General features: G+C 71.2%; 105 protein-coding genes and 5 tRNA genes (1 of these 110 running past the window's edge). 45 read left to right on the top strand and 65 right to left on the bottom strand.

What is annotated here, in order from left to right; genetic code table 11:
• The 5 genes in view from EDF48_RS11330 to EDF48_RS11310 are tightly spaced (each overlapping or abutting the next) and all read right to left on the bottom strand, a layout consistent with a single transcriptional unit that may run on beyond the window.
• Nucleotides 1-2,047 carry the 5' portion of a CocE/NonD family hydrolase gene (locus EDF48_RS11330; protein WP_131880045.1) on the bottom strand. It extends 23 nt beyond the left edge of the window, so only the first 2,047 of its 2,070 coding nucleotides appear in the window; its start codon is at nt 2,045-2,047; its stop codon lies beyond the left edge, outside the window.
• Nucleotides 2,044-3,885, bottom strand: a complete 1,842-nt coding sequence (locus EDF48_RS11325) for an ABC transporter ATP-binding protein (protein WP_131880043.1) — start codon at nt 3,883-3,885, stop codon at nt 2,044-2,046. Before EDF48_RS11325 ends, EDF48_RS11330 begins: the two co-directional genes overlap by 4 nt.
• Nucleotides 3,882-4,766 (bottom strand): ABC transporter permease, encoded by an 885-nt coding sequence (locus tag EDF48_RS11320; RefSeq protein ID WP_123292790.1) that lies wholly within the window; start codon nt 4,764-4,766, stop codon nt 3,882-3,884. The genes EDF48_RS11325 and EDF48_RS11320 overlap by 4 nt, the downstream gene beginning before the upstream one ends.
• Nucleotides 4,763-5,791 (bottom strand): ABC transporter permease, encoded by a 1,029-nt coding sequence (locus EDF48_RS11315; protein WP_131880041.1) that lies wholly within the window; start codon nt 5,789-5,791, stop codon nt 4,763-4,765. The genes EDF48_RS11320 and EDF48_RS11315 overlap by 4 nt, the downstream gene beginning before the upstream one ends.
• Entirely contained in the window at nt 5,788-7,389 is a 1,602-nt protein-coding gene (locus tag EDF48_RS11310; RefSeq protein ID WP_131880039.1) for an ABC transporter substrate-binding protein, read from the bottom strand. The genes EDF48_RS11315 and EDF48_RS11310 overlap by 4 nt, the downstream gene beginning before the upstream one ends.
• A gap of 155 nt (nt 7,390-7,544) precedes the next feature.
• On the opposite strand from EDF48_RS11310, the gene EDF48_RS11305 reads away from it, so the two are divergent.
• Genes EDF48_RS11305 through EDF48_RS11295 form a run of 3 tightly spaced genes read left to right on the top strand, consistent with a single transcriptional unit; the run spans nt 7,545 to nt 9,231 of the window.
• Nucleotides 7,545-8,138 (top strand): molybdopterin-dependent oxidoreductase, encoded by a 594-nt coding sequence (locus tag EDF48_RS11305; RefSeq protein WP_131880037.1) that lies wholly within the window; start codon nt 7,545-7,547, stop codon nt 8,136-8,138.
• Complete coding sequence (locus EDF48_RS11300; RefSeq protein WP_243698091.1) at nt 8,135-8,962, top strand: ferredoxin reductase; 828 nt, start codon at nt 8,135-8,137, stop codon at nt 8,960-8,962. The genes EDF48_RS11305 and EDF48_RS11300 overlap by 4 nt, the downstream gene beginning before the upstream one ends.
• Nucleotides 8,962-9,231, top strand: a complete 270-nt coding sequence (locus EDF48_RS11295; RefSeq protein WP_131880035.1) for a DUF6510 family protein — start codon at nt 8,962-8,964, stop codon at nt 9,229-9,231. Before EDF48_RS11300 ends, EDF48_RS11295 begins: the two co-directional genes overlap by 1 nt.
• A 274-nt stretch (nt 9,232-9,505) precedes the next feature.
• On the opposite strand, the gene EDF48_RS11290 is transcribed toward EDF48_RS11295, so the two are convergent.
• A tRNA-Gly gene (locus EDF48_RS11290) sits at nt 9,506-9,577 on the bottom strand.
• Between the two features lie 179 nt (nt 9,578-9,756).
• Between EDF48_RS11290 and EDF48_RS11285 the strand changes: the two genes are divergently transcribed.
• On the top strand, nt 9,757-9,963 hold the full coding sequence (locus EDF48_RS11285) for a hypothetical protein (RefSeq protein ID WP_111084081.1): 207 nt from the start codon (nt 9,757-9,759) through the stop codon (nt 9,961-9,963).
• A 36-nt stretch (nt 9,964-9,999) separates the two neighbouring features.
• Here EDF48_RS11285 and EDF48_RS11280 read toward each other — a convergent pair whose 3' ends face one another.
• The 3 genes from EDF48_RS11280 to EDF48_RS11270 all read right to left on the bottom strand — a co-directional run bounded on the left by EDF48_RS11280 (nt 10,000) and on the right by EDF48_RS11270 (nt 14,437).
• Nucleotides 10,000-11,379, bottom strand: a complete 1,380-nt coding sequence (locus EDF48_RS11280) for a hypothetical protein (protein ID WP_131880033.1) — start codon at nt 11,377-11,379, stop codon at nt 10,000-10,002.
• A gap of 36 nt (nt 11,380-11,415) precedes the next feature.
• On the bottom strand, nt 11,416-13,488 hold the full coding sequence (locus EDF48_RS11275) for a GMC oxidoreductase (protein WP_131880031.1): 2,073 nt from the start codon (nt 13,486-13,488) through the stop codon (nt 11,416-11,418).
• Nucleotides 13,489-13,564: 76 nt separating this feature from the next.
• The gene (locus EDF48_RS11270; RefSeq protein ID WP_131880029.1) at nt 13,565-14,437 is read right to left on the bottom strand and encodes an oxidoreductase; all 873 of its coding nucleotides are present in this window, start codon (nt 14,435-14,437) and stop codon (nt 13,565-13,567) included.
• Between the two features lie 109 nt (nt 14,438-14,546).
• Between EDF48_RS11270 and EDF48_RS11265 the strand changes: the two genes are divergently transcribed.
• Together EDF48_RS11265 and EDF48_RS11260 are read left to right on the top strand one after the other, a co-directional pair.
• Complete coding sequence (locus EDF48_RS11265; protein ID WP_123938059.1) at nt 14,547-14,969, top strand: helix-turn-helix domain-containing protein; 423 nt, start codon at nt 14,547-14,549, stop codon at nt 14,967-14,969.
• A gap of 135 nt (nt 14,970-15,104) precedes the next feature.
• On the top strand, nt 15,105-16,556 hold the full coding sequence (locus EDF48_RS11260) for an MFS transporter (protein WP_279388185.1): 1,452 nt from the start codon (nt 15,105-15,107) through the stop codon (nt 16,554-16,556).
• On the opposite strand, the gene EDF48_RS11255 is transcribed toward EDF48_RS11260, so the two are convergent.
• Complete coding sequence (locus EDF48_RS11255; protein WP_131880027.1) at nt 16,541-17,302, bottom strand: glucose 1-dehydrogenase; 762 nt, start codon at nt 17,300-17,302, stop codon at nt 16,541-16,543. The two genes, EDF48_RS11260 and EDF48_RS11255, sit on opposite strands and share 16 nt — an antisense overlap.
• 147 nt (nt 17,303-17,449) lie before the next feature.
• Nucleotides 17,450-17,914, bottom strand: coding sequence for a hypothetical protein (locus tag EDF48_RS19120; protein ID WP_131920234.1), 465 nt, complete (start codon nt 17,912-17,914; stop codon nt 17,450-17,452).
• Between the two features lie 470 nt (nt 17,915-18,384).
• Here EDF48_RS19120 and EDF48_RS11245 point away from each other — a divergent pair, with 470 nt between their 5' ends.
• The 3 genes from EDF48_RS11245 to EDF48_RS11235 all read left to right on the top strand — a co-directional run bounded on the left by EDF48_RS11245 (nt 18,385) and on the right by EDF48_RS11235 (nt 21,248).
• A complete protein-coding gene (locus EDF48_RS11245; protein ID WP_131880025.1) occupies nt 18,385-19,008 on the top strand; it encodes a hypothetical protein in 624 nt (207 codons plus the stop codon).
• Between the two features lie 141 nt (nt 19,009-19,149).
• Nucleotides 19,150-20,115 carry an alpha/beta hydrolase-fold protein gene (locus EDF48_RS11240; protein WP_243648782.1) on the top strand — a complete coding sequence of 322 codons (966 nt, stop codon included), beginning with the start codon at nt 19,150-19,152 and terminating at the stop codon, nt 20,113-20,115.
• A gap of 317 nt (nt 20,116-20,432) precedes the next feature.
• A complete protein-coding gene (locus EDF48_RS11235; RefSeq protein ID WP_131880023.1) occupies nt 20,433-21,248 on the top strand; it encodes a hypothetical protein in 816 nt (271 codons plus the stop codon).
• A 112-nt stretch (nt 21,249-21,360) separates the two neighbouring features.
• On the opposite strand, the gene EDF48_RS11230 is transcribed toward EDF48_RS11235, so the two are convergent.
• The 10 genes from EDF48_RS11230 to EDF48_RS11190 all read right to left on the bottom strand — a co-directional run bounded on the left by EDF48_RS11230 (nt 21,361) and on the right by EDF48_RS11190 (nt 25,582).
• The gene (locus tag EDF48_RS11230; RefSeq protein ID WP_131880021.1) at nt 21,361-21,960 is read right to left on the bottom strand and encodes a hypothetical protein; all 600 of its coding nucleotides are present in this window, start codon (nt 21,958-21,960) and stop codon (nt 21,361-21,363) included.
• Nucleotides 21,961-22,008: 48 nt separating this feature from the next.
• Entirely contained in the window at nt 22,009-22,293 is a 285-nt protein-coding gene (locus tag EDF48_RS11225) for a hypothetical protein (RefSeq protein ID WP_123655005.1), read from the bottom strand.
• A 166-nt stretch (nt 22,294-22,459) separates the two neighbouring features.
• Nucleotides 22,460-22,882, bottom strand: coding sequence for a hypothetical protein (locus tag EDF48_RS11220; RefSeq protein WP_131880019.1), 423 nt, complete (start codon nt 22,880-22,882; stop codon nt 22,460-22,462).
• Nucleotides 22,883-23,166: 284 nt separating this feature from the next.
• Nucleotides 23,167-23,346 carry a hypothetical protein gene (locus EDF48_RS11215; protein WP_131880017.1) on the bottom strand — a complete coding sequence of 60 codons (180 nt, stop codon included), beginning with the start codon at nt 23,344-23,346 and terminating at the stop codon, nt 23,167-23,169.
• An 80-nt stretch (nt 23,347-23,426) separates the two neighbouring features.
• Nucleotides 23,427-24,026: a hypothetical protein gene (locus EDF48_RS11210; RefSeq protein ID WP_131880015.1), complete on the bottom strand. Its 600-nt coding sequence runs from the start codon at nt 24,024-24,026 to the stop codon at nt 23,427-23,429.
• A 97-nt stretch (nt 24,027-24,123) separates the two neighbouring features.
• Entirely contained in the window at nt 24,124-24,300 is a 177-nt protein-coding gene (locus EDF48_RS19115; protein ID WP_165900977.1) for a hypothetical protein, read from the bottom strand.
• Between the two features lie 232 nt (nt 24,301-24,532).
• Nucleotides 24,533-25,057, bottom strand: a complete 525-nt coding sequence (locus EDF48_RS11205; protein WP_131880013.1) for a hypothetical protein — start codon at nt 25,055-25,057, stop codon at nt 24,533-24,535.
• Nucleotides 25,058-25,231: 174 nt separating this feature from the next.
• A tRNA-Val gene (locus EDF48_RS11200) sits at nt 25,232-25,306 on the bottom strand.
• Nucleotides 25,307-25,354: 48 nt separating this feature from the next.
• Nucleotides 25,355-25,428, bottom strand: a tRNA-Cys gene (locus tag EDF48_RS11195).
• 82 nt (nt 25,429-25,510) lie between these two features.
• A tRNA-Gly gene (locus tag EDF48_RS11190) sits at nt 25,511-25,582 on the bottom strand.
• 215 nt (nt 25,583-25,797) lie between these two features.
• Here EDF48_RS11190 and EDF48_RS11185 point away from each other — a divergent pair.
• The 5 genes from EDF48_RS11185 to EDF48_RS11165 all read left to right on the top strand — a co-directional run bounded on the left by EDF48_RS11185 (nt 25,798) and on the right by EDF48_RS11165 (nt 32,310).
• Nucleotides 25,798-25,870 (top strand) — tRNA-Val (locus EDF48_RS11185).
• 100 nt (nt 25,871-25,970) lie between these two features.
• Nucleotides 25,971-27,500, top strand: coding sequence for a DUF3375 family protein (locus EDF48_RS11180; RefSeq protein ID WP_131880011.1), 1,530 nt, complete (start codon nt 25,971-25,973; stop codon nt 27,498-27,500).
• The gene (locus tag EDF48_RS11175) at nt 27,497-28,285 is read left to right on the top strand and encodes a DUF4194 domain-containing protein (protein WP_131880009.1); all 789 of its coding nucleotides are present in this window, start codon (nt 27,497-27,499) and stop codon (nt 28,283-28,285) included. The genes EDF48_RS11180 and EDF48_RS11175 overlap by 4 nt, the downstream gene beginning before the upstream one ends.
• Nucleotides 28,282-31,647: an SbcC/MukB-like Walker B domain-containing protein gene (locus EDF48_RS11170; RefSeq protein WP_131880007.1), complete on the top strand. Its 3,366-nt coding sequence runs from the start codon at nt 28,282-28,284 to the stop codon at nt 31,645-31,647. Before EDF48_RS11175 ends, EDF48_RS11170 begins: the two co-directional genes overlap by 4 nt.
• 336 nt (nt 31,648-31,983) lie before the next feature.
• Complete coding sequence (locus EDF48_RS11165) at nt 31,984-32,310, top strand: hypothetical protein (protein ID WP_131880005.1); 327 nt, start codon at nt 31,984-31,986, stop codon at nt 32,308-32,310.
• Nucleotides 32,311-32,491: 181 nt separating this feature from the next.
• Here the strand turns inward: EDF48_RS11165 and EDF48_RS11160 are convergent, their stop codons facing one another.
• Complete coding sequence (locus tag EDF48_RS11160) at nt 32,492-33,955, bottom strand: peptide MFS transporter (RefSeq protein ID WP_131880003.1); 1,464 nt, start codon at nt 33,953-33,955, stop codon at nt 32,492-32,494.
• A gap of 377 nt (nt 33,956-34,332) precedes the next feature.
• Between EDF48_RS11160 and EDF48_RS11155 the strand changes: the two genes are divergently transcribed.
• Nucleotides 34,333-36,306 (top strand): acyl-CoA dehydrogenase, encoded by a 1,974-nt coding sequence (locus EDF48_RS11155; protein WP_228505749.1) that lies wholly within the window; start codon nt 34,333-34,335, stop codon nt 36,304-36,306.
• Between the two features lie 113 nt (nt 36,307-36,419).
• On the opposite strand, the gene csrA is transcribed toward EDF48_RS11155, so the two are convergent.
• The 13 genes from csrA to EDF48_RS11090 form a co-directional block, all read right to left on the bottom strand.
• Nucleotides 36,420-36,689, bottom strand: a complete 270-nt coding sequence (gene csrA, locus EDF48_RS11150; protein ID WP_111084126.1) for a carbon storage regulator CsrA — start codon at nt 36,687-36,689, stop codon at nt 36,420-36,422.
• A gap of 4 nt (nt 36,690-36,693) precedes the next feature.
• Nucleotides 36,694-37,626 (bottom strand): hypothetical protein, encoded by a 933-nt coding sequence (locus EDF48_RS11145; RefSeq protein ID WP_131879999.1) that lies wholly within the window; start codon nt 37,624-37,626, stop codon nt 36,694-36,696.
• The gene (locus tag EDF48_RS11140) at nt 37,601-39,655 is read right to left on the bottom strand and encodes a flagellar biosynthesis protein FlhA (RefSeq protein WP_123292762.1); all 2,055 of its coding nucleotides are present in this window, start codon (nt 39,653-39,655) and stop codon (nt 37,601-37,603) included. The genes EDF48_RS11145 and EDF48_RS11140 overlap by 26 nt, the downstream gene beginning before the upstream one ends.
• Complete coding sequence (locus EDF48_RS11135) at nt 39,652-40,845, bottom strand: EscU/YscU/HrcU family type III secretion system export apparatus switch protein (RefSeq protein WP_123292761.1); 1,194 nt, start codon at nt 40,843-40,845, stop codon at nt 39,652-39,654. Before EDF48_RS11135 ends, EDF48_RS11140 begins: the two co-directional genes overlap by 4 nt.
• Nucleotides 40,846-40,851: 6 nt before the next feature.
• Nucleotides 40,852-41,610 carry a flagellar biosynthetic protein FliR gene (locus EDF48_RS11130; protein ID WP_131879997.1) on the bottom strand — a complete coding sequence of 253 codons (759 nt, stop codon included), beginning with the start codon at nt 41,608-41,610 and terminating at the stop codon, nt 40,852-40,854.
• Complete coding sequence (gene fliQ / locus EDF48_RS11125; RefSeq protein WP_111084131.1) at nt 41,610-41,885, bottom strand: flagellar biosynthesis protein FliQ; 276 nt, start codon at nt 41,883-41,885, stop codon at nt 41,610-41,612. Before fliQ ends, EDF48_RS11130 begins: the two co-directional genes overlap by 1 nt.
• A gap of 9 nt (nt 41,886-41,894) precedes the next feature.
• Nucleotides 41,895-42,641, bottom strand: a complete 747-nt coding sequence (gene fliP, locus EDF48_RS11120; protein ID WP_243698096.1) for a flagellar type III secretion system pore protein FliP — start codon at nt 42,639-42,641, stop codon at nt 41,895-41,897.
• Nucleotides 42,642-42,709: 68 nt separating this feature from the next.
• Nucleotides 42,710-43,237 (bottom strand): flagellar biosynthetic protein FliO, encoded by a 528-nt coding sequence (locus EDF48_RS11115; protein ID WP_123938086.1) that lies wholly within the window; start codon nt 43,235-43,237, stop codon nt 42,710-42,712.
• 7 nt (nt 43,238-43,244) lie between these two features.
• The gene (gene fliN, locus EDF48_RS11110) at nt 43,245-43,949 is read right to left on the bottom strand and encodes a flagellar motor switch protein FliN (RefSeq protein WP_123292757.1); all 705 of its coding nucleotides are present in this window, start codon (nt 43,947-43,949) and stop codon (nt 43,245-43,247) included.
• Entirely contained in the window at nt 43,949-44,827 is an 879-nt protein-coding gene (locus EDF48_RS11105) for a flagellar motor switch protein FliM (RefSeq protein WP_131879993.1), read from the bottom strand. Before EDF48_RS11105 ends, fliN begins: the two co-directional genes overlap by 1 nt.
• A gap of 88 nt (nt 44,828-44,915) precedes the next feature.
• A complete protein-coding gene (locus tag EDF48_RS11100) occupies nt 44,916-45,845 on the bottom strand; it encodes a flagellar motor protein MotB (RefSeq protein WP_131879991.1) in 930 nt (309 codons plus the stop codon).
• Between the two features lie 2 nt (nt 45,846-45,847).
• Complete coding sequence (locus EDF48_RS11095) at nt 45,848-46,672, bottom strand: MotA/TolQ/ExbB proton channel family protein (RefSeq protein ID WP_131879989.1); 825 nt, start codon at nt 46,670-46,672, stop codon at nt 45,848-45,850.
• Between the two features lies 1 nt (nt 46,673).
• Nucleotides 46,674-46,955 carry a flagellar FlbD family protein gene (locus EDF48_RS11090; RefSeq protein WP_131879987.1) on the bottom strand — a complete coding sequence of 94 codons (282 nt, stop codon included), beginning with the start codon at nt 46,953-46,955 and terminating at the stop codon, nt 46,674-46,676.
• Between the two features lie 239 nt (nt 46,956-47,194).
• Between EDF48_RS11090 and EDF48_RS11085 the strand changes: the two genes are divergently transcribed.
• The 6 genes from EDF48_RS11085 (at nt 47,195) to EDF48_RS11060 (ending at nt 53,014) form a co-directional block, all read left to right on the top strand.
• On the top strand, nt 47,195-48,034 hold the full coding sequence (locus EDF48_RS11085) for a DUF4397 domain-containing protein (RefSeq protein ID WP_131879985.1): 840 nt from the start codon (nt 47,195-47,197) through the stop codon (nt 48,032-48,034).
• 50 nt (nt 48,035-48,084) lie between these two features.
• Nucleotides 48,085-48,684 carry a class F sortase gene (locus tag EDF48_RS11080; RefSeq protein ID WP_131879983.1) on the top strand — a complete coding sequence of 200 codons (600 nt, stop codon included), beginning with the start codon at nt 48,085-48,087 and terminating at the stop codon, nt 48,682-48,684.
• A 68-nt stretch (nt 48,685-48,752) separates the two neighbouring features.
• A complete protein-coding gene (locus EDF48_RS11075) occupies nt 48,753-49,298 on the top strand; it encodes a sigma-70 family RNA polymerase sigma factor (protein ID WP_131879981.1) in 546 nt (181 codons plus the stop codon).
• Entirely contained in the window at nt 49,295-50,044 is a 750-nt protein-coding gene (locus EDF48_RS11070; protein ID WP_131879979.1) for an anti-sigma factor, read from the top strand. Before EDF48_RS11075 ends, EDF48_RS11070 begins: the two co-directional genes overlap by 4 nt.
• Before the next feature lie 108 nt (nt 50,045-50,152).
• Nucleotides 50,153-51,721, top strand: coding sequence for a UDP-N-acetylglucosamine 1-carboxyvinyltransferase (locus tag EDF48_RS11065; RefSeq protein ID WP_185002989.1), 1,569 nt, complete (start codon nt 50,153-50,155; stop codon nt 51,719-51,721).
• Nucleotides 51,722-51,886: 165 nt separating this feature from the next.
• Nucleotides 51,887-53,014: a DUF475 domain-containing protein gene (locus EDF48_RS11060; RefSeq protein WP_165932374.1), complete on the top strand. Its 1,128-nt coding sequence runs from the start codon at nt 51,887-51,889 to the stop codon at nt 53,012-53,014.
• A gap of 1 nt (nt 53,015) precedes the next feature.
• On the opposite strand, the gene EDF48_RS11055 is transcribed toward EDF48_RS11060, so the two are convergent.
• Nucleotides 53,016-54,356 carry an MFS transporter gene (locus tag EDF48_RS11055; RefSeq protein WP_243698090.1) on the bottom strand — a complete coding sequence of 447 codons (1,341 nt, stop codon included), beginning with the start codon at nt 54,354-54,356 and terminating at the stop codon, nt 53,016-53,018.
• 216 nt (nt 54,357-54,572) lie between these two features.
• Here EDF48_RS11055 and EDF48_RS11050 point away from each other — a divergent pair, with 216 nt between their 5' ends.
• The 3 genes from EDF48_RS11050 to EDF48_RS11040 all read left to right on the top strand — a co-directional run bounded on the left by EDF48_RS11050 (nt 54,573) and on the right by EDF48_RS11040 (nt 59,697).
• The gene (locus EDF48_RS11050; protein ID WP_131879976.1) at nt 54,573-57,545 is read left to right on the top strand and encodes a glycosyl hydrolase; all 2,973 of its coding nucleotides are present in this window, start codon (nt 54,573-54,575) and stop codon (nt 57,543-57,545) included.
• The gene (locus tag EDF48_RS11045) at nt 57,542-58,036 is read left to right on the top strand and encodes a MarR family transcriptional regulator (protein WP_131879974.1); all 495 of its coding nucleotides are present in this window, start codon (nt 57,542-57,544) and stop codon (nt 58,034-58,036) included. The genes EDF48_RS11050 and EDF48_RS11045 overlap by 4 nt, the downstream gene beginning before the upstream one ends.
• Nucleotides 58,037-58,116: 80 nt before the next feature.
• Nucleotides 58,117-59,697, top strand: a complete 1,581-nt coding sequence (locus tag EDF48_RS11040) for a Na+/H+ antiporter (protein ID WP_131846864.1) — start codon at nt 58,117-58,119, stop codon at nt 59,695-59,697.
• A gap of 58 nt (nt 59,698-59,755) precedes the next feature.
• On the opposite strand, the gene EDF48_RS11035 is transcribed toward EDF48_RS11040, so the two are convergent.
• From EDF48_RS11035 to EDF48_RS11015, 5 genes are all read right to left on the bottom strand, one after another.
• Nucleotides 59,756-60,604 carry a formylglycine-generating enzyme family protein gene (locus tag EDF48_RS11035; protein ID WP_131880222.1) on the bottom strand — a complete coding sequence of 283 codons (849 nt, stop codon included), beginning with the start codon at nt 60,602-60,604 and terminating at the stop codon, nt 59,756-59,758.
• 50 nt (nt 60,605-60,654) lie between these two features.
• Nucleotides 60,655-62,196, bottom strand: coding sequence for an arylsulfatase (locus EDF48_RS11030; protein ID WP_131879972.1), 1,542 nt, complete (start codon nt 62,194-62,196; stop codon nt 60,655-60,657).
• A 103-nt stretch (nt 62,197-62,299) separates the two neighbouring features.
• A complete protein-coding gene (locus EDF48_RS11025; protein ID WP_123292747.1) occupies nt 62,300-62,605 on the bottom strand; it encodes a hypothetical protein in 306 nt (101 codons plus the stop codon).
• Nucleotides 62,602-63,108: a DUF1269 domain-containing protein gene (locus tag EDF48_RS11020; RefSeq protein WP_123339568.1), complete on the bottom strand. Its 507-nt coding sequence runs from the start codon at nt 63,106-63,108 to the stop codon at nt 62,602-62,604. The genes EDF48_RS11025 and EDF48_RS11020 overlap by 4 nt, the downstream gene beginning before the upstream one ends.
• Nucleotides 63,105-63,524 carry an SHOCT domain-containing protein gene (locus EDF48_RS11015; protein WP_123339567.1) on the bottom strand — a complete coding sequence of 140 codons (420 nt, stop codon included), beginning with the start codon at nt 63,522-63,524 and terminating at the stop codon, nt 63,105-63,107. Before EDF48_RS11015 ends, EDF48_RS11020 begins: the two co-directional genes overlap by 4 nt.
• A gap of 154 nt (nt 63,525-63,678) precedes the next feature.
• Between EDF48_RS11015 and EDF48_RS11010 the strand changes: the two genes are divergently transcribed.
• From EDF48_RS11010 to EDF48_RS10995, 4 genes are all read left to right on the top strand, one after another.
• Nucleotides 63,679-64,593 (top strand): HAD family hydrolase, encoded by a 915-nt coding sequence (locus EDF48_RS11010; protein WP_131879970.1) that lies wholly within the window; start codon nt 63,679-63,681, stop codon nt 64,591-64,593.
• A complete protein-coding gene (locus tag EDF48_RS11005) occupies nt 64,590-70,604 on the top strand; it encodes an isopeptide-forming domain-containing fimbrial protein (RefSeq protein WP_131879967.1) in 6,015 nt (2,004 codons plus the stop codon). The genes EDF48_RS11010 and EDF48_RS11005 overlap by 4 nt, the downstream gene beginning before the upstream one ends.
• 74 nt (nt 70,605-70,678) lie before the next feature.
• Nucleotides 70,679-71,677: an alpha/beta hydrolase gene (locus EDF48_RS11000; RefSeq protein ID WP_243648784.1), complete on the top strand. Its 999-nt coding sequence runs from the start codon at nt 70,679-70,681 to the stop codon at nt 71,675-71,677.
• 18 nt (nt 71,678-71,695) lie between these two features.
• Nucleotides 71,696-72,325 carry a hypothetical protein gene (locus tag EDF48_RS10995; protein WP_243648785.1) on the top strand — a complete coding sequence of 210 codons (630 nt, stop codon included), beginning with the start codon at nt 71,696-71,698 and terminating at the stop codon, nt 72,323-72,325.
• 86 nt (nt 72,326-72,411) lie between these two features.
• Here the strand turns inward: EDF48_RS10995 and EDF48_RS10990 are convergent, their stop codons facing one another.
• The 18 genes from EDF48_RS10990 to EDF48_RS10905 all read right to left on the bottom strand — a co-directional run bounded on the left by EDF48_RS10990 (nt 72,412) and on the right by EDF48_RS10905 (nt 87,541).
• Nucleotides 72,412-72,954, bottom strand: coding sequence for a DoxX family protein (locus EDF48_RS10990; protein WP_131879963.1), 543 nt, complete (start codon nt 72,952-72,954; stop codon nt 72,412-72,414).
• Nucleotides 72,955-73,096: 142 nt separating this feature from the next.
• Nucleotides 73,097-74,272 carry a flagellar hook protein FlgE gene (locus tag EDF48_RS10985; RefSeq protein WP_123292728.1) on the bottom strand — a complete coding sequence of 392 codons (1,176 nt, stop codon included), beginning with the start codon at nt 74,270-74,272 and terminating at the stop codon, nt 73,097-73,099.
• A 62-nt stretch (nt 74,273-74,334) separates the two neighbouring features.
• On the bottom strand, nt 74,335-74,778 hold the full coding sequence (locus tag EDF48_RS10980; RefSeq protein WP_131879961.1) for a flagellar hook capping FlgD N-terminal domain-containing protein: 444 nt from the start codon (nt 74,776-74,778) through the stop codon (nt 74,335-74,337).
• A 25-nt stretch (nt 74,779-74,803) separates the two neighbouring features.
• On the bottom strand, nt 74,804-76,276 hold the full coding sequence (locus EDF48_RS10975) for a flagellar hook-length control protein FliK (protein ID WP_131879959.1): 1,473 nt from the start codon (nt 76,274-76,276) through the stop codon (nt 74,804-74,806).
• Entirely contained in the window at nt 76,273-77,007 is a 735-nt protein-coding gene (locus EDF48_RS10970) for a C40 family peptidase (protein ID WP_131879957.1), read from the bottom strand. Before EDF48_RS10970 ends, EDF48_RS10975 begins: the two co-directional genes overlap by 4 nt.
• Nucleotides 77,004-77,435, bottom strand: a complete 432-nt coding sequence (locus EDF48_RS10965) for a flagellar FliJ family protein (protein WP_123292724.1) — start codon at nt 77,433-77,435, stop codon at nt 77,004-77,006. The genes EDF48_RS10970 and EDF48_RS10965 overlap by 4 nt, the downstream gene beginning before the upstream one ends.
• A complete protein-coding gene (locus EDF48_RS10960; RefSeq protein WP_131879955.1) occupies nt 77,435-78,778 on the bottom strand; it encodes a FliI/YscN family ATPase in 1,344 nt (447 codons plus the stop codon). Before EDF48_RS10960 ends, EDF48_RS10965 begins: the two co-directional genes overlap by 1 nt.
• The gene (locus EDF48_RS10955) at nt 78,775-79,437 is read right to left on the bottom strand and encodes a hypothetical protein (RefSeq protein WP_123292722.1); all 663 of its coding nucleotides are present in this window, start codon (nt 79,435-79,437) and stop codon (nt 78,775-78,777) included. Before EDF48_RS10955 ends, EDF48_RS10960 begins: the two co-directional genes overlap by 4 nt.
• A complete protein-coding gene (fliG, locus tag EDF48_RS10950; protein WP_131879953.1) occupies nt 79,430-80,488 on the bottom strand; it encodes a flagellar motor switch protein FliG in 1,059 nt (352 codons plus the stop codon). The genes EDF48_RS10955 and fliG overlap by 8 nt, the downstream gene beginning before the upstream one ends.
• A gap of 8 nt (nt 80,489-80,496) precedes the next feature.
• A complete protein-coding gene (fliF, locus tag EDF48_RS10945; RefSeq protein ID WP_131879951.1) occupies nt 80,497-82,170 on the bottom strand; it encodes a flagellar basal-body MS-ring/collar protein FliF in 1,674 nt (557 codons plus the stop codon).
• The gene (fliE, locus tag EDF48_RS10940; RefSeq protein WP_131879949.1) at nt 82,170-82,505 is read right to left on the bottom strand and encodes a flagellar hook-basal body complex protein FliE; all 336 of its coding nucleotides are present in this window, start codon (nt 82,503-82,505) and stop codon (nt 82,170-82,172) included. The genes fliF and fliE overlap by 1 nt, the downstream gene beginning before the upstream one ends.
• A complete protein-coding gene (locus EDF48_RS10935) occupies nt 82,505-82,900 on the bottom strand; it encodes a flagellar basal body rod C-terminal domain-containing protein (protein WP_235035933.1) in 396 nt (131 codons plus the stop codon). The genes fliE and EDF48_RS10935 overlap by 1 nt, the downstream gene beginning before the upstream one ends.
• Nucleotides 82,897-83,241, bottom strand: a complete 345-nt coding sequence (locus EDF48_RS10930; RefSeq protein ID WP_123292719.1) for a flagellar basal body protein — start codon at nt 83,239-83,241, stop codon at nt 82,897-82,899. The genes EDF48_RS10935 and EDF48_RS10930 overlap by 4 nt, the downstream gene beginning before the upstream one ends.
• Before the next feature lie 219 nt (nt 83,242-83,460).
• Nucleotides 83,461-83,760 carry a hypothetical protein gene (locus EDF48_RS10925; RefSeq protein WP_131879947.1) on the bottom strand — a complete coding sequence of 100 codons (300 nt, stop codon included), beginning with the start codon at nt 83,758-83,760 and terminating at the stop codon, nt 83,461-83,463.
• Between the two features lie 28 nt (nt 83,761-83,788).
• Entirely contained in the window at nt 83,789-84,262 is a 474-nt protein-coding gene (locus tag EDF48_RS10920) for a flagellar export chaperone FliS (protein ID WP_131879945.1), read from the bottom strand.
• Nucleotides 84,263-84,272: 10 nt separating this feature from the next.
• Nucleotides 84,273-85,673 (bottom strand): flagellar filament capping protein FliD, encoded by a 1,401-nt coding sequence (gene fliD, locus EDF48_RS10915; RefSeq protein WP_123671884.1) that lies wholly within the window; start codon nt 85,671-85,673, stop codon nt 84,273-84,275.
• 92 nt (nt 85,674-85,765) lie between these two features.
• Nucleotides 85,766-86,605 (bottom strand): flagellin, encoded by an 840-nt coding sequence (locus EDF48_RS10910; protein ID WP_207913253.1) that lies wholly within the window; start codon nt 86,603-86,605, stop codon nt 85,766-85,768.
• A 117-nt stretch (nt 86,606-86,722) separates the two neighbouring features.
• Complete coding sequence (locus EDF48_RS10905) at nt 86,723-87,541, bottom strand: sigma-70 family RNA polymerase sigma factor (protein ID WP_131879943.1); 819 nt, start codon at nt 87,539-87,541, stop codon at nt 86,723-86,725.
• A gap of 455 nt (nt 87,542-87,996) precedes the next feature.
• On the opposite strand from EDF48_RS10905, the gene EDF48_RS10900 reads away from it, so the two are divergent.
• The 5 genes from EDF48_RS10900 to EDF48_RS10880 all read left to right on the top strand — a co-directional run bounded on the left by EDF48_RS10900 (nt 87,997) and on the right by EDF48_RS10880 (nt 92,339).
• Nucleotides 87,997-88,482 carry a flagellar protein FlgN gene (locus EDF48_RS10900; protein ID WP_123292716.1) on the top strand — a complete coding sequence of 162 codons (486 nt, stop codon included), beginning with the start codon at nt 87,997-87,999 and terminating at the stop codon, nt 88,480-88,482.
• Between the two features lie 4 nt (nt 88,483-88,486).
• The gene (gene flgK, locus EDF48_RS10895) at nt 88,487-89,908 is read left to right on the top strand and encodes a flagellar hook-associated protein FlgK (protein ID WP_131879941.1); all 1,422 of its coding nucleotides are present in this window, start codon (nt 88,487-88,489) and stop codon (nt 89,906-89,908) included.
• Nucleotides 89,909-89,910: 2 nt separating this feature from the next.
• Entirely contained in the window at nt 89,911-90,792 is an 882-nt protein-coding gene (gene flgL, locus EDF48_RS19560) for a flagellar hook-associated protein FlgL (RefSeq protein ID WP_131879939.1), read from the top strand.
• Nucleotides 90,789-91,157: a flagellar assembly protein FliW gene (locus tag EDF48_RS10885; protein WP_111086356.1), complete on the top strand. Its 369-nt coding sequence runs from the start codon at nt 90,789-90,791 to the stop codon at nt 91,155-91,157. Before flgL ends, EDF48_RS10885 begins: the two co-directional genes overlap by 4 nt.
• Nucleotides 91,158-91,415: 258 nt before the next feature.
• Nucleotides 91,416-92,339, top strand: a complete 924-nt coding sequence (locus tag EDF48_RS10880; protein ID WP_131879938.1) for a hypothetical protein — start codon at nt 91,416-91,418, stop codon at nt 92,337-92,339.
• Nucleotides 92,340-92,374: 35 nt separating this feature from the next.
• Here the strand turns inward: EDF48_RS10880 and EDF48_RS10875 are convergent, their stop codons facing one another.
• Nucleotides 92,375-93,004: a hypothetical protein gene (locus EDF48_RS10875; protein ID WP_131879936.1), complete on the bottom strand. Its 630-nt coding sequence runs from the start codon at nt 93,002-93,004 to the stop codon at nt 92,375-92,377.
• A 38-nt stretch (nt 93,005-93,042) separates the two neighbouring features.
• On the opposite strand from EDF48_RS10875, the gene EDF48_RS10870 reads away from it, so the two are divergent.
• The gene (locus EDF48_RS10870) at nt 93,043-93,945 is read left to right on the top strand and encodes a hypothetical protein (protein ID WP_207906706.1); all 903 of its coding nucleotides are present in this window, start codon (nt 93,043-93,045) and stop codon (nt 93,943-93,945) included.
• A gap of 78 nt (nt 93,946-94,023) precedes the next feature.
• On the opposite strand, the gene EDF48_RS10865 is transcribed toward EDF48_RS10870, so the two are convergent.
• The gene (locus tag EDF48_RS10865; RefSeq protein ID WP_131879934.1) at nt 94,024-94,992 is read right to left on the bottom strand and encodes a beta-ketoacyl-ACP synthase 3; all 969 of its coding nucleotides are present in this window, start codon (nt 94,990-94,992) and stop codon (nt 94,024-94,026) included.
• 131 nt (nt 94,993-95,123) lie between these two features.
• Between EDF48_RS10865 and EDF48_RS10860 the strand changes: the two genes are divergently transcribed.
• Complete coding sequence (locus EDF48_RS10860; protein WP_131879932.1) at nt 95,124-96,095, top strand: aldo/keto reductase; 972 nt, start codon at nt 95,124-95,126, stop codon at nt 96,093-96,095.
• A 139-nt stretch (nt 96,096-96,234) separates the two neighbouring features.
• Here EDF48_RS10860 and EDF48_RS10855 read toward each other — a convergent pair whose 3' ends face one another.
• From EDF48_RS10855 to zapE, 3 genes are all read right to left on the bottom strand, one after another.
• Complete coding sequence (locus EDF48_RS10855; RefSeq protein ID WP_131879930.1) at nt 96,235-96,885, bottom strand: tyrosine-protein phosphatase; 651 nt, start codon at nt 96,883-96,885, stop codon at nt 96,235-96,237.
• Between the two features lie 130 nt (nt 96,886-97,015).
• Nucleotides 97,016-98,290, bottom strand: coding sequence for an ammonium transporter (locus EDF48_RS10850; RefSeq protein ID WP_111086361.1), 1,275 nt, complete (start codon nt 98,288-98,290; stop codon nt 97,016-97,018).
• A 205-nt stretch (nt 98,291-98,495) separates the two neighbouring features.
• Nucleotides 98,496-99,515, bottom strand: coding sequence for a cell division protein ZapE (gene zapE / locus EDF48_RS10845; RefSeq protein WP_123292707.1), 1,020 nt, complete (start codon nt 99,513-99,515; stop codon nt 98,496-98,498).
• A gap of 136 nt (nt 99,516-99,651) precedes the next feature.
• On the opposite strand from zapE, the gene EDF48_RS10840 reads away from it, so the two are divergent.
• The 6 genes from EDF48_RS10840 (at nt 99,652) to EDF48_RS10815 (ending at nt 108,222) form a co-directional block, all read left to right on the top strand.
• Nucleotides 99,652-100,557 (top strand): sulfurtransferase, encoded by a 906-nt coding sequence (locus tag EDF48_RS10840; RefSeq protein WP_123292706.1) that lies wholly within the window; start codon nt 99,652-99,654, stop codon nt 100,555-100,557.
• A complete protein-coding gene (locus tag EDF48_RS10835) occupies nt 100,554-101,012 on the top strand; it encodes a SufE family protein (protein ID WP_123938160.1) in 459 nt (152 codons plus the stop codon). Before EDF48_RS10840 ends, EDF48_RS10835 begins: the two co-directional genes overlap by 4 nt.
• 144 nt (nt 101,013-101,156) lie before the next feature.
• Nucleotides 101,157-106,532, top strand: coding sequence for a DUF6531 domain-containing protein (locus EDF48_RS10830; protein ID WP_131879928.1), 5,376 nt, complete (start codon nt 101,157-101,159; stop codon nt 106,530-106,532).
• The gene (locus EDF48_RS10825; protein WP_123938162.1) at nt 106,520-106,939 is read left to right on the top strand and encodes a DUF6188 family protein; all 420 of its coding nucleotides are present in this window, start codon (nt 106,520-106,522) and stop codon (nt 106,937-106,939) included. Before EDF48_RS10830 ends, EDF48_RS10825 begins: the two co-directional genes overlap by 13 nt.
• Nucleotides 106,940-107,213: 274 nt before the next feature.
• Nucleotides 107,214-107,663: a hypothetical protein gene (locus tag EDF48_RS10820; protein ID WP_123938163.1), complete on the top strand. Its 450-nt coding sequence runs from the start codon at nt 107,214-107,216 to the stop codon at nt 107,661-107,663.
• Between the two features lie 199 nt (nt 107,664-107,862).
• The gene (locus EDF48_RS10815) at nt 107,863-108,222 is read left to right on the top strand and encodes a hypothetical protein (protein ID WP_123938164.1); all 360 of its coding nucleotides are present in this window, start codon (nt 107,863-107,865) and stop codon (nt 108,220-108,222) included.
• A gap of 128 nt (nt 108,223-108,350) precedes the next feature.
• Here EDF48_RS10815 and EDF48_RS10810 read toward each other — a convergent pair whose 3' ends face one another.
• Nucleotides 108,351-109,574, bottom strand: coding sequence for an alpha/beta fold hydrolase (locus EDF48_RS10810; RefSeq protein ID WP_165918834.1), 1,224 nt, complete (start codon nt 109,572-109,574; stop codon nt 108,351-108,353).
• Between the two features lie 23 nt (nt 109,575-109,597).
• Between EDF48_RS10810 and EDF48_RS10805 the strand changes: the two genes are divergently transcribed.
• The 4 genes from EDF48_RS10805 (at nt 109,598) to EDF48_RS10790 (ending at nt 114,921) form a co-directional block, all read left to right on the top strand.
• Entirely contained in the window at nt 109,598-110,179 is a 582-nt protein-coding gene (locus tag EDF48_RS10805) for a DUF3000 domain-containing protein (RefSeq protein ID WP_123938166.1), read from the top strand.
• A gap of 71 nt (nt 110,180-110,250) precedes the next feature.
• Nucleotides 110,251-111,432: an HRDC domain-containing protein gene (locus EDF48_RS10800; protein ID WP_123938445.1), complete on the top strand. Its 1,182-nt coding sequence runs from the start codon at nt 110,251-110,253 to the stop codon at nt 111,430-111,432.
• 127 nt (nt 111,433-111,559) lie between these two features.
• Complete coding sequence (locus EDF48_RS10795) at nt 111,560-112,780, top strand: thiolase family protein (RefSeq protein WP_123292696.1); 1,221 nt, start codon at nt 111,560-111,562, stop codon at nt 112,778-112,780.
• A complete protein-coding gene (locus EDF48_RS10790) occupies nt 112,777-114,921 on the top strand; it encodes a 3-hydroxyacyl-CoA dehydrogenase NAD-binding domain-containing protein (RefSeq protein ID WP_131879926.1) in 2,145 nt (714 codons plus the stop codon). The genes EDF48_RS10795 and EDF48_RS10790 overlap by 4 nt, the downstream gene beginning before the upstream one ends.
• The last annotated feature ends 122 nt before the right edge of the window (nt 114,922-115,043 follow it).

The raw sequence follows: 115,043 nt of genomic DNA, 5'->3' as shown, positions 1-115,043 counted from the left end.
CGTCGGCGAAGGTCTGCTCGGTGACCAGCACCTCGGGGGCGTCGGGGCCGCCGTCACGGGCCCAGGCCCGCACGGTGTTCACGACGTGGAAGGCCTCGGCGTCGGCGGTGACCTCGGAGGACGTCTCGAGCCGTGCCGACCAGTCCGGCTTCTCCAGGCCGATCGCCCAGCGCGACGATGCCACGGCCGAGTTCGGGTCGTCCGACCGGATGCGGTACGTCTCGCGGGCGTCCTCGCTGAAGACGAGCCCGTCGGGGTAGACCCGTCCACCGCCGTACCCGGGGTCGACGTCGAGGGTCCACTCCCCCGTCTCGACGTCGTGCGTGACGGTGCGCTGGGGCAGCTGCTCGGTCGGTGCAACGCGCTCGATCGCGAGCGGCGTCGACCGCTCGGGCTCGTCGAAGCGCACGTCGTCGTCGGTGTCGCGCGTCCAGACGGGCAGGCACACCTCGGACGCCGTCGGGTCGATCGTGACGGTGGCCTCGGTGCCGTGCGGCCAGACCCAGGGCCAGTAGGACGACGACACCGCGATCCGCAGGCGGTGCCCGGCGGCGAACCGGTGACCGGTCGCGACGAGCTGCACCGGCAGCGACGCCGGCTCACCGGGGACCAGCGGGTCGTTCCGGTCCATGCCGTCCCGCTTCGCCGCGTTGAGCACCCCGCGCGTCACGAGGGTCGACGAGCCGTCCGGCGCGACGTCGCACAACCGCACCGTCAGGGTGGCGCGGGGCTGGTCGCTCGTGACCGACAGGGTGACGAGCGCGTTGCCGAGCAGGTCGAACGCCCGGCCGACGGGCAGGTCGAAGCAGACGGAGCGGCCGTCCTCGGCACGCTGGTCGGGTGGCAGGTCGGTCGCGTTGCCGAACGGGAAGAACCGTCCGGCGTCGGCGCCGGTGTGCTGCGGCGACCGGACGACGACCGGCCCGTCCTCGCCGCCGCGGAGCGTCGCGAGCGGCAGCGCACGCCGGTGCGTCGCCGCCGAGGGCCACGCCTCGGCGCCGACCCACCGGCCCCGTCGCGAGGCGTAGTACGTCGCCGGGGCTTCGCCCTCGTTGATCCAGGCGCGGAGTGCGGGGTCCTCCTCCACGCCGGTGTCGATCCCGCGGAGCCAGCGGTCCCACCAGCGCAGCGTCTCCTGCAGGAACCCGATCGACGGTCCGGGTGCGAGACCGCGGTCCGGGTACTGGTGCGACCACGGTCCGACGATGCCCTTGACCGGGGACTGCACGTTCGACACCAGTCGGAGCACGGCGTCGCGGTACGGGTCCGCCCAGCCGCCGACGGCGAGGACCGCTGCGCCGATGTTGTCGTAGTCCTCGGCGGCGCTGCCGTGCCGCCAGTAGTCGTCGCGTTCCTGGTGCGCGAGCCACACCGGCGTCATCGGGCGGTTCGACTCCAGCCGCTCGCGCCACCGGTCGACCCAGTCCGTACCGACGACCTCGGGCCGCGGCGGCCGCGAGTTGAACGCGAACATCGTCGCGCCCCACGCCGCCATGTCGATGCCGAGCACCGCTCCGCCGACGTAGTGCACGTCGTTGTCGTACCGGTCGTCGGTCGAACACACCGTGACGATGGCCTTGAGGGCAGCGGGCGCCCGCGCTGCCAGCTGCAGGGCGTTGAACCCGCCCCACGAGATGCCGAACATGCCGACGGCGCCGGTGGACCACTCCTGCTCGGCGAGCCAGGCGATCACGGCCTCTCCGTCGCGGAGCTCCTGCTCGCTGTACTCGTCGTCGAAGAACCCGTCCGACGAGCCGCTGCCCCGGATGTCGACCCGGACCGAGGCGTACCCGTGCTGGGCGTACCAGGGGTGCCGTTCCGAGTCGCGGGGCGCGGTCCAGTCGTCGAGCCGGTACGGCAGGTACTCGAGCAGCACCGGCACCGGACCGTCGGGCGACGCCGGCGACCAGATCCGGGTGTGCAGTCGGACGCCGTCGGGCATCGGAATCCACTCGTCGCGGACGGTCACGCCGTCCGGCAGCGAGTCCGGCGCGCCGATGGCGGTGAGGGTCGAAGCGTCGGCGGACACCGAGCGATCGCGGCTCATGCGTCCTCCCAGTTCCGGGTCAGGTGTCCGTCGCCGTGGTCGGTCCAGCCCTCGGTGTGCCGCCAGCGCGGCACCCCGTCGCCGACGTCGGGCAGCTCGGTGCTGCCCGGTTCGAGCGTCGCGGCGAGCAGCGTCGACGTGTACGGGTGGTTCGGGCCGGTGAAGACCCGCTCGGTCGGTCCGATCTCGACGATCCGGCCGCCGGTCATCACGGCGACCCGGTCGGCGACGCCGCGGACGACGGCCAGGTCGTGGCTGATGAACAGGCAACTGAGCCCGCGCGAGCGCTGCAGGTCGGCGAGGAGCGCGAGGATCCCGGCCTGCACCTGCACGTCGAGTGCGGTGGTGATCTCGTCGGCGATGACCAGGCGCGGCTCGGCGGCGAGGGCCCGGGCGATGCCGACGCGCTGCCGCTGCCCGCCGGAGAGCTGTGCCGGCAGCCGCTCGGCGAACTCCGGGCCGAGGCCGACCTGGGTGAGCAGCTCGCCGACGCGCTGCCGCGAGGACGTGCCCGTGAACAGCTTGAGCGGTCGCCCGATCGCCGCGCCCACGGTGCGCCGCGGGTTGAGCGACGTGTCGGCGTTCTGGAACACGAGCTGCACCGCACGACGAAGGTCCGGGGACCGTCCGGCGATCGGCTCGCGCAGGTCGCCGCTCACGGTCCCGTCGTCGAACGAGAACGTGCCCGACTCGGCCGGCACCAGGCCGGCGAGGGCGGTCGCGAGCGTCGACTTGCCACTTCCGGACTCCCCCACGACCGCGAGCGTCTCGCGCGGCGCGATCGTGAAGGACACGCCGTCGACGGCGGCCGGCAGGCCGCGTCCGTAGCGGATCACCAGGTCCTCGGCGGTCACCACGGGACGGACGAGCGGTTCTGGGCCCACGCCGCCGGTTCCGGCGCGACGCGCCAGCGGCGGGCCGGCCGTGCCGGTGGGGAGAGGCACGGTTCGGCCGGCCGTGGAGGCGACCGTCGACGAGACGGTCGCCGTCTCGGGCACGCGATCCGTCCCTCCCGGCCGTCGCCCGTCCGGCACCGCGGCCAGCAGGGCACGCGTGTACTCGTGCTGCGGGGCGGCGAAGAGCGCCGCCGTGGCGGCGTGCTCGACGATCTCGCCGTCGCGCATGACGGCGATCTCGTCCGCCATCGCCGACACGACCCCGAGGTCGTGGCTGACGAGCAGGACGGCCATGCCCAGCTGCCGGCCGAGGTCAGCGATCAGGTCGAGGACGGCGGCCTGCGTGACGACGTCGAGCGCGGTCGTGGGCTCGTCGAGCACGAGCACCCGCGGGCGTGCGGCGACGGCCATCGCGATCGCGATGCGCTGCTGCTGCCCGCCGGAGAGCTGGTGCGGGTAGCGGCGGACGATCGCGTCGGGGTCTGGCAGCCGGACCAACCGGACCAGCTCGGCGACGCGCTCGGGGCCGTCGGGTTCGCGGTGGGCGCGCAGAGCCTCGCGGATCTGCTCGCCGACGCGCATCGACGGGGTGAGCGCCTGGCCGGCGTTCTGCGCGACGACGGAGGCGACGCCGCCGCGGAGCTCGCGGCGGCCGGACGGTGACAGCGCGAAGACATCGTCGCCGCCGACGCGGACCGAGCCGCCGACGATCGTCGAGCCCGCCCGGAGGTGCGCGAGCAGGGTCCGGGCGACGGTGGACTTGCCGCTGCCGGACTCCCCGACGAGGCCGAGGGTGCGCCCGGCGGGGATCGCGAAGGATACGCCGCGCACCACGGGGACCAGGCGCTTGCCGGCCGCGTAGGAGATCGCGAGGTCGTCGACGCGGACGATGGGGTCCGTGGCGGTCGCCGTTGCGGCCGGTGCGGTGTCGGTGTGCGTCATGCGCTCACTCCCTTCGTGGCGCGGTCGACGCCGAGCGACTTGCTCAGGCCGTCGGCGGCGAGGTTGAGCCCGATCACCAGGGTCGCCAGGGCGACGATCGGTGCGAGCGTGCCGAGCGGCACCACGGTCAGCGCGGTGCGGTTCTCCTGCACCATCAGCCCCCAGTCGGGCGTCGGTGGGTTGGCGCCGAAGCCGAGGAAGGACAGCGACGCGACGAGCAGCACGATCCACGAGGCCCGCATGGCGTACTCGACGAGCACCACGTCGAGGACGTTCGGCAGGATCTCGCGGAACACGATCGACAGCGCGCGTTCACCGCGGGCCCGGGCGGCCGTCACGTAGTCCTGCGTGATGACGGTGCGGGCGGCACCGCGGACGACGCGGGTCACGGCGGGCGCGTAGACGACGGTGACGGCGAGGACGATCACCCAGAGCCCGGCGTCGAAGACGGTGACCACGACCAGCAGGGCGAGGATCGACGGCACGCTGAGCAGGGCGTCGACGACGCGCATGACGGCCTCGTCGAACCAGTTGTCCGCGTACGCCGTGATGCAACCGAGCACCGTGCCGACCGCGACGGCGATCGTCGTGGCCAGGAAGGTCACGAGCAGGGCGTACCGGCCGCCGTTGAGCGTCCGCGACAGCACGTCGCGGCCGTACTGGTCGGTGCCGAGCCAGTGCGTCCAGGTCGGGCCGGCGAGGACGTCGCCGGCGTTCGTGGCCACCGGGTCGTACCCGGCGATGACCGGTGCGAGCAGGGCGAGCACGACGTGCAGGGCGATGAGGCCGAGGCCGATGCTCAGCGCCGTCGAGCCGCGCAGGGGCGCGAGGGCCCCGGCGAGGACGGCGCGTCCGGGGCGGCGGGTGGCGGTGGCGGTCATGCGGCGGCCTTCCTGGTGCTGCGCGTCGTGCGGGTGCGCGTGCGCGGTCGCCGCTGGCGGGTCCGCAGCTTCGGGTCGAGGGCGAGCGCCACGAGGTCGGCGGCGAGGTTGCAGACGACGTAGATGACGGCGCTCAGGAGCGCGATCGCCTCGATCGTCGGCAGGTCGCGGTTGAAGACCGACTCGAGCATGAGCTTGCCCATGCCGGGGTAGTTGAAGACGTTCTCGACGACGACGACACCGCCGAGCAGCCAGGCGACGTTGAGCGCGACGACGTTGAGCGTCGGCAGCAGCGCGCTCGGCACCGCGTGCTTCCAGACCACGCGGCGCATCGTCAGGCCCTTGAGCTCCGCCGTGGTGACGAACTCGGACGCCATCACGTCGATGGTCGAGGAGCGGGCGGTGCGCACGATGTAGGCGGCCATCGCCAGGGTGAGCACGATGATCGGCAGCCAGATCGTCGGCAGGAGTTCGCCGACCGTGGCGTCGCTCCCCCGCAGCACGACGGCGGGGAAGACCGGCAGGCCGATCGCGAAGAGCAGCACGAGCACGGTCGCGACCATGAACTCGGGCACGCTCATGACGACGAGGCTGACGATCGAGATCACCTTGTCGGACGGGCGACCCCGACGGACCCCGGCGAGGACGCCGAGCGTCAGGGAGACCGTGACGCCGACGAGCATGGCGGGCACGGCGATGAGCATGCTGTTCCGGAAGGCGGTGAACAGCGTCGGCGCGACGGCCTCGCCGCTGACGAGCGAGGTGCCGAAGTCGCCGTGCACCGCACCGCCGAGCCACTGCAGGTAGCGGAGCCAGACGTTCTGGTCGAGACCGAGCGTCTCGCGCAGCTGCTTGACGGCATCGGGGGTGGCGTTCTGCCCGAGCAGCTGCTGGGCGACGTCGCCGGGGAGCGCCTGCACCGCGAGGAACACGAAGAGCGAGGCGAGCACGACCGTGAGCACGGCGATGCCGACCCGGCGGAGGACGGGGACGAGGACGTCCGACGGGGTGTTCTTGGTCGTCATCGGCGCAGTCCGATCCGGAGGTAGTCGAACTCGAAGCCGTACTCCGAGTAGTTCACGACGTCGCGGGACAGCCCCACGAGCCGGTCGCCGAACATCGGGGTCATGTCGGCCCCGTCCTCGACCACGAGCCGCTGGGCGTCCTGGTAGAGCGTCAGCCGCTTGGCGTCGTCCATCTCGGCGCGGGCATCGTCGAGCAGCCCGTCGAAGGTCTCGTTCGACCACGCGCTCTCGTTGTAGGACGAGCCCGTGCGGAAGATCTGGTTGAGGAGCTGGTCGATCGGCCGGCCGGTGAACCAGTAGCTCACCATGAGCGGCTTCTGCATCCAGATCTGCGTGTAGTACGAGTCCGCGCTCGCGTTGCGGACCGTCAGGCGGATGCCCGCGTCGGCGACGGCGTCGCGGTAGGCGACCGCCATCGGCGTGAAGACCGACTCGTAGCTCGACGTGTAGATCGAGGTCCGGAACCCCTCGTGACCGGCCTGCTTGAGCAGTGCCTTCGCCTTGTCCGGGTCGTACTCGCGGTGGTCGTCGACGAACGCGGCGAGCTGCGGCGGGACGGGGTTGTCCCACCCGGGCGAGCCGGTGCCCTGCAGGGCGGTGTCGACGATCTGCTGCGGGTCGTAGGCGAGCTTCATCGCCTGGCGGACCCGCGGGTCGCTGAACTCGTCGCTCGTGGCGAGCATCGGGATCGTGTACCACTGGGCGTTCTTCGACCGGGCGACGGTGGCGCGGTCGGAGGCGGACACCACCCGAGCGGTCGCGAAGTCCAGGTTCGTCTGCGAGATCAGGTCGATCTGGCCGGCGAGCAGCGCGTTCACCCGGGCGGTGGTGTCCTGGATCGAGTAGAAGTCGATGCCGTCCAGCGCGGGACGCCCGGCGAAGTGGTCGTCGAACGCCTCGACACTGCCGGCACCGGCGGGGGTGAACGCGGAGAGCCGGAACGGGCCCGTCCCGATCCCGGTGCGGCCGATGTCGGCGATCGCGGCCGCCGGCACGATGTAGCACTGGTACGCGGTGAGCAGCGACGGGAACTCGGCGTTCGGCTTGGTCAGCGAGAACCGCAGCGTGTACGGGTCGGTCGCACGCATCGAGTCGGCGTCCATCACCTCGCCGAGGACCCCGGCCTGCGGGCTGCCGGTCTTCTCGTCGAGGATGTGCCGGATGCTCGCGATGGCGTCGTCAGCGGTGAAGCGGCTGCCGTCGTGGAAGGTGACGCCACGGCGGAGCGAGAACGTCCACTCGGTGCCGTCGGCGTTCGCGGACCACTCCTCGGCGAGGTCGGGCACGGTGGTGCCTTGCTCGTCGAGCTTGACGAGCCGGTTGTAGAGCGCGCCGAGGTACTCGTACGCCGACAGGGAGCTGGCGGAGTCGAGGGTCTCGGCGGCCGAGGCGGCTGGGCGCGCGATGCGCAAGCGACCGCCGCGTCGGGCGACGCCGGTGGCCGCCGCCTCGGGGATGGTGGGCGTGCCGGCGTTCGCGCCGGAGCTGCACCCCGTCAGGGTGAGCAGGCCGAGGCCGGCCAGACCGGCGGCGCCGGTGAGGAGCGCTCGGCGGCTCGGGCCGCGGGCGTTCCGGGGTTCGGGGACGATGGGCTGCATTCGGGGTGGCCCCTCCTGTAATCGTTCCGGTGAACGATAGAGGGAGACCGGCGATCCCCCAACTCCTGCTCCTCGTCCGTCCGAGTGTTTACGAACTCGTTACACGGGCGCCGCCGGCACGGAGCATGATCGGACCATCCCGTCCGAGGAGGATCATGGCGACGTTCACCAGGGGGTTCGGTGGCCGTCGGGCCGACCGCGACGACACCCGCATCCCGCCCGGCCAGACCCTGGTGCGCGACTGGCCCGTCCTGTCGGCCGGTGCCACGCCCGACGTCGATCCGGCGTCGTGGGTCTTCTCGATCCGCGCCGAGAACGGTCTGCACACCTGGACGTGGGACGAGGTGCACGCGCTCGGCGTCGAGGACGTCACCGTCGACATCCACTGCGTCACCCACTGGACCAAGCTCGACATGCCGTGGCGCGGCGTCCCCCTCGACCGCCTGTTCGAGGACGTCGAGACGTCGCTCGACTACTGCATGGTGCACAGCACCGGCGGGTACACGACGAACGTGCCGCTCGACGAGCTGCTGGACGGCAAGGCGTGGATCGCGTTCGAGGCCGACGGCGAACCGCTCGAGCCCGAACACGGCCGTCCGGCGCGCCTGCTGGTGCCGCACCTGTACTTCTGGAAGAGCGCGAAGTGGGTGAGCGGGATCGTCATGCAGGCGGACGACGAACCGGGCTTCTGGGAGAACGCGGGCTACAACCTGCACGGCGACCCGTGGAAGGAAGAGCGGTACTGGTGACGGTTCCCGACACCGACGTGCCCGCCGACGTGTCCACCGCCCCGTCCACCGACCTGGAGGCCCGGATCGCGCCCGCCGGTCGGCCCGCGCCCCGCAGGCGGCCGGCCTGGCACCCCGCGACGGTCGCCTCGGTGGAGCGCGAGACCCCGAACGCCCGTCGGGTCGTCCTGGACGTCCCGACGTGGCCGGGGAACGACCCGGGCCAGCACCTGGACCTGCGGCTCACGGCCGAGGACGGCTACCAGGCATCCCGCTCGTACTCGATCGCCTCGGCGGGTGACCGGCCCGACGTCGTGCTCGCCGTCGACCGCGTCGAGGGTGGCGAGGTGTCCCCGTTCCTGGTCGACGCGGTCGAGGTCGGCGACGTGCTCGAGGTGCACGGGCCGCTCGGCGGCTGGTTCGTGTGGCGCCCCGGCGCGTCCGACCGTCCGGTGCAGCTGATCGCCGGCGGCTCGGGGATCGTGCCGCTCGTCGCCATGGTCACCGCGCACGCCGAGGCCGGGGACCCCGCACCGTTCCGGTTGCTCGTCGCCGTCCGGACCCCCGACGACGTCTTCTTCCGCGCCGAACTCGACCGGGCCGTCGCTTCCGACGCTCCGCTCGAGGTGACCACCGTGTACAGCCGGACCGCTCCACCCGGGTCCGCCGTGCCCGCGGGACGGCTGACCCGCGGTGCGCTCGCCGCCGCGGTCTTCCCACCCGACGCCGGGGCGCTCGTCTACGTGTGCGGCTCGACGCCCTTCGTCGAGCAGGTGCTCCGCTGGCTCGCCGACCTCGGACACGACACCACCGACGTCCGTGCCGAACGGTTCGGGGGCAGCTGATGACGGTCGTCGACGGCAACGCCCTCGCAGGGGTCCTGTCCGAGGTGCTCGGTCCGGAGCCGACCGTGACGGTGCTCTGCTGCGCGGGGTGCGGGTCCCGCGGATCGGTCGCGCGCACCGCCGTGTACTGCTCGGCGATGGGCTCCGTCGCCCGGTGCCGGACGTGTGCCACCGTACTCGTCACGGTGGTCGAGGCCGGATCCGCGCGCTGGATCAGCCTCCCCGGCACCCGTGCCGCGCTGATCCCATTACCCGAGGATCGCGGCTAGCGCAATCGCCGACCGCATGTCGTGCGGAGTTCTTGCGGCTTTCCGCATGCCTCGAACTGGGGTCCAATCCGACCGCGACGATGCTCCGGATGACTCTTCGGGACATCGCTGGGCCACCCACCCGGCGTCTCCGCTCGGGGCAGTGCGGCCTCTGCGTCCGGTGGGCGCGGGTACCCGAAGCCTGCGCCCCCGGATGCGCCCGCTCACGGCGCCCGGGAACGACAGAACCCCCGGTGCTGCTCTGTGAGCAACCCCGGGGGTTCTGTTCCGTCCGAGCGGATGACGAGATTCGAACTCGCGACCCTCACCTTGGCAAGGTGATGCGCTACCACTGCGCCACATCCGCATTCGCACGCCGTGTGGGCCGTGCGGAGTCGACTGTACCCGATCCCGGGCCCACGGACGTGTTCTGCGGCAGATCCGGGCGTGTCCGGTGTCGCGAGGCGCGGCCCGGCGCGGCCCGACGCGGTCGTCAGGCGCGGTCATCAGGCACGGTCATCAGGCACGGAGGAGTTCGATCGGAGCATGAGCTACGTGCACGACAACCCGGGCGGGACCGAGGCCCACGGCGTCGACCTGATCGACGGTGACACCCCCGCCATCCGCATCCTGGTGCACGGCGACCTGCCGACCACGATCGAGCACGAGGGGCGGACCTGGCTCGCCACCGGCGATGCGCACGACGACGGTGACGACCAGGCGCCCCCGATCGCGATATACCGCCCGGTCTGAGGCGCGCTCGGCGACCGGCCTGGCGCTCGATTGCGGTCAGTGCCCGCGGACGTCGCCCGTCAGGATCGCGTGCTCGGCGCCGGCCGACAGTTCGTCGTGCAGCGCGTCCGCGAAGAACTCCCCGGCGCCGAGGCTGACCAGGTGGGTGAGCGCACCGGTGACGTCCGCCAGGGCGGGGTTCCACTCGTCGTGGAGGGACGCCCGGACGTGCCCGGACTCGTGCACGACGACGACCCCGATGTGGTCGTGGGCATCGCCGACCTCGAGCACGGCGTCGTACACGACGGGTTCGGTGTCCTCGCCGAGGGGTTCCAGGTGCACCTCGCCGATCCCGGGCCACTCGGTGCGGAACACGGGCAGGTCCGGTGCGTGCAGGTGCGGGGCGCGCTCGTCGGTGACGGACTCGATCTCCCCCGACGTCAGGTACTCGTCGACGACCTCGTGGATCCGGTCGTGCAGTCCGGGCTCGTACTGCCACCAGCGCTGGTGCACCGCCCGGAGCCAGTCCTGCGTCGCGGCGTCGGCCGAGGCCGAGGTCCCGACCAGCTGCGGTGCCGTGCCCGGCGAACCGACGACCTCGAGCTGCTCGTCGTGCGTCTCGACGGTGATGGACCCGGTGGCCTCGTCGGGGTGCACGCCGTGGACGTCCTCGGGGGCGGCGGCCCAGATGCTCGCCGGCAGCTTCGGCGGCAGGGCGAACGCCACCGCGATCGCCGGACGTGCCAACGCCTCGTCGAGCGCGTCGCCGAGGTGCACCTCGTCCGAGCGGGAGCCCATGACGATGCCGCCCGTCGGGGGCACGGCGGCCAACCGCTCGAGGTCCTCGTGGTCTGCGTTCATCGACGCGAGCACGGGGGTGTCCGCCCACTGGACGAACTCGCCGGCCGCACGGTCCTGGTCCTCGAACGGCACGTTCCACACCGAGGGGTCCGCGAGCACCCACGACGCCGAACGACCGGCGGGGCCACGGCGCACGGCGTCGAGCACGGCGGGGACGAGCCCGGGCAGCCCGCGGTACGCCGGACGGACGGTGAGCCGGTCCAGCGCGAGCAGGTCCGGCTTGCCGAGCATCTCGGCGGCGTGCGTCTGCAGCGACAGGAAGGTCTCGCCGGTGGCGTCCGGCACCACGATCGCCGCGGCGAAGTCCCCGTCGACGTCGGACACCTGGTAGCCGAGCACCAGTGCCTCGACCGACTCCGGTGACCGGCTCGTGTACGCGGAGACCTCGGCGACCGACACCGCTTCGGCCTCGTCGTCGGTGATGGGCACCCGGACGTCGATCACCCACCGGTCGACGTCCTGGCCGGGGTAGGCGTCGCCGTCCTCGTCCGAGATCGTGATGTGCACGAGCCGCAGGGAACCGTCCCACGCGTCGTGGACGTGCTGGGCGATGGCGGCTTCAGGGTCGTCGGTCACGGACGCCACCGTATCGGTGGCGGACCGGTGACGTGGTCAACCGTGCTGCGCGACCATCGCGTCGACGCTCCGCATCGCGGTCGCCAGGATGGTGAGCACCGGGTTGACCCCGCCGTTCGTGACGTGCACCGAGCCGTCGGTCACGCGGAGGTTGTCGTGGCCCCACACCCGGCCGAACGGGTCGACGACCGACGTCGCCGGGTCCGTCCCCGTCCGGAGCGTGCCGGCCTGGTGCTGGCCTCCGCTCGTGCCCCGGACCGGACCGTGCAGCTCCGCCACGCGCGTGGCGCCCGCCGCGCGCAACCAGTCGCCGCTCCGGGCGCTGGTGTGGTCGCGAGCACGGACGTCCTCGGGGTGGACCCCACCGCTGAACGACGCCACCGGGATGCCGTACCGGTCCGTCACGGCGGGGTCGACCCGGACGCGCGCGTCGGCCGAGGTGACCTCCTGGATCGGCCCCATGACCCGCATGCTGCGCCGCGCCAGGTCCCGCATCGCGTGCTTCCCGTCGAGCCCGGAGCGCGGCGCGAGCCCCGTGCCGACGAGGTACTGGTACGTGTTCGACGGCGTCGCGATGAACTCGTTCGCCAGGATCCCGCCACCGATCTGCCCGGGCACGCCGTGCCGGTAGTCGGTGGTGGCGATCGACGGCCCCGGTCCGAGACCGTCGTCCACCACGTCGTCGAAGACCCCCATCGCGCCGCCGTAGACGTGGCCCTGCAGGTGCCGGCCGACCTGGTCCGCACCGTTGCCGATGCCGTCGGGCTCCTGGTCGCTCCGGCTGTTCAGCAGGAGCCGTGCCGACTCCACCGCCCCGGCCGCGACGACGACCTCGGCGGCGTCGACCTCGGCCCGCCAGTCGCGGCCGTCCGCGGTGCCGACGATCGTGACGCCGATCACACGGCCGGCACCGTCCGTGCGGAGCCGGGCGACCCGTGACTCGAGCACGATCGACGCGTTGCCGGTGGCGAACGCGCGGGTCAGCATGGTGTTCTGGCTGCCGTTCTTGGCGTCGACCGGGCACGCGAAGCCGACGCACATGCCGCACTGTTCGCACGCGCGGCGGCCCAGGTACGGCGTCGAGTTGATCAGGAGCGGGACGTGCACCGTCGAGATGCCCAGGGCGTCCGCGGCTCCGGCGAGCCGGTCCCGCGCTGCCCCCGACGGCAGCGGTGGCATCGGTCGCGCGCGCGAGCGCTCCCCGGACCACGGTCCGTCGACGTCACCGCCGCTGACCCCGATCTCCCACTCGGCGCGCTCGTACCAGGGCTCGAGCTCGTCGTACCCGAACGGCCAGTCGGCCAGGGCGCTGCCGTCCGGCACGCCGTACGTCGACGCCATCGCGAAGTCCCGCGGCCCGAACCGCCAGGCCTGCGCGCCGTAGACCCGTGTGCCGCCGCCGGCCGTGACGGCGTTGTTGTGCCACCCCGGCGACGAGGGCCGGAGCACCAGGAGCTCGTGACCGTCCGCCACCGTCCGCGGGTTGCCGACGTCGGACGGCCCCGACCGCGGTGCGACGCCCCAGCTCGACCGCGGGTTCCGGATGTGGTCACGGCTGAGTTCCGCGGTGCCGGGCCACCCACCGGCCTCGACCACGAGCACGCGCCGACCGGACTCGGCGAGCCCGCACGCCGCGACGCCCCCGCCGGCGCCCGACCCGACGACGTCCGCGTCGTACCGGTCCGCCAGCTGCGACGGGTGCACGACCGTGGGCGCTGCGGTCGGTACCGGTACCGGCACGCTCCAGCCGTCCGGCGGACCGGGCTGCCACCCCACCATGTCCCAGGACCGCTCCCCCGCGTTCCCGCCGTTCCCCGCGTCGGCGTAGTAGCCGGCTGCGACGAGCTCGGCGAACCAGGTCCAGTCGGGATCGTCCTCGTCCTGGGCCTCGTCGACGCCCTCGTGGTCGTCCGCGTGCGCGACGACGGCTCGGAGCCGGTCCAGCCAGTCCGGCCGGTCGACCAGGATCCCGGCCAGGAAGTCGAGCGCGCCGGCCTCGGACGCCGACGGGTACTCGTCCGCCGGTACCACCCGGTCGACCAGGGAGCGGAGCCGTTCGTCGTGCGCGCGGAGGAACTCCTGCACCGCGGTGGCCGCGTGGTCCGTCATCGGTCCTGCCTCTCGAGCAGCGCCGGTGCCGCCCCACGAGCACCGTAACGGACACGGCAGGGTCCGAGGCCGGGGCTCAGCCGCCGATGCCCTCCAGGTCGAGCAGGTCGTCGTCGCTCAGCACGACGGAGGCGCCCTCGACGTTCTCGCGCAGGTGCGCCCGCGACGACGTGCCCGGGATGAGCAGGATGTTCGGGGACCGGCGCAGCAGCCATGCCAGGGCGACGGACATCGGCGTCGACCCGAGCCGTGTCGCCACGGTCGAGAGCACCTCGGACTGCAGCGGTGCGAAGCCACCGAGCGGGAAGAACGGCACGTAGGCGACTCCCTCGGCCGCGAGCCGGTCGATGAGCGGGTCGTCCTGCCGGTTGGCCAGGTTGTACATGTTCTGCACCGACACGATCGGTGCGATCCCCTGCGCTTCCGCCACTTGGTCCGTCGTCGCGTTGCTCACCCCGAGGTGCCGGATGACCCCCTGTCGCTGCAGGTCGACCAGCGTCTCGAAGGCCGGGGCGATCGGCCCCGCGACCGGACCGTTCGCATCGCCCAACCGCAGGTTGACCAGGTCCAGCACATCGACGCCGAGCGTCTCGAGGTTGTCGTCGACCTGCGCACGCAGTTGGTCGGGTTCCCGAGCAGTCGGCCAACCGCCTCGGGCGTCGCGCCGCGCGCCGACCTTCGTCGCGATGACGAGGTCGTCGGCGTACGGGTGCAGCGCCTCGTGCAGCAGCTCGTTGACCACACGCGGGCCGTACGTCTCGGCGGTGTCGATGTGCGAGATGCCGCCGGCGACGGCGTCCCGGAGCACGGCGACGGCCTCGTCGTGGTCCTTCGGCGGCCCGACGACCCACGGACCGGTGAGCTGCATCGCGCCGTAGCCGAAGCGTGCGACCGGCCGGTCGCCGAGGGTCCAGGTGCCGCCCGGCAGGCGAGGGGTGGTGGTGGTCATCGGATCTCCTTCGAGGACTTGTGGAGCGGTTGCTCGTGTTCCACTCTTGACGAACTGCTTCCCGTTCGGAAGGAGTTACCCAGAAGTGCGTTGCTACCCGAGGAGCCCTGTGCCGACCACGACCGCCGCCGAGCAACGAGCTGACGCCAAGGCGCAGTACAACGCCTACCTGGCAGCCTGCCCGAGCCAGCAGCTGCTCGCACGGGTCTCCGGCAAGTGGGTGACGCTCGTGCTGTCGGCACTCGGGAGCGGCCCGGACTGCGACGGCGACCCGAGGCCGATGCGGTACTCCGAACTCGGTCGCGTCCTGGCGGGCGTGAGTCCGAAGATGCTGTCGCAGACGCTGAAGTCGCTCGAACGCGACGGCCTCGTCGTCCGCACGGCGACGGCGACGGTACCCGTGACGGTGACGTACGAGCTCACGGATCTGGGGCTCTCGCTGCACGGCACCGTGCGGCAGCTCAAGCGCTGGTCGGAAGCCCACCGCGACGAGGTGGCCGCGCACCAGGAGCGCTACGACGTCACCGGCTAGCCTCCGGCGCGCTTGCACCGGACGTCCGGCGGGACGTATGGTCTTCGCAGAGGGCAAAACGCCTCGTCGCTCCGTCGGCCAGGCACCCACACGCGGTCTCGGACGAGTCGCCACTTCTTCATCGAAGGAGTGCACGTGTCCACCCGTTCCCCCGCCCGGCTCCGTGACGCCGGGATCGCCCTCGCCGGCCTGTCCGCCGTCTTCCTGTTCGAGATGCTCGACAACTCGGTGCTGAACGTCGCCCTGCCCACCATCGGCCGTGAGCTCCACGCGTCGACGCCCGGCCTGCAGTGGGTCACCGGCGCCTACTCGGTCGTGTTCGGCGCCCTCATGCTCCTGTTCGGTGCGGTCGCCGACCGGTTCGGCCGACGCCGGGTGATGCTCGTCGGCCTGGTGCTGCTCGCGCTCACCGCGCTGGCGACCACGCTCGTCACCACGACCGGCGAACTCATCGCGGTCCGCGCGCTCATGGGGCTCGCAGCGGCCATGACGACGCCCGGGTCGATGGCCCTGGCCTTCCGGCTCTTCGACTCCGACGCCCTGCGGGTCCGGGCGCTGACGGTCATCTCCACCGCGGGCCTGGTCGGGCTCGCGGTCGGTCCGACGGCGGGCGGCTTCGCCCTCGCGGTGGCGCCGTGGCAGGCCCTGCTCCTGGTGAACGTCCCGATCGCGGCGCTCGCGTTCATCGGCATCCGAGCCGGCGTGCCCGCTGACCGACCGGAGGACCTGCACCCCGACCGGATCGACGTGACCGGCGCGCTGTTCGGGACCACGGCCCTGGTCGGTGCACTCGGGACGCCCACCCTCTTCGCCGAGGCGGGCAGCGCCTCCTGGCCGGGGTGGACCGGGGTCGTCGTGACGGTCGCGGCGGTGGCGGCCTTCGTGCAGCGGGAGCGCACCGCGGCACAGCCGCTGCTCGACCTGCGCCTGCTCGCCCGTCCGCTCGTCGCGAGCGGTCTGGCGTACAAGGCGGCCTCCGGACTGGCCGTTTCCGGCCTGTCCTACCTGGTGACACTGCAGCTGCAGTTCGCCTGGGGGTGGTCGCCGGCGCTGGCCGCGATCGGGACCCTGCCGCAGGTGGTGGTGCTCCTGGCGTCCGGGCGATTCGTCGGCCCGTTCGTGCAGCGGGTGGGCCTCGGCCGCGCGGCATGGCTGAGCGCCGGCGCCGTCGTCGCAGGACTCGCGCTCTTCACGGTCGGCGGCCGTGCCGGGTACGGCTGGGTCGCCGCGGCGCTCGTCCTCGTCGCCGCGGGGATGCGGGTCGTCGGGGTCGTCGCGGGCAACAACGTGCTCCAGGGCCTGCCGTCGAACCGGACGTCGGTCGGTGCGGCGCTCGTCGACACCGCGAGCGAGCTCGCGACCGCGGTGGGCATCGCGGCGACCGGGACGGTGCTGGCGCTGCTCGTGCCGGGCAGCATCGCGACGACGTCCTGGAGCGTCGATCGGCTGGCCGCGTTCGAAGGCGGGATCACCGTCGCGGGCGTCGTCCTGACGGTCGTCGCCGCCGTGCTCGTCGCCGTCGGCATGGCCCGCGCGACGACCCGCGCGGGCACGCCGGTGGCCGAACCGGCTCAGACGGCGCTGTAGCCGCCGTCCGCCACGAGCACGGATCCGGTGATGAACGACGCCGCGTCGCTCGCCAGGAACACGACGCTCGGCGCGATCTCCTCGGGCAGGGCGAAGCGCTGCTGCGGTGCGTCCTCGATCCAGTACCGCCGGAACTCCGGGGAGTCCACCGGCGCCATCTCGGTCTTCACGTACCCGGGGGCGACGGCGTTCACGCGGATCCCGTACTTCGCCCACTCGACCGCGAGCGACTTCGTCAGGTGGTGCACGGCGGCCTTCGACGCGTTGTACGCCGGCTGCCACTGCGGCCGGTTCACGATGAGGCCAGACATGCTGCCGATGTTCACGATCGAGCCCGAACCGGCGTCACGCATGTGCGCGCCGACCGCCGTCGACGTCTTCCACAGTGCGCGGACGTTGAGGTCGAACACGTCGTCCCACTCGCTGTCGGGGACGTCGAAGGCGTCCCGGTGGTGGCACGTGCCGGCGTTGTTGACGAGCACGTCGAGGCGGCCGAGGGCCGCCATCGCCTCCTCGGTCATGCGCGCCACCTGCTCGCCGTCGGTGATGTCCGCCGTGATGGTGACGAAGTTGTGGCCGGCATCCGCGGCCTCGGCGGCGACCCGGGTGTTGCGCTCCGCGGAGCGCCCGACGATCGCGACGCGGGTGCCGGCCTCGGCGAGGCCGAAGGCGAAGGCCCGGCCGAGTCCCTGGTTGCCGCCGGTGACGAGGGCGGTCCGGCCGGTGAGGTCGAAGGGTGAGGTCATGGTGCGGGCGCCTTCCTGAGCGGGGTCGGCGCGGTGCACCGCGTCGACGAGGTACCGCCCTGCGTACACGACCCGGCCGGGAGGCGCGGCGTGCGTCCGCCCCGCACCGCGCCTCCCGCGCTGGTCACGTCCACCGCCTCTGGTCGCTCAGTGCGTGTCGGTCACGCCGCCGCCGACGAACGTCGAGCCGACCGTGGCGTCGGTGAGGGTGCAGTTGTAGATCGCCCACGGGTCGGTGTGGCCGTCCGTGAACAGCTTGATCGGGTACACGAGCAGGTACTTGCCGTCGCTGGTGTACCCGGACGGCTCCGCGGTGAACTCCAGGACGACCGCGGCGTCGTCGGCGCCCTTGTTGCACTCGTCGTAGATGTGCTGGGCGAGCGCCGAGACCGTGGGCGTCGCGGTGGCGGTCGGGGCCGGGGACGGTGCGGTGGCGGTCGGGGAGGGCGCAGTCGTCTCGGTCGGCGTCGGGCTCGTCGACGTGCTGGTCCCGACGCGGTCCGGCGTGGAGGTCGCCGGGCCGGCTTGCGATGCTGCGGCACAGCCGGTGAGTGCGACGACGAGTGCGGTGGCCGCCGCAGCGGCGACGAGGGGACGGACGTGGGTCTGCATGGTGCTGACTCCTTCGAGCGATCGGATCGGTGCTTCTCCTGAGAGATGTCCCGAACCCGCTCGATCCTGACAGCGTCCACCGATCCGGCTATCGGGACGGCTCTTCGCCACCGTCGTGGCCGGGATGAACGATGGGTTCGCGAGGTTCAGCTCACGCTGAACGCCCAACCCCGTCTGAGCGGGATCCTCCCGTGTTCCTCGCGCTGGGAGCTATCGCGCTCGTCCTTGTCGGCGTCGGATCACTTGCAGCCGGGTTCGGAGCCGGGTGGGGCTTCTTCCTCCTGGCGCTCGATGCGCTACTCCTCGTCGGGTTCACGGCGTGGCTTGCACGGCGCCCTTTCCCAACGGACTGACGCGGACGGACTGTGTCCCTCTCCGCCGCCGCGCGGTAGTCGATTCATCATCGGCGCGGGACCGCCTCTACTTGTTGAGATCGGTTCGATGCGCGCACTGGGCCGTACGCTCGACGCGTGAGTGATCCGAGAGAACCTCTATTCCGTGAGGAGCAGGTCGATGCGAGTTGGGTCGCTGCCGCGCAGCAAGCCAGGGTGCTTGTAAACCGAGGGCCGATAGTCGTCGGTCCATCAGTGCAGGCCGTCCTGACCGGACTAGCCCTCATCTTCTTCGCGCTCGGTACGACCCTGTCGATACTCGAGCCATCGCCTTGGAAGGCAATTGTCAGCGGCGCGGGGGTCACCATCGCTCTGCTCGGGTGGTTCTGGGCCCGCCGGCACGAAGGTTTGGAGCCCTTCCTCGGCAGCGGCGAGCGAACCCCCGCCTCACTCCTCGAGCGTGATCAACGGCGTGCCGTCCGCTTGCAGATGCGCGGGAAGACACCGCCCACTCCGCACTCGATGGAGCTCGTCGACCTCCTGACGCGTCGGCAGCAAGCATCGGCGAGGAACCTTTGGCCAACGCTCATCGGGTTCGGAGTCGCCGTCGTTGGCGCGAACCTCACCTCGGGGGTTCTTTTGCTCGGCTTCCTGGGCGTCAGCGTCTTCATCGCGGTCGTCAGCTGGATCGAACGACGTCGGTGGCAGCGAGTGCGTGAGGCAATCGCGCACGTCCCTGGCGTTCAACGCGAGGACGGCTGAGACTGTCTGACGCCGCCCTCCGCGACACGAACGGGAGCCGGTCCCTGGCACCGCTTCGACGGCACGAGTGGTCACTTGCGGCGGCGGGCGTTCGGAAGGGGATCGCTCTGCGGGATGAAGCGATCCCGGTAGCATCCGAGCGTGTCGACGCCGCAACCATTCGCTGCTCTTCCTCTGTCTCAGGACAACGTCTCGTACGAGTACGGACCTGACTCTGTGACAAGGGTCGGCGTTGAGCCAGGCTCGACCGAACAGTTCGAGCTCGAAGAGAGCCAGCGTTTCCCGGGCACCACGCGAAGTGTGTGGGTGCACCGCCCAGCAGGGCATCGGGCCGACGAGCCGAGCGCGGTCATGTTCTTCAACGACGGCTGGTGGTACCTCGATCCCGACGGCGACGTCCGCGGTGGGATCGTCCTCGACAACCTCGCTGCCAACCGTGATTTGCCACAGATGATCGGCGTCTTTGTGGACCCAGGCGTGCTCGATGTCAACGGAACGCCGAAGAAGCACCGCAACGCCGAGTACGACGCGTTCAACGACGCCTACGCCAGCTTCCTCCTCGACGAGGTGCTCCCCGTCGTGCGAGAGCGCTACGTTGTCTCGGACGATCCGATGATGCGCGGTATATGCGGTGGCAGTAGTGGCGGGAACGCTGCGTCACCGCGGCGTGGAGTCGACCCGAGGGCCTGGGCCGAGCGATCGCCTTCAATCCGAGCTTCGTGCAGATGCCCGGTGGCAACCCGTACCCGGCCCTTTTTGCTACCGAACCGCGCAGGCAGACACGTCTGTTCCTCCACGCCGCTCACCGCGATCTGCACTGGAACGAGCGTGAGTGGAATAGGTTCGCCGAGAGCCTGGACACCGCGGCCTCACTCGCGCGCGAGGGCTACGACTTTCGCCTCGTTGTCGGCGACGGCGGCCATTCACCCAACCACGGCGGAGTACTTCTCCCCGACGCTCTCCGCTGGCTCTGGCAAGCTCACCCCGCGTCCGTTCGATAGTCGATTGGCTTGCGGGATCGCTCGAACCAAGCGCGCCTTCAAGCTGAGTAGCGTTCCCTGCGAACGGAAAGGGAGCGTCGGATGCCTGGACGGCAAATCGCGATGATCGCCGCGGGGGCCGTGGTGATCGTCGCCTGCGTTGGAGTGATAGCAACCTCCCGTGGACTCGCCCGCACCATCTACGAGGCATCCTGGGGCAGGCTCGGCGTACCGTTCCGGCCGCGACTCGCGCGCATGGGCATCATCGGTGCCGGCGTAATCGGAGTCTTGATCGGCGCAGGAGTCGTGGTCCTGGCGCTCACAATCGCCGCCTCCTGAAAGGAGGCCGGTCGACGATCGGCCATCGGACGGATGGCGCAGACGGGGAAACCTTCGAGCACACGCTTCGTCGGGCGACCTGGAGCAACGTCGTATGGTCGGGTGATGCCTGGCTTCGAAGACGACGTGGTTGCAACTCGGGCCGCCGGGACGTTCGATGATCACGCGGCTCCGGAGTCGGTATGCCTCGTTGCGACCTGTCACGACCCGCTCGGAGGATTCGCCGCAGGTATCGAGGCCGCCGTACCCGCCCTCGCGGAGGTGTTCGGTGCTGTGGCAGTGAACGCCACCGCTGAAACTCATCCGGCGACGATCGCGGCACTTCGTGCGCTGGCTGTGCCGTTGCTCCTCGACGAACACGCTGCCGGCACGATCGGGATCGGAACGGCGAGGAAGAACGCGCTGGCCCTCGGGTTGCAAAGCGCTTGCGGATGGCTGTTCCACTCGGACCTGGACCACATGCTGCGATGGGTGAGCGGTGCTCGAGGGGAAGTGGAGCGCACGCTCGCTCGACGCGACGTCAACTTCCTCGTCGTTGGACGCTCCGCCGTGGCGATGGAGGCTGCCCCAGATCGGCTTCGCCGAACTGAGGAGATCGTGAACCACGTGTACGGGCTTGCAAACGGACTCGCGAATCGGTGGGACTTGATGATCGCCATGCGCTTGATGACCCGGGACACCGCACAGTTGATCGTCGATCAGAGTCGCGACACCTCGATCACGAACGATGTGACCTGGCCGATGCTGGTCCGTGCACACGGGGCGAGCGTCGGCTACGTCGAAGGCGACGGAATCCGGTTCCTGGCTCGAGATGACTTCGGTGCCATCGACCGTCGCGACGAGGATCCTCGGGAATGGCGAGCTCGCATGGTCACGGCGACCGCCCACGTCGCAGCGATCGTCGACTTCGACCTCGGTTGAAGCATCGAGAGCACGGGCTCCTCCCGCCTGTTCTCCCCGCCATATGGAGGTCAGCCAGCCGACAGATCAGACTTTGCGGGTTCTTTCGGATCGACGATCGGCGATCGAGACGTCAACGGAACGCGTTGGCCCATGCTGATCCAGGGTGCGCCCGTGTGATCGCCTCGTGGAGCCACTGACGCGCCTCGTCGTCGAGCAACGGTGTCACTGCTGCTCGGTCCGATTCGTCTTTCGCGGACGGGTCGGCGGATTTCCAGAGCAGTTGCACCTCGGGCGCGACGACCCGTAATCCCTCGACGTCGAGGACGGCCGCGGACCACAGGCGCTGGACCGCCGGAACTCGGCGGTAGAGCCACCTGTCGCTGTCGCCGGCCTCTCGATTGATCTGCAAGCACCAGAGTCCCGTTCGTTCGTCGAGACACCAGATGTTGTCCAGCGGTTCCGTGTCGACGGCTTCGTCGATCGGCGCGAGCTGCCCTGACTGCGCGGCGAAGAGCTGCATCCAACCGGGCAATGCCGCGGCGAGGGCGGGGAAGTCCTCATCGACGATGCTCACGTCGATATCGCCATGCGCGCGTGATGTGTACCCGAGGAGGGCATCGAGGCCGAACCCACCGGAGAGCCACGCTGGGCCACCAGCGATGACGTCTCGCACGCCCGCCACAGACAATGGTGCCCATCGGTCCACGGATGGGTCGTAGCGTCGGCGCATGCCGCCACCATATGTGCCCGCCTGGCGATCGGCCATCGGGCATCGCGCTCACTCCTCGTCGGCGCACTCCGCTCGAAGGGCTCGCCTGCCTGCAATCCGCTGAAGAAGTTTCCGTAAGAAGACGAGCTCGATCGCCACCATCACCGCCAGGCCGAACAGAGCGAAAGCGATGCGCGCTGGGCTGAAGCCGCCGCTGAGCACGATCACCGGCAAGCCGACGAGCAACGCGGCCCCCGCAATGACGTTCCACCATGATGCGAGGAGCCCCGCGGGGGCGCGGTTCGTGAGTTCCGGGCGGTCAGTTGGATCGGTGCGATCCCACCAGGACGTCATGCGGGTACGCTACCCCGCGATCCATGAGTTATCAGAAGCCCGACCGCCGGTAGAAGACCAGGCGGATGCTCGTTCAGGAGCTCCTCGCACCTGCCCGTTAGCTTGTCGTTCACCGGGCGCATTCGACAGCTGCACGGCTTCCGGCGGTCGATGGGGCGGGTCGCGTTCAGGCCGATGCGGGCGTCGCCGGCGCCGCGAGCCACGTTCGGTATGCGGCGTCGATGCGTTGCTTCACCCGTGCATCAGGCGAGTAGTCAGTGATCTTGGAGGCACCCATAGCGATCGGGATCGTGATGCGGCGATCATGACCCTGCTTGCTCGTAACGACGACGGCCCCCTCCTCAACCCGGAGCACGTTCATCCGCGGTACCCGTCGGACAGACACCAGGCCAATGAGGACGAGCTCGTCCGAAGCGAACACGACCTTCAGAGCGAAGAGCCGCCACCAGAGCAAGACCAGGAACGCCACCAGCACCAACATCCGAGGGTCAGCGAACGCGGCGAGGAGGGCGGCGCCGATGATCAGGAACGAGAGCAGTCCAGAAAGGAGATACTTCGTCGCCCGGGGGAACTGCACTACCTCGTTCACAGTTTCCGCCACGGCGAGACGACCGCATAGACGATGGCTGCGACGATCAGCCGGACGCCCACCCACGGCACCCAACGGAGCACTCCAGCACCCATTGTCATCCCTCCCGCTCGCCACGTCGGCAGTACCGAATTGCAATCAACCTAGCTAGTAACGCCGTGCGGGGCGGTTCGACATGGTGCCGGTAAGCCGGTCGGCTCGACGAACGCCGCCTGGTCGACTTGCTTCTGCCCGGAACGGGATCGGCTTCCGGACGGCCGTGGGCTCGCTGGTCCTTGAGAGCATCAGAAGTACACGCGCCCCCGCGCGATGTCAGCCTCGGCCTGCCGAAGGCCCTCCGCGACTTCGGGGTCAGTTCCCTCGAACTTCGCCGCCCGAGAGCCAAAGTTCGTGTAGCGGTGCATGACGAACCACAGCACGAGAAGCACCGCCAAGACCAAGCCGGTTCCGATCCACCACCACATGCGGGCAGCGTAAGTGCGACCAACCGCGGGCGCAAGCAAAGCGATGCTCCGTTAAAGGATCCACATTCGAACGGCGAAGATCAGCTATTCGCTCTGCCGAGGGCGAGCACTTCTCTATGGACCCGTTGTGCCAGACCTGTCTGAGTAGGGTCGGCGGCGACCGCAGCGTCGATGAGGACGAACAACCGGTCCGTCAACGCCCCGCCAGGATCAGTGGCCTCCACCCGCTCCAGCCCTCGCTGGACCAGCCCGTCGATGTCACCGCGCTCTCGATGTGACGCTTTCACGGCAGCGACCGCGTTCATCAAGGCGCTCTCTGCCCGTGACCATCCACAATCCCAAGGTGCGCGCCCGCTGCGCAACGAACCGACCACCTCGAGGTCCACCCGCTGGAACAGAGACCAGTTTCTGAACCGTACGAACACCAGACGACGATCCGGACCGAGTTCGGGGTCGAGCCGAAGTGACTCGACCTGCCCCGCCGCCTTGAGTGTGTGCGGCAGGGCGTTGAGTGCGTCGTCGCCGTCGCTCACCCGCCACGAAAGGTCGATGTCGCTCCACGCATCCGCAGTCCCTTCCGCAAGTGAGCCTCTGACGCTCGCGACCGATCCGGGCTGAGCTGCTTGGAGGGCCCGACGAAGTTGCACGACGCGGTTGGCGCGCTCGACTTCAAGGTCCATGCCGCCATCCTCACGTATCGCTGCCGAGAAAGCTGATGTGCCGGCCAAAGCCGTCCCGGTAGCGGATCGGCTATCTAAACGCACGGCACCCCCTTTTTCACAGCCTGGAACGTCTGTAGCCCAACCAGGCGCTCGCCATGATGACGATGGCGCTGATGAGGGTGATCCATCCGAACGGCCTCGATGATTCGTGCGCGAACAAAGCGGCTGTGGCTCCAAGGAACACCACGCCGAGCAGCGCGAACATGAGCCACAGGGCGTTCGAACGGTTCATGGGGTCACCGTACCTCCGACCGTCCCAGTAGCGGATCGGCCTCCGGGACCCCGGTCGGGCATTCAGTTGTATTTAGAACGACGACACCGAGCGAAGCTGCCCATACCTGCGACGAGTACAGCGACGTCAGCCCTGGGTCCCTTCTTGCGACCGTTCTGGTCTTCGCGCCGACGGCGCATGGTGGCCAGGCGGTACCGCGGCCCCTCGGGAGGCCGTCCGCTGGCTCACCAGGTCAGTGAGTGCGCGTCCCCTGATCTCTGTCACGTCGGGCCCTACGCCTCGTTGCCCGACGGAAGCCCATGAGCACGGCGCCGCACACAACCGTCGCGATGATGCCAATGGCCGTGTCGCCGGTCGACTCGCTTCCGTAGTTTGACCAGGGCAGCCCGAGAGCCCATTGCAGAGCAGGGCCCAGCACGAGTAACGCTCCGGCCGGCACGACGACGATGAGCAAGGCGCGGCGGCCGCTCCAAGCAGGATGAAGCAGAACGACCACGGTGGCCGCGGCGACGACCGCGAAAGCACCGTAGATCCACGATGCTCCGGACATCCGCCAGCCGTCGTGTGCGAACCAGTTTTGGACTCCACGGATGGTCCGTGCCCAAGCATGCTGACCTCGGCCATGTGTCGACGAGATGACAGGCAACGGCCACCCGATGATCGCGAGAACTCCGGCGATTGCGCTCGCGATTCCGAGCAAGACCGCCCCGGAGCGCGACCCGGTTACGGGCTCGACGTCGAAGTCGGAGAGGCTCACGCGGAGGAGGCTATCGGGCGAGAGCGACGCGCGGAGGGACAGCGCGGTTCCGATGCGGTGGGACAGCAGAACGTGCCAGCTCGGTGCCGAGTGTCCTGCGTGAACCAGAGGACGTGGCCGCAGGAACACAAAAACCCCCGGCCGGACCTGATGGTCCTGCCGGGGGCTTCTCGGTGGTGGGCGATACTGGGATCGAACCAGTGACCTCTTCCGTGTCAGGGAAGCGCGCTACCGCTGCGCCAATCGCCCAGATTCCCTGTCTGAACCGGGGTTCGTACAGGATCTGGAGGGTGTTGCTGGAGGTGGGGACGGGATTCGAACCCGCGTGGACGGCTTTGCAGGCCGCTGCCTAGCCTCTCGGCCACCCCACCATCGAGGTTCACGTCTCCGTGAGTACCCGAACGGTGGGATACCCTCTGGTGAGTCGTGGGACTTCGAGAAGCCCCACACTCGAGCGGATGACGAGATTCGAACTCGCGACCCTCACCTTGGCAAGGTGATGCGCTACCACTGCGCCACATCCGCACTTGTCTTTCCGCTGTCGCGGCGACGACGTAAACTCTATACGAACCCAGGGGCATCCACCAAAATCCTTCCCGTTCACCGGGCGTGTCCCCCGAGTTCATGCGGATCCGGCCGGTTCAGCACCCCTCGCAGACCGCGCGCCACACCCGGGGCGCGCGCCGTGTTCGATGCACCGCCGGACTTCCGCTACTATCGACTCGCACGAACAGTGCAGGGGGCGATTGGCGCAGTTGGTAGCGCGCTTCGTTCACACCGAAGAGGTCATCAGTTCGAGTCTGGTATCGCCCACCCTTGAGACAGAGCCCGACGCAGCAGCGTCGGGCTCTTGTCATCTCACCCGGCCGCAGTACGCGGGCGACACCACCAGCACGATCGGACGAAGGGGCGCATGACCGACGTCGACCTCGAGTTCGCCCGGGTCCGAGCGGTCCTCGACCGTCCGACCCTGCGCCTCATGTCCCGCCCGACGAGCGCGACGGTCCTCGCCGTGTTCCGCACGGTGTTCGACCGCGACGTCCAGTACGTCCCCGCCGACCGCATGCACCTGCAGGTCGAGGAGCACGTCGCCCGCCTGCAGGCATCGGGTGCACGTGTGCCCGCGAGCGAACAGCACGAGCAGAGCGAGCAGGACCCCCGACCGAACGGCCGTGCCCTCTGCCGTGAATGGGTGGCGGCACAGTGGCTGGTCCGCTCCAACTCCCCCGACGGCGACGAGCAGTACTCCCTGACGAGTCACGCGCTCGAGGCCCTGAGCCTCGTCGACGCCCTGTCGGCCGACCGCGCACTGATCAGCGAGAGCCGCCTCGCGATGATCGTCGACGCCGTGCACCGCTGGGCCGCCCGCGCGGAGCCGGACCCCGACGTGCAGATCCGCCGCATCGACGCCCAGATCGCCGAACTGCGGGCCGAGCGTGAGCGCCTCGAGCACGGCGACGACGTCGTCACCGTCGAGGACGACCGGATGCGCGACGGGTACACGAACATCTCCGACCTGATCCGGCAGCTGCCGAGCGACTTCAAGCGCGTCGAAGAGGCCGTCGCGACGATGCACCGCTCGATCGTCGAGGACTTCCGACAAGAGGTCCGCCCGATCGGCGAGATCCTCGACGACTACCTCGCGCGCACCGACAACCTGATGCAGGCGACGCCCGAGGGCCGCGCGTTCGAGGGCGCCTTCGAGCTGCTGCGCGACGACGCCCTGCTGCTCCGCCTGCGCGACGACATCGCGACGATCCTGTCCCACTCGTTCGCCGACGGCCTCGGAGCCGGTGAGCGTCGCGCGTTCCGCAACACCGTGACGATCCTCCGCCAGGGCATCGAGGACGTCCTCGCCCAGCGGCGTCAGCTCACCGCGACCCTGCGCGACCAGATCGTCGCCCACGACGTGGTCCGCGACCGTGAGCTCGACGCCGTGATCCGCTCGATCAACCGCGGCCTGGCGACGCTGATGGACCAGGGCGGTGCGCGCGACCGCATCCCGCTCCCCCTGCTGCCGGCGTCGGCCGAGGTCGGCACCCTGCGCGAGCGCTTCTACGACCCGGACGCCGAGTCGGTGCCGCCACCCATCGAGGAACCCGACGACGACGTCTTCGAGGACCTCGACGTCGAGATGCTCCGCAAGCACGGCGGCCCGCTCCTGACCGAGCTGCGTGCCGCGCTCCGGTTCGCCGAGGCCGACTCGAGCGTCGACGCCTTCCACGGGCTACCGCCAGAGCAACGTCGACCGGTGGAGCTCTTCGGCCTCGCCCACCTGCTCACGGGACGCGACGACTTCGAGTCCGCCGCGCACGTCGCCGAGCACCGCACGGTGCGCCCGGACGGCAGCCCGGTCACCTTCCACATGCCCACCGCTACGCTCGCTGCCGAGCACGCGCCGGTCGGCGATCCCCACGACGACAACGCACAGGAGGCACGGTGAGCGACACGACGCCGGCACCGGTCGACGAGACCGTCCCGTACGACGACCCCGCAACGGTCGTGCAGGACGACGAACGCGACGAGTCCAGCTTCGCCCTCTTCGAGGGCGACGAGGGCCGGCTCGACGAGCACCAGCGCCGCGCGCTGGTGGCGCTGCTCCGGCACTCGTACGTCAGCTCCCGGACGCACCCCGACGAGTGGCGTGCGGTGCTCGACGCCGAGTACCAGTTGCGGTCGCGTCTGAACGACCTGTTCCTCGAGCTGCACGTCGACCGTGACCGCGAGGTCGCGTGGAAGCGCCAGGCCCGCTCGGAGAGCCAGCGCCGCACGTTCCCCACGTTGCTGCGCGACCTGCCGTACACCCGCGAGGAGACGATCGTCCTCGTCTACCTGCGGATGCGCCTGCGCGCCGACGCCCGACCGGGTCCGGACCAGGTCGTCGTCGACCGCGCGGAGATCCTCGGGCACGTCGCCGGGTTCCGACCGGCGACCGCGACCGACCGCACGCGCGACGAGGGCCGGGTGGCGAAGGCCGTCGAACGCCTCGTCACGGCGCGCATCCTGATCCGCACCTCGGACCCGGACCGTTTCCGGGTGGCGAGCGTCGTCGAGGTGCTGCTCCCCCTGGAGCGCCTGCTGGAACTGGACACGTGGCTGCGGACCACCACCGCGCAGGAGGACCCGGCCACGCCGGGTGGCGAGCCGACCGACGGAGCCGACCCGGGCCTCCCGGCAGACGGCGAAGCCGAGACCGACACCGATGACGACGGCGAGACGGAAGCATGACCGACACCTTCCAGATCCCCGCGCTGTTCGACACGGTCGCGCAGTGGCGCGCCGAGTCGATGCAGGTCGTGAACTGGGGCGGGTTCCACGGCCACCGGCAGGTCGAGCTGTCCGGCACCGCGACCCTCATCTCCGGCGCGTCCGGCACAGGCAAGTCCACGCTGATGGACGCGTACCTGGCCGTGATGATGCCGTCCGACGTGCCGTTCAACGGCGCCTCGAACGACGCCACGACGGGTCGCGCGCGCAGCGCCGACCAGCGCAACCTGCTCACGTACCTGCGGGGCAAGGTCGACACCCGCCGTGACCCCGAGTCCGGTGCCCTGCGCGACGTCAACCTGCGCGGCGACGACCAGACCACCTGGGGCGCGGCCGCGGTCACGTTCCGGAACGACGACGAGCGGCGCTTCACGGTGCTGCGGGCGTACATCGTGCCGAAGCGCGCGCGTGGCGTCGGCGACATCCAGATGACCATGGCGACGGTCGACGACACCTTCGACCTGCGTCGGCTCGAGGAGTTCGTGCCGACGCGCTTCCACCACCTCGAGCTGACCGGTCGTGTGCCCGGGCTCGTGATCCGCGACACCTACCAGGAGCTCGCGTACACGCTGCAGACCCGGCTCGGCATCGGCGACTCCGGCGGCGGGAACCGGGCGATGCGCCTGCTCGCACGCATCCAGGCCGGGCAGCACCTGCCGACGGTCGACGCGCTGTACAAGTCGCTCGTGCTCGAGACCCCGGGCACCTACGAGGCCGCCGACCGCGCCCTCGCGCACTTCTCCGCGCTCGACGAGGCGTACGAGGCGATGGACACCGAGGAGCGCAAGGTCCGCATCCTCTCCCCCATCACCGACCTGCACGACGAGATCGAACGGTCGAAGGCCGCGGCCGAGGCCCTGGACGGCATCGCCACCGGCGCCGAGGTCTCCCCGTTCGCGCACTGGACGGCCTCGCGGAAGCGGGACCTGCTCGACGCCGAGGTGGACCGCAACGGCCGGGAGCGCACCGCCTCCCGCGCCGAGGTCGCCGCCGCCGAGGCCCGGCACGCCGCAGTGGAGATCGAGCTGCGTGACGCCGAGGCGCGGCTCCGCGACCAGGGCGGCAACGCGCTCGCCCAGCTCGAGGACCGCATCGAGCGACTCACCCGTGAGCGCGACGCGGTGGTCCGGACCCGGGCGACCTTCGACGAACGCACAGCGGTGCTCGGCACGTCCGTCGCGACCGAGGCCGACTTCACTGCCGCGCAGCGCAGCTCGCACGAGTTCCTCGGTTCCTACGCTGCTTCGCGCTCGTCGTTGGACGACCGCCGCGACGCCCTGACGCGCGAGGAGTACCCGCTGCTCGACCGGGAGCGCTCGCTGCGGCAGGAGCGGCAGTCGCTCGAGCACCGTCAGGGCGCGATGCCCCTGCCGATGCACGAGGCCCGGCTCGCGATGGCCCGGGCCGCCGGCATCGACCCCGCCGACCTGCCGTTCGTCGCCGAACTGCTCGACGTGCAGCCCGGCGAGGAGCGCTGGCGCACGGCGATCGAGTCCGTGCTGGCCCCCGTCGCCCGCACCCTGCTGGTCGACCAGGACCGCCTCGGTGCGTTCAGTGAGGCGATCGACGCACTCCGCCTGCCTGTCCGCGTGCAGTTCGAGGGCGTGCCGACCGGACCGCACCTGGACCTCGACGGCGATCCCGCGATGGTCTCCGGCAAGCTCGCGATCAAGCACTCGCCGTTCAGCACCTGGGTGCGGGAGCGGATCGAGTCGGACCGCACCGACGCCCGCTGCGTCACCGACGCCTCGGAGCTCGGTGGTGGTGGCCGACGCGTGACCGAGTCCGGGCAGCTCCGCGACGGCCGACGTGGTGCGCACGGTGACCGCCGCCAGGCGAACGTCATCGGCTTCACGAACGAGGCCCGCGTCGCCGCCGTCGAGCAGGAGCTCGCGTCGATCGCGCAGGACCTCGCCACGCTCGAGGCCCGTCGCACCGACGTCGCGCAGGACCTCACCGCGCTCGACGTCCTCCGCGCCGCGCACCAGCACGTGGTCGACGTGACGTGGGACGCCATCGACGTCCAGGGCGTCGAGACCTCGCTCGCCCGCCTCGACGAGGAACGCCAGGCGCTCCTCGCCGCCGACGACGGCCTCCGGACCCTGCGCGCCTCGGTCGCCCGCCTGCGGAAGTCGCTCGACGAGACCGCCGACCGCCGCTCCGCCGCACGGCTCTCCGTGCAGCGCCTCGAGGAGCGGCACGCCGTGCTCGTGGACGGCCAGGACGCCGCCGCCGAGATCCTGTCGCGTTTCGACGACACCCCCGAGTCGTTGCCCGACGACGAGCAGTCGCGACTCCTCGCCGAGACGTTCGCCGAGGTCGGGGCACCGGACGGTGTGGACGGTTTCGACGACGCGACCCGACGGCTCCGGCGACGCCTCGAGGAGCGGCTGTCGCAGGCACTCGACGGTGCCGCAGCGGCCTCGACGTCGTTGACGCTCACGTTCCAGCGCTACCAGGACGCCTGGCCGGACCCGAACCTCGGCACCGGCGTCGCGTCGTACCCGGACTACCACGCCATCCTCGACCAGATCGTCGCGACCGGCCTGCACGCCCGCCGCACCGAGTGGCGTCGGCGGCTGTCGCAGTGGAGCGGCGAGGACCTCGTGCCGCTCGCCGGGGCCTTCGACCGGGCCGTCGTCGAGATCGAGGAGCGCCTCGAACCGGTCAACGAGATCCTGCGGGACCTGCCGTTCGGCGCCAACCGCGACCGTCTGAAGATCCAGATCCGGCGGGTCACCCGCGAGGACGTCACCGCGTTCCGCCGCGAGCTCCGCGCCCTGTCCGCCTCGGTCGACGCCGAGCTGACCGACGACGTGCTCGAGACCCGGTTCCGTCGGCTCCGGCGCTTCATGGCCGTCATCCGCCCCGACCCGGACGCCGCCCGTGGCCGCACCACGCAGCGCGACGCCGTGCTCGACGTCCGGCGGCACATGGAGATCACGGCGGTCCGCTACGACACGTCGGGCAACGACCTCGGTGTGTACTCGTCGCTCGGTGACAAGTCCGGTGGTGAGACGCAGGAGCTCGTGGCGTTCATCGTCGGTGCGGCGCTCCGCTACCAGCTCGGCGACGAGACCCGGCCCCGGCCGCGGTTCGCCCCGGTGTTCCTCGACGAGGCGTTCATCAAGGCGGACTCGGAGTTCGCCGGTCGTGCGGTCACCGCGTGGCTGCGGCTCGGGTTCCAGCTGGTGGTGAGTGCGCCGCTCGACAAGGTCACGGCGCTCGAGCCCTCGATGGAGCGGCTGCTCTCGATGCGCAAGCACCCCAAGACCGGTCACTCGTCCATCACCGAGATCGCCCGGGTCCCCGCCGACGCCTGACGCTTGCCGAGAGGTCACGAACTGTCGGATGGCGGCGGCGCTGTCGACAGTTGGTGACCACTCGACGCGCTTCCGGCGGGGTGTCCTGACCACCCGGCACACGCTGTGGGAACGGCCGACGGCGGCCTGGAGGCGCGGTGCGGGCCCGCCACGGGCGTCCCGGCCGCTCGTCCGCCGGTCGCAACACCCCGCTCACCTTCGCGCACTGGTCACGATGCGTCGCCTGGCGGCGCCGCCGCCGACGGCCTGCGACCAATCGGAGCACGGCCGACGGGATGTCGTGGCCACCCGGCGGGTGCTTCGTCAGCGTGTCGACAGGCGCCGCACAGACGTTCCTTGACCACTCGCCGCTACGGTGAGGGCGTGTTCGGACGCCGCTCCCCCAAGCCCCGCCCCGACGACGCCCCCGGCCTCGGCATCGGTGCGCTCGTGCAGGTCATCGACTCCGCGGAGGGCGGCGAGCGGTGGGCCGACGAGCCGATCGGTGTGATCGTGGCTCCCGGTGGCAACCAGATCGTCGGCTACCCCGGCGTCGGCGAACCGCTGTCGTGGACCGTCGCGTTCGAGGAGCCCGTGTACACGAAGGACGGCCGCGGCCCCTTCGAGCGCGCGACCGTCCTGAGTCGTCAGTTGGTGCCGATCACGACCGGCAGCGGCGAGTAGCCCAGCGGGCTCAGTACTCTTCGGAGCCGCTCTTCATCATGGCGGCGACCGCCATGCAGCAGCCCACACCACCGAGGACGCCGATGCCGATGATGATGCCGGCGATGAGTTCGAGCATGGGGTGACTCCTTGGTTGCTTCGGCCGTGTGGCTTCCCTCAGGTTAGCGGATGCCGCGACGGATCAGCGGATACCGCGCATGAGCTTCAGGACCGGCTTGGCCAGGACGAGCAGGACCACGCCGACCGCGACGGCGACGAGACCGAGCACGGCGAAGTACGGCGCCTCGTTCGCCGGGTCGTAGTACTGCGACAGCACCCCGGTGACGGCGGTGCCGAGCGACACGGACAGGAAGAACAGCGCGACCATCTGCGTCTGGAACTTCGGCGGCGCGAGCTTCGTGGCGACGGACTGCCCGACGGGTGACAGCAGCAGCTCGGCGAGCGTGAAGACGAGCAGGATGCCGACCAGGGCGAGCAGCGGCGTGCCGTTCTGGCCCGAGCCGACGAAGGGCAGGAACAGCAGGAACGCGACGCCCATGATGCCGGTGCCCAGGCCGAACTTCGTCGGGGTCGACGGCTGGCGGTCGCCGAGCTTGGTCCAGAGCGCCGCGAAGACCCCGGACAGCACGATGATGAAGACCGGGTTGATCGACTGCACCCACGAGACCGGCATCTCCCACCCGAAGAGCGAGCGGTTCAGTCGCTCGTCGGAGTACACCGTGACGACGGTGAACTGCTGCTGGTAGAGCGACCAGAACACGGCGCTGCCGATGAAGAGCGGGATGAACGCGAACACCCGCGAGCGCTCCTGCGCCGTGATGCCGCTCGTCAGGATGACGACGAAGTACCCGATCGCCGCGAGGATCACGATCGCGACGACCACGGTGGGCAGGTTGCCGACGTTCAGCAGCCCGGTCAGGACGGCGACCGCGATCACGACCAGGGCGACGACGACCCCGACGCCGATCAGCGGCAAGCGTCGGCGATCGACCGGGTTCGTGACGTGGCGGACTGTGTCGGGCAGGTTCTTCCGACGGATGGCGTACTGGACCAGGCCGGCTGCCATGCCGACGGCGGCGAGCCCGAAGCCGTAGTGGAAGCCGAGCGAGCTCTGCAGCAGCCCGGTCAGGAGCGGCCCGAAGAACGCACCGAGGTTGACGCCGAGGTAGTACAGCGAGAACCCGGCGTCACGGCGGGGGTCTTCGCGGCTGTAGAGCCCACCGACGATCGTCGTGGCGGTCGCCTTGAGTCCGCCGGACCCGAGCGCGATGAGCACGAGCCCGACGCCCACGCCGGCCACCCCGGGGATGAGCGCCAGGGCGATGTGGCCGAGCATGACGACGATCGCGCTGCCGAACAGTGTGCGGTCGGCACCGAGCAGCCGGTCGGCGATCCACGCGCCGATGATCGTGAACAGGTACACGGCGCCGCCGTACGCGCCCATGATCCCGGTCGCGATGCCCTTGTCGATCCCCAGGCCGCCCTGCGTGACCGTGTAGTACATGTAGATCAGGACGATGCCCTGCATGCCGTAGAACGAGAAGCGCTCCCAGAGCTCCACCGCGAAGGGCGTCGACAGCTCGAACGGCTGTCCGAAGAAGGTGCGTTTGGGCTTGGGATCGTGTCCCGTGGTGGAGCCTGACATGTCGGCCAGTCTGCCCCGCGGGCCGGTGGCGCGCCCAATCGTTGATGGGTGCTCATCAAATCGATCGACGCGTGCAGTTGGAGGGTTCCCACCATCGTGGTCGGTCCGTGCCGGGCAGCGTTGTGCGGCCCGCACGGCGTTCCGCCGGCTCCCGGCGGTGGTGTCTAGCGTGGGGAGCGCAACACCGGACACCGCAGTTCAGGAGGACTCCGACCATGGTCGACACCGCATCCGCGCAGCACACCGGCACGCCCACGGCGAAGCACGACGCCGGCGTGGACCCGGGCACGAACGCCAGCGAAGAATCGGGCGAGAACACGAGCAAGCACACGAGCGACAACGCGGGCAAGCCCACCGACATCCGCATCGACGTCGACATGGTCGAGACCCTCCTGCTCGGCCGCTGGGCCGAGGACCGCCGGATCTCCCGCCGCCTCGTGCTCGACCCCGCACTGCACAAGACCGAGGGACTCGGCACCATCGAGCACCGTGCCCGCGCGTTCGAGCAGCTGCAGATCCTGGTCGACGCCGGAGCCATCCAGCGCCCGTACCCGCCCGAGCTCGGCGGTCAGGACAACCACGGCGGCAACCTGGCGGCGTTCGAGGAGATCACCACCGCCGACCCGTCGTTGCAGATCAAGGCCGGCGTGCAGTGGGGCCTGTTCGGCTCCGCGGTGCACCACCTCGGGACCGCACGGAACCACGAGGAGTTCCTGCCCGGCATCATCGGGTTCGACGTTCCCGGCTGCTTCGCCATGACCGAGACCGGCCACGGTTCGGACGTGCAGAACATCGCCACGTCGGCCACGTACGACCCCGCCACGCAGGAGTTCGTCGTGCACACGCCGTTCCGCGGGGCGTGGAAGGACTACATCGGCAACGCGGCCCTGCACGGCAAGGCGGCCGTCGTCTTCGCGAAGCTCGTCACCCAGGGCGTCGACCACGGCGTGCACGCGTTCTACGTGCCGCTCCGTGACGACGACGGCGCGTTCCTGCCGGGCGTCGGCGGCGAGGACGACGGCGTCAAGGGCGGCCTGAACGGCATCGACAACGGCCGGCTGCACTTCGACCACGTCCGCGTCCCCCGCACGAACCTGCTGAACCGCTACGGCGACGTCGCCGAGGACGGCACCTACAGCTCGCCGATCGACTCGCCCGGACGCCGCTTCTTCACGATGCTCGGCACCCTGGTGCAGGGCCGCGTGTCGCTCGACGGTGCCGCGGTCGTCGCCCAGAAGATCGGGCTGCAGATCGCGCTGACGTACGCGATGCAGCGCCGGCAGTTCCCGACGGCGGGCGGTGTCGAGGGCGTCCTGCTCGACTACGGCCGGCACCAGCGCCGGCTCATCCCCCGTCTGGCGACGGTGTTCGCGCAGTCGTTCGCGCACGAGCAGCTGCTCCGCACCTTCGACGACGTGTTCAGCGGGCGTGCCGACACCCCGGAGCGCCGCGAGGACCTGGAGACCCAGGCCGCCGCGTTCAAGTCACTGTCGACGTGGTCCGCGCTCGACACCCTGCAGGAGTGCCGCGAGGCCTGCGGCGGCGCCGGCTTCCTCGCCGAGAACCGCCTGACGAGCCTGCGCGCCGACCTCGACGTCTACGTGACGTTCGAGGGCGACAACACCGTCCTGCTGCAGCTCGTCGGCAAGCGTTTGCTCACCGACTTCCGGAAGCGCGCGCCGCGCGACGCCGCGTCGACCGCCAAGTTCGTCGCGTCGCAGGTGGGCGCGAAGCTCGCGGACGCCTCGGGCCTCCGCCGGCTGGGCCAGACCGTCGCCGACCGCGGGTCGCTCGCCGCGAGCGTCACGGACCTGCACGACCCCGCCACGCAGCGCGCGCTGCTCGCCGGCCGCGTGGACACCATGGTCACCGAGATCGGGCTCCGGCTGAACACCGCCGGCAAGGACCGCGCCCGACAGGCCGTGCTCCTGAACCGGTCGCAGCACGAGCTGATCGAGGCTGCGCGCGCCCACGCGGAACTCATGCAGTGGGACGCCTTCACCGAGGGGCTCGACGCGGTCCCCGAGGGCGACACCCGCCGGGTCCTCGTGTGGCTGCGCGACCTGTTCGCGCTGGGACTGCTCGAGCAGCACCTCGACTGGTACCTGGTGCACGGCCGCCTGAGCGCGCAGCGTGCCCGTGCGGTGTCGGCGTCGATCGACCGGCTCGTGGCGCGGCTCCGTCCGGTGGTCCCGCAGCTCATCGAGACCTTCGGCTACGAGCCCGGCCACGTGCGGGCACCGATCGCGCTCGGCGAGGAGCAGGCGCGCCAGGACGAGGCCCGTGCGTGGTTCGCCGCCGAGGCGGCAGCCGGACGACTCCCCGAACAGGAGAAGAAGCCCCGCGCGTAGCCGCCCGGCCCGCGCCCCGCCAGCGTCATCGCGCCCCGAAGAGTCGGGGCGCTATGCCCGCCACGGGGCGCGCTCGCCGACGACGGTGCGACAACGACCGCGCCCGGCCCGGACTACGCCCGGTCGGCCCCGCCGCGGTCGCCGAGCGCGGCACGCAGCCGCGCCTCGGCGTCGTCACCGGAGGCACCGGTCGCGCCGGCAGCCGCAGCGGCCTCGGCGTTCGCCTCGGCGACCGCCCGCACGACCTCTTCACGCTGGATCTTCACCCCGCGTGGTGCGTCGATGCCGATCCGGACGCCGTCGCCCCGGGCGTCGAGGACCGTGATGACGATGTCGTCACCGACGAGGATCCGCTCGCCGACCTTCCGCGTGAGTACCAGCACCCGCTCAGCCTAGCGACAGGACGGGGACCCCCAGCAGGTCGACGGACTCCGGCGTGGCGGTCTCCGCCGCGCCGATCGCGACGACACCGGCCACCGGCAGCCGTGCGGCGACTGCGGACACCATGGCCGCGGTGTCCTCGGGCTTCCGTCCGACGTCGACGACGACCCAGACCTGGTCGGCCTCGATCCCTTCGCCGGTCGCCCGGTCGTCCCACGCGGCGACGGCGAGCACCGCGTGGCCGTCGCGCACGCCGTCGGCGCGGGCGAGGATGGCGGACCGCCGGTCCGCGGCGTCCGTCGGCCGCAGCGCGTGCCGGACGGCGAACAGCCCGGCCGCCGCGTCGACGTCGTTCGCCCGGCCGACCAGCAGGACCAGGTCACCGTCAGCAGACCGCACTGCCGGGACAGCAGACCGCACGGCAGGCGCCGTGGGCCGGGCCGCGCGCCGGCCGGGCGCGACGTCGGGGACGGTGGCCGGGCCTCCTGGCAGGGTGTCGGTGACGGCCTGGAGGCGCGGGTCGACGTCCGCAGGCCCGTCCGCTCCGGGCAGGGCGCGCGTCGGGCGCGGGGCGCTCCCCGTGATCCCGTCCGCCACGAAGCCGTCGAGCACCGACGCGAACGCGTCGGCACGCGTCGCCTGGGTGCCGTCACCGCGCGCGATGCGGGCCTCGGCGGCGTCGGCGTCGGCGAGCAGCGCCGCGATGCCGATCCGCTGGACGGGTGAGTCGGCGATCACGACGCGTGCGGTCGGGGTCTCCCCCGGTTCCGGCACCTCGACGGTCGCCTCGACGTGCGCCTTGCGGAACAGCCCGCCGATGCCCGGCGTGGTGACCCGCTCGGCGGCGACGATCCGTGCACCCGCGCCGAACTCGGTCCGGACGGCGTCGCGGACCTCGTCGAGCGTCGCGCCGTTACGCTGCAATCGGGTCGGCGGCACGGACCACTCCCACGGTCTCGATGGTGGAGCCCGCGGCGGTGGCCTCCTGGTACGACAGCACCGGGAGCCCGTTCGACTGGGCGGCGACCATGCGGTGCACGGCCGGGCGGAGCTGCGGGGCGCAGACCAGGACGGCGGACAGGCCCTGGTCCTCGATGCTGCGCACGGCATCGCGGACGGAGCCCAGGACCTGCTCGATGCGGTGGGCGTCGAGGACGATCTGGCTGCCCTGCTCGGACGGTCGCAGGCCCTCGAGCATCGACTGCTCGAGCAGCGGGTCGATCATGATGACGCGCAGGGTTCCCTGGTCGGTGTAGCGGGCGGCGAGGGCGGGGCCGAGTGCGGCGCGGGCGGCCTCGACCAGGCCCTCGGGGTCGGTGGAGGCCTTGGCGCGCAGGGTCAGCGCCTCGCAGATCCGCCCGAGGTCGTTGATCGGCACGCGTTCGGCGAGCAGGCCCTGCAGCACGCGCTGGAGTTCGGCCATCGAGAGCATGCCCGGCACGAGTTCCTCGACCGCGGCGGGGTTGACCTGCTTGACGCCCTCGGTCAGGACCTTGACGTCCTCGCGGGTGAGCAGGCGGGCGGCGTTGTCGCCGATGACGGCCTGCAGGTGCGTGACGAGCACGGACACCCGGTCGATCACGGTGGCGCCGGTCATCTCGGCGGCGTGCCGGAGTTCGGCGGGCACCCACTTGCCGGTCAGGCCGAACACGGGCTCGACCGTCGAGGTGCCCGGCAGCCCGTCCAGGTGGTCGCCGAGCGCCAGGACGCTGCGGGCCGGGGCGGTGCCGCGGCCGGCCTCGACGCCGGCGATCCGGATGGCGTAGGTCGACGGCGGCAGGTCGATGCTGTCGCGGGTGCGGACCGGCGGCACGACGATGCCCATGTCGACCGCGATCTTGCGACGGAGGGCACGGACCCGGCCGAGCAGGTCGTCGGAGGCGCCGGACACCATGTCGACCAGGTCGGGCGCCAGCAGGATCTCGAGGGCGTGCACGCGCATCTGCTCGATGAGGTCCTCGGGGGTGTCGCCGGAGGGCGCGGCGGCTTCGAGGGCCTGCTGCTCGGCGGCGGCCGACTCGGCGTTCGCGGCGTTCCGGCCGATGCGCCACGCGGTGAACAGCAGGGTCGCACCGACGAGCAGGAAGGGCAGGATCGGCATGCCGGGGATGAACCCCATCGCGATGGCGGCGACGCCGGCGATCATCAGGGCGTTGCGCGACTGCGAGAGCTGGGTGGCGGCCGAGGCACCCATCTCGGACTCCGCGCCGGAGCGCGTGACGATCATGCCGGTGGAGACCGCCATGAGCAGGGCCGGGATCTGCGTGACGAGGCCGTCGCCGATCGTCAGGATGCCGTACTTCGACAGGGCGTCGGTGGCGGACAGCCCGTTCTGCAGCATGCCGATCGCGATGCCGCCGATCAGGTTGATGATGATGATCAGGATGCCGGCGATCGCGTCGCCCTTGACGAACTTCGAGGCGCCGTCCATCGCGCCGTAGAAGTCCGCCTCGGCGGAGACCGCGGCGCGGCGGTCCTTCGCCTGCTGGTCGGTGATGAGCCCCGCGTTCAGGTCGGCGTCGATCGCCATCTGCTTGCCGGGCATGGCGTCGAGGGTGAACCGTGCCCCGACCTCGGCGACGCGCTCGGCACCCTTCGTCACGACGACGAACTGGATGACGATGAGGATCAGGAAGATCACCGCGCCGATGATGATCGACCCGGACACGGCGACGTGGCCGAACGCCTGGATGACGTCGCCGGCGAAGCCCTCGCCGAGCACGAGCCGGGTCGACGCCACGTTCAGGCCGAGGCGGAACAGTGTTGCGACGAGCAGCAGCGACGGGAACACCGAGAAGTCGAGCGGCTTCTTCACGAACAGCGTCGTGAGCAGGATCACCAGCGCCAGCAGGATGTTGATGATGATCAGGAAGTCGAGCAGGAACGACGGCACCGGCAGGATCAGCAGCAGGATGATGCCGACGATGAACACCGGGACGACGAGCTTCGGCAGGTCCTTGCGGTTCATGCGGGGAGTCCTTCGGTCGGGGTCTCGGCGATGCGCGGTGCGCGGAGTTTGCGGGGGCGGAGGTCACCGGTCAGCGTGGCCGGGTCGATGACGCTCGCCACCTCGTCGGGCGTGGTCGGCCTCGGCGGTGCGTGGGTGCCGGCAGCGGCGCCGCGGGCCTTCAGAGCCATCACGAACGACAGCACCCGGGCGACCGGCGTGTACAGGTCGACGGGGATCTCGTGCCCGAGCTCGCACGCGGCGTGCAGCGCTCGGGTGAGCGGGACGTCGCGCACGATCGGCACACGGTCCTCCTCCGCCCGGGCACGGATGACGTCGGCGACGGGCCCGGCGCCCTTCGCGACCACCCGCGGTGCGGCCTTGCCCGGCTCGTACTTGAGCGCGACGGCGTAGTGGGTCGGGTTCGTCATGACGACGTCCGCGGTGCCGACCGCCTGGATCATCCGGTTGCGGCTCATCGCGAGCTGGCGGGAGCGGCGCTGACCCTTGACGAGCGGGTCGCCGTCGCTCTTCTTCTGCTCGTCCTTGACCTCGCGCTTGGTCATCATGGTGCGCTTGCGGTTGCGCCGGATGACCACGAGCACGTCGATCGCGGCGAGGACGAGCCCGGCGGCGATCGCGGCGCGGAGCAGGGTGCCCGCGCCGTCCGCTGCTGCCTCGAGCACGGCGGACAACGGCAGCGAGCCGCTGGTCATGAGCACGGGCATCAGGCCCTGCACGGCGAACCAGAGCACGAGGCCGACGACGGTGGTCTTCAGCAGCGCCTTCGCCCCGTTCCAGAGCGCCTGGACGCCGAACACGCGCTTGAGGCCCGCGATGGGGTCGAAGTGCGACGCCTCGGGCGCGAGCTTGCGGATGTGCACCCCGCCCTGCGCGACGGCGGCCGCGGTGACGGCGACGAGCACCACCGCGAGCATCGGGCCGAGGGTCGCGCCGACGCTGGCCATCGCGTCGCCGAACACGTGGTTCATGGTGCCGATCGTCGGGTTCGCGATGACGGACTGCACGGCGACGAGCTGTGCCGTACCGGCGGCCGCCGCGTTGCCGATCATCGACGGCACCATGAGGGCGACGACGGCGATGCCGATCCACGCACCGAGGTCCTGGGACCGGCCGAGCTGGCCCTTCCGGTGGACCTCCTGCATGCGCTTCTGGGTGGCCTTCTCGGACTTCTCACCACTGTCGGACACGGCGCCTCACCCCCGTCCCGTGATCGCCTGGACGGCTTCACCGGTCAGCGACGACACCACCGAGGGCAGGGCCATGAAGAGCGCTCCGGCGAACAGGACGGTCAGCCCGATCTTGATCGGGAACCCCATCTGGAACGCGTTGAGGGCCGGTGCGACACGGGTGAGCAGGCCGAGGCCGACGTCCGCCAGGAACAGCACGACCACCAGGGGGCCGGCGATCTGCAGCGTCGCCAGGAACATCTGCGACATCGCCGCCACGAGCAGGTGGGCCAGACCGTCGACCGCGAAGCTGCCGGTGAGCGGCACGGCATCGAAGGAGCGCACGAGCCCACCGACGATGAGCTGGTACCCGCCCGAGGTGAACAGGAGCGCGAGCGCCGCCATCTGGAACAGCCGGGTGAACTGGGCGCCGTTGACCTGCGACTGCGGGTCGAACGCCTGCGCGAGCGTGAACCCGCCGAACAGGTCGATGAGCGCACCGGCGGACTGCACCGCGGCGAACACCAGGAACACCAGGAAGCCGAGCGACAACCCGACGACGAGCTGGGTGAGCAGCGCGAGCAGGAAGGGCCCGGTGTCGAGCGACTCGTAGCCGACGGCGACGCGGGGGGCGACGCCGATCGCCAGGCCGAGCCCGAGGATCACCTTCACGGTGCCGGGGAACGCCCGGTACGAGAACGGCGGCGCGATGACGAAGAACGCGACGAGCCGGACGCCGGCGAGCATGGTCGCCTCCAGACGGTCGGCGTTGATCGCGAGCTCCATCAGCCGCTGCCGAGGAGCTTCGGGATCATGTCGAAGGCGACGTGCGTGAACGCCACCATCTCCGAGATCATCCAGTTGCCGCAGACGACCAGGGCGATCGCGACGGCGACCGCCTTCGGCACGAACGAGAGCGTGACCTCCTGGATCTGGGTCACGGACTGGAACAGCGAGATCGCGAACCCTACGACGAGCGACGTGACGAGCACCGGAGCGGCGAGCTTGCCCGCGACCAGGAGCGCCTGGAGGACCAGGTCGATGACGGCCTGCTGGTTCATGCGTGCCCCCTAGACAACGTGGTAGCTCTCGATGAGCGACGTGATGATGAGGCCCCAGCCGTCGACCAGGACGAAGAGCAGGATCTTGAAGGGCAGCGAGATCATGACCGGCGGGAGCATCATCATGCCCATCGACATGAGTGCCGCCGAGACGACGAGGTCGATCACCAGGAACGGGATGAAGATGACGAACCCGATGATGAACGCGCTGCGGAGCTCCGAGATGATGAACGCCGGGATGACGGTCGTCATCGGCACGTCGGCCATCGACTTCGGGTTGTCGAGCCCTGCGGCGCGGGTGATCAGGGCGAGGTCCTCGTCGCGGGTCTGGTGCAGCATGAAGGTCCGGAGCGGCTTCGTGCCGATCTCGACGGCCTGGTTGAAGTCGAGGTGGCCGGCCAGGTAGGGCTGCAGGGCGTCGTCGTTGATGTGCCCGAGCACCGGCGCCATCACGAACAGCGACAGGAACAGCGCCAGGCCCGCGATCACCTGGTTCGGCGGGATCGACTGCAGGCCCAGGGCGTTCCGGGTCATCGCGAGGACGACGAAGATCTTCGTGAACGACGTCATCATGAGCATGAGCGCCGGGGCGACGCTGAGCAGCGTGATGCCGATGAGCGTCACGACGGCCGACGACGGGGTGCCGTCCGGGCCGTTCACGCTGACGCTGAAGTCGCCGTTCGCGGGAGCGGTCGGCGTCGCGGGGGCGGTCGGTTCGACGACGCCGGCGGCGTGGGCACCGGTCGCGGTGAGCATGAGGAAGCCGGCGACGACCGCCAGCCCGAGCAGGACGAGGGCGGCGGTGCGTCCGGTGCGGACCGCGGTCACCCGGCGCGCCGGTTCCGCAGGGCGGCGGCCGCCTGCCGCCAGGTGTCGACCGACAGGATCGAGCCCTGGAGCTGCTGCGCGGTCGGCACCGTGGTGCGCTGCGGACGACGGTTGCGCGGGCGCATCGGCAGCGGCGTCGCCGCGTCGGCCGGGAGGCTCTCGGTTGCGTCCGTCTGCAGTGTCAGTTCCTGACCGAACGCGTCGGCCGACGGGGCGGGACGCACGGGCAGCTGCACGGGTCCGGTCACGATGGTGAGCTCCGGAGCGGGCGCCTGCCCGCTCGTGAGCAGGCTGACGCCCTGCTCCGACACCCCGAGCACCAGGCGCTCCCCCTCGACGTCCACCACCACGACGCTCGCCTTGCCGCCGAGGCCCTGGCGACCGACGACCTCGACGGTCGCCGCACGGCGCCCGGAGGTCTTGCCCGCGAAGCGCTTCTTGCTGGCACGGTGCAGCACCCACATGAGGGCGAGCACGACGCCGAGCGACAGCGCGACGCGGAGCGTGATGAGGAGGGTGTCCACGCGGGGCTCAGAGGGATTCGGCGACGTCGAGGATGCGGGTGATCCGGACGGCGTAGTCCTGGTCGACGACGACGACCTCGCCGTGCGCGATGAGGCGACCGTTCAGCAGGACGTCGGCGGGCGCACCGGCGCTGCGGTCGAGTTCGACGACCGCGCCGGGCTCCATGCCGAGCACGTCGCGGACCGACATGCGGGTGCGGCCGATCTCCACGGTCAGGGTCATCTCGACGTTGTTGATGCGGCCGAGGTTGCCGGCGGGCACCCCGACGGGTGCGGCGGCCGAGACCGTGCCGTGCTCGCGCACCCGGATGCCGAACCAGCCGCTCGGGACACCACCGGCGGTCAGCTCGAACACCACCGTGTCGGGGTCGGCCAGCAGCGCGGCCGCCGACTCGCGGCTCGCCTCACCGAGGACCCCGACGCCGAGCACGGACGCGGCGGCCTCGAGCGACGGACGCAGCACGTCGGTGACGGCCACGATCCCGTGGTCGGTACCGCCGGCAGCGATGACGGCCTCGAGGTCGGTGAGCACGAGGGCCAGATCGGCCGACAGGCCGCCGACGAACGACGCGACCACGGCGTCGGTCGCCGCTTCGAGCACGACCGGGGTCGCGCCTCCCGGCAGCAGCAGCGCACCCAGCGGGACGGCCGTCGGCAGCTGCGCCGCGAGCGACTCGGCCGCGGTGGTCTGGAGGGTGGTCGTTTCGGTCATCAGTGCTGCTCCGTGCTCGTGGTGGTGACGACGATGCCGGCGAGGCGCGAGCCGTTCGCGCCGACCGCGGCGGTGCCGACGGGTTCACCGTCGACCGCGATGGTGAGGGGGCGGTGCTGCGGGTGCGGCAGCGGCAGGACGTCGCCGACCGCGAGCCGGAGCACCTGCGTGGGCAGGACCGTCGCCGGGGCGAAGCGCAGGCTGACGCCGACGGGGACGCCCGCGAGCTGCGCGTCGAGCAGGGCCTGGGCGTCAGCGGGCGACACGTGGGCGGCGGCCTCACCGAGCTGCGGCAGCACGGCCTCGGCCGGCAACGCGAGCGTGCCGGGGGCGACGCGGTCGCCGACGCGGATCGAGAACGCCGCGACGATCATCAGGTCGCCCTTCTGGGCGGCCTGGGCGAACTGCGAGTTGAACTGGAAGCCACCAGCCGTGACGTCGTGCGCGAGCAACCCGCCGAACGAGTAGCGGAGGTCGTCGAGGGCGTCCTCGACGATCTTGCGCACGAGGGCCTGCTCGATGGGCGTGAAGGTGCGCTCCGGGGTCGGCAGCGGCTTCGAGGCGCCGAGCGCGTGCGAGACCCAGGTCAGCGCGGCGTCGAGCGGGACCTGCAGGACGCCCTTCGGGGCGACGTCCGCGATCGGCAGCAGCACCATGCCGGTGACCGCGGGCAGCGAGGCGGCGTACTCGTCGTACGTCACCATCTGCACCTGCTCGCAGGTGACCTGGCTCACGGCGCGCACCTTCGCGGTGAGCTGCGTGCCCCACTGCCGCGCGAAGGTCTCGAACGCGAGCTCGAGGACCCGGGCGTGCTCGCGGGCGAGCGTCGACGGGCGCGCGAAGTCGTACACCTCGGGCGCTGGCAGGGTCTCGGTCACGGGTGCGTCTATCGGTCGCCTGTGCGGCACCCGTCAGTGCTGTACCCCGTACTGGGGATGCGGGGTCTCCAGCCCCGTCGATCGTGCGTCAGCCCTGGCGTGCTCCGTCCTGCGCCTTCGCCAGTGCCGGCATCAGCGCGCTGACGTCCTGGTCGGCGTTCGACAGGACCACGATGTCGACCCGTCGGTTCAGGGCGAGGTCCTGGTCGGTCCCGCCCTTCGCGAGCGGCCGGCTCGACCCGAAGCCGACGCTCTGCACGTGGTCGCCCGGCATCCCGCCACGCTCGACCAGGTCGCGCAGCACCCCCGTCGCCCGGGCCGCGCTGAGCTCCCAGTTGGTGGCGTACGGTGCCGTCGAGTTCCGCTGGTCGGCGTGCCCCTCGACGCTGACGTCGTGGTGGCTCGTCTTCAGGACCGGTGCGATCGCGTCCATGATCGACTTCGCCTGCTCGGACAGGTCCGCGCTGTTCGTGCCGAAGTAGGTCTCACTGCCGACGAGGCGGACGATCAGGCCGCGGGCGTCGACGGTGAACTGCACGTTCGCGGTCTGGCCGGCCTTCGCGAGGTTCTGCTTGATCGCCTGCTCGATCGCGGTGAGGTCGTCGAGCTCCTTCTGGGCGTCGGCGAGGTCCTGCTTCGTCGCGGTCACCGGCACGACGGTCGACGCGGGGTCGACGTTGGTGTCCTTCGTGCCGGACGACGCCGTCGAGTGGTCGGCCTGCGACTTGTCGGTGGAGTACCCGGAACCGTCCTCCACCTGGTCCTTCGTCACCACCGTGCCGCTGGCGGTGTCGACCTTCTGCGACTTCACCTCGCCGAAGCCGGTCGCCAGGGAGTTCTTCAGGGCGATGTACTTCTCCTGGTCGACCGTCGACATGGCGAACAGCACCAGGAACATGCACATCAGCACCGTGATCATGTCCATGTACGACGCCATCCAGCGCTCGTCGGGGTGCTCGGCCTCGTCGTGGCCCTTCTTCGCACGACCGCGGCCACGGCCACGGGGGTTGGCGCTCATCGTCAGGCCGCCAGCTGTTGGTCGTCGGCGTCGGCGTCTTGCTTGTTCTTGCCGGCCTTGCCCTTCGAGGTGTCGGTGCGCGCTGCCGGCGGCACCATCGCCTTGAGGCGTTCACCGAGCAGGCGGGGCTGGCTGCCGGCCTGGACCGCGAGCAGCCCCTCCATCAGGAGCGTCTGGCGGTCCGACTCGAGCTGTGCGAGCTTCCGGAGCTTGCCGCCGATCGGCAGCCACATGAAGTTCGCGGTGAGCAGGCCCCACAGGGTCGCGACGAACGCGCTCGCGATGAGGGGACCGAGCTCGTCGGGCTTGCCGAGGTTCGCGAGCACGTGGGTCAGGGACACGACGGTGCCGATGATGCCGACCGTCGGGGCGAAGCCGCCGAGTCCCATGAAGAACGCACTCGCACTGCGCGTGGGGGCCGCGTTCGACTCGATCTCGTCCTCGAGCAGGATCCGCAGCTCGTCGCCGTCGGTGCCGTCCGCGATGTTCTGCAGCGCCTTCTTCATGAACGGGTCGTCGTGCTTGTCGGCCTCCTGCTCGAGGGCGAGCAGACCGTTCGACCGAGCCGTCTCCGCCAGGCCCACGACGTCATCGATGACCGACTGCGGCGGCGTGACCTTGCCGGTGAACGCCTTCGGGACGGCCTTGAAGCTCGCGATGGCGTCCTTCAGCGTGGTGCTCGCGATGCCGCAGCCGATGGTCGCACCGAACACGAGCAGCATCGGCGCGGGCAGGAACAGCCCGGCGAGCTCGACGTGCTCCATCTCGACCATGCCGAACAGGGCGCCGAAGGCGAGCAGGATCCCGATGATCGTCGCGATGTCCACGTCAGCGTCCCCCGTCCTGCGTGCGGAGGGGGGCGACCGCGGCGAGCGTCGGCTGGGGGCCGGTGGCGTTCCGCGCGGTCGGCAGGTCGGTGCCGTAGGCCATGCCGACGATGCGGGCGCGGTACGCGGCGATCAGGTCGATGACGTCGGCCATGGACTCGCGGACGATGTACTTCGCCCCGTCGACCATGATGAGCGTCGTGTCCGGCGTCTCGTGGATGCGCTCCACGAGGTCGGGGTTGACAGCGAATGCGCTGCCGTTGAGTCGTGTGACGACGATCATGGCCCGTCCTGGTTCTCGATCGTCCCGCCGCCGTCCGTGGGGCGGGATGCTGCCCGTCCGTGGGCCTGCACGGAGGTCTATCGGCGGGTGGGGCCGGGGCGTTAGCAGCGGTCTGGCGGCGGCTCGGCTGATCCGCACGGATCCGGTGCATCCGATCGGGGTCCACGGCAGGTAGTGGGGGTACGACGTCGATGACGACGCCGTCCGCTCCGGCCCGGACCGGCCCGAAGGAGAACGCCATGCGCAAGACACTCGTCACCGGCCTGAGCGCCGGTGTGCTGTTCGCGGCCGCCGCGGTCGTACTGCCCGCCACCGCCGCGACCGCCGCCACCGGTGAGGCGACACTCTCGGTCCTCCACGCCGTCCCGGACGTCACCGTGGACGTGTACCTCGACGGGAAGCGGGCGATCGACGACTTCACTCCCGGCACCCTCGCCGGTCCGATGATGGTGCCGGCAGGTGCACACCAACTCGCCATCACCGCCTCGGACGCCGCCGACGCGTCGAAGCCGATCATCGGACCGGCGGACGTCTCGTTCGACGCGGGCGGCAACTACACCGCGGTCGCACACGACGCGGCGGACGGATCACCGACCGCCACGGTGTTCACCAACGACACCTCCGCCGTGCCCGCCGGCCAGGGGCGTCTCGTCGTCCGGCACGTCGCGGCCGCACCCGCGGTCGACGTCCTCGCCGGCGGGAAGGCCGTCGTCACGAACCTGTCGAACCCGGACGAGCAGGCACTGGAACTGGCGGCCGGCACGGTCTCGGCGACCGTCGCCGCGACCGGGACGACCGACCCCGTGATCGGCCCGGCAGACGTCGCGGTCACGGCCGGCGCCGACACCATCGTGTACGCGTGGGGCAGCCTGGACGACTCGAACCTCGCGCTCGCCACGCAGACGATCTCGGACCTCGGTGGCACGCCGAACGGTGTCCCCGCCGGCAACGCGGGTCTGGTGGCCACGAACGGTCAGGACTCCCTGCCGCTCGTCGGTGGTGCTGCAGCGGCCCTGGCCGCAGCCGCCGCGATCGGTGCCGTGCTGCTCCGTCGACGCACCGCAGCGGCCCGCCGCTGAACGTGCGGTTCCCAGTGCGGTCCGTCACGGTGACGGCCATCGTCGTCGCCGTGGCGGTCGCATCCCTGACCGGGTGCTCGTCGGCCGGATACGCCCCCGACGGGCAGCCGCCCGCCCTGCCGACGAGCACCCCCACTCCGGTCCCGACGGCGTTCTCGACCGCGGTGCCGCAGCAGGCAGCCACCATCCCCCCGGTCCGGCGCGCACCGGCTCCGACCGGCATCGTCGTCGACCACGACGGCATCAGCGCCCCCGTCCAGCCCGAGGGCGTCGACGGCAGCGGGGCGATGGGCCTCCCGCCCGACCCCGCGACCGCCGGGTGGTACCGGTTCGGCCCAGCGCCGTCGTCACCGGAGGGCACCGTCGTGCTCGCCGCCCACGTCGACGCCGTCGGGTACGGTATCGGACCCTTCGCCCGGCTCCGGGACGTCCCCCGCGGGACGACGGTCACCCTCACCGACGCTGCCGGTGCCGACACCCGGTGGCGGATCGACTCCGTCAGCACGCTCGAGAAGCAGGGCCTCCCCTGGGGAGACGTGTTCCGCGACGACGGACCGCGCCGACTCCTCCTGGTCACGTGCGGCGGCCGGTTCGACACGAGCACCGGACACTACGAGAGCAACCTCGTCGTCACCGCGGCACCGATCTGACCGAGGCGACCGACGGCCGCTTACGATCAGGTCGTGGTCGACGACGACCGCACCAGCGACAGGAAGACGTGACGACCATCCTCCCGGACGACGGCGAACTCTCCGACGCGTTCAGCGCCGGGGGCGAGCGCGCCCTGCGCGCCGTCTACGAACGCTGGTCGTCGCTCGTGTACTCCTTGGCCCTGCGGGCGCTGTCGGACCCGGCAGCCGCGGAGGACGTCACGCAGCAGGTCTTCGTGAAGGCCTGGCAGCGGAGCGCCAGCTACGACCCTGCCAGGGGTCCGCTCGGCGCCTGGCTGGTCGGCATCACCCGCAACTGCATCGTCGACGCCCTGAACGATCGCCGTCGGCACGCCAGCGCAGCCGACCCCGAAGTCGTCGAAGCGACGACGCCCGCACCGGAACCGGCGTTCGACCTGGCGGAGCGCGCACTGGTCGCGGGCGAGCTCGACCGACTCGACGAGACACCGAGACGAGTGATGCGACTGGCGTTCTACGACGACCTCAGCCATCGTGAGATCGCCGAACGGCTCGACCTGCCGCTGGGCACCGTGAAGAGCCACATCCACCGGAGTCTGGCTCGGCTCCGAACACGTCTGGAGGTGATCGAATGAAGCACGTCGACGACGAGACCCTGGCGATGCTCGCGGTCTCCGACCAGGTGGCTGAGGACGACGTCGCCGAACACCTGGCGTCCTGCGCCCGGTGCCGCGACGAGGTCGCCGTGCTGCAGCGGGTCGCCGCCGTCACGCGGGCGTCCGACGACCTCGAGCTCATCGCGCCACCGGACCACGTGTGGGACCGGATCGCGGCCGAGATCGCGCAGACGCCGCAGCAGGTGACCGCCCCCGTCGACCCGCGGTCCCACGTCGTGTCCCGTCGACCCCGGTCGGCCACGCGTCTTCGTCGTCTCGTGACGGTCCTGATCGCGGGTGCCGGCGTCCTCGCGGTCGTCCTGGGCATCGGCGTGGCGACCGGCGTCGTCCCCGGGTTGCCCCGTGGGGGCACCGAGACCGTCCTCGCGAACACCGAACTCGCGGCGCTCCCCGGCTGGTCCGGCACGTCCGGTACCGCCGAACTCGAACGCGACCGGGACGGGCGGGTGACGCTCGTGGTCGACCTGCACGGTGAACGCGGTCGATCCGGTACCGGTCCGCTCCGCGAGGTCTGGATGATGCGGTCCGACCTCGCCGGCCTGGTGAGCGTCGGCTACCTGGACGGCGACCGCGGCACCTTCACCGTGCCCGCCGACCTGGACACCGCGCGGTTCCCCGTGGTCGACGTCTCCGCCGAAGCGGACGACGGCGACCCGGCGCACTCCGGCGACTCGATCGTGCGCGGGACGCTGACCGATCCCTGAGCGTCTTCGTCCCCCGAATTCTCAGCTGTGACGTATTCGAGACCTCGGGGCGCGCAACGGGTGTCGTTCTCCAGTCGTTTTATCTCATGAGCGTGTTACGTTGGCGCCATGTCCGACACCACCACCGTCGTCTCGCCGGCCACCCCGGCATCCGCCGCCCCGCTCCGCGAGGTCGGTGCCCTCATCCGGGGCGCCCGCAAGGGCCGCAGCATGACCCAGGCGCAGCTCGCCGAACGCGTCGGCACCAGCCAGAGCGCGATCAACCGCATCGAACAGGGCGGCCAGAACCTGTCCCTCGAGATGCTCACCCGCATCAGCGACGCCCTCGACCAGCAGATCGTCTCGATCGGCGGCGCCCCGCAGCGTGCCCACCTGCGCGTGCAGGGCGGCCGGAAGCTCAGCGGCTCCATCGCCGTCAACTCGAGCAAGAACGCCGCCGTCGCGCTGCTCTGCGCCTCGCTGCTCAACCGCGGCGTCACCCGCCTGCACAAGGTCGCCAGGATCGTCGAGGTCGACCGGATCATCGACGTCCTCCGCAGCCTCGGCGCGAGCGTCACGTGGTCCGAGGACGGCGAGACCCTCGAGATCGTCGCACCGTCCGACCTGCACCTCGACGCGATCGACGCCGACGCCGCCCGCCGCACCCGCAGCGTCCTGATGTTCCTCGGTCCGCTCAGCGGCCGGTACGAGTCCTTCCGGCTCCCGTACGCCGGTGGCTGCGACCTCGGCACCCGCACGGTCGAGCCGCACCTCATCGCGCTGCGCCCCTTCGGCGTCGACGTCGAGGCGACCTCCGGCTGGTACGAGGTCGGCGTCGCGAACCAGGACGTCCCCACGAAGTCCGTCGTCCTCACCGAGCGCGGCGACACCGTCACCGAGAACGCGATCCTCGCCGCGGCCGCCCGCGACGGCGAGACCGTCATCCGCAACGCCAGCCCCAACTACATGGTGCAGGACCTCTGCTTCTTCCTCGAGCTGCTCGGGGTGCAGGTCGAGGGCATCGGCACCACGACGCTCCGCATCACCGGCAAGAGCCGCATCGACGAGGTCGTGGACTACTGGCCGAGCGAGGACCCGGTCGAGGCCATGAGCCTGCTGACCGCCGGCATCGTCACCGACTCCACGCTCACCGTCACCCGAGCGCCGATCGAGTTCCTCGAGATCGAGCTCGCGACCCTGGCCGAGATGGGCCTGCGGTTCGACGTCACCGACGAGTACCCCGCCGCGAACGGCCGCACCCGCCTGGTCGACATCACCGTGCACCCGTCCGAGCTGCACGCCCCGATCGACAAGATCCACGCGATGCCGTTCCCCGGGCTGAACATCGACAACCTGCCGTTCTTCGTGGTCATCGCCGCGATGGCCGAGGGCACCACGCTCGTGCACGACTGGGTCTACGAGGGCCGGGCGATCCACCTGCTCGACCTGACCCGCCTCGGCGCGAGCGTCACCCTGCGCGACCCGCACCGCCTCGACGTCACCGGTCCGACGCACTTCTCCGGTGCCGAGATCAGCTGCCCGCCGGCCCTCCGCCCCGCGGTGGTCATCCTGCTGGCGATGCTCGCGGCGAAGGGCGAGAGCGTCCTGCGCAACGTGGGCATCATCGCCCGCGGCTACGAGCAGCTGCAGGAACGGCTGAACTCCCTCGGCGCGTCCATCGAGACCTTCCACGACTGAGGCGACCGCCTGCCCGCGTGACCCGACGGCCCGTCCCCGCAAGTGGGGACGGGCCGTCACCCGTTCTGCGCGGATCGACCCGTGCCTCCAGGCTGATGCGCAGGAGCGCTCCACCACCCATCCAGGCGACCGGTGCTGGATGGGGTGATGGCCACGAGATCGCTCTTGACCGTCCCCCTGTCCATCACCGTCGCGGCCGCCGCGGCGGCCTGGTTCGTCCTCGGCCCCGCCGCCGCGCTGGCGTTCGTCGCGCTCGCGCTCCTCGAGATCGCGATGGCCGCCGACTCGTCGGTGCCGATGGCCGGCATCGCGGGACGGCTGCACTCCCCCGCCCGGCGCCTGTTCCTGTCGCTCGGGATCGTCGCAGGCGTCCTCGCGATGCGGCTGCTCCTGCCGCCGGCTGCCGTCGCGGTCGGCGACGCGACCGACCCCGCGAGCTCCGTGCAGGAAGCCGTCTTCGCCCCCGGCTCGTTCTCGGCGCACCTCGCCGAGGTGCGCCCCGCCCTCGCCGCCTTCGGCGCCGCCTTCATCTGGCTCGTGTTCGCCGAGTACCTGTTCAACACCGACCGTGCGTCGCGCAGGTCCTGGCTGGGCCGCCTGGAGGCCCGGCTCGCCGCCGTCGCGCGTCCTCGCGTCTGGTCCCTGGTCACCGCTGCGACGGGGGTCGCCGTCACGGCCGTCCTCGTCGGCGTCGACCGCGCATGGTCGCCGGGTGCCCTGCTGCCGGTCGTGCTCGGCGGTGCGGCGGGCATCGTCGCGTACCTCGGGTCGAAGCGCGTCGCCGCCTGGGCGCTCGACGGGGTCGGCTCGGACACCGCGTCGATCGGGGTCGGGCGGGGTGCCTGGCGGATCCACGCCCACGCGTCGACCGTCGTGTTCGAGCGGGGGCTCGTGGTGTTCATGCTGTTCGAGATCCTGGACGGCGTGTACAGCCTGTCCGGGTCCGGGACCCTCGGCGCCGACGGCCTCGGAGCGCTCGAACAGGCGGCGGTCGCGGTGGCGGCGATCGGCGTCGGTGCCGTGTTCCTGGCGCGGTTGACCTCACGGTTGGACGAGGCCGCGGGACTGAAGCGGCTGCGGTACCTGAAGGCCGGGGCGGCGTACGTGCTCGGAGTGCTCGCGGTGCTGCTGTGGGCGAGCCTGCTCGTGCCGATCCCCGGGGTCGTCGTCGCCTGGTTCGGCAGCGTGGTGATCGGTTCGGCGCTCGCGAGCTCGTTGCCGTGGCGGGCGTGGTGGCGGCGGGTGGCGCGGGGGTCCGCGAGGTCGCGCAGCAGCAGCGGCCTCGCTCCGTGAGTCAGCGGTGGTCGCGGCGAGCGGCGGCTGCGGGAGCGTCATCGCGGACACCGGCGGCGAAGAGTGCCTCCTGCGCGTCGGCGAGGTCCTTGCCCTCGATCGAGAACGCGTCGAAGACCGCGTGCCGGAACCCGAGCCACCCGACCACGACACCGACCGCGACGAGCGCCGTGAGGATGCCGTACATGACCTCGGGGTGGTCGAGGAGCAGCGGGGTCACGAACGCCAGCAGCGCCGCGGCGATCCGGGCCACCGCGATGATCGTGCCCTGGACCGAACCGCGGAGCAACGTCGGGAACGACTCCTGTGACCAGACCTTCATGATCGCCTCGAAGGCGAACGCGTTGCCCACCGCGCCGAACGCGAGCATCGCGACGAGGGTCGGCAGCGAGAAGCCGAACACGAGCGGCAGGCCGTAGCTCACCACGAGGCACACGGCGCCGACGATGTAGAACGGCATCCGCAGCCGACCGTCGACGATGCGCATGAACCAGAACGCGAGCAGCATCCCGATCGGCACGCTGACCAGGTTCATCGTCGAGAAGAACGGCACCGACAGCCCGACGACGTTGACGGCCACGTAGGCGCCGAACTGCCCGCCGGTGTTCGCACCGAGGTTCGTCAACGTGTAGAAGACCAGCAGGGACAGGAACGGCAGCAGGAAGATGCGCTGCGTCAGCACGTCGCGGATGCCGTGGCGGGCAGCACGGACGGTGTGTACGCCCGCGGCCTTCTCGGCATGGGCGTCGGACCACGTGGTGGACTCCGGGATCGTGAAGCGCAGGACCATCACGACGAGTGCGACGACCCCGACGTGCGCGAACATGATCTGACCACCGGCGCGGCCGAGGTCCCCGACGCCCGCCGAGATGGCGTAGGTCGCCAGGATCCCGGCGAACCAGAGCACCTGGGAGAAGCCGACGAGCTTACCCCGGTTCTCGTCGGTCGCCGCCTCGGAGATCGTCGCGAGCGAGACCGGCAGGTCCGCTCCGGTGCCGAGGCCGACGAGGATCGTGCCGATGAGCAGCCCCGCGAACGCCGGGCTCGCCACCAGGACCCCCGCACCGACGACGGTCATCGCCATCGTCACGATGAACACCGCCCGACGACCGAACAGGTCACCGAGCCGGCCGCCGGAGAGCGCGCCGATCGCGATGCAGAACGTGAGCGCGCCGGAGAGCACCCCGATCTGCGTGCCGGTGATGCCGATCGACTGCTGGTACAGGACGAGCGCGGTGCCGGAACTCACGATCGCGGCCGCGTCGATGTACGAGGCCATCCCCGAGACGACGGCGACCCACCAGGGGTGCGGTCGCCGGGCGGGCTGCTGGGGTCGGTTCACTGCGTTCTCCTTTGAACGTCGGCCGAACACCGGATGAAACGGTTCAACCGGTCGGCGGCACTGTAGCTCGCCGAGTGCCGCAACCGCAAGGATCGTTCACTCCGCCTGCTGCCCACAGCCTCGCTGTTCGTTTCCTGAGGACATTGACTTCTGCGAATCCCAGAACCTACGGTCATCGCAGCGGCACCGTCGCCGCGCGTTCCCGAGGAGAACACCATGTCGATCGAGCACCTCGCCCGTGGCGTCGCCCATCCGGCCATCGAGTACCGTCCGGAGCTGCGGTGGTGGCTCGCCGAGGGCCTGCACACCGATGTGACCCTCCGACGCGAGGTCGACACCGCCCACGCACTCGGGTTCGGCGGCATGGAGTTCCTGGCGATGGACGAAGGAGCGATCGACCACGGCCGGTACGGCTGGGGATCCGAGGAGTGGGTGCACGACTCGCAGATCGTCGTCGAGGAGACCACCGCCAGGGGCATGTCGGTCAGCTTCACGTCCGGGACGAACTGGTCGAACGCGAACCTGCCGACGATCGACGCAGACCACCCCGCCGCTGCGCAGGAACTCGACGTCGTGCACGAGGACCTGCCCGGCGGGACGAGCCGCTCGGGTGCGCTCCGTCGGATCGACCTCGACGCGCCGATCGCACACACGACGCTCCCCGGTGAACGCGGGACGGTGCGCGTCCAGACGCTCGTCGCGGTGGTCGCGACGCGCGTCGTCCCGGACTCCGCCGGTTCCGGCGCCGCGACCGTGCTGGACCCCGGCTCGGTGGTGGACCTGACCAGCGCGGTCACCGACGAGGCGCTCGACTGGACCGCACCGGAGGGCGGCACGTGGCGCTTGTCCACGTTCTGGAGCCACGGCACCGGCCAGACGGCGTCACCGTCGGCGACGGTCAACTGGACGGTGAACTACCTGGAGCGAGCGGGCGTCGACGCCGTGATCGACTACTGGGAACACGTCGTCCTGACCGCTGAGCTCCGCGCCGAGATCGCCCGCAACCCCCGTGCCCAGATGTACATGGACTCCCTCGAGCTGTCGACCTACGGCGCCGGTGGCCTCTTCTGGGGAGCGCACGTCGCCGAGGAGTTCCGGACGCGCCGCGGCTACCCGATCACGCCGTGGCTGCCGTTCCTGACCCGCAGCGCCCCGTTCATGGCGTCGAGCACCACGTACCACGCCGAACCGGTGCCGGACCGGGCGGTCGACGTCGAGAAGGTCCGCTTCGACTACGTCCGGACGCTCACCGACCTGTACATCGAGAACATGCTGCGCCCGTTCGCGGCGTTCCTGCACGCCAACGGCATGACGCTGCGGTCCGAGATCAGCTACGGGCTGCCGTTCGAGTTGACGCGCCCCGGGCCGGAGGTCGACGGGATCGAGACGGAGTCGCTCGAGTTCGCCGCCCAGATCGACGCGTACCGGCTGCTCGCAGGGCCGGCGCACCTGTTCGGCAAGCAGTACTCGTCGGAGACCGGTGCGACGACCCGCAACCACATGCTCGACCACCGGTTCTACGACCAGATCGTCGCGACGCAGCTCGCCGCCGGCATCACGAAGACCGTCCTGCACGGCTGGGCGAGCACCACGGGCGCCGAGGGCGTCACGAGCTGGCCGGGACACGAGGGCATGTGGAGCATGTTCTCGGAGCGCTTCGACGCCCGGCAGCCCGCTGCCGAGTTCTACCCGCTCTGGAACGACGCGATCGGCCGGTACCAGTACGTCCTGCGCCAGGGACGCCCGCGGATCGACGTCGGCATCCTGCACACCGACCACTTCACCGACAACGCGTCCGGCATGGTGTTCTGCGACGCCGACGGTGGCCGCGTCCCCGACGAGGTCGCCTACGGCCAGTACTGGATGCGCGACCGGCAGAACCACTGGTGGCGCGACCTCGGCATGCAGGACGCCGGGTGGACGTACGAGTTCCTCGACGGGTCGCTGCTGCTCCGCGACGACGTCCGGGTGGACGGCGGCCTGGTGCAACCGGACGGCCCCGGGTACCAGGCACTGCTCGTCTTCCAGAGCGCGCTCGATGCCGACGTCGCAGCACGCCTGCTCGCCTGGGCCGAGGACGGCGTGCGGATCCTCGTCGTGCACGGCACGCGTGAGCTCAAGTCGCTGATCGCCGGGACGGACACGCACCACCCCCGAGCGGCCGCCCGCACCCCGGGCCTCGACGGACGCGACGCCGAGCTCGCGGACACCGTCGAGCGGCTGCTGGCCCTGCCGTCGGTGACCGCGATCGACGACGCCGCCGACACCGTCGCCGCCCTGCGCGGCCTCGGCGTGACCGGCCGCGCCGAGTTCGTGACGGAGGACCGGAGCGTCCTGTCGCACCTGCGCGAGGACGGTGACCTGCTGCACGTGTACCTGTACCACTTCCTGTACGAGACGACCTCGGCGACCACCGTGGAGGTCGCGCTGCCCGGCACCGGCGCGGTGTACCGCGTCGACGCCTGGTCCGGCGCGGTGTTCCCCCACCCGGCCGCACGGACCGAGGGCGACCGGACGATCGTCACCGTGGACCTCGCGCCCGGTGAGACCGCGCTGTTCACGCTCGACCGCAGCGGGCCTGCGCGCGAGACCGCACTCGACGCCCGGCTCGGCGGACGCACGACGACCGACGTCGTCGTCGAGATGACCGACTGGCGGATCGCGGTCGAGAGCTGGGACGCGGGCGGTGAGGAGCTCATCACCGAGGACCGCGGCCACGGCTACGTCACGCGCGAGGTCCGGCCGCTGACCGACGTCCGACGACTCGACGCCGGTACCGGTCCGCTCCGTCCGTGGAAGGACCTGCCCGCCGTGGGACCGGAGGTCTCCGGGGTCGGCGAGTACGCCACGTCGTTCTCCGTCGACACGGTGGACGACGACGGCGCCCGGTTCCTGCTCGACCTCGGGTCGACGGCCGGCGGGCTCGGTTCGGTCGTGCTCAACGGCGGACCGGCACGCGGGTTCGACACCTCGCACCCGGTGGTCGACGTCACCGACGACCTGCGCGTGGGAGAGAACACGGTGGTCGTGCGGGTCGCCAGCTCACTCAACAACCGGTTGCTCGCCCGCGGGTACTACGAGGACGTCCCCGACGTCATCGCGCAGCTGCTCGGCGACCCCGACGCGGTGCAGACGACACACGTCCGCGACCACGGCCTGCTCGGTCCCGTTCGTCTGGTGGTCGGATGACCCGTCGCGGCGGACGACCGAGCGGTGTGGACGTGCGCCCCGTCATCACCCCCGACCCGTTCGACATCCGGGTCGCGCTCGCGGGCATCGTGCACTGGGCGGACAGCCCGCAGGTCCGGCAGCGCATGATGACCGCGATCGACTTCCCGGTGGCCGATCTGTCGATGTTCCTGGTGGTCAACCAGCTGACCTACCGCGGCGCGACGAAGCCGAGCGTGCTCGCGGGGGCGTTGGGCACCGGTCGTGCCAACCTCACGAAGATCGCGAACCGGCTCGAGGACATCGGGCTCGTGGTACGGGTACCGGCTCCCGATGACGAGCGCAGCGTGTTGATCGCGCTCACCGCCGAGGGCCGCGGGTACGGCGAGCGGATCAGCGACCAGCTCAGCCAGGACCTCGATGCGGTCCTCGCCCACTGGGGTCCGAAGGACGTCGACGCCCTCCGGCGGGTGCTCGCGCGCCTGCGACACGACGCGGCGAACGGGTCCTGAGCCGAGCGTCGCTCCGGCACCCGTGTGCACGATCACCGTCGGCCGCGTTGACTGGAGTGTCGGTCGAACGAGGAGTGCACGTGCTGGGTCCTGAACTGGTGGTCGTCCTCGGCCTCGCCATCGCACTGACGGCGGGGATCGCGGACCGGATCCGGGTGGCCCCTCCGGTCCTGCTGCTCGTCTTCGGCGCTGCGCTGGCCTTCGTGCCGGAGTTCGCGGACGTCGAGCTGCCGGCCGACGCCGTCCTGCTGTTGTTCCTGCCGGCGCTCCTGTACTGGGAGAGTCTGACGACGTCGCTGCGCGAGATCCGGAAGAACCTGCGCGGCATCGTCCTGATGGGCACGCTGCTCGTCGTCGCCACGGCGGGCGCCGTCGCCGTCCTGCTCCACCTGCTCGGCATGCCGTGGGGTCCGGCCTGGGTGCTCGGCGCCGCCGTGGCCCCGACCGACGCGACCGCGGTCGGAGTGCTCACGAAGATGCTGCCGCGCCGGAACGTCACCGTGCTGCGGGCGGAGAGCCTGGTGAACGACGGCACGACCCTCGTCGTCTACGGCATCGCGGTCGCCGTCACGGTGGGCACGCAGGAACTCACGTTCTGGGGCGTGTCGGGGATGCTCGTCCTGTCGTACCTCGGTGGGGTCGCCGCGGGGCTCGCCGCGGCGTGGGTCGGCACGCTCGTGCTGCGCCGGGTCGACACCGTGGTGCTCGAGAACCTCGTCACGCTCCTCGTGCCGTTCGGTGCGTTCCTGGCTGCCGAGGCGATCGGCGCCTCCGGTGTGCTCGCCGTGGTGGCGGCCGGCATCGTCGTCAGCCAGGTCGGGCCGAAGCTCGACCGCGCCGAGACCCGGCAGCAGGTCCGCGCCTTCTGGTCGTTCCTGACGTTCCTGCTCAACGGTGCACTGTTCGTCCTGGTCGGCATCGAGGCGATGGTCGCGGCCCGGGCGCTGACGCCGTCCGAGCTGCTCCGCGCCGTCGGCGTCGTCCTGGCCGTCGCGGTCGTGCTCGTCGTGGTCCGGTTCGCGTTCCTCAACGCCGCGGGCGGCACCGTCTGGCTCGTCACCCGTCGCACGGGAGGCGCGCCCCGCGAGGGCCACCGCGACCGGCTCGTGAGCGGCTTCGCCGGGTTCCGCGGCGCGGTCTCGCTGGCGATGGCCGTCGCCGTCCCCCGCGTTCTGGAGTCCGGAGCGGACTTCCCGGACCGCGACCTCATCGTCTTCGTCACGGCGGGCGTGGTCGTCGTCACCATCGTCGGTCAGGCACTCGTGCTGCCGGCGGTCCTGCGGCGGGCTGCGCTGCCCGAGGACGAGTCGGTCGGTGAGGAACGTCGCTACGCCGAGCGGACCGCGATCGAGGAGGCCCTCGACGCCCTGCCGCGGTTGGCACGGTCGACCGGAGCCGACCAGGCCACCGTCGACCGGGTGCGCAAGGACTACGAGGCGCACCTGGACGTCATCCAGGCGCGCGAGGAGGACGACGACGAGCACCCGGCGGTGCAGCGGCACGACACCGCCGTCGCGCTCGAGCTCGCCCTGGTGCAGCACAAGGCCGCGACCCTGCTGCGGCTCCGTGACTCGGACGAGATCGACGACCTGGTGCTCCGCCAGGTCCGCGCCGGCTACGACGCGGAAGAGGCGCGACTCGACGGCATCACCCCCGCGTAGCGGGACACCGGACGGGGCGGTCAGACCGGTCGCGCGCGGTCAGACCGGTCGGGGGCGGTCAGCCCGCGATGCGGAAGCCGATGTGGCTCATCCCGGTGTCGGACTCCTGGCCACGCCGTGCCGCCGGACGGTACCGGCGGCAGTAGCTGTCGGCGCACAGGAACGATCCGCCCTTCACGACCCGGCGCTCGACGGTCACGGCCTCGGACGCCGGCGCACAGCAGTCGTGCTCGGCGGCGGGGTCCACGTACCGGTCGCTCGTCCACTCCCAGACGTTGCCCGCCGTGTCGTGCAGACCGTAGCCGTTCGGTGGGAACGACCCGACCGGCGACGTCCGTCCGTACCCGCGTTCCGCGCGCCAGGGGAAGTCGCCGTGCCAGTAGTTCGCGCGCCGCTCCCCGGGGCGCTCCGCCTCGTCCCCCCAGGTGAACTCCGCGCCCTCGAGGCCACCGCGCGCCGCGAACTCCCACTCGGCTTCGGTGGGCAGTCGCCCGCCCGCCCACACCGCGTAGGCAGCCGCGTCCTCGTGGGCCACGTGCACGACCGGGTGGTCGGCGCGGTCGGCGATGGTCGAGCCGGGACCGGAGGGACGACGCCAGTTCGCGCCGGGCGTCCACGCCCACCACTGGCTGAGGTGTCGGAGGTCCACCGGCCCGCTCGTCCCGGTGAACACCATCGAGCCGGCGTGCAGGTTCTCGGCCGGGGCACCGGGGAACTGCGCCGGGTCGAGGGGCCGCTCCGCCACCGTGCGGTACCCGGTGGCACGGACGAACGCCGCGAACTCCCGGTTCGTCACGGCCTGCGGGGCGATCTCGAACGCGGCGACGGTGACGCTGCGCGCCGGGGACTCCTCCGGGTAGTGCTGGTCGGAGCCCATCGTGAACGCGCCGCCGGCGATCCGCACCATCGAGGAGCGGATCGCCGTGGCGGTGGCCGGGCCGGTGGTGGTCGGCACCGTCAGTCGCCGCCGGCCAGGAACGACTGCAGCTTGTCGACCGCCTGGTCGATGCTGAACGTCGCCGCGCGCTGTCGTGGCGGGAACTCCTCGAAGGTCTCCAGGAACTGGGTGACCAGCGTCGTGGCGGCGAGCAGCAGGTAGTCGTTCTCGAACAACCAGTCGAAGTACGTGTTCGACGTCTGGTCCGCTCGTTCGAACGGGTCGGTCCGCAGGTTGTAGAGCTTCGGGACCCGCAGCACGACGAACGGATCGAACCAGACCTGCAGGGTGCCGGTGACGCGCTGCTCCATGAACACCGCCTTCCAGTTGTCGAACCGGAGCGCGAGGACGTCGCCGTCGTCCGAGAAGTACACCAGGCCCGGTCGCGGACCCTGCTCGACCTCCCCGGTCAGGTACGGCAGGAAGTCGTAGCCGTCGATGTGCACCTTGTAGGTCCGGTCGCCGATCGTCTTCCCGACCTTGAGCTCCTCGACCGTGGTCGTGTCCCCCACCGCCGCCAGGAACGTCGGGAGCCAGTCGTGGTGCTGGATGATCGCGTTCGAGATCGACCCCGCCTCGATGTGGCCGGGCCAGCGGATCATCTGCGGGACCCGGAACGCGCCCTCCCAGTTCGTGTTCTTCTCACTGCGGAACGGGGTCATCCCGCCGTCCGGCCACGTGTTCATGTGCGGGCCGTTGTCCGTGGAGTAGATCACGATCGTGTCGTCCGCGATCCCGAGCTCGTCGAGCTGGTCGAGGAGCGAGCCGACCACCAGGTCGTGGTCGATCATCGTGTCGTGGTACGGCGACTGCCACCGGCCGGCCTGCCCCCGGCTCTCCGGCTTCGGGTGCGTCCGGAAGTGCATGTGGGTGGTGTTCATCCAGACGAAGAACGGGGTCTCGGACTCCGCCTGACGCCCGATGAAGTCCACCGCGGCGTCCGCGAACTCCTCGTCGATGGTCTCCATGCGCTTCTTGGTCAGCGGGCCGGTGTCCTCGACGCGCTGCTTGCCACGTCGTCCGTATCGACCGTCCTCGGTGTCGTCGTCCTCGTCGGTCGACCACGAGTGGATCACGCCGCGCGGCCGGGCCCGCTCGTTGAAGGCCGGGAACTCCTCGATGGACGGCCAGTTCGCCGACTCGGGCTCCTCCTCCGCGTTCAGGTGGTACAGGTTGCCGTAGAACTCGTCGAACCCGTGCGCCGTCGGCAAGAACTCGTTCTTGTCGCCGAGGTGGTTCTTGCCGAACTGCCCGGTGGCGTACCCGTGCGGCTTCAGCACCTCGGCGATCGTCGGGTCCTCGGCGCGGAGCCCCAGGTCCGCGCCGGGCATGCCCACCTTGCTGAGCCCCGTGCGGAACACGCTCTGTCCTGTGATGAAGGACGACCGGCCGGCGGTGCAGCTCTGCTCCCCGTAGGAGTCGGTGAAGCGCATGCCCTCATCCGCGATCCGGTCGATGTTCGGTGTGCGGTAGCCCATCAGGCCATCGCTGTAGGCGCTCAGGTTCGTGATCCCGATGTCATCGCCCCAGATGACCAGGATGTTCGGCTTGTCCTTCGGCATCGCTGTCCTCCTCGTTCGTGTGGTCGTGCTCGTGCATGGATCGTGCTCGGGTGCGCTCCGGTGCGGGCCACCCCGACCGGGTGAGATCGTGGACGTCGTCTGCTCAGCCCGTCAGCAGCGCGACGGCCACCGCGACGGCGGTCGCCAGCGCACACGCGATCGGCAGGAGCCCGAGTCCCTGGGCCGCCGTGGCGGTCGACCGCACCACCAGGTGCCGACCGTCGAACCGGCGCAGCAGGAACCCCAGGACCACGACGACCACGAGGCCGACCCCCGCGATCGGGAGCGTCCACCACCAGTCGAGGGGCGCCACGAGGCCGAAGACGACGAAGAAGGCCACGGTGGACACGAGCGACGCCGCCGTCACGAGGACGAGTGTCCGAGCCGATGGACCGACTGCGCTCGTCACGGGTGCCCACCAAGGTCGTGCGCGATCGCCCGGAGGTCCTCGTCGGAGAGCGTCGTCCGGAGCACCGTGCCGCCGAGGTCCGTCATCGCGCCGACGAGCCGGTCCCCGTCGACCGACGCCACCGAGACGATGACGGCCGCCCCGCCCCGCGCCAGCTCGGCGGCGAGACGCTCCCGGAAGTCCGCGTCCACGCCGGCACGGTCCAGGCTCGCGAAGAGCGCCCCCACCGCACCGCCGACGACGAGCCCCGCGAACGGCATGAGGAACAGGAACCCGAGCACGGTGCCGAACACCGCGCTCGAGGCCGCCCGTGCACCACGCTGCGAATCACGCCCGGTGGAGTCGACGTGGGTGCGACCATGCTCGTCGACGTGCACGACGGCGATGCCGTCGAGGGCGATCTCCGCGCGGCGGTCGAGGCGCAGTGCGGCGTCGTGCGCCGCCCGGGCGCCGTCGTCGTCGTCGAAGGCGATGACGACAAGCTCGGTCGCCCGGTCGCTCACGCCGCAGCCGGTGCCGGCGCCGCGCGGGTGCTGCCGACCGCGTTCGCCTTGATCGCGTCGAACTCCGCCGCCGTGATCGTGCCGGCGTCGAGGAGTGCGCGTGCCTTCGCGATCTCGTCGGACGGGGACGTGCCCGCCACGGTGCGGATGTAGCCGTCGGCGGCGTCCTTCTGCCGCTGGGCGGACTCCGCGCTGCGGTCCGCCATCCCACGACCGCGTGCGATCAGGTAGACGAACGTCGTCAGGAACGGCACGAAGACCAGGAAGAAGACCCAGATCGCTTTGTACCACCCGCTGAGCGAACGATCCCGCACGAGGTCCGCGAGGACCGAGAAGAGCGCCATGAGCGAGGCGATGAGCGCCGAGATGAGCAGCCCGTACCAGATCACTGCCCAGAACGTGTACCAGAAGTCCATGATCGTGTTCCCTTCAGGAGTGCGTGGGCGTGCTGTCTAGCGCCGACGGCGCGCGGCCGGCACCACCCGCTTCGGGCGATCCGGCGCGACGGGCTTCCCGGTTCACCCGATCAGGATGGTGCGCACCGGCCCGCGCGGCCGGACGATCCGGGGCATGGACACACTCCCCTCCTGGCGCCCGGGGCACGCCCGCGACGCCGTCGAACAGTTCCTGGCCCGCACGACCGGCGGGGACACCCCGCTGCCGGTCGACGACCGCGTCGCCGTCTTCGACAACGACGGCACGCTCTGGAACGAGAAGCCGATGCCGACCCAGCTGCACTGGCTCGTCCAGCAGTGGGCCGCTGCAGCGTCCGCCGACCCGGAGCTCGCTCGCACGCAGCCCTACGCGGCCGCGCAGTCCGGTGACCTGTCGTGGATCGGGGGCGCCGTCGACCGGCACGCGAGCGGGGACGACTCCGATCTCCGGCTACTGCTGGCGGCGGTGGGGCGTGCGACCGCCGGCATGAGCGTCGACGACTACCGACGGCTCGTGTCGGACTTCTACGCGCACGCCGAACACCCCGTGCTCGGCGTTCCCTACGCGGCGACGGTCTACCAGCCGATGGTCGAGCTCGTGCGGCTCCTGCACGAGCACGGGTTCACCTGCTACGTGGTGTCCGCGGGGGAACGCGACTTCATGCGTCCCATGACGGAGCAGAACTACGGCATCGCCCCGGAACACGTCATCGGCTCCGCCATGGGCCTGGAGTACGTCGACGGCGAGGTCCGCTACGTCGACGCACTCGCGTTCTTCGACGACGGCCCGGAGAAGCCCGTCCGGGTCTGGAGCCGGATCGGACGGCGGCCGGCGGTCGCGGTCGGGAACTCCGACGGCGACCGGGAGATGCTCGAGTACACCGTGCCCGGCCACGCAGGACTCCGTCTGCTCGTCCACCACGACGACGACACCGGCCGCGGCGACCAGCCGTACGACAAGGGCGCCGAGGTCGTGCTCCGTGAGGCCGACGAGCGCGACATCACCGTGGTCAGCGTCCGCGACGACTGGGCCACGGTGTTCCCGACGTGAAGCGCATCGGCCGGAACCACGTGCTGCGCTCGGCGATCGCCGCGACGACCGCGGTGCTCCTCGCGACCGGGGCGATCGTGACGACAGCGGTCCCCGCATCGGCTGCGGACCCTGCGGCGATCGAGGTGAACAAGCTGGTCGACGGCGGCAAGAGCGCCACCCTCGGCCCCGGCGACGAGTTCACCTTCACGATCCGACTCGGGTGCGATGACGCCGACTGTGTGGACGCCCGGATCGTCGACACCCTGCCGGCGGAGCTCGAGGGCTTCCCGATCGTCGACCTCAGCGCCACTCCGCCCAACCCCGCCGCGCCGGCAGACCCGGACTGGGTCGTCACCCACACCGGCTGCGGCGGCACACCGGCGACGGTCGTCACCAGCGACCCGCCGTGCGTGGGCACCCTCGAGTTCGTCCAACCGCTCGCCGACGGCTCCCAGGGCCTCGCCGCGGGCCAGGCGTACACGCTCACGGCGACCCTTCGGGTCCCCGCCGACCTCCCGCCGACGTGGCCCCACAACGGCCAGCCGATCACGAACACCGGTACCGGCACCGCGGACAACGCCGCGACCGCGTCCAGCGCCGCGAAGGTCACCGTGGACATCCCGACGACCGTCGACGTCGCGACGACGAAGTCCTGGACGCCCACGAACGAGCAGTACTCCCCCGGCGCACCGTCGACCATCGAGCTCTCCGCCTCGAACGCGTCGAACGTCCCCGCCACGTCCCTCGTCGTCCAGGACCCGTCGAACGCGGCGGAGGGTGCGGCGACGCTGGACGCCACGAACCCGTTCCGGTACGTCGACGTCACCGGACCCGGCACGATCGCCCTGCCCGCAGGAGCGACCGCCGTGCAGGTCGACGCGTACGTGCTCGACCCCGGGACCGGCACCTATCGCTGGGTCACCGGGACTCCTTCGCCGCCGGGATCCGCGACGTTCCCGGCCGGCGTCGACGACGCCGACGTCGCCGGGGTCCGGTACACCTTCACCGGCCCGGACGGGGCCGTCCTCACGCCCGGCGATCCGGCTGCCTCGATCCAACTCGACGTCGGACAGCGCAGCACCGAGCGGGACTCCGACGTCGAGCTCGGCGAGGGATGGTCCGCCACGAACACCGCCGCCGCCACCGTCTCGGTCCCCGGGCAGGACCCCGCGACGAGCACGGCCTCCGCCGAACACACCGTCTCACCGACGAACCTCGGAGCAGCGGTCACCAAGTCGATCGACCCGGCGCGGGTCCCCGCGGGCACGAACGCGGTCGGCAGCGTGACCGCCACGAACACGTCGGACGGACCGGTCGAGGAACTCCGCGTCAGCGACCTCGACTACTTCACCGCCGACGTCGGCTTCGCCGGGTTCAGCAGTCCGCTCGCGTACCCCGCGACCGCCACCGGCGCCGACGTCGTCTGGCACTTCAGCGACGGGACGACCCGCACCGATCCGTTCGCCGACGGCGACACCCCGGCGGCCGCGGCCCCGGACGGCACCTTCGTGACCGGGTTCGAGATCGTGTACGACGGCCCGATCGATGCCGACGCGACGACGACGACGCGCTTCGGCATCGACACCGCGCTCGATGCTGCCGACGACGCACCACTCCGGACCACCAACCGTGCGACGGCCTCCGTACGCAACGGGGGTACGACCGCCGACGACGGCGCGTCCGCGCCGCTCGACGTGTTCCGCCCGGACATCGAGATCGCGCTCTCCAAGACCCTCAGCCCGCAGGAGCCGATCGCACCGGGCGGGACGGTCGTGGCCCAGCTCCCGGCCACGACCAGCACGGACTCCGCGTTCGTGACCCCGACGACGATCACCATCGAGGACGTCGCGCCGACGCCCCACGACGACGGATCGTTCTGGAACGCGTTCGACCCGGTCGCGATCGCGCCCACGCAGGTGCCCGCGGGCACCACGCTGACCATCGACTACACGTCCGACGACGGCGCCACCTGGCAGCCGCTCCCGATCGACGGCCTCCCCGCCACCGGCCCGACGAACTTCTCCGGCACCGTCCCCGCCGACCTCCGAAGCGCGATCACCGGACTCCGGTTCGTGTTCACGAACCCGGACGGCTTCCCGCAGGGCACCACCGTGCAACCCAACGTCGTCTCGCAGGCCCGTGCGGACCAGCGGTACGGCGGTGGATCGACGAGCACCCCCGACGCCGGTCCGTCGACCTACACCAACACGGCGACCGCACAGGGCGAGGGTGCCGTCGACGGCGGCACCACCATCGAGAGCGACGTCGTCGAGGCCGACGCCGACGCCGACATCGAGTCGACGACCGGGACGGGGAGCACGATCGCCGGGAAGCGGTGGACCGACACCGACTTCGCCACCGACCGGACCACCGTGGACAGCCAGTCCGGCGAGCAGTTCGGGTCCGTCCTCGAGTGGGGCTCGCGGACGACCGGGACGTCCCAGATCGTCGTCACCGATCCAGCAGGCAACGCGGGGAACCCGGCCGCCACCGTCTTCCAGGCGTTCGACCTCGAGTCGATCGACCCGATCGCGGTGAGCACCGACCCGCTCTGGCGGTGGGACACCGTCACCTCCGTCGAGCTCTTCAGCGACGGGACGTGGTCCACCGTCCCGGCGCCGACCTCCGGCTGGGTCGACCAGACCGGCTTCGTCGGGTACGCGCTGACGAGCGAGCAGACCGCTGCGACGACGGGCGTCCGGATCACCGTGGCGCCCGACGACGACGCCCGCGCGGCGAGCACCGACCCGACCCGACCCGTTCCGGGGTCGGGGATCGCCACGAGCACGACGCCGCGACCGTTCCACCTCACCTGGGAGCTCCGGAACTCCCTCCGAGCACCGGGCACCGCCGACGTCGAGTGGGTGAACGGCACCACCGACTACAACCTCAGCACCGCCGGGTCCGTCCGCAACGCGGTCGACGTCACGGCCACGACCGACGACGGAGACCAGAGCTCCACTGCGGTCGACGACCTCGTCATCCTCGACCGGCCGCCCCTCGTCGGGCTCGCGAAGACCTCCGAGCACGACAGCCTCGCCGTCCCGGCACGCGGTGACGTCGACCCCGACGAGTACCCCACGAACGACTTCACCGTCACCGCCACGAACGGCTCCGCCTCGCGCGCGTCGTACGTCCGCGTGACCGACCCGATGCCGTGCACACCGGCGACCCTCTCCGACTGCACGAGCGACCCCGACGCGTGGTCGGCGGACCCCTTCGACGGAGCCGACTCCACGACCGGCAACCCGTTCGAACGGTTCACCCTCACCGGACTCGACTTCAGCGTCGACGACGACGAGGTCGACGCGGACGCATCGACGGTGACGTTGCTGCACCGGAGTGACACCGGGACGACCTCCAGCAGCACGACCTCGATCACCGGCGCCCGGGCCCAGACCGCGGCACAGCTCGCGGACGTCGTCGGCGTCAGCGTCGTCTACCAGGGCACGGACCCCACCCGCACCGGCGGGACCATCTCCACCGGCCGACCGCTGACCATGACGATGCACACGCAGTTGCGGGCGACGCTCCGGAGCCTGCCGTCCGTCCCCGTGACCGCGACGACCACCGTCACGAACCGGGCGTTCGCGCAGTCGTACGACCCCGTCCTGGCGCCGTCCGGTCAGACCAGCACCCCGACGGACACGGCCTCCGCGGCCGTCGCGCTGGTCCGCGGCGTCCTCGACGTCACCGCGGAGAAGACCTTCACACCGGACACCCTGCTCGAGGCCGACCGCAGCGACACGATCGACGTGCGCCTCGACGGTGCGCAGGGCGACGACGCGACGGTCTCGCCGGACACGGTGACCATCGAGGACACCGACCAGGACTTCTGGAACGACGTCCGGCTCGCAGCGTTCTCCGCGGACGACGTGACGTTCCCGGCCGGGGCCGACCGGGTGAGCGTCGACGTCCAGCTCGACGGCCAGCCTGCGTGGGAGCTCGGGGCGGCATCCGACTCGGCGACGTTGCCGACGTCTGACACGGCCGCGATCACGGGCATCCGCTTCGTCTTCGACCGAGCGGACGGCGACGTCCTCTCCCACGCCGACCCGCCGGCAGCCTGGACCGCCGCCGCGGTGCTCCACGTCGTCGTGCTCCCGGTCGGCCGGGACGGTGCACCCGTCCGGTTCCCCGGCACCCTCGACGACTCGGCGACCGTCACCGCCCACCGCAGCGACGACACGCTCTTCCCCGACGCCACCGCCGCCGCGGACGACACCCTCACGCTCGACCCGGGTACCCGCCAGCTCGACGTCGCCAAGGCGCCCGCGAACGACCAGCACACCGTGCCGGTCGGGACCCCGGTCCCGTGGACCGTCACGATGCGCAACACCGGGACCGGCATCGTCACGCTGACGTCCGTGCGCGACGAGCTCCCCGAGGGCCTCACGTGGGACGGAACGGACCCGACGTTCCGCACCTCGCCCGACGGGACCCTGTCCGCCGACGTCACGACGGTCCAGGACGGCCGGACGATCACGTTCACCTGGCCCACCGACGACGACCGGATGGCCCCGGACGAGACGTTCACCATCACGATCCCCCTGACGCTGGAACCCGGTCTGCACGAGGACGAGCGCGCCACGAACTCGGCCGTCGCCGTCACCGGCTCGGCGCTCGACCGCTGCACGAACGACTCCGGCAACGGGCAGGGCACCATCTCGGGACTCCCTGCCGAGGAGTGCGGCACGACCAACTACGTGCAGCCCACGCCCGGGCCGGCGCTGCAGACGAGCAAGGCGGTGCGTGGCGACGTCGTCGACCCGCTCGTCTCGGGTGCGTCCGACCCGTCGGACCCAGGCACGTCCTGCACCCCGGACGACGACGGCTTCACCCTCCCGCCCTGCGTCGCCGCCACGCGTGTCGGCGGGACCGACGAGTGGCGCGTCCGGACGACGAACACCGGCACCGTCGACCAGGACCGGGTCACCTTCGTCGACCCGCTCCCGCAGCCCGGCGACCGGCTCCTCGCGACCGGGGCTCCGCGTGGGAGCAGCTACCGGCCGGTGTTCGACGACTCCTTCGGCGTGGAGGTCGACGCACCGCTCGGTGCGACGACGACCTGGCAGGTCACGACCGACCGCACCGTGTGCTCGACCACCGACTCGACGACCTGGACGGACGACTCGCTCTGCTCGACGAACACGTGGACCGCGAACGATGCGTTCACCGGCGACTGGGACGACGTGACGGGCCTGCGCGTCTCGGTCGACCTCGGGTCCGTCGGCGGGCTCGACCCGGGCGAAGCCGTCACGGCCCGGTACCGCACCGTCGACGAGCCGGTGACCGCCGCGCACCCGGACGGTGTCCCCACGACGGTCCCGCTCCGCGACGAGACGGCCTTCAACCAGGTCGGGACCACCGCCACACTGAGCGACGGCGGACTCCCGATCGCCCAGGCGCCGGTGAAGGTCGGCGTCGCACCGTCCGTCGGGTCGATGCTCATCCGGAAGCAGGTGACGGGCGCCGGCGCAGGCCGAGCCCCTGATCGGTTCGACGCCGACGTCCGGTGCGAGGTGGCCGGTGTCGCGCTCGACCTGGGTGGTGCCGCCGTGGTGGCCCTCACGTCCGAGAACGCCCTCGAGGCGCGCATCGACGGCATCCCGGTCGGCGCCACCTGCGACGTCGCGGAACGCGGTGCGGTGGGCGCGTACGGGGAGGACGCCCGGACCGTCGCTCCGGGCACGGTCCGGGTGCTGGTCGCATCGACAGCCGACCAGAGCGTGCCGACCCTGCAGGTCGTGACGATCACCAACGACTACGACTTCACCCCCACCCCGCCGACGCCGACCCCGACCCCGACACCCACACCGGCACCGGGCCCTCCGTCGGTGACACCGGGTGGGGACGGCAGCGGGTCGGGTCCGGTCGGCCCCGCTCCGGACTCCCTGGCGTCCACGGGCTACGACGGTCGTCAGGCGGTCGTGGCGCTCGCCATCGCCGCGCTCCTGCTCACCGGTGGCATCGCGATCCGCCGTTCCACCCGCCGTCGGCGTCGAGACGGGACCAGGTGGTCCGGGTGAGGACGCGCCCGGGTGCGGGGCCGACGAGACGAGCCCGTCGCGGCGACGATCCGTCGAGCGGGTGGGCCCCGGACGTGCTCGGTCCCGACTTCGAGGCCCGCTCGTTGCCGCTCGAGGACGACGACGAAGGACCGGTGACCGCGACCCTGGTGCGGCGCACCCGGACCCACCGGCTCCCGCGACGGTGGCGGACCGCGATCCCGTGGCGGTCGGGCCACCTCCCCCTGGGCGGCGCCGACGTGCTCTACGTCCACGGATGGTCCGACTACTTCTTCCAACGCGAGATGGCCGAGCACCTCGAGGCGCTCGGCGCGCGCTTCTTCGCACTGGACCTCCGCAAGTACGGCCGGAGTCTGCTGCCGCACCAGACCCCCGGGTACGTCGACGACCTCGCCGTCTACGACGAGGACATCGCTGCGGCACTCGACACCATCGGGCACGGTGACCCCGAGCACGGACGTCGGCGACTCATCCTGTTCGGCCACTCGACCGGCGGGCTGACGCTGGCGCTCTGGAACAGCCGCCACCGGGGTGTGGCCGCCGGACTGGTGCTCAACAGTCCGTGGCTGGAGTTCCAGGCGACCGGCTTCGCCCGCGAGCTGATCGCTCCGCTGATGAAGCTCGGCGCGCGACGCAACCCCCTTGCTCCGCTCCCGACCGTCGACCCCGGCTTCTACACCCGCGCCGTGTCGAGCGGGTCCGACGGCAGCTGGACCTACAACCAGGCCTGGCGTCCGGAGCGCGGCTTCCCGCTCCACCCGGGGTGGCTCGCGGCGGTGTTCGCCGGTCAGGACCAGGTCGCCCACGGGCTCGGTGCCGAGACCCCGACGCTCGTGCTGCTCAGCACGCACAGCCTGCTGTCCCCGAAGTGGTCGGAGGAGATGACCCACGTCGACGTCGCACTGAACGTCGACGCCGTCGCGCACCGGGCACTCTCGCTGGGCGACGACGTCAGCGTCGCCCGGATCCACGGCGCCCTGCACGACGTGATGCTCTCGGAACCCCGGGTCCGCGAGACCGCCTACACCGCCATCCGACGGTGGGCACGCACGCTCCCCCTGCCGGGCGCCTGACCGACCAGGACGATGACGATGACGATGACCGAGAAGCCCGAGCGCCCCCACTGGACGCGCCGACGCGAGGTGGCGACCGTGGTCCTCCTCTCGATCACCGCGGTGGTGACCGCCTGGTGCGGCTTCCAGGCGTCGAAGTGGGGCGGCGAGATGTCCATCTCGTTCAGCCAGGCGTCGAGCGCCCGGATCCAGGCCGCCGACGCCGCGTCCGGCGCGCGCGACGCACGGCAGTGGGACGTCACCATCTGGGTGCAGTGGGTGCTCGCCGATTCACGGGACGACGCCACGCTCCGCAGCTACGTGCAGGAGCGGTTCTCCCCGGAGCTCCGCACCGCGTTCGAGGAGTGGGACGGTACCGGTCGGACCGCGGACGGGCCGTTCGCGACGGACGCGTACGTGCCCGCCGGATCGGACCGCGCGGCAACGCTCTCGGCGAAGGCCGACCGGCAGTTCGACCGTGCCCTCGCCGACAACCAGCAGTCCGACGACTACTCGCTCCTGACGGTGCTGTTCGCCCTCGTCCTGTTCTTCGCGGCCGTGTCGGACCGAGGTGGCCGCGAGTGGGCCCGCATCGCGTTGTTCGTCGCCGCGGTCATCGGCCTCGTCGGCGGGGCGTGCCTGCTCGCCACGTTCCCCGTCCTGGTCTGAGACGGGCGCGAGCGCGGCAAGAGCGCCGACCACGGACAGGACGGGAGGCCCGGTGCCAGCTGGCACCGGGCCTCCCGTCTCGTGGTCTACGCGTCTTCGGGCGCCGCCGCGTCGGACGCGAGCGCCTTCCGACGCTGCGCGACCTGGACCGCGATCGCGACCGGGATCGCGGCGAGGGCGACCGCCCGGAGCCACGGGCGGTCGAACACGTGCCGGGTGGCGTGGTCGAGCGACACCGGACCGGGGCCGCCGAGCGCGAACATCGCCGCCGAGAAGCCGAGGAACGCCGGGAACTCGAAGCCGCCGTCCGCGTTGAAGAAGCCGTTCGGGGTGTGCACGCTCGACGCGACGCCCATCGTCGTCGCGGCGCCCGCACCGGCGATCGGGGTGGCGAGCCCGAGTGCCAGGGCGGCACCGGAGCCGGCCTCGCCGATGCCGGCCAGCACGGCGTTCCGCTTGGCGGGGCGGAACCCCATCGCGTGCATGCCCTGCGCGGTGCCCTCGATGCCTCCGCCGCCGAACGCGCCGAAGAGCTTCTGGGAGCCGTGCGAGACGAGCACGGCTCCGAGGGCGATGCGGAGCAGGGTCTTGGCGGTGACCGAAGCGGTACCAGTGCTGTGCGAGCTCATGCGCGCGACGGTACGCCGCGACGGTCCGCCGCGACCGGCGATCGTGAGCAGAAATGGTCGGGTCGCCCGGAGGCACCCGACCATTTCTGCTCACGAAGCGCACAGCGCCGCGGCGCAACGAAACGCGACGCGCGCAGCGCGCCTACCGCTTCAGGTTCGTCAGCTCCTGCAGCACCTCGTCCGAGGTCGTGATGATGCGCGCGTTCGCCTGGAACCCGCGCTGCGCCACGATCAGGTTCGTGAACTCCTGCGACAGGTCGACGTTCGACATCTCGAGGGTGCCCGCCGCGAGCGACCCGACGCCGGCCGAACCGGGACCGCCGACGGTCGCGGTGCCCGAGTTGCCCGTGGCACGGTAGCCCGAGGCGCCGGTCTTCTCGAGGCCCGCCGGGTTGGCGAACGTCGCGAGGGCGATGCGGCCGAGGGCGAGCGACGCACCGTTCGAGAACGTGCCCGTGACGGTGCCGTCCTTCGAGATGGCGTAGCCCTGCAGGGCGCCGGCTTCGCGGCCGTTCTGCGAGCCGATCGACGCGGTGTTGAGCGAGGCGAAGCCCGTGAGCTCCCCCATGTCGACGGCGATGCCGCCGACCGTGAGGGCGCCGCCGGAGGTCAGCTTGCCGTCGGTGCCGAACGTGAGCGACCCGTTCGTGGTGGTCCCCTGACCGTTGCGTGCGGTGACGTCCCAGCCGGTGCCGGTGCGCGTGTAGGCGAGGGACATCGTGTGCTTGGCGCCCGAGGCGTCGTAGACGGTGGCCTCGCGGGTGATGGTGTCGCCGACGGCGGTCTCGGACGGCAGGTTGCCGGCGACCGAGGCGGAGGTGGTGCGGACGGCCGGTGCCGCGGCGTCGAGCGGGAGCGTGATGTCAGCGAGGCCACCGTTGTCGTTGACGACGCCGTTCGTGGCCGGGTAGCCCTGCACGATCTTGCCGTCGGCGGTGACCAGGCGGCCGTCCGCGTCGAAGTCGAACGCACCGGCGCGGGTGTAGACGGTGTCGTTGCCGAGGCGGGTGACGAAGAAGCCGTCGCCGGAGATCATCAGGTCGGTGGCCTTGCCGGTGGCCTGGGCCGAGCCCTGCGCGAAGTTGGTGGAGACGCCGGCGACCTGGACGCCGAGGCCGATCTGCGCCGGGTTGGTGCCGCCGACACCGGTCTGCGGTCCGCCGGCACCCTGGGTCATCTGCGACAGGGTGTCCTGGAAGACCGTCGACGAGGCCTTGAAGCCGACGGTGTTGACGTTGGCGATGTTGTTGCCGGTGACGTCGAGCATCTGCTGGTGCGAGCGGAGGCCGGAGATCCCGGAGTAGAGCGAGCGGAGCATGGTGCGTCCTTTCGGAGAGGCAGGGAGAGCAGGAAGGAGAAGGGGAAGGGGAAGGAGAACGGTCAGGGAGCCGGAGCGGTGGTGGTGATGCCGGAGATCACGTCGAGAGCGACCTCCTTCCCGTTCACGGTGACCGTGGGCACGCTGTTCGCGTAGGACACGGCCGAAGCGGTCCCGGTGACGGCGGTACCGGTCGCAGCGTCGGTGTAGCTGACCTGCTTGCCGACGAGGTTCGCGGCGGCGATGCGCATCTGGAGCGAGAAGTTCTCGTTCCCCGTCGTGGTCTGGTTGGTGATCTGCTCCATCATCGCGAGCTGCGTCTGCTGGCTGATCATCTGGTTGGTGTCCATCGGCGACGACGGGTCCTGGTTCTGCAGCTGCGTGACGAGCAGCTTCATGAACACCTCGGAGTCCATCGTCTGGGACTTCTTCGCGGTCGAGTTCGCGGCGAGGGCCGCGGCCTGGGCAGCCTGGTCCACGCTGCCGGTGATGCCGTCGATGGGCATGGTTGCGTTCCTGTTCGTGAGCCGGTCAGGCGAGGACGTCGAGTCCCGCGGGGCGGATGGTGGAGGTGGACGTGGCGGCTGCGGAGGCTGGCTGCGCGGCGGAGGTGCGCCGTGCCTCCAGGCCGGTGTCGGCACGCAGGCGGCCGTCGGCCGGTCGCTGGTCGCGACCCGCCGACGTGCCCGGGTGGTTCTGCGACGACAGGTCGAGCGTGGCGCTCAGCCCGGTGCCGGCGGCGTCGCGCCGCAGGTCCGGCAGCACCTGGCGGACCGCGTCGCGTCCCGCTTCGGACGCCGCGAACAGCTCGACGTGCATGCCGTGCGCGGTGACGTGTGCGCGGACCGTGACCGGTCCGAGGCTGTCCGGCACGACCTGCACCGTGACGACGTGTTCCCCGGGGCCGGCCTGCGCGAGCGAGAACACCGGTCGCGCGAGCTGCTGCCCGAGGGGCGCGGGCGTGGCCGTCTGGGACGTGACCGGCGCGGCGGCAGCGACGGGAGCGGGCGCGGCGGTCGGCGTGGTGGGCAGGACGAAGGGCGTCTCGCCGCCGCGCGTGGTGGTGACTGCCGGGAGGCCCGGATCACCCGCCGTCGATCCCTGCTGGTCCGTCCCGTGGCCGGTCTGCCCACCCCGCGCGGCGGTCGCCGCTGCCACCGTGACGACGGCCGGGGTCGCGGGGGCGGAGCCGTCGGTGGGCTGGGTGGGCTGGGTGGTCGGGCCGGTCGGCTGGAGCGTCGCTGCTGCTCCGGCTGCAGCGGCAGTGGCAGTGGGCGCGCTGCTCGTGCTCGTGACTCCGACGGTGCCGGTGCCGGTGCCGGTCGTCCCGCCGGACGGGGTGCCTGGCCTCGGGGTGGACGCCGGTGACGGTGCGGGGCCGTCCGCGGGGACTGCGGCGGTCGTACCCGGTGCCTGTGCAGTGGCGGATGCGACGGACGCCGTGGTGCTGGCCGGCGGCGCCGTGGTGGCCGGCAGCGGGACCGCGGCCCCCGTGGCAGCGGAAGACCCAGTGGCGGCGGCGGAGACGGCAGCAGTCGTCGTCGGCGTGGTCGTCTCCGGCGCCGGCGCCGGGGCCGCCGTCGTCGCGGTGAGGTCCCGCGCCGTCGGCTCGGACGCGGTCGCCGTCACCGGTGTGACCGTCTCGGCAGGGGTCGTCACCACGATCGGAGCGACCGGGGCGGGCACCGTCCCGGCGAGTGGGAGCGTGGGCGTGGACGCCTGCCCCTCCCCGGCAGCGGCGGCCGCGCCGTCAGCGGCAGCCGCCACGTCCGTCCCGGTGGCGGTCGTGGCAGCGTTCGGCGACGTGGTCGACCCGGTGTCGTCGGCTGCGCGGGAGTCGTCCCGGCGCGCCGGTGCACGCTCGCCGGCACGACGATCGGTCGCGGCGGCCGCGGACAAGGCGGCGTCGAACGACCCGGCACCGCCGGCGTCGGACGTGGCGCGGGCGGGCGCAGCGCTGCTCGTCGGAGCGGGCGCGGGCTGGGTGGCGATGGTCAGGCTCATGCGGCGCTCCCGGACTGCATCATGGACAGCAGCGCGGCGGTCTGCAGGTCGGTGGCGCTGCTCGCGGCGGTGGTCGCGGTCGTCGCCGGGGTGGCGGACGCCTGCGCCGGCACGATGCGGCGGATGGTGGCGATGTCGGCGTCCGAGTACCAGTTGTCGACGATGCGGACGTCCTTGCCGGGGCGCGGCGCGTGCAGCACCTTGCCGTCGCCGACGTAGATGACGACGTGGCCCTCGCCCTTCGGGATGATCAGGTCGCCGGGCTGTGCGTCCTTCAGGGAGCCGACCTCGACGCCCATCTTCGCCTGGTCCGGCACGACCCGCGGCATGGTGACGCCGAGGTCCTTGAACACCGTCTGCACCAGGCCCGAGCAGTCCATGCCAGAGGTCGTCGTGCCGCCGAACACGTAGGGCACGCCGAGGTACTTCTTCGCGTCCGCGACGACGTCCGACCCGGTGGCGCCGCTGCCCGTCGCGAGGGTGCCCGCGCCAGCGTCGACCGACGTGGCGGGCGCGCTGCTGGTGGTCGCCGCAGCGGCGGCAGCAGCGGTCGCGGTCCCGGTGCCGGTGTTCCCGGTCGCCGTGGCCAGGGCGTCGGCGAAGGCGCTCGACGACGCGCTGGTCGACCCGGCGGACGACGACGTACTCGTCGCCGCGGCCGAGCCACCGCGCAGGGTGTCGATCTGGGAGCGGATCTCGGAGATCCGGGAGAGCACCGCTTCGACGCTCATCGGGCACCACCTTCCGTGCGGCGTCGTGCCGCGATCTCGTCGAGGGCGTTCTGTTCGGTGCGGAGTTCCTCGGCGGCCTGCTCGGCGGCGTGCTTGCCCTCGAGCTTCTCCAGGCCGACCGCGGCACGGCGTGCGGCGGTGTACTCCTCCTGTGCCCGGTCGGCGTCCGCGCGGCGGGTCCGGACCACGGCGTCGAGCTCCTCGAGCATCCCGCGGGTCGCAGCACGCGCAGCGGCGACGGCGCTCAGGGTCGCGGCGTCCTCGATCGGCTGCGCGCCCTCGGCGTCGGCGAGGCTGCGGCGCGCGGCGATCCGGGCGTCGGCGGCATCGCGCACGCGCTCGTTCGCGGTCGCGAGCGAGGCAGCGGCGCGGTCCTGTTCGGTGTGCCGCAGGCGCAGGAGCCCCGCGAGCGGGAACCGGCGGGCCATCACGACACCCCCAGCTGCTGCACGAGACCGCCGAGTCGCTGCCAGGACGCGTCGGCGGTCGCCCGCTCGTACATCCCCTGGCGCAGGAACGCGTCGATCGCACCCTGGTGGTCGACGGCGGCGTCGACGAGCGGGTTCGAGCCGCGCTGGTACGCGCCGACGTCGAGCAGGTCCTGGGCGGCGGCGCGCGCGGCCATCACCTTGCGGAGGGTCGTCGCGGCGCCGCGCTGCGCCGGGCCGGTCACCTTCGAGGCCACACGGGACACCGAGCCGAGGGCGTCCACGGACGGGAAGTGCCCGGTGATCGCGAGCTTCCGGTCGAGCACGACGTGACCGTCCAGGATGCTGCGGGCGGCGTCGGCGATCGGTTCGTTGTGGTCGTCGCCGTCGACCAGCACGGTGTACATGCCGGTGATGCTGCCGACGCGGTCCGTCCCGGCACGCTCGAGCAGCCCGGCGAGCACGGAGAACGTCGACGGCGGGTAGCCCCGGGTGGCCGGCGGCTCCCCCACCGAGAGCCCGATCTCACGCTGCGCCATCGCGACGCGGGTGAGCGAGTCCATCATGAGCACGACGTCCTGGCCGGCGTCGCGGAACGACTCGGCGATGCGGGTGGCCACGAACGCGGCGCGCAGACGCATGAGGGCGGGCTCGTCCGAGGTCGACACGACGACGATCGAGCGGGCGAGGCCCTCGGCGCCGAGGTCGTCCTCGAGGAACTCGCGCACCTCGCGGCCACGCTCCCCGACCAGTGCGATCACGTTGACGGCGGCGTCGCTCCCCCGGGCGATCATCGACAGCAGCGACGACTTGCCGACACCGGAGCCCGCGAAGAGCCCCATGCGCTGGCCACGGCCGACGGTGGTGAGGGTGTCGAGCACCCGCACGCCGAGCTGCATCGGGGTGTCGATGCGGGTGCGTGCCATCGCGTTCGGGGTCGCGTGGTCGAGCGGCACCCAGTCGACGGGCTCACCACCGGCACCGACGAGCGGTCCGCGGTCGTCGATCGGCCGGCCGAGCCCGTCGAGCACTCGGCCGAACAACCCGGCACCCGTCGGCACGAGCACCGGCCGGCCGGTGGGGCGTGCGGGGGTGCCGGCGGTCACACCGGTGAGGCGTCCGAGGGGCATGCAGCGCACGCCGGTGGCGTCGGTCGCGACGACCTCGACGGCGGTCTGCACGCCGTCCTCCGGTCCGACCGTGACGACCTCGCCGACGTGGGCGTCGAGCCCGGCGATCGTCAGCCCGAGGCCGACGGCGCTCGTGACGACGCCGACCCGCTGGGGTGCGGCCTGCCGCAGGGCGTCGTCGAGCCCGCGGGGGCGGAGCAGCGTGGCGGTCACGCGGACACCCCCTGCAGCTCGACACCGAGCGCGGTGCGGGCACGGTCGAGTGCGGTGGCGATCCGGGCGTCGAGGATGCCGTCCGGCAGGTCGACGACGGCGTCGCCGTCCCGCAGCGCGGGGTCGGCGACCACGGGCACCGGCAGGTCGACGTCGGCGACGCGTGCGGCGTCCGCCGGGCTGAGCCGGACGGCCACCGGGACGCTGCGGTCGATGGACGCGAGCGCCCGCCGGACGGTGGTCTCGGCACCGGACGTGATCCGGGCCTCCCGGTCGTCATCGGTACCGACCGCCGGACGGGAGGCACGGATCTCGTACCCGACGATCGCCTCGGCCAGGTCCGTGGCCGCGCTGGCGACGGACGCCTCGGCGTCGCTGAGGACGGGCGCGACCGTGGACAGCATCGCGTTCGTCGCGGCGTCGAGGACGGCGATGCGGCGGACGGTGTCCGCGCGCAGCGACGCGGTCAGCGCGGCGTGCTCGGCCTGCAGGCGGGCGCGCAGGGCGTCCGTCTCGGCCTGTGCGGCGCGGAGTCCCGCGGTGTAGCCGGCGGCGTGGCCGCGGACGTCGGCACCCGACGCACGGTCGGTCGCGGCGGCGGTGCCGATCGCGGGGAAGGCGATGCGCTGCACGGTGCCGGCGGTCGTGGTGTCAGTCAACGAGCTCGTCCTCCTCGGCACGGTGCACGGTGATGACGCCCTGCGCCTCGAGCTCGCGCACGGAACGGACGACCTCGGCGCGCGCTTCCTCGACCTGCGAGACGCGGACCGGGCCCATGGCCTGCAGTTCGTCGTCGAGCAGCGAGCGGTTGCGCACGGACACGTTCGCGCGGATCGTCTCGACGACGGGTCCGGCGGCACCCTTCATGGCGGTCGCGAGGAGCTTCGAGTCGATGCCACGCAGCACCTGCTGGATGTCGCGGGACTCGAGCTTCACGATGTCCTCGAAGGTGAGCATGCGCGAGCGGATGTCCTCGGCGAGTTCCGGGTCGCGGGCCTCGAGTCCGTCGAGCACGGCCTTCTCGGTGGCGACGTCGGAGCGGTTGATGATGTCGACCAGGGGCGCGATGCCGCCGACGACCTCGACGCTCTCGCGCGGCGACACGACGGCGCCGGCGCGCTGCCGCAGGACACCGGCGACGATCCCGACGGCCTCGGGGGTCGCGCTGCCCATCGTGGCGAACGCCTGCGCGACGTCGGTGCGGACGCGCTCGTCGACACCCGCGAGGACGGCGCTCGCCTGACCGGGCTTGAGGTGTGCCAGGACGAGGGCGATGGTCTGGGGCAGCTCGCCCTCGAGCAGGGTGATGACCTGCCCGGGCTCGGCGTCGTCGAGGAAGTCGAAGGACTGGCCGGCCAGGTTCGAGGCGAGTCGGTCCATCACGCCGGCGGCGCGCTCGGCGCCGAAGGACGCCTCGAGCAGCCCGAGCGCGGTCTCCTTGCCGCCACGCTTCTGCAGCCGGCCGCTCATCGTGATCCGGTGGAACTCCGACATGGTCTGGTCGACGACGGTGTCCTCGACGCGGCGCATCCGGACGATCTCGGCCGAGATCTCCTCGGCCTCCATCTCGGTGAACTGCTTCATCACCTCGGCCGCGCGGTCGGTGTCCATCTGCATGAGGATGAGCGCGACCTTCTGGGCGCCGGTCAGCGCACGGTCGTTCGAGCCCTTGCCGGTGCCCGGGCCGTTGCCGTTGCTGCCGCTCGGCATCAGGGCGCTCACACCGGTGCCCGGTCGTCGAGGAGCCCGCGCAGGAGCTCGGCAGTGCGCTTCGGGTCGCGTTCGGCCAGCGCGGAGATGTCCTGACGGCGGCGCTCGGCCGTGATCTCGTCGGTCGTCAGCACCTCGGTCGGCGGGTCACCGGCGGGCATCGTCGAGAGCACGGCGGTGGGGGCGTCACCGGCACCGAGGGTCGCGCGGTCGGCGGCGCCGTCCATCGCGAGGGGCAGCTGGAACGTCTCGCCGGCGAAGGCGTCGAGTTCGCCGAGGTCGACGGCCTCGCGCTCCTGCTTCCGGCTGCGACGGGCGATGACGAACATGACCGCGATGAGCGCGAGCAGGATGCCGATGACGATGCCGGCGGTGCGGATCGACGACCACAGGGCTTCCTGCTGGTCGGCCTTCTGCTGCGCCTCGAGGGCCTTCGCAGCCTGGTCGGCTCCGCTGGTGTCGAAGTCCATCATCGCGACCTTCACCTGGTCGCCGCGGTCCTGGTCGACACCGGCGGCGGCCGACACCAGGTCGTTGATGCTCTGCAGGTTCGCGTTCTGCACGGCGTCGGCCTTCGAGTTCAGCGCGACCGAGATGGTCTGCCGGTCGAGGGACCCCGACGGGATCTGCGTGGTCTCGGTGGTGTGGTCGACGGCGTTGTTCTTGGTCGCCGACTCGTTGGTGTAGCCGTCGTCACCGGTGCCGCTCGTGGCGGTGCCGTTCGGCACCGCGATGTTGTCCGGGCCGAGGACCCCGGTCGCACCGCTCGACGCCCCCGCGGCACCCGAGCCGTACTGCTCGGTGGTGCTCGACTCGTTGAGCGCGACCGGACCGGAGGTCGGTGACGTGTAGCTCTCCGACGTGCGGGTGCCGGACTCCTGGTTCATCGTGCCGGAGACCACGACGGTCGCGTTGCCGGCGCCGAGGGTGGTGTCGAGCAGGTCCTGGATCTTCTTGCTCGTCGCGGCGTCGTAGTCGGCGGCCTGGTCGGCACCGCTGCCGGTCGCACCGGTCCCGACGGCGGACAGCGTCTGCCCCTTGGCGTCGACGACCGAGACGTCGGTGGTCTGCATGCCCTCGACCGAGGCGCTGGTCAGGTGCACGATCGCCTGCACCTGGTCGGTGCTCAGCTGCGTGCCGTTGTCGGTGGCGATGAACACCGACGCCGTCGGGTCCTTCTCCTCGGACACGAACACGGACTTCTCCGGGATCGCGAGCTGCACGGTCGCGGTCTGCACGCCGTCCATCGCACCGATGGTCTTGGCGAGCTCGCCCTCCATCGCCCGCTTGTAGGTGACGTCCTGCTGGAACTCCGAGCTCGTCACGCCCATCTGGTCGAGCAGCGAGTAGCCGCCCTCGTTCGACGACGGCAGCCCGTTCGACGCGGCCTTGAGGCGCTCCGAGTACACCTGCGCCTGCGGCACCAGGATCGTCGCGCCGCCGTCGGTGAGCTGGTACGGCACACCGTCGGTCTGCAGCTGGTCGGTGATGGAACTCGCGTCGGCGGCGGCCAGCCCGGTGAAGAGCGGCGCGTAGGACGCCTTGCCGAGCCACGACGCCAGGGCGATCCCCCCGAGCACGAGCGCGGCGATCACCAGGATCGCGATGGTGCGCTGGGCGGCGGAGAAGCCCTTCACGTACGCGGACAGGCGCGCGAAGACGTTCTTGACGGCGACGGGCATCAGGCCTGCATCCTCATGATCTCGTTGAACGCGTCGACGCCCTTGTTGCGGACGGCGGAGACGAGCTCGAGCGTGACCTGCGCGCGGGTGGCGGCGATGGTCGCGTCGTGGATGTCGTCGAGGTTGCCGGTGACGGCCTTGAGCGCGAGGGTCTTCGAGTCGCTCTGCAGCGCCTGCAGCCCGTCGACGGCGTTCCCGAGGCTGGCGGCGAACCCGCTGCCGTCGGTGCTGGTCGCACCCGTAGCGCCGGTGACGTCGCTGGAGGTGCCGGACACACTGGTCAGTGCGTTCGTCATCGCGTTGGTGGTCACACCGTTGACGGCGTCGATGGGCATCAGTTCTTCCCGATCTGCAGTGCCGCCTCGTAGGCGGTCTTGGCACGGTCGACCACGGCGGCGTTCGCCTGGTAGCCGCGCTGGGCCATGATGAGGTCCGCCATCTGCGTGCCGAGGTCGATGTCCGGCATGCGGACGTAGCCCTCGTCGTTCGCGAGCGGGTTGTCCGGGTCGTAGGTCACGCGGCCGGCGGCGCTGCCGAACGCGGCGCCCTTGACGTAGGCGCCGGACACGCCGTTGCCCTCCTGGACCTCGACGTAGCGGGCCTGGAACGCGGTGTCGTCCATCGACTTCACGGTGTTCGCGTTCGCCATGTTGTCGGCGACGGCGTCGAGCCACTTCCGGTGCACGGTCATGCCGGTGCTCGCGATGCCGATCGCGTCGAAGGTCGTCACGAGTTCGTCCGCATCGCCGCACGGACGCTCGTGAGCTCGGAGTTCATCGCCTGCGTGGCGAACTGGTACCGGAGCACGGTGTCGACGTTGGAGAGCGTCTCCTCGTCGAGGTTGACGTTGTTGCCGTTCGTGTTCGTCGGCTCGAGGCTGCGGGCGACCGTCGGCGCGGTGTTCCCGCTGCCGTCGGTGATCGACTTCGCCAGGGCGTCCTCGAACTGGACCTTCTCGGCGTGGTAGTTCGGCGTGTTGATGTTCGCGATGTTGTTCGCGATCACCTTCTGGCGCATCGACAGGCCGTCGAGTGCGCTCTGCAGCGCGACGCTCGTCACGGAATCGAACACGGTGGTCCCCTCGTCAGGCGTCGCCCGTGGGACGTCGCCGTGCGGTGGTGGCCGATCCGTGGCCGAACTGGTGAGCGATCCGTGCTCGTGTGGCGCTATCGGTGCCCGTCCCCGGCCGCGTTAGCCCTCGCCCCGAACGGGGGTGGCACCACTTCTGCGACAGACCACTCGTCGAACGACGCGTGCTTCGTCGCGGAACAGGTGTGGCGGGAGCGCGGGTCAGGCGGACGCGTCGAGGTACACCGCGCCACGGGGCTCGCGGGTCGCGTCGACGGCGCGCAGCGCACCGAGGTGCTCGAGCGTCGCCCGTCGGTCCGACTCCAGTTCCGAGATGCGGTCGCGCTGCGCAGCGAGCAGTCGGGAGGCACGCCCCACCAACGCGCGCGGCACCGGACCCAGCCCGGCCGGCTCCGACCACCCCACCACGGCCGTGGGGTCGGCCGCCTGTCGGGCGGCGTCGTGTTCCAGGGAGTCGAGCAGGGCCTCCCAGGCGAGGCGGTGGTCGACCTGCTCGGGCAACGGTGTCGTTTCACGCGACGGTGCCGGTTCAGGCGACACCGAGGGCTCCGCCCGTCGACTGCTGGCGGGTCGGCGTCGCCGGCAGCGACGCGGCAGCGTCGTGCCACGACTGCCGCAGGGGTTCGAGGATCCGGATGCAGTCGCGCGTCGCCTGGACATCACGGTGCACGTTCGCGGTGATGAGGGACGTCGACGCGTAGTTGTAGACGGCGAGCAGGCCCTCGCCCCCGTCCCAGACGTCGATCCGCAGCGTGGACGACAGCTCGCCGACGATCGCCTGCGCGTGCAGCAGCTGCTCGCGGGCGGCGTCCCAGTCGGCGCTGGTCTGTGCGGCCTCGGCGCGGTGCAGGTCGAGCAGCAACCGGTCGTAGAGCATCGTGACGAGCTGCGCCGGGGTGGCCGACAGGACGGCCTCGTTCGTGTACTGGGCGCGACGCTGGTCGGTCACGGTGCGGGGCTGCGCGGCCTGGCGGAAGGCGGCGGCCTGGAAGTCGAAGGTCATGGTGATCCCGTCAGCTCGTCGTCGCCGCGAGCTGGCTGGCGAGCCAGCTGGACTGGGACTGGAGCTTGCTGAGGCTGGTCTCGAGCGACGAGTACAGCGTCTGGAGCGATGCGCGGCGCATCGTGAGTCGGTCGGTCCAGCTGTCTATCTGGGTGTTGAGGTCCTTGGCGACCGCCTGCTGGCCGGTGATCGTCGTGGTGATGGACCCGTCGTACTTGTCGGACGCGGCGGTGGCGGCGGCACCCACGTTCGCGGCGACGCCGGACAGCATCGCCTGCGTGCCCTCGGGGTCGGTGGCGAGGGCCTTCTGGAAGACCTCGGCGTCGAAGGTGAAGCTGCCGTCCTTGGTGATCGAGATGCCGATCGACGACGGCGACTTCCCGCCGACGGGCGCCGACATGGTGCTGCCCAGGCGCTGCACGGCGTCGCGCGTGGTGCCGTCGCCCATCAGGACCCCGGCGGTCGTGGTCGTCGACCCGCTGGTGGCACTCGTGCTGCTCGTCACCGCGGTGTTCGTCTTGTAGTAGGCCGAGACCGCGTTCATCGCGTCGACGAGTCCGGACGCCACGGACTGGGCCTTCGTGGTGTCCTGCGCGACGCCGACCGTGACCGGGTCCGTCGAGGCCCTCGACACGGTGACGCTGAGCCCGGGGACCAGGTCGGTGAACGTGTTCGTCGCGCTCGTGATCGTCTGCTCGGCGGCGGTGCCGGCCCACAGCGTGACGCTGGCGTCCTTCGCCTGGGCGACGACCGCGGCGCCGACCTCGGTCAGCACGTTCGTCGCGGTGCCGGCGGTCACCTGGTCGGCGGTCCCCCGGTACACCTCGAAGCCCCCCGCGGCCCCGGTCTTGGCGGACGTGAGCTGCAGCCGGTAGAGCTTGGTGCCGTCGGCGGCCGCACCCGCGGCGACCTTCGTGGCGGTGACGCCGGCCCCGGACTTGTTGATCGCCGACACCGTGTCGTCGAGGGAGCCCGACGACGGCGTGACGGTGGTCTTCGTGCCGTCGGCACCCACCAGGGTGATCGGTTCGGCAGCGGCCGACCACGTGGACATCGCGGCGGTGACCCCGACCTGGGCGGACGCGGTCGAACCGACGCTGAACGTCAGCGACCCGGCGCTCGCGTTCGTGCCGGTGACGGCGGTGACGCCCGACGACGAGCTCGTGGCCGTGAACAGGTCGAGCGAGGTCGCCTTGGCGGCGTCCTTCGCCTTGGTCGCGAGGGCCTGCACCAACCCGTTGATCGTCTGCAGTGACGAGATGAACGAGTTGGTGCTCGTGAGCTTGTTCTTGAGCAGGGTCTGCGGCACGCCCTCGACGCTCATCAACGAGTTGATGAGGTCGGTCGTCTTGAGCCCGCTGACGAGCCCGTCGATCGCGAGGCTGGTGCTCGAGGACACGGACGATGACATCGTCGACACTCCCTGGCGTCGTGGGGATGGTCAGGAGGGCGACGCCGCCTCCCGGGAAGCCTGAACGATCCCGGAAGGCGGCGTCGTGGGTGCTAGCGCAGGAGCGAGAGCACGCCCTGCGTGCTCTGGTTCGCCTGCGCGAGCATCGACGTGCCGGCCTGGCTGAGGATGTTGTCGCGCGTGTACTTGACCATCTCCTCGGCCATGTCGACGTCGGTGATGCGCGAACCGGCAGCGGTGAGGTTCTCCTTGGCCACGTTCGTCACGTTGATGGCGTGGTCGAAGCGGTTCTGGACAGCACCGATGCTCGAACGTGCCGAGGACACGTACTTGATCTGCTCGTCGATCGCGGTGATGGCGGCCTGAGCGTTCGTCGCGCTGTCGAAGGTGAGGGCGCCGACAGCGGTCGACACGGACTCCACGTTGGACTTCGACAGGTCGACCTCGATCTGGCTCGCCGCGTCGCCGTTGGCGCCGACCTGGAACTTCAGGACGCCTGCAGCGCCGGCGGAGCCGTCGAGCAGGTTGATGCCGTTGAAGTTGGTCGACTGCGAGATGCGGGTGAGCTCCTTGGTGAGCTCGCCGACCTCGGTGGTGATCGCCGTGCGCGAGTCCTCGTTGTTCGAGTCGTTACCGGCCTGGACGGCCAGGTCGCGCATGCGCTGGAGGATCGAGTGGGTCTCGGTGAGCCCACCTTCAGCGGTCTGCACGACGGAGATGCCGTCCTGCGCGTTGCGGGCGGCGACCGTGAGGCCACCGACCTGGGACTTCAGCCCCTCGGAGATCGACAGACCGGCCGCGTCGTCGGCAGCACGGTTGATGCGGAGACCCGACGAGAGCTTCTCGAGGGACTTCGACAGGTCGTTCTGCGTCGAGTTGAGGTTCCGGTACGTGTTGAGTGCCGAGAGGTTGGTGTTGATGGACATACCCATGGTGGTTTCCTCCGTGAATGCTGGGTCGTACTACAGCCCGTCCGTGGGCTGACGTGGATGACTCTCGACCGGGTGCCGGGAGTCGTTAGGGAATCGACGGAAATACCCGTCGACGGTTCAGCTCGCCGCCACGGCGACCGGCGCGGTCGCGTCGTGGACGGCACGTGCGACGCCGGCGGCGGCGTTCGACGCGACGCGTGCGAGGTAGGCGCTCCGGCGGGCCGCGGTGGTGCGCGAGGCGGGTTCGGCGGCGGCACCGCCGTCCCCGTAGTGGGCGGCCAGTCCGTCGCGGAGCAGGCGCATCGCCTCGGAGCGCTGCTGCGAGACGGCGGAGTGCGTGATGCCGAGTTCCGCGGCGACGTCGGTCACCGAGCGGTCCCCGAAGTAGACGGCCTCGACGACGAAGCGCATCCGCTCGGGCAGTGCCTCGACGGCTGCGCGCAGGTAGCGGCGCTTCTCGGTCTCGAGCAGGTCGTCGCCGGGCAACGGCAGGTCGGCGGCGACGAGGTCGGGCACGGTCTCGTCGAGCGGCGCGACGATGCGGGCCGCGTCGCTCATGGCGTCCGAGGCGGTCTGCCGGTCGACACCCATCGCGTCCGCGATCTCCTGCACGCCGACGCTCCGGCCGAGTCGGGCGGACAGGGCCTCCTGCGTGGCGAGGGTCTCGCGGATCCGCTTCCGGGTGCCACGGGATGCCCAGTCGGCCGAGCGCATGTCGTCGGCGAGGGCTCCGGCGATCCGGGTCCGGGCGTAGGCGCCGAAGGGGACGCCGAGGGTGGGGTCGAACGCGTCGGCAGCGGCGACGAGGGCGAGGGAGCCGACGGCGGCGAGGTCGTCGCGGTCCAGGTGCGTGGCACGGGAGCGGACGTCGGCGACGATGTAGCCCACGAGCGGGAGGTGCTCCACGATCATCGCGTTGCGTGCGGTGCGGTCCATGCTGATCCCCTGATCGACCTGACGTGACTGTCTCGACTCACCCGTCCCTGGGCACGACGGACGCCGGCCTCGGATGGCCGGTGCGTACGCCGAAGACCCGCCCGGTTCCCTCCGAGCGGTGCACCCCGCGCCCCTGTGAGGCGGTTCGAGGTCGCCCTCGTGGTGCGTTCTGAATGTATCGGCTGGCAATGTCCTGAACAGGGGTTCATCCGTCCCCAGTGCGGGGGCATTCGCGGTGTTTCCCGGTCGGCATTTGGGGGGACCCAGCGCGTAGAACGACCGTTTCCGTCCCCCGGACGGGGTGCGTTTCCCGATTGTCCGGGAGGCCCGGGGGACGTCCGCCTCGCAGGTCACGTCCCCCGCCGCTTACGACCACCGCCGTCGGGTCGATAGGTCTCGGTGTCCGCCGGATGGTGGACCCGAACACCCGACGACGACCCACACGGGAGGAGCTGATGAGCGTGAACGACCTGTCCGCCGTGCTCTGGCGCGAACGCGAACTGCTCGAGCTGCTCACCTTCAAGCTCGAGGAGGAGCAGCTCCTGCTCACCGCGGGCCGTTCCCGCTGGGTGTCGCACGCCAGCCGCGAGGTCGAGCAGGTCCTCGAACGACTCCGCAGCACCGGACTCGAGCGCGCCGCGTCGAGTGCCGAGGTCGCCGAGGAGTGGGGCGTCCCCGCCGATGCACCCCTGCGCGACGTCGTCGCCGCAGCGCCGAACGGCCCGTGGGGCGAGATCCTCGCCGCGCACCTGACCGCGATGGTCGAGCTGACCACCCAGATCGGCGCCCTGCGCGACGAGAACGACCGCTTCCTGCGCACCGCCGCCCAGGCCACCGAGGAGACCCTCGCCGGCACCGTGACGACCGCCGCGACCTACGACGCCTCGGGCACCTCCGGTCCCGGCTCCGACGGCGCTCGCCTGTTCGAGGGGACCCTGTAACCCCGTGGTCAGCACCTTCGGCTCCCTCGCCACCGCGTACTCCGGCCTCGCCGCAGCCCGTGCCGGCATCGACGTCACCGGCCAGAACATCGCGAACGCCGGCACCGCCGGGTACACGCGGCAGCGCGTCACGCAGAACTCCATCCCCGCGACGCAGACCGGGTTCATGCGCGGCACCGCCGCCCTCGCCGGTCAGGGCGTCTCCGTCGACGGCATCGCCCGCCTGGCATCGCTGACGCTCGACGTCGGCGTCCGGGTCGCCGCGGGGTCCTCCGCCTACGCCGACGCCCGTGCGACGGCACTGTCCGCCCTCGAGGCCGGCCTGCACGAGCCCGGCAAGGACGGCCTGAGCGCCAAGCTCGATGCCTTCTGGTCGTCGTGGAGCGAACTCGCCAGTCACCCCGACGACCCGGGTGCCGCCAGCGCCGTCCTCGGCGCAGCGGGCACCGTCGCCTCGGCGCTGGCAGCCGGATCGAAGGCCGTCGACGCGCAGTGGTCCTCGGTCCGGGGCACCGCGGCCGGCCAGGTGACCCAGCTGAACGACGCCGCGAAGCAGGTGGCCGACCTGAACGGGCGGATCCGCACCGCACTGGCCTCCGGCGGCACCGCGAACGAACTCCTCGACCAGCGTGACCAGCTCACCGAGCAGATCGCGACGCTCGCCGGCGGGACGACCCGCACCAACGCGGACGGCACGGTCGACGTGCTGCTCGGCGGCAACCCGCTCGTGCAGGGCACCGACGCCCGCGCCGTCGCCCTCGGCGGTGGCGAACGCCTCGCCGACGGCGCCGCGGTCACCCTGACCTGGACCTCCGGCACCGCCGGCGCGGTGTCCCTCAGCGGCGGGTCGATCGGTGGCGCCCTCGCCGTCCTCGCCCCGGCGAACGGGAACGGCACGGGCGGCGCGCTCGCCCAGGCCGCCGCGTCCTACGACGCCGTCGCGACCCAGCTCGCGGCGACCGTCAACGCCGTCCATGCCACCGGCACGACCCCGGCCGGCACCACCGGCACCGCGTTCTTCGCCCTCGCGGCGGGCGTCCCCGCAGCGCAGGGCCTGTCCGTCGTCCCGACGGACGGCACCGGCCTGGCGACGCGGAACGCGGCGGGGCAGCTCGACGACTCGTTCGCCGATGCGCTCTCGCGACTCGGCACGGGCCCTGGAGCCGCCGACACGACCTGGGCGACGTTCGTGGCGGGGGTGGGCACCGCCTCCCGGTCGGCCGCGACGGAGTCGACGCTCACCGGACTCGCCCTGACCAACGCGCGCACCCAGCAGCAGTCGGGCGCCGGCGTCGACCTCGACGAGGAGAACGTGAACCTGCTGAGCTACCAGCACGCGTACCAGGGCGCGGCACGCGTCCTGACCGCCGTCGACGAGATGCTCGACACCATCATCAACCGCGTCGGACTCGTCGGGAGGGGCTGATCGTGATCACCCGGGTGACCACCCAGATGTCGATGGCCGCGGCCTCGGCACGGCTGCAGACCGGTGCGGCGCGCGTGGCGCAGCTGACCGAGCAGGCCACCACGCTGCAGGCGATCCAGAAGCCGTCCGACGACCCGGTCGGCACCGCGTCGTCGATGCAGGTCCGCAAGGAACAGGCCGCCGCCGCGCAGCACACGCGCAACGCGAACGACGCCGTCGCCTGGCTCGCGACCACCGACAGCGCCCTGTCCAGCGTCTACTCGGTGCTGAACAGCGTGCGGGACCTGACCGTGCAGGCGGCGAACTCCGGCACCATGAGCGACACCGACCGCGACGCCTTCATCACGCAGTTCCAGTCGCTGAAGTCCGACCTCGAGGCACGGGCCAACACGACCTACGGCACCCGCTCGGTCTTCGCCGGCGCCTCGACCGCCGCCGCCGCGTACGACCCGGCGACCGGGTGGGCGGCCTCCGGCACGGACGTCTCCCGCCGGATCGGCGACGGCACCACCGTGCGCGTCGACACCGCCGGGGCGGACGTCTTCGGCACCGGCGCGTCGTCCGTGTTCGGGGTGCTCGACTCCATCGTCAGCGACCTGCAGAACGGGGTGAACGTGAACGCGCGGATCGACGACGTCGACGGCGCGCTCGGGGCCGTCCGCGGCGCCCAGGCCGACGTCGGTGTCCGGCACGCGACCGCCCTCGCCGCGCAGGACTCGCTGAAGACGGCAGCCGTCTCACTCGAGAACCGCCGCGCCGGCATCGAGGACGTCGACCTCGCCAAGGCCGTCCTCGACCTGCAGGTGCAGCAGACCAACTACCAGGCAGCCCTCGCCGTCACCGCGAAGGTCCTGCAGCCGACCCTGATGGACTACCTCCGATGAGCATCTCCCTGACCTTCGCCGTCCCGCCGTTCGGCCTGTCCCCCGCACCGGTCTTCACGCTGACCCCGGTGGACGGCGCCGAGGGCCTGTTCACCCTCGTCGGGGGTTCCTCGCGCTTGTTCGTGCTCGACGCCGCAGTGCACCTGCCGTCGTACTCGCCCGAGCTCACCGACGAGCAGGCCGCGGGGCTCGAGCTGACCGATCCCGCCGACGCGATGCTGCTCGTGGTGGCGAACCCCGGCGCGTCCGGCACGACCGTCAACCTGCTCGCGCCGATCGTCGTGAACGCCCGGACCGCCGTGGGCGCGCAGCTCATCCTGGAGGACCAGGACCTGCCGCTGCGGGCGGAGCTCGCGCGGGCGTAGGTGCTGCGGGGGCTCGTCGGCCGCACGCGTTTTGCGACAATCCACGAGTCGATCGGCGCGTGGTTCGTCGGAACATGCGCACGCAACCGTTGCGTGTGCATGAGTCGACAAAGCACGAGGTGATCAACACGTGCATCGTCGCAAGGTGCACACGAATAGAGCGCCCTCGTTCCTCCACACAGGGCGGTTGCGCTCGACTGTCCACAGATCGTCGCGGTCGGGCCCTCGCTCCGACTCGCTTCCAGCAGCCTGTGGGGCATGGGCAGAGCGAACGACATCGAACTCATCCGCACGACCGGCCTTCCGGATCCCGAACGCCGGGCGCTCGAGCGTGATGTCCACCGCGGGGTCCTCGAACGGATCCGCCCCGGCGTCCTGGTCCGGCCCGGGGCGCTCGACCATCTCCACCCTGGTGAACGACACCACGTGCTCGTCCGAGCATCGCTCCACCGCGTCCGCGCCACTGACCTCGTGTCGCACCAGTCCGCGTGCGCTGTGCTCGGGCTGCCGCTCGTCGGCGAAGCTCCGATGAAGGTCCACGTGTCCGACCCGACGACCACCCACACGCGGGTGACCGCCTGGTTCGTCCGGCACGGCACCGCAGCCCGGCCACCGACCGCGTACATCGAGTCCGGCGGACTGCGGACCACCGGGTGGGCGCGGAGCGCGGTGGACGTCGCTGCGACCCGTCCGTTGCTCGAGTCGCTGCCGGTCGTGGACCAGCTGCTCGCCGATCGGCGCACGACGCCCGAGGCGCTGGCCGCTCATCTCGAACTGCGGGGCTCGGCGCAGGCAAAGGCGAGGGTGGCGATCGGGATGGGGTCGGCGCAGTCGGGGTCGCCGGCGGAGTCGGTGTGCCGGGTGCGCTTCCGGCAGGTCGGGGCGCCGGAGCCGGTGCAGCAGCACGAGTTCCGACGGACCGGCGGTGGGACGGCCGTCGTGGACTTCTGGTTCCCGGATCAGGGCGTCGTGGTCGAGGTCGACGGTCGCGCGAAGTACGAGGACCCGACGATGCTCGAGGGGCGGAGTACCGCCGAGGCGCACTGGCAGGAGAAGCGTCGCGAGGACTTCGTCCGGTCGTTCCCCGAGGTCCGGTTCGTCATCCGGTTGTCGTGGGCCGACCTCATGCAGCCCGACCGCGTGCGTGCAGCACTCCGCCGGGCGGGTGTCCCGTGCCGGTGATGCGCAGGCGAGCGGCTCCGAGGGGCCGGCCGGGATCAGCGGCTCGGCGCCTCCGGGTGGTGCGCACGCTGCCGTTCGACCACGAGCGGTGCACTCGGCACGCCACCGCCGACGATCACTTCGCCGGTGCCGACCCGCACGCCGTGGACCCGCCCGACGCCCTTCACCACACCGGCACGGCGATCCGGGTCGGGCTCGCGGTGGTCGCCCCCGGCTGCGAGTTCGGCGTCGCGGACGGCGACCGTCCCGAGCACCTGGGCACCGGCGCCGAGCTCGGTGGGGCCGTCGACGAGGCAGCCGCCCGACAACCGAGCGCCGTTCCCCACGCGCACGTCCGCCACGGTGGCCGTGATCGTGACGGGCCCCGGGCCAAGTTCGGCACCGGAACCGATGGTCACCCGGGCCGCGGTGGCGACGACGGAGACCGGGCCCGGACCGAGCCGCGCGCCGGATGCGACGGTGATCGAGCCCCCGGCACGCGTCTCGAGCACGGCTCCGGGGTAGAGCACCACCCCGGCTGCGAGGGTGACGTCCGCGCCGACGAGCACGGAGCCGGGGTCGAGCACCACGACCTCGGGCAGCAAGCCGCGCACCTCGGCGACCGTCAGGAACCCGGAGGCCCGACGAGCGTCGTCAGCCGGACCGGGCGCGCCGTCGATGTCCATCCAGCGAGCCTCCCACATGCCCGGCGTACGGTGAGCGCATGGCCCGCTCCCCGAAGGACCAGGCGATCGTGCCGCTGCCGAACGCCCAGGTCTCCCCCATGCCCGACGACTCCCGGACCCCGCAGCCGCAACAACCCGGCGGGTGGGTCAAGTGGCTCGACCGTGCCATCAGCGTCCAGCGCCCGGTGGTCGTGGCGCACGTCAACGCGATCCGCCGACGCAAGCCGGACGCCACCCCCGCCGAGGTCATCCAGATCCTCGAGCGGCAGTACCTCACCGCGGTCACCACCGGTGGCGCAGCGGTCGGTGCGAGCGCGGTCATCCCGGGCGTCGGGATGGTGGCCGCCCTCGGGCTGAGCGGCGCGGAGACGGTCGGGTTCCTCGAGACCACCGCGCTGTTCGCCCAGTCGGTGACCGAGGTGCACGGCATCGCCCTGGATGACCCCGAACGGGCACGGACCCTGGTGATGGCGATGATCCTCGGTGCTCCGGGCACACAGCTCATCAAGCAGCTCGGCGGGCAGATCGCCGGCGGTCAGGCGCGCACGGCGTTCTGGGGCGAGATGGTGACCTCGTCCCTGCCGAAGCAGGTCGTCAACGGCCTCGGCGGGCAGGTCCGCGACCAGTTCATCAAGCGGTTCGCAGTGCGTCAGGGGACGTCGGTGCTCGGCCGTGCACTGCCGTTCGGGATCGGCGCAGCCGTCGGCGGGCTCGGCAACCACGCGCTCGGGCGGAAGGTCATCCAGGCCTCGCGGACCGGGTTCGGGCCGCCGTCGGCACACTTCCCGATCATCCTCGAGCCCAAGCCCGCGAAGCCCGAGAAGCAGCCCAAGGAGAAGCAGCTGAAGGAGCCCAAGCAGCCCAAGCAGCAGAAGCAACTCGGCTGGCGCCGCGGCTCCGCGAAGGACGAGGACCTCTGGTCGGAGACGCCCGAGCGCTGAGCCGGGCGGCAGGCCCGATCAGAACGGCCGAGGCCCGATCAGAACGACCGACGCCCGATCAGAACGACCGAGGCCCGATCAGAACGACCGCACCGGCGTCCTGACGACCTGTCCGGCGTGCGCGAACCCGCCGCCGAAGCCGAACAACAGCGCGGGGACGCCCTCGGGCAGGTCGCCACGCGCCCACGCCTTCGACAACCCGAGCGGGACGCTGGCGGCCGAGGTGTTCCCGGACTCGACGACGTCGCGGATGACGAACTTCGACTCCCCGCCCAGTGCGGTGACGAGCGGCTCGATGATCCGCAGGTTCGCCTGGTGGAACGCGAACACCTCGATGTCGTCCATGGTGAGCCCGGCGGCCTCGACGACCTTGCGGGCGTGCCCCTCGGCCTCGGTGATGGCCCAGCGGTAGATCGATCGGCCCTCCTGGTTGAACCGACCCGGCGACCCCTCGACCCGCACCGCGTCGAGCAGGTGCGGCACGCTGCCCCACGAGACGGGGCCGATCTCGGGGACGTCGGCCGCGCCGAGCACGGCGGCCCCGGCCCCGTCACCGACGAGCACGCACGTCGACCGATCGGTCCAGTCGGCGATGGCGGAGAGGGTCTCGGACCCGATGACGAGCGCGACGTCGGTGGACCCGACGCGGATCGACTGGTCGGCGAGGGCGAGCCCGTACTCGAACCCGCTGCACGCGGTGTTGATGTCGATGGGCGCCGGGCCGTTCGTCATCCCGAGCGCGGCGGCCACCCGACCGGCGGTGTAGGGCGCACGGTCCTGGTGCGTAGTGGAGGCGACGATGACGAGTCCGACGGCCGAGGGCGAGACGCCGGCGTCGGCGAGGGCGTTGCGGCCCGCTTCGATCGCCATCGACGTGACGGTGTCGTCCGGCCCGGCGATGTGGCGGGTCTGGATCCCGGTCCGGGTGCGGATCCACTCGTCGTTGGTGTCGACCATGGTCGAGAGTTCGTCGTTGGTCAGGATGCGTTCGGGCTGGTGGTGACCGAACCCGAGGATCCGGCTGCCACGGAGTGCTGGGGTGTTCACCGTCGTCACGGTACTCCTCCCCCGAACCAGAACATGCCCCCGACGGCATGCGGCGGCGCAGCGACGCAGCATGCAGAACCGGTACTCCCAGGGCCTGGCAGGGTGCCCCTCGGAGCGCGTAGACCGGACCCATGGACTACACACACCTCGGACGGACAGGGCTGTCGGTTTCACGGGCAGTGCTCGGCACGATGAACTTCGGCCCGGAGACCACTGAAGACGACTCGCACGCCATCATGGACCGGGCCCACGAGCTCGGCGTCAACTTCTTCGACACCGCCAACGGCTACGGCGGCTCGGTGGGCAAGGGCGCCACCGAGGAGATCATCGGCCGCTGGTTCGCGAAGGGCGGCGGCCGTCGCGAGAAGACGGTCCTGGCGACGAAGGTCTACGGCGACATGATCGACTGGCCGAACGGCGGCAAGCTCAGCGCCTTCAACATCCGCCAGTCGCTCGACGCCAGCCTGCAGCGCCTGCAGACGGACCACATCGACCTGTACCAGTTCCACCACGTCGACCGTGCGACCCCGTGGGACGAGATCTGGCAGGCGATCGACGTCGCCGTGCAGCAGGGCAAGGTCCTGTACGTCGGGTCGTCGAACTTCGCCGGCTGGCACATCGCCCAGGCGCAGGAGGCTGCGAAGCGCCGCCACACCTTCGGCCTGGTGAGCGAGCAGTCGATCTACAACCTCGTGGTGCGCGACATCGAGCGCGAGGTCCTGCCCGCCGCCCGCGAGTACGGCCTCGGCGTCATCCCGTGGTCCCCGCTGCAGGGCGGCCTGCTCGGTGGTGTCATCGAGAAGACCGAGAACGGCTCCCGCCGTCTGTCGGGTCGCAGCGCCGAGTACGTCGAGGGGCACCGCGACCAGCTCACCGCCTACGAGTCGTTCGCCAAGGAGCTCGGTCACACGCCCGGCGAGCTCGCCCTCGCGTGGCTCCTCCACCAGCCCGGTGTGACCGCGCCGATCACCGGCCCCCGCACGATGGAGCAGTGGGAGTCCGCGGTCCGCGCCGTCGACATCCGCCTGGACCAGCGTGCGCTGAACCGGCTCGACGAGATCTTCCCGGGGCACAAGACCTCACCGGAGGACTACGCCTGGTGAGCTGACGGAACGGGCCGGGACCACGGCCCGCGATCAGGACCACGGACGGGAGGCACGGTGCGCGTCGGACGCGCACCGTGCCTCCCGTCCGCCGTTGCGACCACTGCCCGTGGCAAGTCGCCAGGACGACGCACGCCCGTCAGAGCGCTGCGATCTCCGCGTCCGTCAGCCCGGCCCAGCGCAGGTACGCGGTGACACTGCCCCACCGCGCCTCGACGTGCCGGATCACGGTGGTCATGGTCTCCGGCACGCACCGTTGCGCGACAGCGGTCGCCTCGGGGTCCGTGCTGACCGCACGCTCTGCGGCGAACCGATCGGACAGCCCGGCAGCGCTGGCGGCGTAGTCGTCGCCGACGGCCTCGATCGACGCACCCCAGAGTCGGGCGAGCAGTCCGCTGACGACGCCGGTGCGGTCCTTGCCGGCGGAGCAGCAGACGAGCACGTCGCCGTCGGACCGGGCGATCGCGCGGAACGCGGCGGCGATCCCGGTGCGGTGGCGCTCGAGCCAGTCGATGTACTGCTCCTCGAGCTGCACGGCCTGGGTGCCGGACTCGACGGTCGACGGGTCGAACAGCGGGACGAGCCGGTAGCCGTCGGTGGTGCCGAGCGGGTGCGGGACGCGGGCGACCTCGTCGTCACGGCGCAGGTCGACCACGGCCGCGAGTCCGTGCGGGTAGGCGTCGGCACCGACGCGTTCGGTGTTGGCGCGGTACACGGTGCGAGGGCGGGCGTCCTGCAGGGCCGGTCCCCCGACCTCGCGCAGGTTGGTGAGGGTCGACGTCGTCGTCATGCCGTCAACCCTGCCAGACGCCAGACGCCAGATGACCGACGACAGACCGCACGACGACGGGCCCCGCGCTTGCTGTGTGCGCGGGGCCCGTCGTCGTGCGGGTGGTGCTGGTGGAGCTGGTGTCTGCTGGCTAGCGGACCGAGACCGGCGAGTCGTCGGTCTGCTCGTAGAGGACGTAGCCCTCTTCGCCGTGGACCGCGGTGTCGATGCCGGCGACCTCGTCCTCGGTCTTGACGCGGAAGCCGATCGTCTTCTCGATGAGGAAGCCGATGACGAACGCCAGGACGAAGGAGTAGATGCCGACGGCCAGGGCCGCGGTGGCCTGCTTGCCGAGCTGCTCGAACGAGCCCGAGTAGATCAGGCCGGTGTCGTTGGCGAAGAAGCCGAGGTACAGCGTGCCGACGATGCCGCCGACCAGGTGGACACCGACGACGTCGAGCGAGTCGTCGAAGCCGAGACGGTACTTCCAGTCGATGGCGAAGCAGCAGATGATGCCGGCGACGAAGCCGAGCAGGATGCCCCAACCCGGGGTCAGGTTGGCACATGCCGGGGTGATGGCGACGAGACCGGTGACGGCACCCGAGGCGGCGCCGACCGAGGTGGCCTTGCCGTCCTTGAGCTTCTCGACGAGCAGCCAGCCGAGGATGGCGGCGGCCGGTGCGGCGAGGGTGTTGACCCAGGCGATCGCGGCGATGCCGTCAGCGGCGCCCTCGGAGCCGGCGTTGAAGCCGAACCAGCCGAACCACAGGATGGCGGCGCCGAGCAGGACGAAGGGCGGGTTGTGCGGCTTGTGCGCACCCTTGGCGAAGCCGACGCGCTTGCCGAGGACGAGCGCCAGGGCGAGACCTGCTGCACCGGCGTTGATGTGTACCGCGGTGCCACCGGCGAAGTCGATGACGCCCCACGTGGCAGCCCAACCCGAGGTCAGGTTGAAGACCCACGAGGCGACGGGGAAGTAGACGACGGTGACCCAGATGCCCGCGAAGACCATCCAGGCGCCGAACTTGGCGCGGTCGGCGATGGCGCCGGAGATGAGCGCGACCGTGATGATCGCGAAGGTGGCCTGGAAGCCGACGAACGCCATCGACGGGTACGCGGCCTGGATGTTCGAGGACTGCGCCTCCTCGAAGGCCTGGCCGAGGCCGATCTGGTTCCAGTCGATGCTGAAGAACCCGACGACACCGGAGACCGCCGTGCCGTCCCCGTGGTTGGCGAAGGCGATCGCGTAGCCGTAGAGCACCCACAGGACGCTCACGAGTGCGATCGCACCGAACGACATCATCATCATGCTGATGACGGACTTGGCCTTCACCAAACCGCCGTAGAAGAAGGCCAGGCCGGGTGTCATGAACAACACCAGCGCCGCCATGACCAACACGAACGTCGTGTTGCCCTGATCAAGCATCTGTTCACCTCTCGATTGCACGAGCGGCTCTTGGACCGCCTCGGGTGACACCGAGTCTGGCGAGGTGACGTTTCACGAGGGGGCACGATGTGTTTCGCGGATGTAACGCGACGGCGCGGTTTGTAAACGTCGTGTTTCGCACGGCCCGATGCCCCCTGGACAGGGGGTGCACCGACCGGTCAGCGGATGCCCCGGACGGTGCGGGTCAGTCCTGGGCGCGGCTCAGGGCCACGACACGGCTCGCTGCGCGCAGGTACTTCTTGCGGTAGCCGCCGTCGAGCATGGCGTCGGGGTACACCTGGTCGAGCGGCGTGCCCGAGGCCACGATCCGGACCTGGGCGTCGTACAGCCGGTCGACGAGCGCCACCCACCGGAGCGCGTCGGTCTGGTCCGTGAAGGCCCGGACGTCGGTGAGCCCGACGGCGTCGAGGTCCTCGACGAGCGCGACGTACTTCGACGGGTGCACCGAGCCGAGGTGCGCGACCACGGCCGAGAAGTCGTCGAGCGTGACGGTGCCGGCCGGCAGCGCCGCGGCCACGTCGGACACCACGCCGGCCGATTCGTCGACCGCGCGGCGGCGGTAGTCGAGCCCGTCGATCCGCATGGTGTCGAACCGGTCGGACATCGCCTGGATCTCCCGCAGGAAGTCCTGGGCCGCGAACCGGCCCTCTCCGAGCGCGCCGGGAGGCGTGTTCGAGGTGGCGGCGAACCGGGTGCCGGTCTCGCTCAGCTCCTTGATCAGGCGGGTCATGACCATGGTGTCGCCCGGATCGTCGAGCTCGAACTCGTCGATGCAGACCAGCGCGGTCCCGCGCAGCAGGTCGACCGTGCCCTGGAACCCGAGCGCGCCGACCAGGGCCGTGTACTCGATGAACGTGCCGAACGTCTTCCGCCCGGAGGCCGCGTGGTACGCCGCGGCGAGTAGGTGGGTCTTGCCGACCCCGAACCCGCCGTCCAGGTAGACGCCCGACTTCGCGGCGGGCTCGACCGACTGCTTGCGGCGGCCGAACAGCCCGCGACGTGGCGCGTCGGTCGGCCCGGCCGCGACGAACGCGGCGACGGCGTCGCGCACGTCGGCCTGCGAGGCGTAGTCCGGGTCGGGCCGGTACGAGTCGAACGAGGCGGCCGCGAACTGGGGCGGTGGCACGAGTGCCGCGGCCATCTGCTGCGGGGTCACCTGGGGGTCACGGTCGACGAGGTGCGCTGGCGCGGTGTTCGTGGACAATCAGGGACCCTTCCGGGAAGCAAGTCGTGCGGTGTCACGTTGCGGCTGGGGCACGGTACGTCCGCGTACCGTTGCCCACAGGCACCGACGACCGATCCTAGTCCGGTGCCGGATGACCACCTGGAGGTAGCCCACCATGACCGCACCGGTCGACCCGTCCGAGAAGTTCACCGCCTACGCCCACCCGGAGCGTCTCGTCTCCACCGAGTGGCTGCAGGAACAACTGGACGCCCACACCCCCGACCTGGTCGTCGTCGAGTCCGACGAGGACGTCCTGCTCTACGAGACCGGACACATCCCCGGCGCGGTCAAGATCGACTGGCACACCGACCTCAACGACCCGGTGCAGCGCGACTACATCGACGGCGAGGCGTTCGCCGAGCTGCTCGGCAGCAAGGGCATCGGCCGCGAGACCACCGTCGTGGTCTACGGCGACAAGAACAACTGGTGGGCCGCGTACGCCCTCTGGGTCTTCTCGCTGTTCGGCCACGAGGACGTCCGCCTGCTCGACGGTGGCCGCGCGAAGTGGATCGCCGAGGACCGCGCCCTCACCACCGACGAGACCGTCGTCACGCCGGCCGAGTACCCGGTCGTCGACCGGATCGACACCGAGATCCGCGCCTACAAGGACGACGTGCTCGCCCACCTCGGCAAGCCCCTCATCGACGTGCGCAGCCCGGGCGAGTACGACGGTTCCCGCACCACCGCGCCCGACTACCCGGAAGAGGGTGCGCTGCGCGGCGGCCACGTCCCCACCGCGGTGAACATCCCGTGGGCGACCGCCGCCGCACCGGACGGCACCTTCAAGCCGCGCGCCGAACTCGACGCCATCTACCGCGAGGGCGCCGGCATCGGCGATGCGGACGAGGTCATCGCGTACTGCCGCATCGGCGAGCGGTCGAGCCACACCTGGTTCGTCCTCCAGCACCTGCTCGGCTACGACAGCGTCCGCAACTACGACGGCTCGTGGACCGAGTGGGGCAGCGCCGTCCGCGTCCCGATCGTGCAGGGCGCGGAGCCGGGTACAGTTCCGAACCGATGAACGACAGCACCGAGGCCACCCTCCCCGCCACCCTCGCCGAGATCCGCGACGACTTCCTCGCCCTGGGCCAGAAGGACCGCCTGCAGCTCCTCCTCGAGTTCTCGAACGAGCTGCCCGCGCTGCCCGAACGGCTGCAGGGGCACGAGGACGAACTCGAACGGGTCGAGGAGTGCCAGTCCCCCGTGTTCATCACGGTGACCGTGGGCGAGGACGGCGACGCACTCGACGTCGTCCGCATGCACGCGACCGCGCCGCGCGAGGCGCCGACCACGCGCGGCTTCGCCTCCATCCTCGCGCAGGGCCTGAGCGGCCTGACGGCAGCGCAGGTGCTCGCCGTGCCGGCGGACTACCCGCTGACCATCGGCCTGTCCGAGGCGGTCAGCCCGCTGCGGATCCGCGGCATGGTGGGCATGCTCGGACGCGTGCAGCGTCAGGTGCAGGCTGCGGTGTCGTAGACGCGACCGGAAAGCGGACGGGAGGCCCGTGGCGGATCCGCCACGGGCCTCCCGTCCATCTCCCCTCGGCACGCATGCCGTCCTCTGGAATTTCAGTCCGGATCCGTGCCAGGATGGTGCGGTCAGCACCAGGGGGGAATGACGATGGCGAAGATCCACGGGAACGATCCGACCGGCTACTCGTACAGCGCGGCGGATGCACTCAAGTCGGCTTCGACGGCGCTCGCGTCGTCGATCGACGGCCAGTCCGGGTCGCGGTCGTCATCGGTGACGACTGCGCGTGCGGAGTTCCGGGGCTACTTCTCCGAGGTCTTCGCGGACAACGCCGACATCGCCTCGCGCAGCGCGACGAAGCTCGTCGAGTCGCTGCAGAGCCTGTCGGGGTTCGTGCAGCAGCTGCGCGACGCCGCGAAGGACGAGGACGACCGGCGGAAGCAGGCGAAGGCGTGGGACGCCCGCAAGCGTGAACGCGAGGAGAACTTCCTCGTCGCCGCCGGGCACGAGGTCTCGACGTGGTTCGGCGGGGGCGACGACCCGAAGCCTCCGGAGCCCGAGCCGGAGCCACGACTGCAGGCGGACGAGGTCAGCGTCACGGGGCGGGAGTTCCCGGCGGGCGGCGGGACCAGCGGTGGGACGTCGTCCGCCGTCCCCGCGGACCTCCGCTCCTTCGAGGCGACCACCCGGACGCTCGACGCCGATCTGTCCGGCGCCGTCTCGACGTTCCGGAACGCCCTGAGCGACTACGAGGCCGAGTGCAACCCGTGCTGGGGCACCCTGAACGCCCAGTCGCTGCTGACCGCGGTGAACGACTGGCTCACGGCGAACGGGAAGGACGCCGACTGGGCGGGCACCGTCGCAGCGCAGTTCGAGGCCGCCGGTGGCGGTGCCGGGCCTGCGACGCTGTCGGACGCGGCGATCGCGGCCGCGCTGTCCTCGGCGGGGATCGACGCAGGTCGCGACGACTTCACCATCGGGCCGTTCTCGGCGATGGGGACGCCCCCGACCAACGGGTTCGCCGACGACCCGGTCAACACGGCCACCGGCAACTTCCTCGAGCCCGAGACCGACCTGTCCTTCGCGGGGCAGGCCGCGTCGCTCCGGCTCACCCGCATGTACAACTCACTCGACGGCCGCGTCGGGGTGTTCGGACTCGGGTGGTCCTCCATCCTCGACATCCGGCTCGAGGTCAGCGACGAGGCCGCCTCGGTCGTGCTGGACGACGGCCGGCAGGTCGACTTCCCACGGCAGGGGGACGGGTGGAGCCGCGGCGTCGGCGAGGACCTGTGGCTCCGGGCCGAGCAGGACTCGCTCGTCGTGCGGGACAACGCCGGCGGCCGGTGGGCGTTCACGCCGTCCGGACTGTGGCTGAGCAGTGCGCGTGGAGCGGGCACCGCCGTGACCGTGCGACGCGACGAGCACGATCGGATCACGCGGCTCGCGCACGTGTTCGGGCGGTTCGTCGACATCGAGTACAGCGGCGACCGGGTGGCGTCCGCGACGGCGTCGGACGGGCGCCGCGTCGAGTACCACTACGACGAGGGCCGCCGGCTGGTCCGGGCGACCGACGCCGTCGGCAGTCGCCGGTACCGCTGGAACGCGGACGGCCTGATCGACCGGGTGACCGCTGCGACGGGAGTCGTCGAGTGCGAGAACACCTACGACGACCGCGGCCGGGTCGTCGAGCAGCGCACACCGTTCGGTCGACGGGTCCGGTTCTCGTACCTGCCGGGTCGGGTCACCTCGGTCTCCGACATCGACGGGGTCCACGCGAACACCTGGATCGCCGACCGGAAGGGCCGCGTCGTCGGGATCATCGACACCGACGGGCAGCGCCAGTCGATGTCGTACGACCCGCACGGCAACCTCGTCTCGGTGACCGAGCGCGATGGTCAGGTGACCGTCCACGGGTACGACGACCGCGGGCGTCGGGTCCGGACCGTGACGCCGGAGGGCGCCGATCTGACCTTCGGGTACGACGAGCAGGACCGCATGACCACGGTGGTCACCGCGAACGGTGGGGTCGTCGAGTACGGGTACACGGGCGACGACCGGAACCCGTCCGTCGTCATCGACCCTGTCGGCGGTCGCACGCTGCTCGAGTGGCGGGACGGCGTGCTCGTCCGCACCACCGATCCGACGGGCGTCGTCGTCACGTTCCACCACGACGCGTCCGGTGAGCTCGTCGGCGTCGAGAACGCCGTCGGCGACACCGCACGTCTGATGCGCGACGCCGGAGGCAGGATCGTCGAGGCCGTCACGCCGCTCGGCAACCGGACCCGGTACCGCTACGACGCCGCCGGGCTGCTTACCGCGCGCGAGGACCCGGACGGGGGACTGTGGCGGTTCGAGCACGGCGACGGCGGTCGGGTCACGGCGACGATCGACCCGACCGGTGCCCGCACGGAAGTCACCTACGGTCCACACGGCGAGGTCGTCTCCACCACGGACCCCCTCGGTCGCGTCGTCGCGAAGGACTTCGACGCGTTCGGCAACGTGTCGACGATGACCCTGCCCGACGGTGCCGAGTGGGCGTTCGTGCACGACGCGCTCTCCCGGCTCGAAGCCGTGGTCGACCCGGCCGGTGGCACCTGGGAGCGGGAGTACGACGCGGTCGGAGCCCTCGGCGCCACCGTCGACCCGACCGGTGTCCGCACTGAGGTCGGGCGCTCGCGCGCGGACGGCGTCTCCACGGTCCGCGACGCCTTCGACGCCGTGTCCGTGACGACCGACGAGTTCGGGCGTCCGACCCGGCTCGAGCACGCGGATTCCTCTGCTGAGCTGACGACGTACGACGCGTGCGGCCGCCCGGTCGAGCTCGTCGACGCGAACGGTGGCCTCGCCCGCATCGAACGTGACCTCGCCGGACGCGTCGTCGCCGTCACCACCCCGGCGGGCCGCACCACCCGGTACGAGTACGACGCGTGCGGCCGACCGGTCTCCGCGATCGATCCCGCCGGCGCACGCACCACGCTGACCTACGACGCCGATTCGCGGGTCGTCGCGCGCACCCTGCCGACCGGCGAGGTCGCACGCACCGAGTACGACCGCCAGGGCCGGGTCGTCCACGCCGACGTCCCCGGGGTCGGCACCGTCCGGTACCGGTACGACCGGGTCGGTCGCGTGGTCTCGGCGCGGGACACCCGCTTCGGCCAGCGGACCTTCCGGTACGACGCCGCAGGACAGCTCGTCGCTGCGGTGAACGGGCTCGGCGGCACCACCCGCTACGAGCACGACCAGCGTGGACGCCTCGTCCGCACCGTCGATCCGCTGGGTGGCGTGACCGTCCGGACGTACACGCAGCTCGACAACGTGGCCTCGTCCACCGATCAGCTCGGGCGCACGACGACGGCGACCTACGACCCCGCCGGACGACAGCTCACCCAGACCGACCCGGACGGCACCGTGCTGCGGTGGGAGTACGACGCAGCCGGTCGGGAATCCGCGCAGTACGCCGGCGACCGTCTGATCGGCCGCATCGACCGCGATGCCCGCGCCCGCACGGTGACGATCACCGATGAGACCCGTCCGGACTCCCCCACTGCCCACGTCCTCGAGTTCAGCCGGCTGGGGCAGCTCGTCCGACGCTCGACCGGCGCCCGGGAAACGCGGTGGACCAACGATGCCGACGGGCTCCGCACCTCGGTGCAGTCCCCCGACGGGTCCACGACCCGGTACACGCACGACGCCACCGGACGGGTCGTCCGGGTCGAGCACTCGGTCTTCGGCGAGGTCCGGTACGAACACGACCCGGCAGGCCAGCTCCTGCAGGCCCGCGCCGGCGATCAGTTGCAGACCTGGGAGTACGCGAACGGACACGTCGTCCGGCACGCGCGCATCGACTCGGACGGCACGCACCTCAGCACCATCGGGCGCGACGCCGACGGGCGCATCACCCGGGTCGACGGACCCGGCGGGAGCACCACCTACGAGCACGACGATGCCGCGCAGCTGGTGGCGTCCGTCCAGGACGGCAGTCGCACGGGCTGGGTCTACGACGCAGCAGGTCGCCTGGTCGAGGAACGAACGGACTCCGGGGCCCGACGGTTCTCGTACGACGCCGCCGGACAGCTGACCAGGGTCGACGCTCCGGACGGGGCGCCCGAGGCGGAGTACGCCTACGACGGCGCAGGTCGACGGATCCAGACGGTCCGAACGGACGGCGTCGCGACCACGTACCGCTGGGCCCCGCAGGGTCACCTCACCGGGGTGGCGGAGACCACCGCGGCGGGCAGCACCACGACCGACCTGCACGTCGACGCCCTCGGTGAACTCGCCGATGTCGACGGCGTCCCGATCGACTGGGACACCGCCGCGTTCGCGCCGACGCTCCTCGCTGTCGGCGACACCCCGGTCGTCCGCGCTCCCGGTGGTCTCACGGGGGTGGGCGACGGGTGGGCAACCAGCGGTCGGCGCACCACGAGAGCAGCCGACGACGCCGACCCGTGGCAGACGCTCCTCGACCTCGGCGGCTCCGGCCTGCCCGGCGGGATCGCCCTCGGCGCCGACGGTTCGCTGCAGGTCGCCGGCTTGGAGTGGATGGGTGCCCGCGCCTACGACTCGTCGTCGCGCGGCTTCCTGTCCATCGACCCGGTCACCGCGCCCGCCGGAGCAGCCTGGGCGGGCAACCCCTACTCGTTCGCCGGCAACGATCCGCTGCACGCCATCGACCCGCTCGGTCTCGCGCCCGTTACCGACGCGGAACTGGAGGCCTACGCGGCGGCCGAACAGGGTCCGCTCGCCCGGGCCGCCGCGGCCACCGGTGACTGGTTCGCGGACAACTGGGAGTACGTCGCCGGCGGCGCGATGGTCGTTGCGGGCGGTGTGCTCGTCGCCACCGGTGTCGGCGGTCCGGTCGGCGCGATGCTCATCAGCGCCGGTGCCGACACCATCATCCAGAAGGCCACCACCGGCGAGGTGAACTGGGGCCAGGTGGCCGTCAGCGGGGCCTTCGGTGCCGTCGGCGGTGGTGCCGGAGCCCTGATCGGGAAACACCTGCTCGGGAACGCGGCAGAAGGAGCGGTCGAGAACGTCGCGAACTACGCGGTGAGTGGCCAGCCGGTGACCCCGGGTGGTCTGCTCCGGAACGCGGCCGAAGGTGCCGCGACGTCGGCGGCCACCGGCGGCACGATGTCGAAGGTGCACCTGCCGACCGCGGTGAACAAGTTGGACGACCTCGCGCCGACCCCGCCTGTCAACGTCCTCCCGTCGAGCGGGAAGACGTTCGTCGTGACGCCACAGGGGACGGCCTACGACATCCCTGCTGGTTGGGACATCGGACCGGCTCGGACCAACCGAGGGCTCGTTGCGCAAGATCCTGCTTCTGCAGCGAACCCGGGCATGCACGACGATGCCAACATGATCCGGGTGATGGAACCCACCGAACGGTATCCGAACGGCTACAGCCGTTACAGCAACGACTACGGGCAATGGCTCGATCCCCGAACGGGGAAGCCCGGCTCAAAGCCGGACAGCCATGTTCCCAGTGAGCACCAGGGAGAGTACCTCGGATGGCCGAACTGACCGCAAATGACGTTCACCTCGCACTCGTCGGCGAGACTGTCGACCTCATCTGGATCGACTTCAGGCTCACCCTCGCGTTCTCGAACCGGAGCATGGTCTCGTTCGAGACCACCTTCGCGATCAGGGATACGGATGGTGTGACGGTCTCGGTGGATCCGGAAGACAAGGATTCCCTGCTCCCCGCTCTCCATCTCCACACACAGAACGTCACGGGAGCTCGGATCGACGAAAGTGCGCTCGAAATCACATTCTCATCGGGAACGACTCTTCGAGCAGAACCGGACGACGATTACGAATCGTGGCATTACTCCGGCCCTGAGACGCCACCGGTCAGAGCGACCGCTCTCGGAGGTGGCAACCTGTTCATCTCGATACCTGGTGACGGCACTCCGATCGAGCGCGGTTGAGCTGAGCTGAGGATGGCCGCGCAGCCAGATGCCTCGACCAGACGAGGTCCGGAACCGACACAACCCATCGTCGGCGGAGATCCGACGGTGACGGACGCACCCCCGGACATCTCGATCGGCCATCTCCGAGCGGTCACCAACGATTCGACTGTGGAGCTCCATCCGGCGGACCTACTCGAAGCAGGAGCCGAACCTCGTACCGTTCATCGACCCACTCGAAGCCCTCGGGGAGGAGGACGTCCTGATCTGTCAGGTCGAGCACGGCGATGAACTGGTGACCGTGGTGCTCTTCGCGACGGATCGAACGCTCGTGGCGGCCACGGCGATCGACCGATTCGTCGGTCTCGTCCACATCACCGTCGAGGAGCTGTGCGCGCGCCTCCGTGTGTCGAACGCCCCGGGGGTGGAACTGGCGCTCGAGGTGGCATCGCAGTGTCGGTCCGAGGAGCGGGTCCGCATCTTCGAGCAGGGCGCGCTGTCGACGGCACGGACGTTCCTGACGAAGTACACGATGGCCGCCGAGAAGGGCTTCGACGTCCGTGGACTCGACGGGTTCGCACGTGCGCTTGTGCCGCTCGGTAGCGAGCAGCCGGGGTTCTGCACCGTGCAGGCTGACGCCGCGGTCGCGATCACCGCGTTCACGCCCGGCAGGATCGACGTCCTCGCCGCCATGAGCGTCGGCGGGCTCTCGCCCCAGACAGGAACGACCGAGGAGAACGGATGACCACGACAGTGCCGAGCGACCTGGGGATGGTCACGCACACGATCCCCGCTGATCACGTCGCGTTACCCGACCTCGTGCAGTTCTTCGCGGGCTCGAAACACTAGGGCTCGAAACGCCAGGGCGCGAGACACCAGGCCTCGATTCAACCGAGCTCGTCTGGGTCCTCACGACGCTGTCCGCCGTCACGTCCCCTGACCATTTGGTCGAGGCGCTCCCCCTCGAACGCCGTGTCAACACGGCGGAGGACCCAGGGCTCATCCTCAACCAAGCCGAGGCGACGGACATCGCCGACAGCATCTGGCAGCTCATCGACGGCGAGTTCCTCGGGTACCTCCCTGGCACGGACCTGACCGACGAGACGAACCTGGTCGTCCGCATCGACGCGTTCGACAGCGGCGAATGGACCGTGACGGTCCGACCGCCGCTCACGACGATGAGCGATGCCTTCGACCGGACGCACGGCCCAGCGCAGCCCGGCCGACCGGCGACTCGTCTCGAGGAGGTCGGGCCTCGCCAGCAGACGACGAACGGAACGAGTGCCACACCGGCCGCTTCGTGAGCAGAAAGGGTCGAGTGCGCGACGGTGATCCGACCATTTCTGCTCACTATGCGACCGAACGGACGCAAGGGCAGACGGGAGGCCCGTGGCGGATCCGCCACGGGCCTCCCGTCCGTCTGTCCCTGCGTCTACCGCGCGCTGGCCGCCCCGCGACGCTGGACCACCTCGGTGAGCCACGCGAGGATGCGGGCGTCGAACCAGTCGGCGTCGTGGTTCCAGAGCTTGGTGTGCCGGGCCGTGGTCTGCACCTCGAGCCGTACCAGGTCGGGTCGGGCGCGTGCGAGGTCGTGCGAGGCCGAGGACGGCACGAACCCGTCGTCGTCGCTGTGCAGCAGGAGGATCGGCACCGTCAGCTCGGCGGACCGGGTGACCATGTCGAGCTCGCGCAGGTCGACCGGCTGCTGCAGGCCGGCGAGCCGGTGCAGCACCGGGGTGCGGAGCAGACGCTGAGCGACCTCGCGAACCGGCCGCGGCAACCCCATCAACTGACTCTGGGACTTGAGCACCGCGTGCCAGTCGACCACGGGCGACTCGAGCACCACGCCGTCGACGAGTCCGGCGAAGCGTGAGCGCAACAGGGTCTGCAGCACGACGGCACCGCCCATCGACCAGCCCATGAGCACGACGCTCTGCGCGTTCTGCGCACTGAGCCACCGGAGGACGGAGTCGATGTCCTCCCACTCGGTGCTGCCGAGGCCGTAGCGGCCGTCGACGCTCGGTGGTGCGACGCCGTCGTTCCGCCACGAGGCGAGCACGACCGAGTAGCCGGCGGCGCGGAAGACGGGGACGGCGCGGATGGTCTCGGCGCGGGTGACACCGCGGCCGTGCACCAGGACGGCCCACGGGGCGTCCGGGTCGTCGGCACGGACGACCCAGGCCGGTGCGGGGCCGTTCGGGGTGGGGATGTCGATGTCCTCGACGGGCACGTCGAGCTCGCCGGGGGTCAGGTAGAACCAGCCGCCCCAGCGACCGCGGCGTGCAGCGGTCGGGTCGCCGGCGTCGATCGCGATGATGCGGCGCGTGACCGTGGTCTCGGTGGTGCCGAGGACCTCGCCGACGCGCATGTGCCCGGTGCCGGCGCCGAACCAGAGCGAGTAGCGACCCTGCAGCTCGGTGTCGGCGGTCCGCTCGATGGTCACCGTCATCCGGACCGGGTCGACGGCGTGGATCGGGACGCGTTCGGTGCGCTTGCGGTCCGGGGTGACGACGGCGCGGGCGACGGCGGCGACGAAGCCACCGATGACGGCCGTCCCCACCGCGGCGGCGGCCAGACCGGCACCGAGGGCGATGAAGCCGGCCGATCGTGCGGTCTCCTGGACGGCGTCCTCGGCGGGTCGCGCGGATCGGGACATGGCCCGGAGCCTAGTCTGCATGTGTGTCCGAAACCCGAGAGCCCGACGCCTTCGCGCGGCTCCGCGCGTTCGTGTCCTCCGGCAGCAGCCGCTCCGAGACCACCGTCACCGAGATCCCCTCGCCCACGCGGATCGCACCGTTCTCGATCGCCCTGGCGGCGGACGTGTCCGGCACCGCGCACGGCGTCGAGTCGGACCTCGGCACCGGACGGTTCATCGCCCTGTACGACCCCGAAGAACCCGAGGGCTGGGGCGGCGCGTTCCGGGTGGTCTCGTTCGCGCAAGCACCACTCGAACCCGAGATCGGTGTCGACGAGTTCGTCGCCGACGTCACGTGGAGCTGGCTCGTCGACGCGCTCGAGACGCACGGTGCCGAGTACGACCACGCTTCGGGCACGGCCACCAAGATCATCTCGCGCGGGTACGGCGACCTCGCCGCACAGGGCGACGGCGCCCAGCTGGAACTCCGCGCGTCGTGGACGCCCCGCGGCGACGACCTCACCGCACACGTCCAGGCATGGCAGGACATCGTCGCCATGCTCGCCGGTCTGCCTCCTGCCTCGGACGGCGTGACCCTGCTGGCCCCGAGGAGGCTCGCCAAGTGACCGACCCCGCCAGTTCGACCCCCGGTGCACCGGACCCCGCGTTCGAGGACTCGCACGAGGCCGTCAAGGTCATCGACTCGCGCGACGACTACCTCGACGCCGTCGCGGCGATCGCCGCCGGTCACGGGCCCGTCGCCGTCGACGCCGAGCGCGCCAGCGGCTACCGCTACTCGCAGCGCGCCTACCTGATCCAGGTGTTCCGTCGCGGTGCCGGTGCGTTCCTGTTCGACCCGATCCCGATCGGCGACTTCTCCGAACTGCAGGCGGCCATCGTCGACGAGGAGTGGCTGTTCCACGCCGCCTCGCAGGACCTGCCCTGCCTGCAGGAGGTGGGTCTCGTCCCGACCCGCATCTTCGACACCGAACTCGGAGCCCGCATCGCCGGGTTCCCCCGCGTCGGTCTCGGCGCCGTCGTCGAGCAGCTGCTCGGGATCACGCTCGCCAAGGCGCACTCGGCAGCGGACTGGTCGACCCGGCCGTTGCCGCAGTCGTGGCTCGTGTACGCGTCGCTCGACGTCGAACTCCTGCCCGACCTGCGTGACGCCCTCGCCGCGAAGCTCGACGAGGCCGGCAAGTCCCGGATCGCGGAAGAGGAGTTCGACGCGGTGCTGCACCGCGCCCCGAAGCCCGTCCGTGCCGAGCCGTGGCGCCGGCTGTCCGGCATGCACGCGCTCCGTGGCGCCCGCGCCCTGGCGATCGCCCGGTCGCTCTGGGTCGCCCGTGACGAGTACGCCCGCGCCGCCGACATCGCTCCGGGGCGCACGATCCCCGACGCCGCTATCGTCGCAGCGGCAGCCGCCGCACCGTCGTCGCGCGCCGAACTCGGCGGCCTGAAGGCCTTCACGGGTCGCGCCAGCCGTTCCGAGCTCGATCGCTGGTGGGCCGCGGTCGACGAAGGCCTGACGACCGAGGACCTGCCGAAGCTCCGCGGATCCGGTGAAGCGACGCTCCCGCCGCCCCGCGCCTGGGCCGACCGCAACCCCGCGGCCGACCGCCGGTACAAGGCCGCACGGGCCGCGGTGACGAAGCGGTCCGAGGAGCTCGACATCCCGCTCGAGAACCTGCTCACGCCGGAGACCCTGCGTGTGGTCTCGTGGGCACCGCCGTCGCCGCCGTCGACCGAGCTGGTCGGGGCCGCCCTCGCCGCACACGAGGCCCGCCCCTGGCAGGTGGAGGAACTCTCCTCGATCATCGCGTCGGCCTTTGTCGCTGCTGCACAGCAGCCCGCGCCGACGGATGACGTCGAGTCGTAGGAACCGCCCAACCGGCATGCGGCCGCCCAGCCTGGGGGCATAGCGTCGGGAGCGTCGCCGGGCGAGGCCCGGCCGGCCGGAGCGACCAGCGTTCCGGCCCGATCGATGAGGATCTGGGAGGCCCGGATTGCCAAAGGCATCAGACGTCGTGTTCGTGGACGGAGTTCGGACACCGTTCGGACGAGCCGGCGAGAAGGGGGTGTTCTGGAAGACCCGGTCCGACGACCTCGCGGTGCACGCGATGCGCGGACTGCTCGACCGGAACGCCTCGCTCGACACCGCAGCGGTGGACGACGTCGCCGTCGCGGCGACCACGCAGCAGGGTGACCAGGGGCTGACCCTCGGCCGCACCGTCGGCATGTTGGCCGGCCTGCCGAAGTCGGTCCCCGGGTACGCGATCGACCGCATGTGCGCCGGTGCCATGACGAGCGTCACGACGCTCGCGGGTGCCATCGCCTTCGGTGCCGCGGACATCGCGATCGCCGGTGGCGTCGAGCACATGGGACGCCACCCGATGGGCTTCAACTCGGACCCGAACCCGCGGTTCATCGCGGAACGCATGGTGTCGAGCGACGCGCTGGTGATGGGGTCCACCGCCGAGCGCCTGCACGACCGCTTCCCGGCGATCACGAAGGACCGCACGGACGCCTACGCCGTCCAGTCCCAGCAGCGCTACGCCGCGGCGTGGGCCGCCGGCAAGCTGCAGCCCGACGTCATCCCGGTCGAGGTGAACAAGGGCGACGGGTGGGACGTCATCAGCACCGACGAGCCGCCGCGTCCGGGCACGACGCTCGAGGCGCTGGCCGCGCTGAAGACGCCGTTCCGCCCGCACGGACGGGTCACCGCCGGCAACGCCGCCGGCCTCAACGACGGCGCGACCATGAGCTTGCTCGCCTCGGCCGAGGGCGCCAAGGAGCACGGCCTGCCCACGAAGATGCGCATGGTCTCGTTCGCCTTCGCCGGCGTCGAGCCCGAGGTCATGGGCGTCGGCCCGGTCCCCGCCACCGACAAGGCGCTGTCGAAGGCCGGCCTGTCGATCGACGACATCGGCCTGTTCGAGATCAACGAGGCGTTCGCGGTGCAGGTGCTCGCGTTCCTCGACAACTACGGCATCGCGCAGGACTCCACGAACGTCAACGCGTGGGGCGGCGCGATCGCCGTCGGCCACCCGCTGGCATCGAGCGGTGTCCGCCTGATGAACCAGCTCGCCGCGCAGTTCGCCGAGCGTCCGGACGTCCAGTACGGCATCACCACGATGTGCATCGGACTCGGCCAGGGCGGCACCGTCATCTGGGAGAACCCCGGCTTCAGCAAGTCCGCAGCACGTTCGGCTCGGAAGGGGGCATGAGCATGACCACCGTCGACACCGACCGTCTGTCCGAACTCAGCGAGGACGAGGTCGTCACGCACTCGTTCGTCAAGCACGTCACGATGCCCTCCGGTGGTACCCTGGCGCTCATCACGCTCGACAACGGCAAGGACTACAAGCGTCCGAGCACCCTCGGGCCGCGGACGCTGCGCGAACTCTCCGGTGTGCTCGACACCCTGAAGACCGAGGCGACGGCCGGCACGATCCAGGGCGTCGCGATCACCGGCAAGGAGTACTGCTTCGCTGCCGGTGCCGACCTGTCGCAGGCAGCGTCCGTGCCGTCGCGGGACGTGGCGCACGACCTCGCGGCCCTCGGCCACGCCACCCTCCGCAAGCTGTCCGACCTCGGCGTGCCGTCGTTCGCGTTCATCAACGGCATCGCCCTCGGCGGCGGGCTCGAGATCGGACTGCACTGCACCTACCGGGTGTTCTCGTCCGCGGCGCAGGGCATCGGCCTGCCCGAGGTCTTCCTCGGCATCATCCCGGGCTGGGGCGGCGCGACGCTGCTCCCCCGTCTGATCGGTCCGGAGCGCGCGCTGCGGGTCATCGTGGAGAACCCCCTCAAGAACAACCGCCTGATGGACGGAGCGGCCGCGGTCGAGATCGGCATCGGCGACGCGCTGATCCCGTCGGTGACGTTCCTGCCGTCAGCCGTCGCGTGGGCCGACGGCGTCATTGCCGGTCGCGTGTCGGTCAAGCGGCCGGGCGAACCGGGCATGCTCGAGAAGGCTGCCTGGGGCACGGTCGTCAAGGTCGCCCGTGGGCAGGTCGCGTCGAAGATCGGGACGGTGCCGAAGTCGCCGTTCCGCGCGCTCGACCTCGTCGCCGCCGCTCGCGGCGGCTCCCTGGACGAACGGTTCGCCGACGAGGACGACGCCCTCGCCGACCTGCTCTCCGGTGACCAGTTCGCCGCGTCGATGTACGCGTTCGACCTGGTGCAGAAGCGTGCGAAGAAGCCCGTCGGTGCTCCGGAGGGTGTCGAGCCGAAGAAGATCACGAAGGTCGGCGTCCTCGGTGCTGGTCTCATGGCATCGCAGTTCGCGCTGCTCTTCGCCCGACGACTCGGCGTCCCCGTCGTGATCACGGATGTCGACCAGTCCCGCGTCGACGCCGGTGTGGAGCGGATCCGCGGTGAGGTCGGCAAGCTGCTCGAGAAGGGGCGGATCTCCCCCGACGACGCGAACCGCATCACCGCACTCGTCAGCGGGTCGGTGTCGTACGACGCCTTCGCCGACGCCGACTGGGTGATCGAGGCCGTCTTCGAGGAGATGAGCGTCAAGCAAGAGGTCTTCCGGAAGATCGAGCAGGTCATCGCGCCGGACGCCATCCTCGCCACCAACACCTCGTCGTTGTCCGTCTCCGAGATGGGCTCGGTGCTGTCCGACCCGTCGCGCCTGGTCGGGTTCCACTTCTTCAACCCGGTCGCCGTGATGCCCTTGCTCGAGGTCGTCCGCACTGCCGACACCTCCGACGAGACGCTCGTCACGGCACTCGCCGTCGCGAAGACCCTCAAGAAGACGGCGATCATCACGGCCGACCAGCCGGGCTTCGTCGTCAACCGGGTGCTCGCACGGGTCCTCGGTGAGGCGATGCGCGGCGTCGAGCAGGGCACCTCGTTCGACGTCGTGGCGGCCGGTGCCGCGCCGCTCGGACTGCCGATGTCGCCGTTCGAACTGCTCGAGCTCGTCGGTCTGCCGGTGGGTGCGCACGTGCTCGACTCGCACCACGCCGCTTGGCCGGAGCGCTTCTACCCCGGTGACGGGCTGAAGAAGATCGCCGAGCACGGGAAGATCCTGACCCGCGACAAGAAGGGCAACGCGACCGGGTACGACCCCGCCGCCGTCAAGCTCGTCGCGCCGTCGAAGAAGGACGCGAAGCCGGTCGACGCCGCCGCGATGCAGCAGCGCTTCGAGGACGCCCTCGCCGACGAGCTGCACCGCATGCTCGAGGACGAGGTCGTCCAGCACGTCGAGGAGATCGACCTCGGCCTGATCCTCGGCGCGGGCTACCCGTTCCAGGCCGGTGGGATCAGCCCCTACCTCGACCGCAGTGGTGCGTCCGAGCGCGTGTTCGGTGGGAGCTTCCACGACCCACTGATCGTCGGCCCGGTTTCCCGGTAGCCGGCGCGAGTCCCCCCCCCCCCCCCCCGGGGGGGGGGGGGGGGGGGGGGGGGGGGGGGGGGGGGGGGGGGGGGGGGGGGGGGGGGGGGGGGGGGGGGGGGGGGGGGGGGGGGGGGGGGGGG

It is taken from the genome of Curtobacterium sp. PhB191, from assembly GCF_004346515.1.
Taxonomy (GTDB): Bacteria; Actinomycetota; Actinomycetes; order Actinomycetales; family Microbacteriaceae; genus Curtobacterium.
This window is presented reverse-complemented; position numbering and strand designations above follow the sequence as displayed.

Coding starts and splice junctions, on each gene's coding strand:
- EDF48_RS11325 (WP_131880043.1), bottom strand. CDS start 3,885: ATGACGCACACCGACACCGCACCGGCCGCAACGGCGACCGCCACGGAC.
- EDF48_RS11320 (WP_123292790.1), bottom strand. CDS start 4,766: ATGACCGCCACCGCCACCCGCCGCCCCGGACGCGCCGTCCTCGCCGGG.
- EDF48_RS11315 (WP_131880041.1), bottom strand. CDS start 5,791: ATGACGACCAAGAACACCCCGTCGGACGTCCTCGTCCCCGTCCTCCGC.
- EDF48_RS11310 (WP_131880039.1), bottom strand. CDS start 7,389: ATGCAGCCCATCGTCCCCGAACCCCGGAACGCCCGCGGCCCGAGCCGC.
- EDF48_RS11305 (WP_131880037.1), top strand. CDS start 7,545: ATGGCGACGTTCACCAGGGGGTTCGGTGGCCGTCGGGCCGACCGCGAC.
- EDF48_RS11295 (WP_131880035.1), top strand. CDS start 8,962: ATGACGGTCGTCGACGGCAACGCCCTCGCAGGGGTCCTGTCCGAGGTG.
- EDF48_RS11285 (WP_111084081.1), top strand. CDS start 9,757: ATGAGCTACGTGCACGACAACCCGGGCGGGACCGAGGCCCACGGCGTC.
- EDF48_RS11275 (WP_131880031.1), bottom strand. CDS start 13,488: ATGACGGACCACGCGGCCACCGCGGTGCAGGAGTTCCTCCGCGCGCAC.
- EDF48_RS11270 (WP_131880029.1), bottom strand. CDS start 14,437: ATGACCACCACCACCCCTCGCCTGCCGGGCGGCACCTGGACCCTCGGC.
- EDF48_RS11255 (WP_131880027.1), bottom strand. CDS start 17,302: ATGACCTCACCCTTCGACCTCACCGGCCGGACCGCCCTCGTCACCGGC.
- EDF48_RS19120 (WP_131920234.1), bottom strand. CDS start 17,914: ATGCAGACCCACGTCCGTCCCCTCGTCGCCGCTGCGGCGGCCACCGCA.
- EDF48_RS11235 (WP_131880023.1), top strand. CDS start 20,433: ATGCCTGGCTTCGAAGACGACGTGGTTGCAACTCGGGCCGCCGGGACG.
- EDF48_RS11230 (WP_131880021.1), bottom strand. CDS start 21,960: ATGCGCCGACGCTACGACCCATCCGTGGACCGATGGGCACCATTGTCT.
- EDF48_RS11225 (WP_123655005.1), bottom strand. CDS start 22,293: ATGACGTCCTGGTGGGATCGCACCGATCCAACTGACCGCCCGGAACTC.
- EDF48_RS11215 (WP_131880017.1), bottom strand. CDS start 23,346: ATGTGGTGGTGGATCGGAACCGGCTTGGTCTTGGCGGTGCTTCTCGTG.
- EDF48_RS11210 (WP_131880015.1), bottom strand. CDS start 24,026: ATGGACCTTGAAGTCGAGCGCGCCAACCGCGTCGTGCAACTTCGTCGG.
- EDF48_RS19115 (WP_165900977.1), bottom strand. CDS start 24,300: ATGAACCGTTCGAACGCCCTGTGGCTCATGTTCGCGCTGCTCGGCGTG.
- EDF48_RS11180 (WP_131880011.1), top strand. CDS start 25,971: ATGACCGACGTCGACCTCGAGTTCGCCCGGGTCCGAGCGGTCCTCGAC.
- EDF48_RS11170 (WP_131880007.1), top strand. CDS start 28,282: ATGACCGACACCTTCCAGATCCCCGCGCTGTTCGACACGGTCGCGCAG.
- EDF48_RS11160 (WP_131880003.1), bottom strand. CDS start 33,955: ATGTCAGGCTCCACCACGGGACACGATCCCAAGCCCAAACGCACCTTC.
- EDF48_RS11155 (WP_228505749.1), top strand. CDS start 34,333: ATGGTCGAGACCCTCCTGCTCGGCCGCTGGGCCGAGGACCGCCGGATC.
- EDF48_RS11140 (WP_123292762.1), bottom strand. CDS start 39,655: ATGAACCGCAAGGACCTGCCGAAGCTCGTCGTCCCGGTGTTCATCGTC.
- EDF48_RS11130 (WP_131879997.1), bottom strand. CDS start 41,610: ATGGAGCTCGCGATCAACGCCGACCGTCTGGAGGCGACCATGCTCGCC.
- fliQ (WP_111084131.1), bottom strand. CDS start 41,885: ATGAACCAGCAGGCCGTCATCGACCTGGTCCTCCAGGCGCTCCTGGTC.
- fliP (WP_243698096.1), bottom strand. CDS start 42,641: ATGCTCACCGCGACCGGTGCCCACGCCGCCGGCGTCGTCGAACCGACC.
- fliN (WP_123292757.1), bottom strand. CDS start 43,949: ATGACCGAAACGACCACCCTCCAGACCACCGCGGCCGAGTCGCTCGCG.
- EDF48_RS11100 (WP_131879991.1), bottom strand. CDS start 45,845: ATGAGCGCCAACCCCCGTGGCCGTGGCCGCGGTCGTGCGAAGAAGGGC.
- EDF48_RS11090 (WP_131879987.1), bottom strand. CDS start 46,955: ATGATCGTCGTCACACGACTCAACGGCAGCGCATTCGCTGTCAACCCC.
- EDF48_RS11085 (WP_131879985.1), top strand. CDS start 47,195: ATGCGCAAGACACTCGTCACCGGCCTGAGCGCCGGTGTGCTGTTCGCG.
- EDF48_RS11070 (WP_131879979.1), top strand. CDS start 49,295: ATGAAGCACGTCGACGACGAGACCCTGGCGATGCTCGCGGTCTCCGAC.
- EDF48_RS11065 (WP_185002989.1), top strand. CDS start 50,153: ATGTCCGACACCACCACCGTCGTCTCGCCGGCCACCCCGGCATCCGCC.
- EDF48_RS11050 (WP_131879976.1), top strand. CDS start 54,573: ATGTCGATCGAGCACCTCGCCCGTGGCGTCGCCCATCCGGCCATCGAG.
- EDF48_RS11045 (WP_131879974.1), top strand. CDS start 57,542: ATGACCCGTCGCGGCGGACGACCGAGCGGTGTGGACGTGCGCCCCGTC.
- EDF48_RS11035 (WP_131880222.1), bottom strand. CDS start 60,604: ATGGTGCGGATCGCCGGCGGCGCGTTCACGATGGGCTCCGACCAGCAC.
- EDF48_RS11030 (WP_131879972.1), bottom strand. CDS start 62,196: ATGCCGAAGGACAAGCCGAACATCCTGGTCATCTGGGGCGATGACATC.
- EDF48_RS11015 (WP_123339567.1), bottom strand. CDS start 63,524: ATGGACTTCTGGTACACGTTCTGGGCAGTGATCTGGTACGGGCTGCTC.
- EDF48_RS11010 (WP_131879970.1), top strand. CDS start 63,679: ATGGACACACTCCCCTCCTGGCGCCCGGGGCACGCCCGCGACGCCGTC.
- EDF48_RS10995 (WP_243648785.1), top strand. CDS start 71,696: ATGACGATGACCGAGAAGCCCGAGCGCCCCCACTGGACGCGCCGACGC.
- EDF48_RS10990 (WP_131879963.1), bottom strand. CDS start 72,954: ATGAGCTCGCACAGCACTGGTACCGCTTCGGTCACCGCCAAGACCCTG.
- EDF48_RS10985 (WP_123292728.1), bottom strand. CDS start 74,272: ATGCTCCGCTCGCTCTACTCCGGGATCTCCGGCCTCCGCTCGCACCAG.
- EDF48_RS10980 (WP_131879961.1), bottom strand. CDS start 74,778: ATGCCCATCGACGGCATCACCGGCAGCGTGGACCAGGCTGCCCAGGCC.
- EDF48_RS10975 (WP_131879959.1), bottom strand. CDS start 76,276: ATGAGCCTGACCATCGCCACCCAGCCCGCGCCCGCTCCGACGAGCAGC.
- EDF48_RS10970 (WP_131879957.1), bottom strand. CDS start 77,007: ATGAGCGTCGAAGCGGTGCTCTCCCGGATCTCCGAGATCCGCTCCCAG.
- EDF48_RS10965 (WP_123292724.1), bottom strand. CDS start 77,435: ATGGCCCGCCGGTTCCCGCTCGCGGGGCTCCTGCGCCTGCGGCACACC.
- fliG (WP_131879953.1), bottom strand. CDS start 80,488: ATGCCGAGCGGCAGCAACGGCAACGGCCCGGGCACCGGCAAGGGCTCG.
- fliF (WP_131879951.1), bottom strand. CDS start 82,170: ATGCCCGTCGCCGTCAAGAACGTCTTCGCGCGCCTGTCCGCGTACGTG.
- fliE (WP_131879949.1), bottom strand. CDS start 82,505: ATGCCCATCGACGCCGTCAACGGTGTGACCACCAACGCGATGACGAAC.
- EDF48_RS10920 (WP_131879945.1), bottom strand. CDS start 84,262: ATGACCTTCGACTTCCAGGCCGCCGCCTTCCGCCAGGCCGCGCAGCCC.
- fliD (WP_123671884.1), bottom strand. CDS start 85,673: ATGTCATCGTCCGTGTCCTCGAGCACCAGCCTCGCGATCGACGGGCTC.
- EDF48_RS10910 (WP_207913253.1), bottom strand. CDS start 86,605: ATGGGTATGTCCATCAACACCAACCTCTCGGCACTCAACACGTACCGG.
- EDF48_RS10905 (WP_131879943.1), bottom strand. CDS start 87,541: ATGGACCGCACCGCACGCAACGCGATGATCGTGGAGCACCTCCCGCTC.
- EDF48_RS10900 (WP_123292716.1), top strand. CDS start 87,997: ATGAGCGTGAACGACCTGTCCGCCGTGCTCTGGCGCGAACGCGAACTG.
- EDF48_RS10885 (WP_111086356.1), top strand. CDS start 90,789: ATGAGCATCTCCCTGACCTTCGCCGTCCCGCCGTTCGGCCTGTCCCCC.
- EDF48_RS10880 (WP_131879938.1), top strand. CDS start 91,416: ATGGGCAGAGCGAACGACATCGAACTCATCCGCACGACCGGCCTTCCG.
- EDF48_RS10875 (WP_131879936.1), bottom strand. CDS start 93,004: ATGGACATCGACGGCGCGCCCGGTCCGGCTGACGACGCTCGTCGGGCC.
- EDF48_RS10870 (WP_207906706.1), top strand. CDS start 93,043: ATGGCCCGCTCCCCGAAGGACCAGGCGATCGTGCCGCTGCCGAACGCC.
- EDF48_RS10860 (WP_131879932.1), top strand. CDS start 95,124: ATGGACTACACACACCTCGGACGGACAGGGCTGTCGGTTTCACGGGCA.
- EDF48_RS10855 (WP_131879930.1), bottom strand. CDS start 96,885: ATGACGACGACGTCGACCCTCACCAACCTGCGCGAGGTCGGGGGACCG.
- EDF48_RS10850 (WP_111086361.1), bottom strand. CDS start 98,290: ATGCTTGATCAGGGCAACACGACGTTCGTGTTGGTCATGGCGGCGCTG.
- EDF48_RS10840 (WP_123292706.1), top strand. CDS start 99,652: ATGACCGCACCGGTCGACCCGTCCGAGAAGTTCACCGCCTACGCCCAC.
- EDF48_RS10835 (WP_123938160.1), top strand. CDS start 100,554: ATGAACGACAGCACCGAGGCCACCCTCCCCGCCACCCTCGCCGAGATC.
- EDF48_RS10830 (WP_131879928.1), top strand. CDS start 101,157: ATGGCGAAGATCCACGGGAACGATCCGACCGGCTACTCGTACAGCGCG.
- EDF48_RS10825 (WP_123938162.1), top strand. CDS start 106,520: ATGGCCGAACTGACCGCAAATGACGTTCACCTCGCACTCGTCGGCGAG.
- EDF48_RS10810 (WP_165918834.1), bottom strand. CDS start 109,574: ATGTCCCGATCCGCGCGACCCGCCGAGGACGCCGTCCAGGAGACCGCA.
- EDF48_RS10790 (WP_131879926.1), top strand. CDS start 112,777: ATGAGCATGACCACCGTCGACACCGACCGTCTGTCCGAACTCAGCGAG.